The sequence below is a fragment of the Pseudonocardia sp. genome, assembly GCF_029263155.1.
In the GTDB taxonomy this organism is placed as follows: Bacteria; Actinomycetota; Actinomycetes; order Mycobacteriales; family Pseudonocardiaceae; genus Pseudonocardia.
This window is the reverse complement of the sequence record NZ_JAJCYB010000076.1, coordinates 1-111,505: the sequence shown is the minus strand read 5'-3', so window position 1 is coordinate 111,505 and position 111,505 is coordinate 1. Positions and strand designations below refer to the sequence as shown.

General features: G+C 74.0%; 113 protein-coding genes, 1 tRNA gene and 1 pseudogene. 27 read left to right on the top strand and 88 right to left on the bottom strand.

Translation table 11 applies throughout. From position 1 onward, the window contains the following. Window positions 1–124 precede the first annotated feature (124 nt). The 14 genes from Q1K26_RS16590 to Q1K26_RS16520 form a co-directional block, all read right to left on the bottom strand. Window positions 125–1,954, bottom strand: coding sequence for a CocE/NonD family hydrolase (locus tag Q1K26_RS16590; protein WP_300013260.1), 1,830 nt, complete (start codon window positions 1,952–1,954; stop codon window positions 125–127). Beyond that, window positions 1,951–3,276: an ATP-grasp domain-containing protein gene (locus Q1K26_RS16585; RefSeq protein ID WP_300013257.1), complete on the bottom strand. Its 1,326-nt coding sequence runs from the start codon at window positions 3,274–3,276 to the stop codon at window positions 1,951–1,953. The genes Q1K26_RS16590 and Q1K26_RS16585 overlap by 4 nt, the downstream gene beginning before the upstream one ends. 84 nt (window positions 3,277–3,360) lie before the next feature. Further along, window positions 3,361–4,884 carry a catalase gene (locus Q1K26_RS16580; RefSeq protein ID WP_300013254.1) on the bottom strand — a complete coding sequence of 508 codons (1,524 nt, stop codon included), beginning with the start codon at window positions 4,882–4,884 and terminating at the stop codon, window positions 3,361–3,363. A 275-nt stretch (window positions 4,885–5,159) separates the two neighbouring features. Then, complete coding sequence (locus Q1K26_RS16575; RefSeq protein WP_300013213.1) at window positions 5,160–5,819, bottom strand: hypothetical protein; 660 nt, start codon at window positions 5,817–5,819, stop codon at window positions 5,160–5,162. Between the two features lie 721 nt (window positions 5,820–6,540). Further along, on the bottom strand, window positions 6,541–7,227 hold the full coding sequence (locus tag Q1K26_RS16565; RefSeq protein WP_300013207.1) for a cyclase family protein: 687 nt from the start codon (window positions 7,225–7,227) through the stop codon (window positions 6,541–6,543). A gap of 8 nt (window positions 7,228–7,235) precedes the next feature. Then, window positions 7,236–8,006, bottom strand: a complete 771-nt coding sequence (locus tag Q1K26_RS16560) for an SDR family NAD(P)-dependent oxidoreductase (protein ID WP_300013204.1) — start codon at window positions 8,004–8,006, stop codon at window positions 7,236–7,238. Window positions 8,007–8,097: 91 nt separating this feature from the next. Continuing rightward, a complete protein-coding gene (locus Q1K26_RS16555) occupies window positions 8,098–10,536 on the bottom strand; it encodes a xanthine dehydrogenase family protein molybdopterin-binding subunit (protein ID WP_300013201.1) in 2,439 nt (812 codons plus the stop codon). Next, window positions 10,533–11,036, bottom strand: coding sequence for a (2Fe-2S)-binding protein (locus tag Q1K26_RS16550; RefSeq protein ID WP_300013198.1), 504 nt, complete (start codon window positions 11,034–11,036; stop codon window positions 10,533–10,535). Before Q1K26_RS16550 ends, Q1K26_RS16555 begins: the two co-directional genes overlap by 4 nt. Before the next feature lie 5 nt (window positions 11,037–11,041). Continuing rightward, the gene (locus Q1K26_RS16545; protein WP_300013195.1) at window positions 11,042–11,911 is read right to left on the bottom strand and encodes a xanthine dehydrogenase family protein subunit M; all 870 of its coding nucleotides are present in this window, start codon (window positions 11,909–11,911) and stop codon (window positions 11,042–11,044) included. A gap of 145 nt (window positions 11,912–12,056) precedes the next feature. Continuing rightward, window positions 12,057–13,838, bottom strand: coding sequence for a helix-turn-helix domain-containing protein (locus Q1K26_RS16540; RefSeq protein ID WP_300013192.1), 1,782 nt, complete (start codon window positions 13,836–13,838; stop codon window positions 12,057–12,059). A 141-nt stretch (window positions 13,839–13,979) separates the two neighbouring features. Then, window positions 13,980–15,122: a DUF3500 domain-containing protein gene (locus Q1K26_RS16535; protein ID WP_300013189.1), complete on the bottom strand. Its 1,143-nt coding sequence runs from the start codon at window positions 15,120–15,122 to the stop codon at window positions 13,980–13,982. Then, window positions 15,119–15,895: a GntR family transcriptional regulator gene (locus Q1K26_RS16530; RefSeq protein WP_300013186.1), complete on the bottom strand. Its 777-nt coding sequence runs from the start codon at window positions 15,893–15,895 to the stop codon at window positions 15,119–15,121. The genes Q1K26_RS16535 and Q1K26_RS16530 overlap by 4 nt, the downstream gene beginning before the upstream one ends. Further along, window positions 15,892–17,100 (bottom strand): NAD(P)-binding protein, encoded by a 1,209-nt coding sequence (locus tag Q1K26_RS16525; RefSeq protein ID WP_300013183.1) that lies wholly within the window; start codon window positions 17,098–17,100, stop codon window positions 15,892–15,894. Before Q1K26_RS16525 ends, Q1K26_RS16530 begins: the two co-directional genes overlap by 4 nt. Window positions 17,101–17,105: 5 nt before the next feature. Beyond that, a complete protein-coding gene (locus Q1K26_RS16520) occupies window positions 17,106–17,627 on the bottom strand; it encodes a pyridoxamine 5'-phosphate oxidase family protein (protein ID WP_300013180.1) in 522 nt (173 codons plus the stop codon). A gap of 148 nt (window positions 17,628–17,775) precedes the next feature. Here Q1K26_RS16520 and Q1K26_RS16515 point away from each other — a divergent pair, with 148 nt between their 5' ends. Continuing rightward, window positions 17,776–19,365: a thiamine pyrophosphate-binding protein gene (locus Q1K26_RS16515; RefSeq protein WP_300013177.1), complete on the top strand. Its 1,590-nt coding sequence runs from the start codon at window positions 17,776–17,778 to the stop codon at window positions 19,363–19,365. Between the two features lie 18 nt (window positions 19,366–19,383). Here Q1K26_RS16515 and Q1K26_RS16510 read toward each other — a convergent pair whose 3' ends face one another. The 6 genes from Q1K26_RS16510 to Q1K26_RS16485 form a co-directional block, all read right to left on the bottom strand. Further along, window positions 19,384–20,433: an Atu2307/SP_0267 family LLM class monooxygenase gene (locus Q1K26_RS16510; protein WP_300013174.1), complete on the bottom strand. Its 1,050-nt coding sequence runs from the start codon at window positions 20,431–20,433 to the stop codon at window positions 19,384–19,386. A gap of 255 nt (window positions 20,434–20,688) precedes the next feature. Continuing rightward, on the bottom strand, window positions 20,689–21,594 hold the full coding sequence (locus tag Q1K26_RS16505) for an oxygenase MpaB family protein (RefSeq protein ID WP_300013171.1): 906 nt from the start codon (window positions 21,592–21,594) through the stop codon (window positions 20,689–20,691). Window positions 21,595–21,727: 133 nt separating this feature from the next. Continuing rightward, the gene (locus tag Q1K26_RS16500; RefSeq protein WP_300013168.1) at window positions 21,728–22,699 is read right to left on the bottom strand and encodes an NAD(P)-dependent alcohol dehydrogenase; all 972 of its coding nucleotides are present in this window, start codon (window positions 22,697–22,699) and stop codon (window positions 21,728–21,730) included. Window positions 22,700–22,750: 51 nt separating this feature from the next. Beyond that, on the bottom strand, window positions 22,751–23,149 hold the full coding sequence (locus Q1K26_RS16495; protein ID WP_300013165.1) for a hypothetical protein: 399 nt from the start codon (window positions 23,147–23,149) through the stop codon (window positions 22,751–22,753). 70 nt (window positions 23,150–23,219) lie between these two features. Next, a complete protein-coding gene (locus Q1K26_RS16490; RefSeq protein WP_300013162.1) occupies window positions 23,220–23,726 on the bottom strand; it encodes a hypothetical protein in 507 nt (168 codons plus the stop codon). A 50-nt stretch (window positions 23,727–23,776) separates the two neighbouring features. Next, window positions 23,777–24,076 (bottom strand): hypothetical protein, encoded by a 300-nt coding sequence (locus tag Q1K26_RS16485; RefSeq protein ID WP_300013283.1) that lies wholly within the window; start codon window positions 24,074–24,076, stop codon window positions 23,777–23,779. Between the two features lie 60 nt (window positions 24,077–24,136). On the opposite strand from Q1K26_RS16485, the gene Q1K26_RS16480 reads away from it, so the two are divergent. Continuing rightward, a complete protein-coding gene (locus Q1K26_RS16480) occupies window positions 24,137–24,502 on the top strand; it encodes a type II toxin-antitoxin system RelE/ParE family toxin (protein WP_363320484.1) in 366 nt (121 codons plus the stop codon). Next, window positions 24,499–24,831: a helix-turn-helix domain-containing protein gene (locus Q1K26_RS16475; RefSeq protein ID WP_300013156.1), complete on the top strand. Its 333-nt coding sequence runs from the start codon at window positions 24,499–24,501 to the stop codon at window positions 24,829–24,831. Before Q1K26_RS16480 ends, Q1K26_RS16475 begins: the two co-directional genes overlap by 4 nt. Window positions 24,832–25,257: 426 nt before the next feature. Here the strand turns inward: Q1K26_RS16475 and Q1K26_RS16470 are convergent. After that, window positions 25,258–25,329: transfer RNA gene (locus Q1K26_RS16470), tRNA-Asn, on the bottom strand. A 136-nt stretch (window positions 25,330–25,465) separates the two neighbouring features. On the opposite strand from Q1K26_RS16470, the gene Q1K26_RS16465 reads away from it, so the two are divergent. The 4 genes from Q1K26_RS16465 to galK all read left to right on the top strand — a co-directional run bounded on the left by Q1K26_RS16465 (window position 25,466) and on the right by galK (window position 28,690). Continuing rightward, window positions 25,466–25,657, top strand: a complete 192-nt coding sequence (locus Q1K26_RS16465; protein WP_300013153.1) for a hypothetical protein — start codon at window positions 25,466–25,468, stop codon at window positions 25,655–25,657. A gap of 47 nt (window positions 25,658–25,704) precedes the next feature. Next, window positions 25,705–26,400, top strand: coding sequence for an AAA family ATPase (locus Q1K26_RS16460; RefSeq protein WP_300013150.1), 696 nt, complete (start codon window positions 25,705–25,707; stop codon window positions 26,398–26,400). Window positions 26,401–26,501: 101 nt separating this feature from the next. Further along, entirely contained in the window at window positions 26,502–27,602 is a 1,101-nt protein-coding gene (galT, locus tag Q1K26_RS16455) for a galactose-1-phosphate uridylyltransferase (RefSeq protein WP_300013147.1), read from the top strand. Beyond that, a complete protein-coding gene (galK, locus tag Q1K26_RS16450; RefSeq protein WP_300013145.1) occupies window positions 27,599–28,690 on the top strand; it encodes a galactokinase in 1,092 nt (363 codons plus the stop codon). Before galT ends, galK begins: the two co-directional genes overlap by 4 nt. 176 nt (window positions 28,691–28,866) lie before the next feature. On the opposite strand, the gene Q1K26_RS16445 is transcribed toward galK, so the two are convergent. The 6 genes from Q1K26_RS16445 to Q1K26_RS16420 form a co-directional block, all read right to left on the bottom strand. Continuing rightward, complete coding sequence (locus tag Q1K26_RS16445; RefSeq protein ID WP_300013142.1) at window positions 28,867–29,217, bottom strand: hypothetical protein; 351 nt, start codon at window positions 29,215–29,217, stop codon at window positions 28,867–28,869. Window positions 29,218–29,300: 83 nt separating this feature from the next. Beyond that, window positions 29,301–29,696 carry a hypothetical protein gene (locus Q1K26_RS16440; protein ID WP_300013139.1) on the bottom strand — a complete coding sequence of 132 codons (396 nt, stop codon included), beginning with the start codon at window positions 29,694–29,696 and terminating at the stop codon, window positions 29,301–29,303. Then, the gene (locus tag Q1K26_RS16435) at window positions 29,693–31,111 is read right to left on the bottom strand and encodes an ATP-binding protein (RefSeq protein ID WP_300013136.1); all 1,419 of its coding nucleotides are present in this window, start codon (window positions 31,109–31,111) and stop codon (window positions 29,693–29,695) included. The genes Q1K26_RS16440 and Q1K26_RS16435 overlap by 4 nt, the downstream gene beginning before the upstream one ends. A 31-nt stretch (window positions 31,112–31,142) precedes the next feature. Next, window positions 31,143–32,063 carry a TRC40/GET3/ArsA family transport-energizing ATPase gene (locus Q1K26_RS16430; RefSeq protein WP_300013133.1) on the bottom strand — a complete coding sequence of 307 codons (921 nt, stop codon included), beginning with the start codon at window positions 32,061–32,063 and terminating at the stop codon, window positions 31,143–31,145. Continuing rightward, a complete protein-coding gene (locus Q1K26_RS16425; protein WP_300013130.1) occupies window positions 32,060–32,341 on the bottom strand; it encodes a cory-CC-star protein in 282 nt (93 codons plus the stop codon). Before Q1K26_RS16425 ends, Q1K26_RS16430 begins: the two co-directional genes overlap by 4 nt. Further along, a complete protein-coding gene (locus Q1K26_RS16420) occupies window positions 32,331–34,094 on the bottom strand; it encodes a carbon starvation protein A (RefSeq protein ID WP_300013128.1) in 1,764 nt (587 codons plus the stop codon). The genes Q1K26_RS16425 and Q1K26_RS16420 overlap by 11 nt, the downstream gene beginning before the upstream one ends. Before the next feature lie 87 nt (window positions 34,095–34,181). On the opposite strand from Q1K26_RS16420, the gene Q1K26_RS16415 reads away from it, so the two are divergent. Continuing rightward, window positions 34,182–34,985: a hypothetical protein gene (locus Q1K26_RS16415; protein WP_300013125.1), complete on the top strand. Its 804-nt coding sequence runs from the start codon at window positions 34,182–34,184 to the stop codon at window positions 34,983–34,985. A gap of 3 nt (window positions 34,986–34,988) precedes the next feature. Here the strand turns inward: Q1K26_RS16415 and Q1K26_RS16410 are convergent, their stop codons facing one another. The 9 genes from Q1K26_RS16410 to Q1K26_RS16370 all read right to left on the bottom strand — a co-directional run bounded on the left by Q1K26_RS16410 (window position 34,989) and on the right by Q1K26_RS16370 (window position 44,770). Then, a complete protein-coding gene (locus Q1K26_RS16410) occupies window positions 34,989–36,647 on the bottom strand; it encodes an FAD-dependent oxidoreductase (RefSeq protein ID WP_300013122.1) in 1,659 nt (552 codons plus the stop codon). Window positions 36,648–36,739: 92 nt separating this feature from the next. Continuing rightward, complete coding sequence (locus Q1K26_RS16405; protein WP_300013120.1) at window positions 36,740–37,036, bottom strand: hypothetical protein; 297 nt, start codon at window positions 37,034–37,036, stop codon at window positions 36,740–36,742. Window positions 37,037–37,123: 87 nt separating this feature from the next. Continuing rightward, window positions 37,124–37,594, bottom strand: a complete 471-nt coding sequence (locus Q1K26_RS16400; RefSeq protein WP_300013117.1) for an RtcB family protein — start codon at window positions 37,592–37,594, stop codon at window positions 37,124–37,126. A gap of 120 nt (window positions 37,595–37,714) precedes the next feature. Further along, window positions 37,715–38,476 (bottom strand): trans-aconitate 2-methyltransferase, encoded by a 762-nt coding sequence (locus Q1K26_RS16395; protein WP_300013114.1) that lies wholly within the window; start codon window positions 38,474–38,476, stop codon window positions 37,715–37,717. Further along, entirely contained in the window at window positions 38,473–39,030 is a 558-nt protein-coding gene (locus Q1K26_RS16390; protein ID WP_300013111.1) for a hypothetical protein, read from the bottom strand. The genes Q1K26_RS16395 and Q1K26_RS16390 overlap by 4 nt, the downstream gene beginning before the upstream one ends. After that, window positions 39,030–40,880 carry a DNA primase gene (gene dnaG, locus Q1K26_RS16385; protein WP_300013108.1) on the bottom strand — a complete coding sequence of 617 codons (1,851 nt, stop codon included), beginning with the start codon at window positions 40,878–40,880 and terminating at the stop codon, window positions 39,030–39,032. The genes Q1K26_RS16390 and dnaG overlap by 1 nt, the downstream gene beginning before the upstream one ends. A gap of 33 nt (window positions 40,881–40,913) precedes the next feature. After that, complete coding sequence (locus Q1K26_RS16380) at window positions 40,914–41,753, bottom strand: GNAT family N-acetyltransferase (protein WP_300013105.1); 840 nt, start codon at window positions 41,751–41,753, stop codon at window positions 40,914–40,916. Window positions 41,754–41,799: 46 nt separating this feature from the next. Further along, complete coding sequence (locus tag Q1K26_RS16375; RefSeq protein WP_300013102.1) at window positions 41,800–43,143, bottom strand: glutamine synthetase family protein; 1,344 nt, start codon at window positions 43,141–43,143, stop codon at window positions 41,800–41,802. Window positions 43,144–43,210: 67 nt separating this feature from the next. Next, entirely contained in the window at window positions 43,211–44,770 is a 1,560-nt protein-coding gene (locus Q1K26_RS16370; protein WP_300013099.1) for an alpha/beta hydrolase, read from the bottom strand. A gap of 179 nt (window positions 44,771–44,949) precedes the next feature. On the opposite strand from Q1K26_RS16370, the gene panB reads away from it, so the two are divergent. After that, window positions 44,950–45,810, top strand: a complete 861-nt coding sequence (gene panB, locus Q1K26_RS16365; RefSeq protein ID WP_300013096.1) for a 3-methyl-2-oxobutanoate hydroxymethyltransferase — start codon at window positions 44,950–44,952, stop codon at window positions 45,808–45,810. 77 nt (window positions 45,811–45,887) lie between these two features. On the opposite strand, the gene Q1K26_RS16360 is transcribed toward panB, so the two are convergent. The 3 genes from Q1K26_RS16360 to Q1K26_RS16350 form a co-directional block, all read right to left on the bottom strand. Beyond that, window positions 45,888–46,988: a cysteine--tRNA ligase gene (locus Q1K26_RS16360; RefSeq protein ID WP_300013093.1), complete on the bottom strand. Its 1,101-nt coding sequence runs from the start codon at window positions 46,986–46,988 to the stop codon at window positions 45,888–45,890. 1 nt (window position 46,989) lies between these two features. Further along, complete coding sequence (locus tag Q1K26_RS16355; RefSeq protein WP_300013090.1) at window positions 46,990–47,454, bottom strand: lipopolysaccharide assembly protein LapA domain-containing protein; 465 nt, start codon at window positions 47,452–47,454, stop codon at window positions 46,990–46,992. 170 nt (window positions 47,455–47,624) lie between these two features. Then, window positions 47,625–48,089, bottom strand: coding sequence for a GNAT family N-acetyltransferase (locus tag Q1K26_RS16350; protein WP_300013087.1), 465 nt, complete (start codon window positions 48,087–48,089; stop codon window positions 47,625–47,627). A 183-nt stretch (window positions 48,090–48,272) separates the two neighbouring features. On the opposite strand from Q1K26_RS16350, the gene Q1K26_RS16345 reads away from it, so the two are divergent. Together Q1K26_RS16345 and Q1K26_RS16340 are read left to right on the top strand one after the other, a co-directional pair. Next, the gene (locus tag Q1K26_RS16345) at window positions 48,273–49,634 is read left to right on the top strand and encodes a mycothione reductase (RefSeq protein WP_300013084.1); all 1,362 of its coding nucleotides are present in this window, start codon (window positions 48,273–48,275) and stop codon (window positions 49,632–49,634) included. Window positions 49,635–49,714: 80 nt separating this feature from the next. Next, window positions 49,715–50,650, top strand: a complete 936-nt coding sequence (locus Q1K26_RS16340) for an acyl-CoA desaturase (protein ID WP_300013081.1) — start codon at window positions 49,715–49,717, stop codon at window positions 50,648–50,650. Between the two features lie 82 nt (window positions 50,651–50,732). Here the strand turns inward: Q1K26_RS16340 and Q1K26_RS16335 are convergent, their stop codons facing one another. Then, window positions 50,733–51,590, bottom strand: a complete 858-nt coding sequence (locus tag Q1K26_RS16335; RefSeq protein WP_300013078.1) for a type IV toxin-antitoxin system AbiEi family antitoxin domain-containing protein — start codon at window positions 51,588–51,590, stop codon at window positions 50,733–50,735. Window positions 51,591–51,747: 157 nt separating this feature from the next. Beyond that, window positions 51,748–52,599 carry a lysophospholipid acyltransferase family protein gene (locus Q1K26_RS16330; RefSeq protein WP_300013075.1) on the bottom strand — a complete coding sequence of 284 codons (852 nt, stop codon included), beginning with the start codon at window positions 52,597–52,599 and terminating at the stop codon, window positions 51,748–51,750. 175 nt (window positions 52,600–52,774) lie between these two features. On the opposite strand from Q1K26_RS16330, the gene Q1K26_RS16325 reads away from it, so the two are divergent. The 8 genes from Q1K26_RS16325 to Q1K26_RS16290 are packed head-to-tail and all read left to right on the top strand — an operon-like array spanning window position 52,775 to window position 60,050. Then, window positions 52,775–53,482, top strand: coding sequence for an alpha/beta fold hydrolase (locus Q1K26_RS16325; protein WP_300013072.1), 708 nt, complete (start codon window positions 52,775–52,777; stop codon window positions 53,480–53,482). Further along, on the top strand, window positions 53,479–54,747 hold the full coding sequence (locus tag Q1K26_RS16320) for an FAD-dependent oxidoreductase (protein ID WP_300013069.1): 1,269 nt from the start codon (window positions 53,479–53,481) through the stop codon (window positions 54,745–54,747). The genes Q1K26_RS16325 and Q1K26_RS16320 overlap by 4 nt, the downstream gene beginning before the upstream one ends. A 32-nt stretch (window positions 54,748–54,779) precedes the next feature. After that, entirely contained in the window at window positions 54,780–55,508 is a 729-nt protein-coding gene (locus tag Q1K26_RS16315; RefSeq protein ID WP_300013280.1) for a DUF1365 domain-containing protein, read from the top strand. 56 nt (window positions 55,509–55,564) lie between these two features. Further along, window positions 55,565–56,794 carry a cyclopropane-fatty-acyl-phospholipid synthase family protein gene (locus tag Q1K26_RS16310; RefSeq protein WP_300013277.1) on the top strand — a complete coding sequence of 410 codons (1,230 nt, stop codon included), beginning with the start codon at window positions 55,565–55,567 and terminating at the stop codon, window positions 56,792–56,794. 20 nt (window positions 56,795–56,814) lie between these two features. Beyond that, window positions 56,815–58,221 (top strand): cyclopropane-fatty-acyl-phospholipid synthase family protein, encoded by a 1,407-nt coding sequence (locus Q1K26_RS16305; RefSeq protein ID WP_300013066.1) that lies wholly within the window; start codon window positions 56,815–56,817, stop codon window positions 58,219–58,221. Window positions 58,222–58,225: 4 nt separating this feature from the next. After that, window positions 58,226–59,044: a DUF1295 domain-containing protein gene (locus Q1K26_RS16300; protein WP_300013063.1), complete on the top strand. Its 819-nt coding sequence runs from the start codon at window positions 58,226–58,228 to the stop codon at window positions 59,042–59,044. Between the two features lie 59 nt (window positions 59,045–59,103). Next, window positions 59,104–59,589: a peroxiredoxin gene (locus tag Q1K26_RS16295; RefSeq protein ID WP_300013060.1), complete on the top strand. Its 486-nt coding sequence runs from the start codon at window positions 59,104–59,106 to the stop codon at window positions 59,587–59,589. Then, on the top strand, window positions 59,586–60,050 hold the full coding sequence (locus Q1K26_RS16290) for an SRPBCC family protein (RefSeq protein ID WP_300013057.1): 465 nt from the start codon (window positions 59,586–59,588) through the stop codon (window positions 60,048–60,050). The genes Q1K26_RS16295 and Q1K26_RS16290 overlap by 4 nt, the downstream gene beginning before the upstream one ends. 56 nt (window positions 60,051–60,106) lie before the next feature. On the opposite strand, the gene map is transcribed toward Q1K26_RS16290, so the two are convergent. The 4 genes from map to Q1K26_RS16270 all read right to left on the bottom strand — a co-directional run bounded on the left by map (window position 60,107) and on the right by Q1K26_RS16270 (window position 63,858). After that, the gene (gene map, locus Q1K26_RS16285; RefSeq protein WP_300013054.1) at window positions 60,107–60,964 is read right to left on the bottom strand and encodes a type I methionyl aminopeptidase; all 858 of its coding nucleotides are present in this window, start codon (window positions 60,962–60,964) and stop codon (window positions 60,107–60,109) included. A gap of 22 nt (window positions 60,965–60,986) precedes the next feature. Next, a complete protein-coding gene (locus Q1K26_RS16280; RefSeq protein WP_300013051.1) occupies window positions 60,987–61,364 on the bottom strand; it encodes a DUF3054 domain-containing protein in 378 nt (125 codons plus the stop codon). Between the two features lie 189 nt (window positions 61,365–61,553). Continuing rightward, on the bottom strand, window positions 61,554–63,359 hold the full coding sequence (locus Q1K26_RS16275; protein WP_300013048.1) for a penicillin-binding transpeptidase domain-containing protein: 1,806 nt from the start codon (window positions 63,357–63,359) through the stop codon (window positions 61,554–61,556). A gap of 70 nt (window positions 63,360–63,429) precedes the next feature. After that, complete coding sequence (locus tag Q1K26_RS16270; RefSeq protein ID WP_300013045.1) at window positions 63,430–63,858, bottom strand: MarR family winged helix-turn-helix transcriptional regulator; 429 nt, start codon at window positions 63,856–63,858, stop codon at window positions 63,430–63,432. A gap of 58 nt (window positions 63,859–63,916) precedes the next feature. Here Q1K26_RS16270 and Q1K26_RS16265 point away from each other — a divergent pair, with 58 nt between their 5' ends. Further along, window positions 63,917–65,152, top strand: a complete 1,236-nt coding sequence (locus Q1K26_RS16265) for an FAD-dependent monooxygenase (RefSeq protein WP_300013043.1) — start codon at window positions 63,917–63,919, stop codon at window positions 65,150–65,152. 19 nt (window positions 65,153–65,171) lie between these two features. On the opposite strand, the gene Q1K26_RS16260 is transcribed toward Q1K26_RS16265, so the two are convergent. The 5 genes from Q1K26_RS16260 to dxr all read right to left on the bottom strand — a co-directional run bounded on the left by Q1K26_RS16260 (window position 65,172) and on the right by dxr (window position 70,327). Then, on the bottom strand, window positions 65,172–66,005 hold the full coding sequence (locus Q1K26_RS16260) for a GNAT family N-acetyltransferase (protein ID WP_300013040.1): 834 nt from the start codon (window positions 66,003–66,005) through the stop codon (window positions 65,172–65,174). Between the two features lie 77 nt (window positions 66,006–66,082). Then, window positions 66,083–67,237, bottom strand: coding sequence for a flavodoxin-dependent (E)-4-hydroxy-3-methylbut-2-enyl-diphosphate synthase (gene ispG, locus Q1K26_RS16255; RefSeq protein WP_300013037.1), 1,155 nt, complete (start codon window positions 67,235–67,237; stop codon window positions 66,083–66,085). Window positions 67,238–67,356: 119 nt separating this feature from the next. Then, a complete protein-coding gene (locus Q1K26_RS16250; RefSeq protein ID WP_300013033.1) occupies window positions 67,357–67,857 on the bottom strand; it encodes a hypothetical protein in 501 nt (166 codons plus the stop codon). Further along, window positions 67,854–69,155, bottom strand: coding sequence for a site-2 protease family protein (locus tag Q1K26_RS16245; RefSeq protein ID WP_300013030.1), 1,302 nt, complete (start codon window positions 69,153–69,155; stop codon window positions 67,854–67,856). The genes Q1K26_RS16250 and Q1K26_RS16245 overlap by 4 nt, the downstream gene beginning before the upstream one ends. After that, complete coding sequence (gene dxr, locus Q1K26_RS16240) at window positions 69,152–70,327, bottom strand: 1-deoxy-D-xylulose-5-phosphate reductoisomerase (protein ID WP_300013027.1); 1,176 nt, start codon at window positions 70,325–70,327, stop codon at window positions 69,152–69,154. Before dxr ends, Q1K26_RS16245 begins: the two co-directional genes overlap by 4 nt. 69 nt (window positions 70,328–70,396) lie before the next feature. Here dxr and Q1K26_RS16235 point away from each other — a divergent pair, with 69 nt between their 5' ends. Further along, window positions 70,397–70,657, top strand: coding sequence for a DUF2631 domain-containing protein (locus Q1K26_RS16235; RefSeq protein ID WP_300013025.1), 261 nt, complete (start codon window positions 70,397–70,399; stop codon window positions 70,655–70,657). A 22-nt stretch (window positions 70,658–70,679) separates the two neighbouring features. Continuing rightward, window positions 70,680–71,639 (top strand): DNA primase small subunit domain-containing protein, encoded by a 960-nt coding sequence (locus Q1K26_RS16230; RefSeq protein WP_300013023.1) that lies wholly within the window; start codon window positions 70,680–70,682, stop codon window positions 71,637–71,639. On the opposite strand, the gene Q1K26_RS16225 is transcribed toward Q1K26_RS16230, so the two are convergent. From Q1K26_RS16225 to Q1K26_RS16210, 4 genes are all read right to left on the bottom strand, one after another. After that, window positions 71,621–72,163 (bottom strand): TetR family transcriptional regulator, encoded by a 543-nt coding sequence (locus Q1K26_RS16225; protein WP_300013021.1) that lies wholly within the window; start codon window positions 72,161–72,163, stop codon window positions 71,621–71,623. The genes Q1K26_RS16230 and Q1K26_RS16225 overlap by 19 nt on opposite strands. Further along, entirely contained in the window at window positions 72,153–72,482 is a 330-nt protein-coding gene (locus Q1K26_RS16220) for a multidrug efflux SMR transporter (RefSeq protein ID WP_300013274.1), read from the bottom strand. Before Q1K26_RS16220 ends, Q1K26_RS16225 begins: the two co-directional genes overlap by 11 nt. Window positions 72,483–72,664: 182 nt before the next feature. Further along, complete coding sequence (mug, locus tag Q1K26_RS16215; protein WP_300013018.1) at window positions 72,665–73,249, bottom strand: G/U mismatch-specific DNA glycosylase; 585 nt, start codon at window positions 73,247–73,249, stop codon at window positions 72,665–72,667. A gap of 425 nt (window positions 73,250–73,674) precedes the next feature. Then, window positions 73,675–74,250, bottom strand: coding sequence for a dienelactone hydrolase family protein (locus tag Q1K26_RS16210; protein ID WP_300013015.1), 576 nt, complete (start codon window positions 74,248–74,250; stop codon window positions 73,675–73,677). A gap of 61 nt (window positions 74,251–74,311) precedes the next feature. Between Q1K26_RS16210 and Q1K26_RS16205 the strand changes: the two genes are divergently transcribed. Further along, complete coding sequence (locus Q1K26_RS16205) at window positions 74,312–75,379, top strand: ATP-dependent DNA ligase (RefSeq protein WP_300013012.1); 1,068 nt, start codon at window positions 74,312–74,314, stop codon at window positions 75,377–75,379. Between the two features lie 55 nt (window positions 75,380–75,434). Here Q1K26_RS16205 and rlmN read toward each other — a convergent pair whose 3' ends face one another. Together rlmN and Q1K26_RS16195 are read right to left on the bottom strand one after the other, a co-directional pair. Further along, a complete protein-coding gene (gene rlmN, locus Q1K26_RS16200; RefSeq protein WP_300013009.1) occupies window positions 75,435–76,541 on the bottom strand; it encodes a 23S rRNA (adenine(2503)-C(2))-methyltransferase RlmN in 1,107 nt (368 codons plus the stop codon). Window positions 76,542–76,664: 123 nt separating this feature from the next. Beyond that, window positions 76,665–77,195: a hypothetical protein gene (locus Q1K26_RS16195; RefSeq protein WP_300013005.1), complete on the bottom strand. Its 531-nt coding sequence runs from the start codon at window positions 77,193–77,195 to the stop codon at window positions 76,665–76,667. Window positions 77,196–77,330: 135 nt separating this feature from the next. Here Q1K26_RS16195 and Q1K26_RS16190 point away from each other — a divergent pair, with 135 nt between their 5' ends. Next, window positions 77,331–77,789, top strand: coding sequence for a Rieske (2Fe-2S) protein (locus tag Q1K26_RS16190; RefSeq protein ID WP_300013002.1), 459 nt, complete (start codon window positions 77,331–77,333; stop codon window positions 77,787–77,789). On the opposite strand, the gene Q1K26_RS16185 is transcribed toward Q1K26_RS16190, so the two are convergent. From Q1K26_RS16185 to rpsB, 6 genes are all read right to left on the bottom strand, one after another. Then, a complete protein-coding gene (locus Q1K26_RS16185; protein WP_300012999.1) occupies window positions 77,776–78,465 on the bottom strand; it encodes a class I SAM-dependent methyltransferase in 690 nt (229 codons plus the stop codon). The genes Q1K26_RS16190 and Q1K26_RS16185 overlap by 14 nt on opposite strands. Beyond that, entirely contained in the window at window positions 78,462–79,313 is an 852-nt protein-coding gene (locus Q1K26_RS16180; protein ID WP_300013271.1) for a phosphatidate cytidylyltransferase, read from the bottom strand. Before Q1K26_RS16180 ends, Q1K26_RS16185 begins: the two co-directional genes overlap by 4 nt. Before the next feature lie 55 nt (window positions 79,314–79,368). After that, window positions 79,369–79,926, bottom strand: coding sequence for a ribosome recycling factor (gene frr / locus Q1K26_RS16175; RefSeq protein WP_300012996.1), 558 nt, complete (start codon window positions 79,924–79,926; stop codon window positions 79,369–79,371). 7 nt (window positions 79,927–79,933) lie between these two features. After that, window positions 79,934–80,692 carry a UMP kinase gene (gene pyrH, locus Q1K26_RS16170; protein ID WP_300012993.1) on the bottom strand — a complete coding sequence of 253 codons (759 nt, stop codon included), beginning with the start codon at window positions 80,690–80,692 and terminating at the stop codon, window positions 79,934–79,936. After that, the gene (gene tsf, locus Q1K26_RS16165; RefSeq protein WP_300012990.1) at window positions 80,692–81,507 is read right to left on the bottom strand and encodes a translation elongation factor Ts; all 816 of its coding nucleotides are present in this window, start codon (window positions 81,505–81,507) and stop codon (window positions 80,692–80,694) included. Before tsf ends, pyrH begins: the two co-directional genes overlap by 1 nt. Before the next feature lie 75 nt (window positions 81,508–81,582). After that, a complete protein-coding gene (rpsB, locus tag Q1K26_RS16160; RefSeq protein WP_300012987.1) occupies window positions 81,583–82,485 on the bottom strand; it encodes a 30S ribosomal protein S2 in 903 nt (300 codons plus the stop codon). A gap of 527 nt (window positions 82,486–83,012) precedes the next feature. On the opposite strand from rpsB, the gene Q1K26_RS28770 reads away from it, so the two are divergent. Beyond that, the gene (locus Q1K26_RS28770; protein ID WP_363320483.1) at window positions 83,013–83,963 is read left to right on the top strand and encodes a peptidoglycan DD-metalloendopeptidase family protein; all 951 of its coding nucleotides are present in this window, start codon (window positions 83,013–83,015) and stop codon (window positions 83,961–83,963) included. A 160-nt stretch (window positions 83,964–84,123) separates the two neighbouring features. Here the strand turns inward: Q1K26_RS28770 and Q1K26_RS16150 are convergent, their stop codons facing one another. The 11 genes from Q1K26_RS16150 to Q1K26_RS16100 form a co-directional block, all read right to left on the bottom strand. After that, a complete protein-coding gene (locus Q1K26_RS16150) occupies window positions 84,124–85,026 on the bottom strand; it encodes a FliA/WhiG family RNA polymerase sigma factor (protein WP_300012984.1) in 903 nt (300 codons plus the stop codon). After that, window positions 85,001–85,921: a tyrosine-type recombinase/integrase gene (locus Q1K26_RS16145; protein WP_300012981.1), complete on the bottom strand. Its 921-nt coding sequence runs from the start codon at window positions 85,919–85,921 to the stop codon at window positions 85,001–85,003. The genes Q1K26_RS16150 and Q1K26_RS16145 overlap by 26 nt, the downstream gene beginning before the upstream one ends. Window positions 85,922–85,996: 75 nt before the next feature. Further along, window positions 85,997–87,166 carry a DNA-processing protein DprA gene (gene dprA, locus Q1K26_RS16140; RefSeq protein ID WP_300012978.1) on the bottom strand — a complete coding sequence of 390 codons (1,170 nt, stop codon included), beginning with the start codon at window positions 87,164–87,166 and terminating at the stop codon, window positions 85,997–85,999. After that, a complete protein-coding gene (locus tag Q1K26_RS16135) occupies window positions 87,163–88,671 on the bottom strand; it encodes a YifB family Mg chelatase-like AAA ATPase (protein WP_300012975.1) in 1,509 nt (502 codons plus the stop codon). The genes dprA and Q1K26_RS16135 overlap by 4 nt, the downstream gene beginning before the upstream one ends. A 1-nt stretch (window position 88,672) precedes the next feature. After that, window positions 88,673–89,029 carry a YraN family protein gene (locus Q1K26_RS16130; protein WP_300012972.1) on the bottom strand — a complete coding sequence of 119 codons (357 nt, stop codon included), beginning with the start codon at window positions 89,027–89,029 and terminating at the stop codon, window positions 88,673–88,675. A 110-nt stretch (window positions 89,030–89,139) separates the two neighbouring features. Continuing rightward, window positions 89,140–89,463 carry a DUF2469 domain-containing protein gene (locus Q1K26_RS16125; RefSeq protein WP_300012969.1) on the bottom strand — a complete coding sequence of 108 codons (324 nt, stop codon included), beginning with the start codon at window positions 89,461–89,463 and terminating at the stop codon, window positions 89,140–89,142. Next, window positions 89,460–90,209 (bottom strand): ribonuclease HII, encoded by a 750-nt coding sequence (locus Q1K26_RS16120; protein ID WP_300012966.1) that lies wholly within the window; start codon window positions 90,207–90,209, stop codon window positions 89,460–89,462. The genes Q1K26_RS16125 and Q1K26_RS16120 overlap by 4 nt, the downstream gene beginning before the upstream one ends. A 29-nt stretch (window positions 90,210–90,238) precedes the next feature. Further along, entirely contained in the window at window positions 90,239–90,598 is a 360-nt protein-coding gene (rplS, locus tag Q1K26_RS16115) for a 50S ribosomal protein L19 (RefSeq protein ID WP_300012963.1), read from the bottom strand. A gap of 137 nt (window positions 90,599–90,735) precedes the next feature. Beyond that, window positions 90,736–91,512: a tRNA (guanosine(37)-N1)-methyltransferase TrmD gene (gene trmD / locus Q1K26_RS16110; protein ID WP_300012960.1), complete on the bottom strand. Its 777-nt coding sequence runs from the start codon at window positions 91,510–91,512 to the stop codon at window positions 90,736–90,738. 99 nt (window positions 91,513–91,611) lie between these two features. After that, window positions 91,612–92,172, bottom strand: a complete 561-nt coding sequence (locus tag Q1K26_RS16105) for a Clp protease N-terminal domain-containing protein (RefSeq protein WP_300012957.1) — start codon at window positions 92,170–92,172, stop codon at window positions 91,612–91,614. 10 nt (window positions 92,173–92,182) lie between these two features. Then, on the bottom strand, window positions 92,183–92,398 hold the full coding sequence (locus Q1K26_RS16100) for a helix-turn-helix domain-containing protein (protein ID WP_300012954.1): 216 nt from the start codon (window positions 92,396–92,398) through the stop codon (window positions 92,183–92,185). A 176-nt stretch (window positions 92,399–92,574) separates the two neighbouring features. Between Q1K26_RS16100 and Q1K26_RS16095 the strand changes: the two genes are divergently transcribed. Beyond that, window positions 92,575–93,156 (top strand): hypothetical protein, encoded by a 582-nt coding sequence (locus Q1K26_RS16095; protein ID WP_300012951.1) that lies wholly within the window; start codon window positions 92,575–92,577, stop codon window positions 93,154–93,156. A 206-nt stretch (window positions 93,157–93,362) separates the two neighbouring features. Here the strand turns inward: Q1K26_RS16095 and rimM are convergent, their stop codons facing one another. The 8 genes from rimM to Q1K26_RS16055 form a co-directional block, all read right to left on the bottom strand. After that, complete coding sequence (gene rimM, locus Q1K26_RS16090) at window positions 93,363–93,923, bottom strand: ribosome maturation factor RimM (protein ID WP_300012948.1); 561 nt, start codon at window positions 93,921–93,923, stop codon at window positions 93,363–93,365. Between the two features lie 10 nt (window positions 93,924–93,933). Continuing rightward, window positions 93,934–94,173, bottom strand: a complete 240-nt coding sequence (locus Q1K26_RS16085; RefSeq protein ID WP_300012946.1) for an RNA-binding protein — start codon at window positions 94,171–94,173, stop codon at window positions 93,934–93,936. After that, complete coding sequence (gene rpsP, locus Q1K26_RS16080) at window positions 94,170–94,661, bottom strand: 30S ribosomal protein S16 (protein ID WP_300012943.1); 492 nt, start codon at window positions 94,659–94,661, stop codon at window positions 94,170–94,172. Before rpsP ends, Q1K26_RS16085 begins: the two co-directional genes overlap by 4 nt. 168 nt (window positions 94,662–94,829) lie before the next feature. Next, window positions 94,830–95,615, bottom strand: a complete 786-nt coding sequence (locus tag Q1K26_RS16075) for a type II CAAX endopeptidase family protein (protein WP_300012941.1) — start codon at window positions 95,613–95,615, stop codon at window positions 94,830–94,832. 1,107 nt (window positions 95,616–96,722) lie between these two features. Further along, window positions 96,723–97,739, bottom strand: a complete 1,017-nt coding sequence (locus tag Q1K26_RS16070) for an amidohydrolase family protein (protein WP_300013266.1) — start codon at window positions 97,737–97,739, stop codon at window positions 96,723–96,725. A 65-nt stretch (window positions 97,740–97,804) separates the two neighbouring features. Beyond that, window positions 97,805–99,325, bottom strand: coding sequence for a signal recognition particle protein (gene ffh, locus Q1K26_RS16065; RefSeq protein WP_300012939.1), 1,521 nt, complete (start codon window positions 99,323–99,325; stop codon window positions 97,805–97,807). A 10-nt stretch (window positions 99,326–99,335) separates the two neighbouring features. Next, window positions 99,336–99,905: an AAA family ATPase gene (locus tag Q1K26_RS16060; protein ID WP_300012937.1), complete on the bottom strand. Its 570-nt coding sequence runs from the start codon at window positions 99,903–99,905 to the stop codon at window positions 99,336–99,338. A gap of 123 nt (window positions 99,906–100,028) precedes the next feature. Further along, window positions 100,029–100,367, bottom strand: a complete 339-nt coding sequence (locus Q1K26_RS16055; RefSeq protein WP_300012935.1) for a P-II family nitrogen regulator — start codon at window positions 100,365–100,367, stop codon at window positions 100,029–100,031. 222 nt (window positions 100,368–100,589) lie between these two features. Here Q1K26_RS16055 and murJ point away from each other — a divergent pair, with 222 nt between their 5' ends. Then, complete coding sequence (murJ, locus tag Q1K26_RS16050) at window positions 100,590–102,125, top strand: murein biosynthesis integral membrane protein MurJ (protein WP_300012932.1); 1,536 nt, start codon at window positions 100,590–100,592, stop codon at window positions 102,123–102,125. On the opposite strand, the gene Q1K26_RS16045 is transcribed toward murJ, so the two are convergent. The 7 genes and pseudogenes from Q1K26_RS16045 to Q1K26_RS16015 all read right to left on the bottom strand — a co-directional run. Further along, window positions 102,041–102,925: a hypothetical protein gene (locus Q1K26_RS16045; RefSeq protein ID WP_300012929.1), complete on the bottom strand. Its 885-nt coding sequence runs from the start codon at window positions 102,923–102,925 to the stop codon at window positions 102,041–102,043. The two genes, murJ and Q1K26_RS16045, sit on opposite strands and share 85 nt — an antisense overlap. A 60-nt stretch (window positions 102,926–102,985) precedes the next feature. Next, window positions 102,986–105,370 (bottom strand): [protein-PII] uridylyltransferase, encoded by a 2,385-nt coding sequence (locus Q1K26_RS16040; RefSeq protein ID WP_300012926.1) that lies wholly within the window; start codon window positions 105,368–105,370, stop codon window positions 102,986–102,988. Then, complete coding sequence (locus tag Q1K26_RS16035) at window positions 105,367–105,705, bottom strand: P-II family nitrogen regulator (protein WP_300012923.1); 339 nt, start codon at window positions 105,703–105,705, stop codon at window positions 105,367–105,369. The genes Q1K26_RS16040 and Q1K26_RS16035 overlap by 4 nt, the downstream gene beginning before the upstream one ends. A 106-nt stretch (window positions 105,706–105,811) precedes the next feature. Further along, a complete protein-coding gene (locus Q1K26_RS16030; protein ID WP_300012920.1) occupies window positions 105,812–106,150 on the bottom strand; it encodes a P-II family nitrogen regulator in 339 nt (112 codons plus the stop codon). Between the two features lie 3 nt (window positions 106,151–106,153). Continuing rightward, complete coding sequence (locus Q1K26_RS16025; protein ID WP_300013263.1) at window positions 106,154–107,476, bottom strand: ammonium transporter; 1,323 nt, start codon at window positions 107,474–107,476, stop codon at window positions 106,154–106,156. Window positions 107,477–107,677: 201 nt separating this feature from the next. Next, window positions 107,678–109,429 (bottom strand): signal recognition particle-docking protein FtsY, encoded by a 1,752-nt coding sequence (gene ftsY, locus Q1K26_RS16020; protein WP_300012917.1) that lies wholly within the window; start codon window positions 109,427–109,429, stop codon window positions 107,678–107,680. A 181-nt stretch (window positions 109,430–109,610) separates the two neighbouring features. After that, a pseudogene (locus tag Q1K26_RS16015) lies at window positions 109,611–111,437 on the bottom strand (AAA family ATPase); the annotation flags it as partial. Window positions 111,438–111,505 lie beyond the last annotated feature (68 nt).

Here is a 111,505-nt window from a genome sequence, read left to right as displayed (position 1 = left end):
CCCTCCGAAGAGGCTCTCGACGCCCCGCTCAGCCCGCCGGATCTCTCCGACGAACCGGGGCCTGCTACTGGGCGCTCCGGTACCTACCCAGGCGGGACTCACACCCGCTGGCCTGATCCAGCTTTCAGGACGCACCACCGGTCCAGCTGTACCGCTCGTCCGCCCGCCGGGTCACCTCCAGGTCGATCCCGTCGAGGCGCAGCACGCCGAGGTCCTTGACCACCTCGAGCGCGGACTCGTACCCGATGAGGTCCCGGGTCACCGCCCAGCGTTCGCGCCCGACCTCCAGCGGCGTCGTGGCGGCCGGTGCCGCCGCCTCGGGCTCACCGAAGACCGGCACCGGCGGCTCGGCCGGGCCGTCGGGGCGCACCGGCAGGACCAGGCAGCTGTGCTCGGGGTGCACCGTGAGCCGGACCGGCTCGGGCGGCGGCCAGGCCAGCGGCCAGTACGACGTCGAGAGCGCCAGGCGCAGCCGGTGTCCCGGCGCGAGGGACTGGGCCATCGCGTTGAGCGGCACCTCGACCCGGTAGCGCCGCCCGGGCACGAGCGCCTCCGGTTCGGCGTGCCCCCCGCGATGGGTGAGGTTGAGCAGCCCGTAGCTGATCCGGGTGGCGCGCCCGTCCGGGTCGACGTCGGAGAGCCGGACCGCGATCATGGCGTCGGGGCGGTCGACGGTCACCTCCAGCTCCGCGACCGGACGGCCGAGGATCTCGGTCCGCTCGGCCAGCACCGCGCCGTCGAAGACCAGGCTGCCGCCGTCCTCCTCACGCTGGTCGTAGGGCAGGTCGGGGGGAGCGTTGTAGGAGCACCACTTGCCGGCGTACTGCCCCACCGACAGCGGCGAGCAGACCGTGAGCTCGGTGGGCGGCGACGGCGCCGCACCGGCCGGGTGGATGCGGTACGCCCCGAGCGGATGACGGGCGGTCTCGATGCGCGGCGAGGGCCAGCACGGCTCCCCGACCCACCGGCCGGGCCGTTCGGTGTACGCCGTCGACGGGGGGACGCTGTCCTGCATCCAGATCCGCAGCATCGGCCCGTCCATGGCCCCGTTGTCCGCGTCCCGCAGCCAGTGGTCCCACCAGGCGACCAGCTCCTGCAGGAACCCGATCGCCGGCCCGGGCTGCCCGAGGTGCGGGTACTTGTGCGACCACGGCCCGACCAGGCCCTTGCGCGGCACGTCCAGGCCCTCGAGCAGCCGGAACACCGAGTTGGAGTAGCCGTCGGCCCAGCCGCTCACCGCCAGCACCGGGCACTCGACCGCCGAGAAGTCCTCGCAGACCGAACCGTGCCGCCAGAACCCGTCGCGACGCTGGTGGTGCAGCCAGTCCTGCAGCCACAGCCCGCTGCCGCGCAGCCGTTCGAGCCACAGGCCCCGCCACCGGTCCCCCACCACGTCGGGATCGGGCGGGCAGGAGTTGTAGGCGAACATCGTCGACGCCCACGACAGGTTGTCGGTGAGCAGGCAGCCGCCCATGTAGTGCACGTCGTCGGCGTAGCGGTCGTCGGACGAGGAGGCCGTCACGATCGCCCCGAGCCCCGGTGGACGCCGCGCCGCGACCTGCAGGGCGTTGAAGCCGCCCCACGAGATGCCCATCATCCCGGTCCGCCCCGAGCACCACGGCCTGCCCGCCAGCCAGGCGAGCACCTCCTCGGCGTCGCGCAGCTCCTGCTCGAGGTACTCGCCGGTGAGCACCCCGTCGGAGTCGCCGCTGCCGCGCAGGTCGACCCGCACCCCGGCGATGCCGTGCCCGGCGACGTAGGGATGGTGCATGGAGTCGCGCACCGCGGTGAGGTCGCGCTGGCGGTAGGGGATGAACTCCAGCACGGCCGGCGCCGGGTCGGCGTCCGAGCCCGCGGGCCGCCACACGCGACCGCTCAGCGCGACGCCGTCGGAGAGCGGGATCCGCACCTGCTCCTCGACGACGTCGTGGGGGAAGTCCTCGACGATCCTCACCGCGCGTCGCCCTGCACGTCGTCCCCGTCGACGTCCTCGAACTCGAACGGCAGCACCTCCAGACAGCGCCGGTAGCGCTGCGCGACGTCTTCGTCGTCGGCGCCCCCGACGTGTACGTAGGCGTAGGCGTAGGAGTAGCCGTCCTGGTCGTGCAGGGTCGAGAGCCGGTCCCCCGGCTCGACGGCGACGTCCACCGAACAGCCCGGCACCTCGCGTTCGGCGCGGGCGATCTCGTCGGCGGTCGGGACCCGCCGGACGATCCCGTCGGTGAACCGGCGCACGAACCACTTCGCCGAGATCGCGTAGTCCCCCTCCCGGCTCGGCGTCCCGGGGTCGCGGCCCAGCGCGATCTGCACCAGGCTGTGGTGGTTGGGCAAGCCGTCCACGTCGGCGAAGAGCTCGGCGTGCGACTGCGAGTGGCGCGGGTTCACCTCCAGCAGGGTCAGCGTGTCGCGGTCCCGGTCCCAGAAGAACTCGATGTTGAACGTCCCGTCGGTGAGCCCGACGCGTTCGATCACCCGTCGGGAGACCTCGGTCATCCGGTCGGTGACCTCGTCGGGCAGGGTCGACGGGTAGCGGTAGCGCTCGAAGCTCGGGCTGCCCGGGCAGGTCACCGAGTCGACGACCCCGTAGACGTGGATCCCGCCGTCGAACGCGTAGCCCTCCACCGTCGCCTGGACCCCGGTGACGGCCTCCTCGGCCAGCGCGGCGTCACCTCCCGCCTGCGCGATCTCGGGCGGCGGGTCGAGCATGTCGAGCACGTACCCGAACGGCTCCCCCATCCGCTCGATACCCGCCCGGATGCGCGCCACGGCCTGCGCGAGCTCGTCGCCGTCGGCGACGCGGTAGGCCAGCTCGGAGGACGCGGACTTCACCGGCTTGACCCACGCCGGGTACCCGACGCCCTCGGGCAGCTCCGGGGCATCGGTCAGCTGCAGCAGCCCGAAGCGCGGGTACTCGTCGATCACGGCCTGCTGCTCGAGCCGGCTCCAGTACTTGTGCTCGCACTTGACGACCGACTCCAGGCTCGCCCCGGGCAGCCCCGCGCGCTCGCACAGGATCGGGACCATCGTGCTCACCGGGAAGTCCCAGAACCCGATGATCGCGTCGACCGTGCCGTCGAACTCGTCGACGCGCTGCTGGGCCCTGTCGAGCAGCTCGGCGAACGGGATCTGCTCCTGCATGAGCATCTCCTCGGCGCCCAGCAGCGCGTGGAAGCGGTACCCGGCGGCGTCGGGCATGGCCTCCAGGACCCGCCGGTTGTGCTCGTCCATCCCGAGCACGAGGACGTTCTTCGGGACGGGTCCACCTGTGTCAGCCATGGTCGGTCCGTACCCCCCGGTGTCGCGGACATGCCGCCGGGCCCGGGCCGTCCCCGGGCCCGGAGCGACACGGCTCCCGAGCGGTCAGGCCTTGACCTGCATCGAGCTGCGGGCCGGGTTGCCCTGCTCGGCGACCTTGGGGTCCTTCTCGTCCTTCTTGGCCAGGACACCGGCCTGGATCTGCTCGCCGACGGTCTTGTCGACGTTGCGCCAGTACTCGAACGCCCGCTCGAGCAGCGGCTCGCTGACCGCGTTGAGCAGGTGCCCCACGACGTTGTCGACCAGGCGCTCGCGCGCCGCGTCGTCCATGACCTCGCGCACCAGGGTGCCGGCCTGGCCCCAGTCGTCGTCCTCGGCGTGATCGACGTAGGCCGCCCGGGTGATCTCGCCGTCGGCCTGCCAGCCGGGGATCCGCCCGGTCCGGGAGATGTCGGCGGCCGGCCCGCCCTTCGAGTTGGGCGCGTACACCGGGTCGGACACCTTCTGCACCCGCATCGCGCCGTCCTTGCTGTAGGAGTGCACCGGCGCGGTCGGCGCGTTCACCGGGATCTGCTGGTAGTTGCCGCCGAGGCGGTGGCGGTGCGCGTCGGCGTAGGAGAACAGCCGGGCCAGCAGCATCCGGTCCGGGCTCGGCCCGACCCCGGGCACGAGGTTGTTGGGCTGGAAGGCCAGCTGCTCGATCTCGGTGTGGTTGTCGGTGGGGTTGCGGTCCAGCGTCATCCGGCCGACCTCGATCAGCGGGTAGTCCCCGTGCGGCCACACCTTGGTCAGGTCGAACGGGTTGAACCGGTAGTCCTTGGCGTCCTCGTAGGGCATCACCTGCACGTACATCGTCCAGCTCGGGAACTGCCCGTCGCGGATGTGCTCGAACAGGTCACGCGTGTGGTAGTCGGTGTCGGCCGCAGCCATCTGGTCGGCCTCGTGCTGGGTGAAGAACTCGACGCCCTGGTCGGTCTTGAACGTGTACTTGACCCAGAACTCCTCGTCGCGGGCGTTGACCCACATGTAGGTGTGGCTGGTGTAGCCGTTCATGTGCCGCCAGGTGCGCGGGATGCCCCGGTCGCCCATCAGCCAGGTCACCTGGTGCGCCGACTCCGGGGACAGGGTCCAGAAGTCCCACTGCATGTCGTGGTCGCGCAGGTTGTTGTCGGCGCGGCGCTTCTGGCTGCGGATGAAGTGCTGGAACTTCATCGGGTCCTTGACGAAGAAGACCGGCGTGTTGTTGCCGACCATGTCGTAGTTGCCGTCCGAGGTGTAGAACTTCAGCGCGAACCCGCGGGGGTCGCGCCAGGTGTCGGGGCTGCCCCGCTCACCGGCGACGGTGGAGAACCGGGCGGCCATCTCGGTCGTCGCCCCCGGCTGGAACACCGCGGCCCGGGTGTAGGCGCTGACGTCCCCGGTCACCTCGAAGCGGCCGAAGGCCCCGCTGCCCTTGGCGTGCGGCTGCCGCTCGGGGATGCGCTCGCGGTTGAACTGCGCCATCTGCTCGATCAGGTAGCTGTCCTGGAGCAGGATCGGGCCACCCGCGCCGACGGTCAGCGAGTGCTCGTCGCTCTCGACCGGGATACCGGCGTCCGTGGTGGTGGGACGGGTGGACTGATCGGTCATTGCTGGCTCTCCTCGGGCAGGACTGGAGCGGTGGTCGGCTGCCGGCGGTCCGGGCAGGACCGGGTCCGCGAACTCACGGACATGCCAGTGGCGTGCCCGGTGGCGGCCGGATCGAAACGCGCGCACCGTCCGGCGACCGCGCACCGTCCGGCCACCCGCGCACGTCGGTACGTGCGCGGATGGTCGCGCGGTGCGCGGGCCGCAGCGCAGCGACGTCCCCCGAGCAGCACCGGCCATGCCGGCCGGTGCTGCCGGGGGGATCGCCGTCGGGTGTGCTAGCGGCGGTCGGCGTTCCGGTCCCCGCGCCCCGGCCACAGCTTCGCGCCGAGGGAGCCGCCGAGCCCGCTCGCGGCCACCGAGAGGCCCAGGGCGAGGGCGGCCCAGCCCGCGCTCTGCCGCGCGGCCTGCACGGCGCCGCCGACGTCCACGTTCGGCGGGGCGCTCTGCAGGTTCACCGACTGCGCCACCACGTCGGCGAGCGAGCCGAGCAGGGCACCGCCGCCGACCAGGGCCAGCACGAGCAGCGTCACGACCGCCGCGGCCCAGGTGACCACTGCGTTGATCATGCCGTCGTTCGCGCGGCGCCACAGCGCCGATGCTCCGGTCGCCATTCCGCCGAGCAGGAACGCGACGAGACCGAGCACGCCGCTCACGACGCCTCGGGCGGTACCGCTCTCGGCCCCGGTGTAGCCGAGGTCGAGCCAGCCCAGCGAGAAGAACAGCAACTGCAGCACGATGTAGAGCGAGACCGTCGTCACGACGCCGGTCCAGACCGCACCCCAGCGGATGCGGTCGTGGCGGATGTCGCCGCTCGTCGTGGACGGCGTCACCGCCGCCGCGGTCGGATCGGTGTCCGCGCGAGCGTACGAGCCGTCGTGGGTGGCCCCGCCTCTCGCGCCGACCCGGGTGGCGCCGGATCCTGGGTCTGCGGACATGGTCGTCCTCCTTCGTCGGATGTGTTCGCGGTTCGTGCCCGCCCCGGGGCGGGGCGACCCGGGGATGTCCGACGCGACGCCAATCAACCCGGATGTGACCGATCCGTGACATTCCCGACCCGACGGCCTGCTGTCGCATGTCGACGTTTCGAATCCGGGCTCGGGGGAAGGACGGAGCCGGCCGGCCGCGGGCGTGCCGGACAGCCCCGGAGATGTCCCGCCGGCAGGGCGGTGGCCCACGGAACGCAACGGCGTCCCGCACCCGCCGAACGACCGGCGCGAGTCGACTCAGCCCGGGCCGGCGGCGGCGTGGCATCACGGTCAGCACGATGTTGCCGACCTTCCGTCCGCTCTCGGCGTGGCGGTACGCCTCGACGATCCGCGCGAACGGGTACGTCCGGTCGATCACGGGACGGAACGCCCCGACCTCCACGACCTCGTCGGCGAACTCCGTGCCCAGGATCGTCGCCTTCGGGCGCAGCAGCCCGAAGAACACCCGCGCCCACGGCGGGTGCGGCGCCCGGTAGCCGCAGTCGGTGCGGTTGACCGTCGCCGCGTGCACCCGGACGAGCAGCTCACCGTGGCCGGGACGGGGCGTGGGGACCTCGGTGATCCGCACGACCCCAGGGGGCCCGAAGCTCGCGCTCACCGCCGCGGCATGCGACGCACCTAGCGATCCCGGTGTCCCGTCGTCGCCTGTGCCGCGCGACCGGGCGCGGCCTCACCCCACCAGCGCGACCGCCCGGGTCGGCCCGCCGTGGGCGCCCTGCAGCTTGAGCGGGAACCCGACGAAGGTGAACCGGGTGTTCACGACCTTGTCGAGGTTGGCCAGGTTCTCGTAGTGGGTGATGTGTTCGCGGCGGCACATCATGTGGCACGGATAGCTGGTGCTCGCCGGGTTGTCGGGCGTCGGGCTGTCGACGCCGAACGTCTTGATCCCCCGCTCCACGATCCACTCGCTGGCCGACCCGCCCAGCCCGGGGAACTCGCTGAGGTAGCGCTTGTCGCCGTTGTACCGGTTCCACGTGGCCGTGTGGAACAGCACGATGTCACCGCGCCGCACGTCCACCGGCGAGTCGCCGACGACCCGGTCGAGGTCGTCGGCGCTGATGTCGGTCCGCGGCGCGAACCCGGTGATGTCCAGACACACCGCGGTGCCGTAGAACAGGTCCAGCGACATCTTCTCGATCGTCTCCGCGGAGGGATCCGGGTCGAGGTGGGAGAAGGAGTCGACGTGGGTCGGCCCGTTGTCGTTGAGCATGAACCCGGTGGTCTGGAACGAGAAGCCGCCGTCGAAGCGCGGGGCGGTCTCCTCGTGCGTGGCGTGGTCGAACTGCACGGTCTTGAGGTGGCCCGGGTAGACCTTCATGCCCTCGTAGATGTCCTGTGAGAGATCGATCAGCTGCATGTCCACTCCTAGTACATGACGACGCCTGCGGTCACGTTCAGGTCCTCACCGGTGATCGACGCCGCCACGTCGGAGGCGAGGTATGCGCACGCCGCCGCCACCTCCCCCGCCTCGACCAGGCGCCCCAGCGGTGACGCGCCGGTGAACGCGGCGAGCGCCTCGGCCGCGCTGATGCCGCGGGCGGCGGCCTGGCGGGCGACCACGTCGTCGATGCGGGGTCCGGCCACCGCACCGGGGCAGACCGCGTTGACGCGGATCCCGTGCGGCCCGAGCTCCACCGCGAGCGTCCGGACCAGCCCGATCACCCCCATCTTCGCGGCCGCGTACGGCGTGCGGCCGTGCAACGGGCGCTTGCCCGTCATCGAGGAGATCGCGACGAGGCTGCCCTCCCCCGCCGCGACGAGCGCCGGCACGAACGCGCGGAAGGTGAGGAACACCCCGTCGAGGTCGGTGGCCAGGCAGTCCCGCCAGTCCGCGAGCGTGATCTCGTGCAGCGGCGCCGTCGGCCCGGCGATCCCCGCGTTGGCGACGACGGTGTGCACGGGCCCGAGCCCGCGCGCGGCGTCGGCCATCGCCGCCACCGAGTCCTCGTCGCGCACGTCGCAGGCCAGCGCCCACGCGGTGCCGCCCGCCTCCTCGACCTCGCGGGCGGTCCCCGCCAGGGTCGCGGGGTCCCGTGCGGTGAGCGCCAGCGCGAAGCCGTCCGCGGCCAGCGCGACGGCCACGGCGCGCCCGATCCCGCGGCCCGCGCCGGTGACGACGGCGACGCGCGCGCTCACGGCACCCCTCCCGAGTGCAGGAAGGCCACCTTCATGCAACGACGTTGCGGCAAGGTGGCCTTCCTGCAACGTGGCGGGGCCGGGATCACCGTCAGCCCCCGGCCGCCCGGATCGCCGCCCGCAGGCGGTCCGGGGTGATCGGCAGCTCGGTCACCCGGACGCCGAGGTGGGCCAGCGCGTCGTTGACCGCCACGTTGATCGCCGCCGGGGCCATCATCCGGCCGCCCTCGCCGCCGCCCTTGATGCCGTGCAGGGTGTACGGCGACGGCGTCTCGTGGTGTCCGATCGTGAGCTCCGGCACCTCCATCGCCGAGGGGATGAGGTAGTCGAGGTAGCTGGACGTGAGCAGCTGGCCGTCGTCGTCGTAGACGAACTCCTCGTAGAGCGCCGTGCCGATGCCCTGCGCGGTGCCACCGACGATGTGCCCGGCCAGGGAGCGCGGGTTCACCAGCGTGCCGCAGTCGTGCACGGCGGCGTAGGCGGGGAAGGACACGGCGCCGGTCTCGAGGTCCACCTCCACCACCGGCACGTGGCAGGCGTGGCCCATGAACGGGTAGAAGACGCCGAGGTCCGTGCGGTCGGCCGAGGGCATCGTCGTGTACGGGTGGTCGAAGACCTTGGAGTCCTCGAGCCCGCTCTCCATGTCCTCGGGGAAGCTGTGCTTGAACAGGTGCAGCATCACGGCGATGTCGGCGAGCGACTTGCGCTGCTCGGCCACGCCCCTGACCTGGTAGCCGCCGTCGACCCACTCCAGGTCGTCGGGGTTGGCCTCCAGCAGGTGCGCGGCCGCGCGCAGCGCCTTCGCCTTGATCTTCGCGGTGGCGCCCTCGACCGCGCCGGCGAGCATCACCGTGGTGCGCGAGCCACCGGGGCCCGTCGCGGGCAGGCCGTTCTTGCTGCCCTGGTAGACGATCGAGACGTCGTGCGGGTCGCAGTCGAACTCCTCGGCGACGAGCTGGGCCACCATCGTCTCCGGGGAGTTGCCCCAGAACGCGCAGGAGTACAGCGTCGCGGTGATGCCGCCGGTGGCGTCGACCTTGAGCGTCACGCTCTCCGGCATCGACGTCACCGGTGCGCCGGGCTCGTCGAACCAGAACCAGAACTCCGTCGCCGAGAACACCGAGCGCTCCTGCGCGGTGATCAGCCCGATGCCGATGCAGCGGCCTTCCTCGCGGGCCTTCGCCTGCACCCCGCGCCAGTGCTCGTACTCCGAGAGCTCCAACGCCTTGTCCAGCACGCCGTCGTAGTCGCCGGAGTCGTAGACGTTGCCGGTGGGGATGAAGTGCGGGAACTCGCGGATGAAGTTGCGCCGCCGGACCTCGACCGGGTCGAGGGCGAGCTCGCGGACGGCCTTGTCCACGATCTGCTCGAGCATCCAGTTGTTCACCTCGGAGCCGAAGCCCCGGTAGGCGCCCTGCTGGTTCTTGTTGGTCAGTGCCGCGCGCACCCGGTAGCGCACGCTCGTCATCGCGTACGGCCCCACGACCTGGGCCAGCGCGTTGCCGTGGTGGCCGACGCCGAACTGGATGTAGGCGCCGTAGTCATCGACGGTGTCGATGTCGATGCCGCGGATCGTGCCGTCGCGCATCATCGCGAGGCGCACCTCGTAGACGCGGTCGGAGCCGTGGTGGTCGCAGTTGGCGATGTTGTCGACGCGGTCCTCGAGGTACTGCACGGGCCGCCCGACCTCGCGCGAGCACATCCCGGCGATCACCGCGGGCTTGGTCGCGAACAGCTTCGAGCCGAAGCTGCCGCCGGCCGGCAGGGGCCGGACGTCGAGCTTGTTGGCCGGGACCTTCAGGGTGCCGGCCACCATGAACAGGTAGCTGGTGAAGCTCAGCGAGTTGGTGTGCACGGTCAGCGCACCGGTGGCGTGGTCGAAGTCGGCGATCGCGCCGACCGTCTCCAGCGGCTGCCCGCCCGAGCGGTGCCAGCGCAGCCGGTCGGTGACGATCACGTCGGCCTCGGCGAAGTCGCGCTCGACGTCGCCGAAGTCGAAGGTGCGGTCGTAGGCGCAGTTGGAGCCCAGGTCGTCGTGGACGAGCGGGGCATCCTCGGCCAGTGCCCGTTCCGGGTCGACGACGGCGGGCAGCGGCTCGTACTCGACGTCGATCAGCGCGAGCGCGTCCTCGGCGAGGTAGCGGCTCTCGGCGACCACCACCGCGACGCCCTCGCCGACGTAGCGGACCTTGTCGACGGCCAGGCAGCGCCAGGTGTGGGCCCCGGGGTTCGGCCCGAAGTCGGGCATCGGGTCGCACAGTTGCGCGGCCTGCGCACCGGTGATCACCGCGTGCACCCCGGACGCGGCGAGCGCCTCGGCGGTGTCGATCCCGGTGATGCGGGCGTGCGGGTGCGGGCTGCGCAGGACGGCGGCGTGCAGCATGCCGGTGACGGTCATGTCGCCGACGTAGCCGCCGCGGCCGCGCAGGAACTTGGGGTCCTCGACGCGGCGGATCGACTGGCCGACCCAGTTCCGGTCGGTCTTGTGCGTGCGGACGGGCGGGGCGTCCGGACGGTCCATGGTCGTCATGCCTGTGCTCCGCTCGTCTCGGCTGCGTCGGCCTTCATCCGCGCGGCGGCGGCGCACACGGCGTCGGTGATGAACTGGTAGCCGGTGCAGCGGCACAGGTTGCTCGCGACGCCCTCGCGCGCCTGCTCGCGCGTCACGTCCGGGTTCTGCTCGACGATCTCGCAGGCTCGCATGAGCATCCCGGGCGTGCAGTAGCCGCACTGCAGGCCCTGCTTGTCCCAGAACTCGTCCTGCAGCGGGTGCAGCTCGGAACCGCGGGCGAGCCCCTCGACCGTGCGGATCTGCGCGCCGTCGACCTGCACGGCGAAGGTCGTGCAGGACCGGATGCTCTCGCCGTCGCGCAGCACGGTGCAGGTACCGCACACGCCGTGCTCGCACCCGATGTGGGCGCCGACGAGCCCGAGGTCCTCGCGCAGCACGTCGACGAGCAGCCTGCGGGGCTGCACCGACACGGTCGACGTGCGGCCGTTCACGGTCAGCGTGACGTCGTGGTGTTCCATTCCGCTCACCTCCGGTCCTGGGCGCGGGTCAGCGCCAGCTCGATGCCGCGACGCAGCTGGTTGCGGGCGATGTCGGTGCGGGTCTCGGTGCTGGCGTGCGCGTCCCCGGACGGGGCGAGCTCGGCGACGGTGGCATCCACGGCGGCCCGGATCGACGCGTCGTCGGGCACCGTGCCGGTCAGCGCCCGCTCGGCCGCGGGCGCGCGCACCGGCACCGGGGCGACGCCGCTCATCGCGATTGACGCCCTCGTGACCGTGCCGCCGTCCGTCTCGATCACCGACGCGACCCCGACCAGCGCGAAGTTGCCGTGGGTGCGCGCGAACTCCACGAAGGCCTGCCCCCCGTCCCGGTGCGGGAACCGGATCTCGGTGAGGAGCTCGCCCGCCTCGATCGCGGTGGTGAACGGGCCGACGAAGAAGTCGGCCGCGGGGATCGTGCGCGCCCCCTGCGGACCGACGACGACGAGCGCGGCGTCCAGGGCGAGCGCGACGGCCGGGAGCTCGGCGGCCGGGTCGGCGTGCGCGAAGCTGCCGCCGACGGTGCCGCTGTTGCGGATCGGCGGGTGCGCGACGTACCCGAGCGCCTCGGCCAACAACGGCGCGCCGAGGGCGACCTCGGGCGAGTGCTCGGCGTGGGACTGGCGGACCATCGCCCCGATCACGAGCGTCTCACCCTCGGTACGGATCCGGGTCAGCTCCTCGATGCGCCGCAGGTCGATCAGGTAGCCGGGCTGGGCCAGCCGGAAGTTCATCAACGGCACGAGGCTCTGCCCGCCGGCGAGCGCGCGGGCGTCCTCGTCGGCGTGCTCACCCAGCAGCGCGACGGCCTCGGCCACGCTCGTCGGCGCGGCGTAGTGGAACGGGGGCGGTTTCACGGCGACCTCCTCGACGTCCGTGGGCGGCCCGATCGAGCCACCGCAGGCGCCCGTCGATCGTGTCGAGCCTGCGGGCCGGCGGGCCATGGGTGGTCGCCCAGAAGAACCGGCGATGTCCTGGGCAGGCCCACAGGCCCGCCGGTGGCTACTCGATCCGCACGATGTCGCGCACGGTCAGGGCGAGTTGGAGATCCAACCGGGTGTCGGTGCCGCGGAGGCTGCGCCCGGTCAGCTTCTCGATGCTCGCGATGCGGTAGCCCACCGTGTTGGGGTGCACCACGAGCGCCCGCGCGGTGGCCGAGGTCGAGCAGCCCGCGGCGAGCCACGCCCGCAGCGTCGGGAGCAGGTCGCCACCGCGCAGGTCGTCGTGGGCCACGACGGGCCGCAGCAGGTTCCGGGCGAACCGGCGCAGGGTGTCGGGAGCGCCCTCCTCCAGCAGGAACGCCGCCAGGCCGAGGTCGCGGACGTCGACGAGCCCCCCGGGGCGGACCGTGCGACGCAACCGGACCGCGCCCCGGGCCACGCGGTAGGCGGACCCGTGCTCGGCGGGGCCGTCCGCGACCGGACCGATGGCGATCGTCGCGGTCCGCTCCGGGTGGGCCTGCTCGACGTGCGCGAGGACGCCGCGCAGCACGTCGTCGAGACCGGGACCGTCGGGGAACAGCAGGACGAGCACGTCCTCGTGCGGCCCGACGAGGGGCGTCGCGCCCGGCCGGGCGGCCGCTCGGACGACCTCGGTCAGCCGGGGTGACGGCCCGGGCGGGTCGAGCCCCAGCACCGCGACGACGTGCGGGCGGGCGAGGTCGTGCCCCAGCGCGGCCGCCCGGTCCAGCACTCCCTGCAGGTGCTGCGGCCCGCCCGGGTGGAGCAGGTCGCCGACGAGGTCTCCCGACAGCCGCTCCTCGACGTCCACCAGGTACTGAGCCTTGAGCACCTCGAGGGCCACCACCAGCGCGAACCGCTCGATCACCCGGCGCTCGACGGGTGCGGGCGCCGCCCGCGGGTTGGTCACCCACAGCCGCGCGGCCAGCTCGCCGCCGACCACCACGGGCGCCACCCAGACGCCGTCGCGTCCGACGGGGTGACCGACGGCCGACGCACCCGGGCGGCCCGAGCGGTCGACGCGGACCTCCACCACCTCGTTGCGGCGGTCGAGGGCCTCGAGCGCGGACCGGACCGGCCTGCGCCGCCGCGCGGCGGCGTCCGGCGGCGGGCGGTAGCCGGTGACGGGTGCCCGGGCGAGCACCCTGCCGTGGCGGTCCTCGACCGTGATCGACGCACCGAGCGTGTCGGCCAGCGCGGTGACCAGCCCGGCCAACCCGACCTCGTCGAGCACCAGCCGCATGAGCGCGCGGTGCTGTTGCTCCGCCCACTCGGTCAGGGCGCGGCTGCGCTGCAGCTCCGCGTTCGTCCGCGACAACGCGATGATCACGCTCTGCTGGTCGTTGCGCAGCCGCGCCGCCTCGCACGCCAGCGCGGCCTGGTCGGCCAGCAACTCGACGAGGTCCACGTCCGCAGCACCGAACTCCCGGGCGGCCACCGAGTACCCGACGACGGCGCCGAGGGTTCCCGCGTCGGGGGCGTGCAGCGGTGCCGCGATCAGCGCCCGGTACCCCTGCGTGGGCGCCAGGTGCCGCAGGCGCCCGTACCGCGCCGCGTTCCCGACGTCGGACACGGTGACGGTGCGCCCGGCCCGGTAGGCCTCGGCGGCGGGCGAGTCCAGCTGCGGGCCCGCCGGGTGGATGAGCAACGACCCGGTGTCGCTGACGAGGGCGACGTAGTCGCGCGACAGCCCCCACGAGCCCGCCACCCGCAGTCGCGCCCCGCCGGGTTCGGCCAGCCACACCGCGCAGTGGTCGAAACCGATCAGCGCGCTGGCCTGCTCGGCGACCCCGGCCAGCACCCCCGTCCAGCGGCTCGGCGGCATTGACCGACCGCGCGATCTCCCCCACCGCGCTCATCCACGAGCGCAGGGTCGACGGCGCCTCCGGTGTGCCCACCCCAGCACGGTGACCCTGCGGTGGCTGACCCGCAAGGGGCCGGACGCCGTCATCCACGCCGCCGCCGGTCAGCGGTGGTGCGCGGCCCGGTGCGCGGCGAGCGCGTCGATCCCGAGGTCGGCCCCCGGATCGCGCCACACGGAGTGCGCGTGGTTGGCGTCGCGCGCGGTGTCGTCCCACTCCAGCAGCAGCCGTGGCGCCTGCAGCCGGTAGTAGTGCGGCGCCCCGGGCTCGGTCGGCCCGGCCCAGGCGAAGTGGACGGCGTCCTCGTCGACGGGTGCGGCGAGCCCGGCGGGCACGCGCCCGACGTAGGCGGCGACCAGGCCGCGCAGGATCTCGCGCTGGGCCGCGTCGAGCGCGGTGGCGGGCAGACCCTTCGGCTCGTCGGTCAGGGCCAGCAACCGGTGGTCCGCGGCGTCCAGGCCGGAGGCCTCCTCCGCCGTCGCGCTCATGGCGGTGACCCGCTCGCGCAGCCGCTCCTCGGTGAAGTGCCCGCGCCAGATGTCGGGCAGCGCCATCATCTCGTCGCCGTGCGCGATGCGGCTGCGGTTGCCGCCGACGATGTCGCTCGGGGCGCGGTCGAGCAGCACGGCGCGGGCCGCGGCCTCGGGCGAGAGCGAGCGCACCAGCTCCCGCGCCAGGTCCTCCACCCGGCCCAGCGGGCGCAGCAGACCGCCTCCGACCAGTGGTGACGACGCGGGGTCGGCCCCCAGGAAGCACGGTGTGGTGGAGCGGACGACGCCGTCGACGACAAGCACGTTGAGCGAGACGTGGTGCCCGCCGAACCGCCAGCCCCACACCCCGACCGGGCCCGGCTCGCCGAAGACCCGCAGGTAGTACAGGCCCGGGTCGCGGCCCCGTTCGCGACCCCAGTCGACGGCGAAGTCCTCGACGTGGTCCAGCACGTTCTCCAGGCCCATGATCGCCGCGACGGTCACGTAGCCCGCGGTGGACGTCCCCGCGGCGACGACCTGCATGGCCCGACCCTGCTGGGCCGGGCGCTGGGCGCCGATCGCCAGGCCGCCGTGATCGGTGGGCGTGTAGTACCAGCGCAGCCGCTCCGCCTCGGACTCCGGCTCCGCGGCCGGGCCCGGCCAGTGGGCGAGCACCCGCTGGTCGGTGTCGAGCGTGTCCAACCAGGCGCGGGCCGCGACCGCCATGCGGTCCGCGACGGCCACGGGGACGGGGACGGGGGTGTCGGGTCGCGTCATGGCGGAGTCCCTCCCTGGGCGGCGGCGGCGAGCGCCTGCCGGATGGCGGCGCGGAGCAGGGCCGGCTCGTGCGCCGGGTCCATCGAGGCGATCAGGGCGAGCCCGGCCCGCGACAGGTGCCGGGCCAGCAGCGTGGCGGCCGCCCGCGCGTCGCGCTCGCGGCACAGCCGGGCGAGCTCGGCGTGTTCGCGGGCCCCGAGGGTCCAGCCGCTGCCGTCCCGGCCCACGTAGACCTTGCGGTAGCGGCCGGTGTGCTCGGCCCACAGCGTCACCGAGTGCAGCATCCGCCGCCCGGCGTGGGCGACCAGCCGCATGTGGAGGCGGTGGTGCAGGGCCTCCCACCGGTCGAAGCCCCGGTCCTGCGCCGCGGCGACCTCGTCGACGAGCCGGTCGAGCTCGTCGAGATCCGCGGGGCTGAAGCGGGACACGCTCAACCCCAGGGCCAGCGTCTCGTTGGACACCCGCAGCGCGTAGAGGTGCTCCGCCTCCTCCACGGACAGGTCCGTGACCCGGGCCCGCTGGTTGACCTCCACCTCGATCAGGCCCTCGCGCTGCAGCAGCCGGAAGGCCTCACGCACCGGGCCCCTGCTGACCAGGCACTCCTTCGCGATCCGGGCCTGGGACAGGCCGGTCCCCGGAGCGATGTCCCCGGACAGGATGCGCCCGCGCAGGTCGGCGTGGATGACGTCGGTGGCGTCGCGGCCGCCGGGGACGACCAGCGGGCGGGCGACCGGCTCCCCGGGTGCCGGCAGGGGCGCCACGGCGCGCGTCATCGCCCGGGCCCGTGCAGACCGAAGATCAACCGCGGGTCGCCCGGCCGGAACGTGCCGGTGAACTGGGAGCTGTCGCCGATCTCCCGGTTGCGCTCGAGCAGCCGGGAGCCCAGCGCGAGCTGCGCGGCCTCCCAGGCCGCGAGCGCCTGCGGCACATCCCCGCCCGCTGCCTCGAGCTCGGCGGCCAGGACCCAGCCGTCCTCGGCGGCCTTCGCCGTGCCGGCCGCGGCGTGCGGGCGGACGGCGAACGCGGCGTCGCCGAGCAGGCAGGCCCGGCCGAACACCATCCGCGGCACCCCGATGTCGAACACGGCCTGGACGAACGGCTGCCCGATGCGGGCGGCGACCTCGGCGATCGGGGGCGCGAGCAGCGCCGCCGCGGAGCTCCGGAACTCCCCGACCAGCTCGTCGCGCACCGACCCCGGCGGCAACGACACCGGCCGCGGCTGCCCGTCCCGGTCGGTGAGCAGGGCGGGCAGGTCGGGCTCCGCGACGTTGCGGTACCAGACCATGTTGATCAGCCGGTCCCCCACGCCGACCGCCCCGTCGGGTCCGGGGATCGGGTAGACCAGTACGTGGCTGCCGGGCAGCACCTGATAGGTCAGCGCGTCGTGCAGCACCTCGAACGCCGGACCGTCGAGCTCGCGCTCGGGCACCGTCCCCCGCCACGCGACGTAGCCGGCATAGCGCGCCCCGACCTCGGGCAGCAACGCCGCCCGCGCGACCGAGCCGATCCCGTCGGCGCAGACGAGCAGCTCGGCGCGTACCTCGTCGTCGTCGGCGAAGCGCACCCGCACATCGCCCGCTCCGTCGGTAGCGAAGGAGGTCATGTCGCGGCCCAGCAGGTACCGCTCGGCACCGAATGCGCCGAGCAGCGTGCCGTAGATCGTGTTCCACGAGGAGAACCGGTACCGGTGCCGCTGGGCGTGGCGGACCGAGCCGCCGCGGTCGAGGAACCGGATCCACTCCGTGCTGGAGGTGATCCGGCCGACCGGCACGCCGAGGCGCTCCACCGGGTAGCGCAGCGTCTCCGGCAGCACCGCGATACCGGCGCCACGGGCCTGCAGCGTCTCGCGCGAGCGCTCGTACACCGTGACGTCGCAGCCGATGTCGCGCAGCAGCAGCGCGGCGGTGAGCCCGCCCAGCGAGCCGCCGACGACCGCGACGCCGGGCATCGCCGTCGCCGCCGACCCGGTCGCCCGCACGCCGCTCAGGGACGGCCGAAGGTGGCGATCGAGTCGACCGCGAGCTCGAAGAGCACACGGCGCTCCTCACGGCCCGGGTCACGCAGGGCGTAGGCGCCGGGGTCGCCGGTGTACTTGGTCCAGATCCGGTCGAGCTGGGCCGTGACGCGCGGGCCCTCCTCCGGGTCGTCCTCGGACACCTCCCGGGTGACCGTGGCCTTGATGCTGATCCAGTGGTAGGCGTTGGCCGGGTTCATCAGCAGGAACGTGGCCTGCGGCGCCGTGCGCAGCCAGTCGACCTTCTTGCGGTGCGTGGCCAGGTTGAGCAGCACGGTGTCGCCCTCGTAGTCGAACCAGACGGGTGTGAGGTTCGACCGGCCGGTGCTCCCGGTGACCGACACGACCGCGGTGACCGGCTCGTCGATCAGCTGCTTGTAGATCGGGTCGAGGTCGCCGAGGCTCGAGACCGAGTCACGCTCACCGACCTCGAACTGGCCCGGCTGGGTCCCCTCGGAGACGTCCCGGAACTTGGCCACTGTGATCGCCATCGTTGGCTCCCTCTGATCGACATGCGACTACTGCTGACACTCCGATCGAAGCTAGGGTGAGGAGACCGGCGTGTCCAGGCTGTGAACAGAGCATTCTGGGCCACGACCGGGGCATCATCGATGCAAGTGTCGACACCTGGGGGAATGCGTGGATCCGACCACATCCCGAGGGCTGGCCCACGCGCTCGCCGAAGGACTGGCCACCGCCGGCGTCCGCCGGCTCTTCGGGGTCCCGGGCGGGGGGCCCAACCTCGACGTGATCGGGGCGGCGCAGGAGCGCGGGATCGACTTCGTCCTCACCCACGGCGAGACGGCCGCCTGCATCGCCGCGTCGACGTACGGCCGGTTGACCGGAACGCCCGGCGCCGCGGTCGTGACCCGCGGGCCCGGCCTGACCAGCGCGGCCAACGGCCTCGCCCACGCGACCCTCGACCGTGCCCCGCTGCTGCTGATCAGCGACACCGTCGCGGCGTCCACGGCGGACCGCACCGCTCACCAGCGGCTGGACCAGATCGCCGCGGCGACACCCCTGACGAAGTGGAGCGGCACGCTGGGCCACCACGAACCGGCGACCGCCTCCGCGGCGGCCGCCCGGCTGGCCCAGCAGTCCCCGCCCGGCGCCGTGCACCTGGCGTTCGACCCGACCGCGGACGGCGATCCGCCCCCCGTACCCGCAGGTCCGGCGACCGCCGATCCCCAGGGCCTGGCGAGCGCGCGCACGCTGGTGGCCTCGGCACGGCGCCCGGTGGCCGTCGTCGGGGTCGACGCGCTCGCCGACGGGGCCACCGTCCGGGCGGCGCTGGCCGGTCTCGACTGCCCGGTCATGGTCACCTACGCGGCGAAGGGCGTGGTTCCGGAGTCGTGGTCGACCTTCGCCGGGCTCTTCACCGGTGCCGCCGCCGAACGGCCGCTGCTCGCGGTCGCGGACCTGGTCGTCGGGATCGGGCTGGACGCCGTCGAGGCGATGCCCGGGCCGTGGTGCACCGACGCGGCGGTCGTCCTCGTGCACTCCCACCCGGTCGAGACCGCCTACTTCGGCGAGCCGTTGCTGCTCGCCGGGCCCTACGCCGCGCTGCTGCCCGCCCTGCTGGAGAACGCCGCGCCGGACTGGCCGCCCGGTGCGGGTCGGCGCGCCCACGACGCCGTCGTCGACCGGCTCGGCGAGCACGCCCCGGCCACGGACGGCACCCTCTCCCCGCTCGACGTGGTGCGGACAGCCCGGGCGGCGCTCGGCGACGTCCTGCTCACCGTCGACGCCGGTGCGCACATGCTCGTGACGATGCCGGCATGGGCCACGGACGGGCCCGACCCCGTGCTGATCTCCAACGGCCTGGCCACCATGGGCTTCGCCCTGCCCGCGGCGATCGGGGCCGCGCTGGCCCGTCCGGGACGCCGGGTCGCCTGCCTGACCGGGGACGGGGGGCTCGGCATGGCGATGGCCGAGATCGAGACGATCGCCCGGCTGGACCTGGACGTCACCGTCGTCGTGTTCAACGACGCGGCGCTCACCCTGATCGCGCTCAAGCAGGGCGACGCCCAGGGCGGCGGCCCGGCCGTCACGTACACGGCGACGGACTTCTCCGTGGCGGCCGCCGCGATGGGCGTGCCCGGCGTCGTCGCCAGGAGTGTCGACGAACTGCGCGAGGCACTGGCGCCGGCCCGTCGGGGACCGCTGCTCGTCGACGCCCGGATCGACCCCGGCTCGTATCGGCACGTGATCGACACGATCCGGGGCTGAGTCCGTGCTGGACCGGCCTCACCCGCCGGCGGCCACCATGGCCTGCCGCCGCACCGCCGGCGCCACCTCGGTGCCGAGGAGTTCGATGCCGTGCAGCAGGTTCTCATGCGCCAGCCGGACGTTGGTCATCTGCAGCGAGATCCGGTCGACCCCGCCCAGCGACTCGGACACCGTCAGCATCTTCGCGGTCACCGTGTCGGCGTCACCGATGAAGTAGGCGCCGGTGGGGCCGCAGGTGGCCTCGTAGGCCTGTCGGGTCGGCGCGGCTCCGCCGCGCTCCTTCGCGATCTTGGTGAAGATCTCCGACCAGCCCGGGTAGAAGTCGTCCGCGGCCTGCTGCGTGGTGTCCCCGACGAAGCCGAACACGTGCAGCCCCACCTTCAGCTGCTCGGCGGGGTGCCCGGCACGGTGCCCGGCCTCCCGGTAGGCGTCGACCAGCGGACGGAAGCGGTGCGGCTGTCCCCCGATGATCGCCACCATCAGCGGCAGCCCGAGCATCCCGGCGCGGACGAAGGACTCCGGGGTGCCCCCGACGCCCAACCAGATCGGCAACTGCTCCTGCAGCGGCCGCGGGTACACACCCTGCCCGGTCAGCGGCGCGCGGTGCCGGCCCGACCACGTCACGGTCGGGGACTCGCGGATGCGCAGCAGCAGGTCGAGCTTCTCGGCGAACAGCGAGTCGTAGTCGCGCAGCGACAGTCCGAACAGCGGGAACGCCTCGGTGAACGACCCGCGTCCCACCACCATGTCCATCCGGCCGCGGGAGACGAGGTCGAGTGTGGCGAAGTCCTGGAACACCCGCACCGGGTCGTCGGCGCTGAGCACGGTGACCGCACTGTTGAGCCGGATCCGCCTGGTGCGGGCCGCCGCGGCGGCCAGCAGCACCGTGGGCGCGGAGTCGTAGTACTCGCTCCGGTGGTGCTCACCGATGCCGAAGGAATCGAGTCCGACCTCGTCGGCGCGGGTCACCTCCTCCAACAGGTGCGCCACCCGGTCCTCCGGGCTGACCACCGCACCGGTGTCCGGGTCGGTCACGGCGGAGACGAAGCTGTCGATACCGATGTGCATGCCTCCACTGTCCCCGGTCCCGCCGCGGCGGGGCGGGTGATCTACGGAACTACGGCCGCGGCCGGGAGGTCGCGCAGGTACTCGCGACGGGCAGGTGCGCACATGAGGATGGCAGCCCGAGCGGCCGCGATGTGGTTGCCCGGACCGTAGGCGGCCCACTTCCCGTCGATCCGCTCGGGCCGGCGCGGCATCTCGCACGGACAGAGTCCTCGTGCTGTCGGGGCCCCAGGAGCCCGCCGACGGGCCGGGCGGCGGTCAGGAACCGGACCGCCGCCCCGCGCCGTCGGACGCGGGGGTGGCAGGTGAGGGAGTGGGAGGCGCGGGGGACATCGCCCAGCGGATGGCTCCGGTGACGGCGTGTCCGGCGAGCCGGACCCCGGTGGCGTCGAGCAGCGGCAGGTCCGGCAGTCCCAGCGGGCGGCGGGTCCAGCGCGGCATCATGCCGACAGCGGCCGAGGCGAGCAGCGCGTAGGGAGCGCGGGCCGCGAGCGGCAGCGGCGGGTGCAGGAGCAGGAACCGGGCCGTGGAGCGCGCCTCCGGCGTGCCCTGCAGCTCGGGACGGTACGCGTCGAGCTGGGCCGCCAGCTCCGCGACGGTCACCGGCGGCTCGGGCACGCCGACCTCGCGAGCCACCACTGCGGCGTCACCGACGTAGCCGTCGCAGGCGGCATCGTCGAGCGCTACCGCGCCGTAGCGACGGTGCGCCCGCAGGAAGCTGTCGATCTCCGCCAGGTGCACCCAGCGCAGCAGGTGCGGATCGGACGCCGAGTAGGACCGCCCGTCCGGGGCCCGACCCCGGACCCGCTCGTGCACCGCCCGGATGTGCGCGACGGTGTCGGCCGCGTCGGTGGCGGCCCCGAAGGTGGTCACGGCCAGGAAGTAGCTGGTGCGCTGCAGCCGTCCCCACGGGTCGCCGCGGTATCCCGAATGACCCGCGACCCCCGCCATCGCGAGCGGGTGCAGCGACTGCAGCAACAGCGCCCGCAGCCCGCCCACGAACATCGACGCGTCCCCGTGGACGGTCCGGATGGGCCGATCGGGGGCGAACCACCGCGGGCCGGGGGCGTCGTGGATGCGCGCACGTCGCGCCGCGCCCTCGGCGCCCGCCACCCGCGCGAACAGCATCGCGCCCAGACGGGAGCGGAGATCGTCGACCAGCACGGGTCCATCATGCGGGCAGCGCGGCCGGCCGGCGACCGCACCACCGCACGGCCCGGGCCTCGTGCTCGCACAGGGTCGACGCAGCGGGTCGACGCAGCGGGCGACGGGCCCTGGCCGGGCGACGGCGACCACCTCAGGTCCGATCAGCGTCGGGCGCCACCACGGTCAGGACGAGGTTGCCGACCTTCCGTCCGCTCTCGGCGTGGCGGTACGCCTCGACGATCTGCGCGAACGGGTACGTCCGGTCGATCACGGGACGGAACGCCCCGGTCGCCAGCAGCTCGCGGAACGACGCGATCATCTCCTGGTCGTGGCGCGGGATCGGGAACCTCACCGTCCGGCCTGGCAGCCATGGCGTGATCAGCGACAGCGCGACGTTCTGCCCGTACGGCCCGAGATCGGACGACACGTAGATCCCCCGAGCGCGCAGCAGGGGACGGCACTGCGCGAAGGTCGCCTTGCCCACGGCGTCGATCACCGCGTCGTAGGTCCGGCCGTGCCGTGTGAAGTCACCGGCGGTGTAGTCGATCACCCGGTCCGCGCCGAGCCCCTCCACCATGCCCACGTGGTCGGTCGCGCAGACGGCGGTCACCGTCGCACCCAGGTGCTTGGCCAGCTGCACGGCCGCGGAGCCGATCGCCCCGGTCGCGCCGTACACCAGGACGTCGCTGCCCGGCGCCACCTGCGCCGCGCGCAGCATCATCAGCGCGTAGTGGGCACCCTCGGTCGCCGGGGCAGCCTGCACGTGGCTCAGCTCGTCGGGGATCGTCGCGACCGAGCCGTCCTCGGCGACCGTCAGGTACTCGGCGTGCGCACCGAACGTGCCCTCGACATAGCCGAACAGCCGGTCCCCCACCTCGAAGCGGGCCACTCCCGGACCGACCTCCACCACCTCACCGGCGAACTCCGTGCCCAGGATCGTCGCCTTCGGGCGTCGCAGCCCGAAGAACACCCGAGCCCACGACGGGTGCGGCGCCCGGTAGCCGCAGTCGGTGCGGTTGACCGTCGTCGCGTGCACCCGGACGAGCAGCTCGCCGTCACCGGGTCGGGGAGTGGGGACCTCGGCGATCCGCACGATCTCGGGAGGCCCGTAGCTCGCACTCACCGCCGCCTCCATACGGTGAGACTAGCGAGCCCCGATGCCTCGGGACGTCGGCTACCGCGTCGACGTCGCCCACGCCGCGGAGATCCTGTGGTGGCGAAGGACGGGCACGCTGCGCCGCGACATCACCAGACGGCCGATGATGTCGATCGGCAAGGCCTTCACGCCGTGCACGGCGCCGAGCAGCGCACCCGCCAGCGGCCCGACGGCAGCCGGCACCCGCGCTCCTCGTGCCTCGCGGAGCGCCGCTCGGACAGCAGCGGGCGACCCGTCCGCGCACCGCGTCGCGACCACGACACCGCCGCGCAGCGCCGACCGCGCACTGTGACCACGGCCGAGATCGGCCAGTGGGACGGTGGGATCGAGGACCCCGTCGAGCAGCGGCGAGCGGCCGGCCCGCTCGGCCACCTCACGCATCGACGAGGCCGTCAACGCCGTGCGCACCAATGCCACGCCGAGGACGGCGGCGTCGATCGCCGTCCCGCTGCCGTGTGCCGCCGAGGCGAGTTCACGAACCTGTCGATCATCCAGCCACGGGACGGCCGCGGCAGGCAGGAGCCTGGTCAGCGCGTGATGTCGCCGGCGCGGGAGCGGGGGTAGAGCCCTGGCCCGCCTTCAGCGCCGCCACAATCGCGGGCGCGTTCCCGCGTCGCTGGGTCAGTGCGGGCACCTCGTGCAGCCACCCGTCGAGCTCGTGTCCGTACGGGCCGAGGTCGATCCCCTGGATCGTCGCCCAGCGCCGGTAGGCGTTCCACACGACGTTCGGGGTCGACGGACCGATTCCCTGGTGATCGACCCGGACCCAGGTACGGATCAGACCTTCGACGGTGAAGCACGCGAGCTGGGTCGTCACCGTCGAACGCACGGTGCCGGCGGTCCCCGAACCCGGCTCGGTCGCCAGCACATCACCGAGTACGAGCCCCAGCAGCAGGCCGCGGACCCGCGAGACCACCACGGCCCGCCGAGCCTGGTCGGCGGCGGCCGGGACGACCTCCATCGTCCACACCTCGTGCGCGTCGTCCCAGCCCACCGGTCTCCTCCGTTCTGCCGCGGCGCAGGTGGGACATCGCCCGCGCCGGCTCACCGCTCTCGGCGTAGGCGTGCCCCGCGTGGTGGGCGTAGTCGACGACGAACCGGTGCGACGGGGGCGGTGCGGATCTCCCGCAGGAAGCGGGCCCGGTCACGCTGTTGTGCGTCCAGCAGTTCCAGCGCCTCGGGACCTTCACCGGTGACGTCGCCGATGGGCTGGCGGAGCATCTTGATCGCGACCGGACGGTCGAGTCGCTCGTCGTAGCCGTGGTGGACCTCGCTCATCCCGCCGCGGCCGAGCAGCGCGTCGATCCGGTAGCGCCCGCTCAGCAGGCGTTCTCCTTCCGTCACCCGCTGCGCCTCCGAACCACTCCCGTGACAGGGATATTAGGAAGACTTATGCTCGGTGGCGTGTGGGAGGTCCTGCTCCACCCCGAGGTCGAGAGCTGGTTCCTCGGCCTCTGCCGCGACGATCCGGCCACCGCAGCTCGCATCGCGGAGGCGATCGATCTGCTCGCCGAACGCGGGCCAGGTCTCGGTCGCCCGCTGGTCGACCGGGTCGAGGGCAGCACGGACCACAACATGAAGGAGCTCAGGCCGGGGTCGTCGGGCTCCACGGAGATCCGGCTGCTGTTCGCCTTCGATCCTCGACGGGAAGCGATGTTCCTGGTCGGCGGGGACAAGGCGGGGTCGTGGAGCACGTGGTACCGCGAGGCCGTGCCGCTCGCTGACGAGCGGTACATGCTCCATCTGAAGATGCTGGGAGGAGAACGATGAGCGAGATGTCGTCGTGGCGAGATGTCAAGGCCAAGGCACGGCAGATCGATCCCGACTGGGACTCACCCGCTCGGGTGGCGACGCGAGGCCGCATCCGCGAGGAGCTGCTGGCGCGGGTCAACGGCGAACGCCTCGCCGAGATCAGGCGGAGCGTGGACATGACGCAGGCTCAGCTGGCCGAGGCAACGGGGCTGACGCAGGCTCGGATCAGTCAGATCGAGAACGGCGACGGCGTCAGCCTCGACACCCTCCGCACCTACATCACCGGGCTCGGCGGCCAGGTTGACGTGGTGGCCCGGGTGGGCACGATGCGGCTCGATATCGCCTGAACGCGGGTGGACGGGGCCGACCTCGCGGCGGATGCTCCTGGAGCCCTCCTGGCGAATGACAAACTCTGAGTTGATGGTTGCCTGCGCTGCACTGAAGGGCGACCTCGCCAGCTCGGTCACCTGCTCGTCTCCCGGTCCATCTCCGCGCGCAGCGTCGCGAGTGCCTCGTCCCGCACCGGCTCGGTGATGATCCGGCCGTCAGCTCGGCCACCGCCCTGCGGAGCTGCCATACGAACTCGTGCCCTTGATCAGCCGCCCAGGCGAGCGCCTGCTCCGCTTCGCCCAGCTATCCCGGGATGTGGCCCGCTGCGGGTCCGGCGGACGAAGTCCGACTCCGGGGCACCGCACGATCCCGCTGCTGCTATTCGCGATGCGAACGCTCGACCGGGCAGAGTGATCTTCGCAGGTCCCTGACCAGGGATGTTGCTCCTCCGGCTGGATTCGAACCAGCAACCACTCGATTAACAGTCGAGTGCTCTGCCGTTGAGCTACGGAGGACCGCCGCAGTCGGGGCTCTGCGCCGCCGACCCCGGAAACCTTATCGCACCGCCTCCGCCGGGTTCACCTGCCCCCACGGCCCGACGCTGCGGCAGGATGCGACGGGCGGGCGGTACTGCGAGCGCGGGGAGGCGTCATGCTGGGGTTCCTGGTGGGGGCGGCGGTGGGCTACGTGCTGGGGGCGCGGGCCGGGCACGGGCGGTACGAGCAGCTGGTCCGCACCTGCCAGCGGGTGTCCGACCACCCGGCGGTCCAGGGGGCCGCGGGGGTCGTGCGGGCACGGGTCGAGCAGAGGCTGACGGGGCGGCACGCCGGGTCGCAGCGCTGAACCCCGGGCGGTTCCTGCGCTACGTGGCTCTCGACGAGGGTGCGGCCGTGGACGGGTACCCGTTCGACCTGCCCGTCGTCGACGGGTTGCGCCGAGCCTGGTTGACGCTCGGGCCGGGGGTGACGTTCCTGGTCGGGGAGAACGGGTCGGGGAAGTCGACGCTGGTCGAGGGCATCGCGGTGGCGGCCGGGTTCAACGCCGAGGGCGGGTCGCGGTCGTTCACGTTCGCGACGCGGCGCAGCGAGTCGGCACTGGGGCGGGCGCTGCGGATCGGGCGGGCGCCCGGGCGGGAGCGGTCGTCGTTCTTCCTGCGGGCGGAGTCATACTACAACGTGGCCACCGAGATCGAGCGGCTCGACCGCGCCGGCGGACCACCGCTGCTGCCGGCCTACGGCGGCGTCTCGCCGCACGAGCGCTCCCACGGGGAGTCCTTCCTCGACCTGCTCACCCACCGCTTCCGCGGAGGCGGGCTCTACCTGCTCGACGAGCCGGAGGCGGCGCTGTCGACCCGCGGCTGCCTGGCCGCGCTCACCCGCGTCCACGAGCTGGCCCGGCAGGGGTCGCAGTTCGTGATCGCCACGCACTCGCCGATCCTGCTCGCGGTGCCGGGCGCCCGGATCCTGCAGATCGACGGCGACGGCGCGCTCGTCCCCGTCGCCTACGACGACGCGCTCCCCGTCCACACGACCCGCCGGTTCCTCGCCGATCCCGGCCGCGCGGTCCGGGACGTGCTCGACGGATGACGGGCCGGATCATCGAGGGTGTGTCCCTCTACGGTGATCCGTGTCCCGCCACCGGGCATCATGACGCGGTGCCCGCTCGCCCGGCAACGCCAGCTGGCGTCATGACCCACCGCACCGACGCCCGCATGGCCGACGGGCGGGCCCTGCACTACTTCGACGAGTCCGGGCCCGGCCGGGTGCCGCCGCCGGACCCGCGCGAGCTGCCCCCGGTCGAGCACGCATCGGTGATGCGCCTGGACGTGCTCACCGGGGAGTGGGTGGCGATCGCCGCGCACCGCATGTCGCGCACGCACCTGCCGCCGGCCGACGAGTGCCCGCTGTGCCCGGCCGGGCGCGGCAGCGCGCCGTCGGAGATCCCCGCCGAGGACTACGACGTCGTGGTGTTCGACAACCGGTTCCCGTCGTTCGCGCCCACTGTGCTCGACGTGGCATCCGAGGTCGACGGCGACCCGTTGTGGCCACAGCGCCCGGCCACCGGCCGCTGCGAGGTCGTGTGCTTCACCTCCGACCACGACGCCGCGTTCTCGTCGCTGCCGGTGGGCCGGGTGCGCACGGTGATCGACGCGTGGGCCGACCGGACCGCCGCGCTGTCGGCGCTGCCCGGGGTCGAGCAGGTCTTCCCGTTCGAGAACCGTGGCACCGAGATCGGCGTGACGCTGCAGCACCCGCACGGGCAGATCTACGCCTACCCGTTCGTCACCCCGCGTACGACGCAGCTGCTCGACCGCGCCGCCGACCACCGCCGCCGCACCGGCCGCGACCTGTTCGCCGACGTCCTCGACGCCGAGCGCCGGGCCGCGTCCCGGGTCGTGATCGACGCCGCGCGCTGGACGGCCTACGTGCCCGCGGCGGCCCGCTGGCCGGTCGAGGCGCACCTCGTGCCGCACCGCGCGGTGCCCGACTTCACCGGGCTCACCGGCGAGGAGCGCGACGAGCTCGCCGTGGTGTACCGGGACCTGCTGGGGCGGATGGAGAGCTTCCACGGCCCGGGTGGGGAGGACCCGCCCTATGTCGCAGGGTGGCACCAGGCGCCGGTGCGCACCGGGCGCGACCTCACCCGCCTGCACCTGCAGCTGTTCTCGCTGCGCCGCGCACCGGGGAGGCTCAAGTACCTCGCGGGCTCGGAGTCCGCGATGGGGGCCTGGGTCAACGACGCGGCCCCGGAGCGGATCGCGGCGCGGCTGCGGGAGGTCGGGCCATGACGACCGGTGCAGCGAGGTGGGCGGCGCCGGGGCGGGTCAACCTCATCGGTGAGCACGTCGACTACGCCGGGGGGCTGTGCCTGCCGTTCGCGCTGGCACAGCGGACGGTGGTGGAGGCGTCGCTGCTGGACGAACCCCGGGTGCGGGCACGGAGCAGGGCCGAACCGGGCACCGTCGACATCGCGCTCGACGACGTCGGCCCCGGCTCACCACCCGGATGGGCCGGGTACGCGGCCGGCGTCCTGTGGGCGCTGCGCGTGGCCGGGCACCCGGTCCGCGGCATGGAGCTGCTGGTCACCGACACCGTGCCGCTCGGGGCCGGGCTGTCGTCGTCGGCCGCGCTGGAGTGCGCGGTGGCGCTGGCCGCCGACGAGCTGTCCGGCCTCGGGCTCTCCCGGACCGAGCTGGCGGCGGCCTGCGTGCGCGCGGAGAACGAGGTGGTCGGGGCCAGGACCGGCGGCATGGACCAGGCGGTCGCCATGCTCGCCACCGCGGACCACGCGCTCCTGCTCGACACCCGCGACGGCGCGACCCGCCAGGTCCCCCTCTCCCCCACCGGCGACGGCCTCGCCGTGCTCGTGATCGACACCCGGGTGCGCCACCGCCTCGCCGACGGGCAGTACGGCGCGCGACGGGCGGCGGTCGAGAAGGCGGCGACGGCACTCGGTCTGGCCAGCCTGCGCGAGGCGACGGTCTCCGACCTCGACGGGCTCGACGACGGGCTCCGGCGGCGCGCCCGCCACGTCGTCACCGAGATCGCGCGGGTGCGCCAGGTGGTCGCGGCCCTGGACGCGGGCGAGCTCGCCTCGATCGGGCCGCTGCTCGACGCCTCGCACGAGTCGTTGCGGCGCGACTACGAGGTGTCGTGCCGGGAACTGGACCTGGCGTGCGAGATGGCACGCCTGTCGGGCGCGTTCGGGGCGCGGATGACCGGCGGCGGCTTCGGCGGTTCGGCCATCGCGCTGGTGCCGCGCAGCCGCGTCGACGACGTGACCCGCGCGGTGGGCAACGCGTTCGCCGCCAGCGGCTACCGAGCCCCGGCGATCCGGCAGGCGAGACCGTCGGCGGGCGCCTCCCGGGTGGGATGACCGTGCCGGCGCGACGCCTCTGCGCCGGCGCCCGCCACGCGTGCAGCAGGTCGCTCCCCACGGGGGCGCGTGATCGAGCACGGCCGCGACCCGTGGGTGGACCCTGCTGCGGGCCGCCGACCGGATCGCGCTGCCCGGCCGGGGGCGCCGGACGGAGGGGCCTCGGACAACGCGGCTCACTGACCGTAGGAGTACCGCAGGTTCGCGTTGATCAGGACGTTGATCCGCCTGCGGTAGTGGCCCAACAGGGAGGCGTCGGGCAGCTCGTCGACCAGCAGCGTCCACCGCAGGTCGGTGCCGCCGCCCCCGGCGTCCAGGTCGAACACGATCAACGCCTCGGGCCGGCGCGGCCACAGCGACGACCACACGACCCGCTGCGCCGTACGTTCCAGGACCACCGGGCGCTCCTCGCCGTCGAGCAGGAACAGCCACGGGCGGGCCGGGTCGCGGTCGGGCTCGCCCAGCGACTCCCCGACGACGTGCGGCGGCGCGGGCAGGTTCCGGCGCCGGGTCCCGGCCTCGATCACGGCCGAACGGTAGGTGGACGCACCCACCCGTGCACGCCGTTTCCGCCTACGCGCCCCGAGACGGAGCCGGCCCGGCCGCCGGTTCAGGTGAGCAGCTCCCCGGCGTGCTCGACCTGGGTGCGGATCTGGAACGCCGGGCGCAGCATCATCGTCAGCTCGGTGCGCTCCAGCGCGTCGACCAGCCGGTGGGCGTCACGGGTCCCGAGGCGGAAGGGCAGCAGCACCCGACGGTAGAGCAGCGTGGGCGGCCCGGCGTCGAGCGTGACGACGACGTCGATCTCGCCCCGGTCGCCGTCCCGGGCCAGATGGGAGCGCGCCGCCAGCGCGCTGCAGGAGGCCAGCGCGCCGGTCATCAGCTCCAGCGGCGTGGGCCCGGCATCGGCGTGGTCGACGGTGACCGTGTGGCGTCCGAGGTGCACTGCGGCCGGGCCGTCGGGGTCCACGTGCGCCTGCGCCGACGCCATCGGCATCCCGATCACGAGGTGACCTCCGTGGTGGGCAGCCGCACCTGGAACCGGGTGGGATCGGCGAGCACCGCGATGTCGCCGTGGTGGCGCCCGACGACCACCCGGTAGCTGACGTCGAGCCCGAGCCCGGTGCCCTTGCCGACGCCCTTGGTCGTGAAGAACGGGTCGAAGATCTTCTTCCGGACCTCGGGCGGGATGCCGGGTCCGGTGTCGGCGATCTCGACGAGCACCCGGTCCTCGTCGCGGGCGGTACGGACGGTCAGCGTGCCGCGGCCCGCCATCGCGTCGACGGCGTTGTCGACGATGTTGGTCCAGACCTGGTTGAGCTCGGCGGCGTAGGCCGGGATCTGCGGCAGCGACCGGTCGTAGTCCTTGACGATCGTGATGCCGCTGTCGGGCCCCAGCTTGCGGCCGAACATCACCAGCGTGGCGTCGAGACCCTCGTGGACGTCGATCCAGCGGTAGGGGGCCCGGTCCATCTGCGAGTACTGCTTGGCCGCGCCGACCAGGTCGGAGATCCGGGCGGTGGCGTCGGTGATCTCGCGCAACAGGCTCTCGGTCTCCACGGTGTAGGCCAGCCACCGGATCGCGCCCTCGAACACACCCTCGTCGGAGGCCGTCCGCACCGCCTCCAGGTCCGACACCTCCAACCCGCCCGCCACGAACACCGGCGCAAGGTCCCAGCCGCCGCCGATGCCGGCGTCGTCGAGCCAGTCCGACAGCTCGTCCTCCCGGTCGGAGGTCTCCATCGGCGACAGCTGCGGGGCGTGGCGCACCTTCTTGACGAACTCCTCCTGCGCCATCACCAGCTTCTGCAGGGTCGGACCGGCGATCCGCCCGTCGGCGATCATCGCGAGCTTGTGCCGCATGCCGGTGACCTTGTCGCGCAGCGCGTCCGCGGCCCGCCCGGCCGCGGCGGCGGGGTTGTTCAGCTCGTGGGTGAGCCCGGCCGAGAGCTTGCCGAGTGCGAGCAGCCGCTCCCGCTCGGCGGTGATCTGGCTGCCCTTGCGCAGCCCCAGGATCATGCCCTCCAGCAGGTGCACGGCCATCGGGAACCAGCGCTGGAACTCCTGGGCGAACTCGGCGGCCGGCAGCGCCAGCACGCAGCAGTCGGTGATCGCCCGCACCGAGGCCGGGTAGGTCCGGGCGCTCTCGTCGTCGAGGTAGAACTGCACCGCGCCGAAGTAGACGCCGCGATGGTCGGTGCGGGTGGTCTCCACGGGGTCGCCGCCGATGAGCCGGCTCATCGCGACCGTGCCCGAGAGGAGCACGTGGAAGCAGCCGGACGGGTCGCCCTCGACGACGATGTCGGAGCCCGCGGCGAACTCGGCCTCCTCGGCGTGCTCGGCCACCCAGGCGAGCTGGGCGTCGGTCAGCTTCTCGAACAGGAACAGCTCGCGCAGCGCGACACCGGATGAGATGGCCACAGTTCGAGAGTAGGCCTGTCCGCGGGTCGGCTCACCATCCCGCGTCGACCAGTATGTCGATCACGGTGCCCAGCGCGTCAGGGCCGGTGGGTCCCTCGGGCAGCAGCGGGACCTCGACCGTCGCGCCGAAGCGGGCCCGGACCGCGTCCAGCACCTCGGTCTGGGCGACCCGGCGCGCACCGAGCAGCCCGGTCTCGCCGGCGGGCACCACCCGGTTGACCACCGCCGCACCGGCCGCGATCCCGGCCCCGCCGAGGACGTCGAGGGCGCGGACCGTCTCGGCCCAGACCACCCGCTCGGGCACCACCACCAGGTTGACCTCGGCGTCGGTCCGCAACCGCCGGTGCAACGCGGCCATCCGGTCGCGGCGCGCGTGCAGCCGCGCGAGCAGCGGGTCGGGCGTCTCCTCGCCCCGGCCGAGCATGCCCGCGAACATGCGGTCGGTGTCCCGGGAGCGCCTGCGCTGCCCGGCCAGGCCCTCGATCCACGGTGTGACCAGCTCGGGCAGGGTGAGCAGCCGCAGCATGTGCCCGGTCGGGGCGCTGTCGACGACCAGCCGGTCGAAGTCGGCGGGGACGCGCTCGACCAGCTCGGTCAGCCGGTCGAGCAGCGCGGCCTCGACCGTCCCCGGGCTGTCGACGGCCCGCTCGAGGTGCGCGCGGACCGCGGGCAGGACCTCGCGGGGCACCGCGTCCGCCGCGTCCGCGACGATCTGCTCGACGCGCCGGCGGGCCTGGCCCCGGCCGCTGATCTCCGCGGCCCACAGCCCGGGCACGACCTCCCGGGGTTCCTCCCCCAGGCCGGTGCCCAGCACGTCCCCCAGCGAGTGGGCCGGATCGGTGGACACCACCAGCGTCCGCAGGCCCCGCCGGGCCTCGCGCAGCCCGATCGCGGCGGCGAGGGTGGTCTTGCCCACCCCGCCCTTGCCACCCAGGAAGCGCAGCTCGCTCAACAGCAGACGCCCGCGTCGCCGAACTCGGCCCGCCCCATCCGCTGGTGCCAGGCGTGCAGGTCGGCCACGAGGTAGGGCACCAGGTCGAGCGTCTCGTAGGCGACCGGGTTGTCCACGCCCAGCGACTCCAGCAGCACGAGCGCGCGCAGGACGTCGTCCTGGCGGCGCACCTCCCGGGCCCCCGCCCGCCGCAGCGGCTCGACAAAGACCTCGTCGTGGACGCGTTCGACCGCCCGCCAGGCCGCCCGCAGGCGGCCCGGGCCGCCCTCAGCGCTCACGCTCGTCGGGACCTGCGCCACGCCCGTCGCCCGGTCCTGCCTGCGCCACCGAGGGGTCGGGAGACCCGGTCGCCGCGGCGCGGCGGGCGCTGCGCAGGGCCGTCGCCGCCTCCACCATCAGCCACACGGCGAGCACGAAGATGATCGCGTCGAGCGGCACCAGCACCCACTCGCCCTCCCCGACGAACCGCACCAGGTTCAGGATCAGCGCCCAGGACGTCATCACCAGCAGGAACACCAGCGGGACGAGGACGGCGACGGCGTTGCGGCCGTTGCGAGTCACCCAGACCGCGATGACGGCCAGCGCCAGGCCCGCGGTGAGCTGGTTGGTGGTGCCGAACAGCTGCCACAGGACGCCGAAGGTGTAGCCCGCGTCGCCGCCGCCGGGCAGCAGCGCCATCGCCATCGGCACGACCACCGCGACCGTCGTGGCGGCGGTGGCGTTGCGGGAGAGCCTGCGCGCCCCGGCGACCTCGGCGATCTCCTGCACGATGTAGCGCTGCAGGCGGACACCGGTGTCCATCGTCGTGGCCGCGAAGCTGATCACGACGACGGCGGCGAAGATCGTGCCCAGCGCGATCGGCACGCCCAGGTTGCCCGCGAAGGACGCGATCCCGGCCACGAAGTTGCCGGTGGCCCCGCCCGAGGCGGTGGAGAAGTCGGCGTAGAGGGCGTTCCACTCGACCTGGGTGGCCGCCACGCCCGCGGTGCAGGCGAGGATCGCGCCCATGGCGAGCGAGCCCTCGCCGAGCGAGCCCATGTACCCGACGTAGCGCGCGTCGGTGTCCTTGTCGATCTGCTTGGACGTGGTGCCCGACGAGACCAGGCTGTGGAACCCCGAGATCGCCCCGCAGGCGATCGTGATGAACAGGAACGGGAACCAGCTCGGCGAACCCTCGGGGGTGTCGTTGAGCACCGGCGCGACGATCGTGTTCATGCCGACGCCGATCCCGAGCAGGATCACCCCGAGCGCGATGAACAGCTGGTGGGAGTTGATGTAGTCGCGCGGCTGGAGCAGCATCCACACCGGCAGCCGCGCGGCGATGAACGTGTAGGCGAACAGCAGCACCACCCACACGTTGCGCTCGGGCTCCACGCCCAGCAGTTCGGCGATCGGGGCGACCGAGATCGGCACCAGCTGGCCGAGCGGGATCGTCAGGTAGAGCACGACGACGCCGACGATCGACGGGATCAGGGCGGGCGTGCGGGTGCGGTAGATGTACTGGCCGATGCCGATCGCCAGCGGGATCTCCAGCAGGATCGGCAGCACCGCGCCCGGGTTGGCCACGAACAGGTTGCCGATGACCACGGCGAACACGGCGTTCACCAGCGTGAGCAGGAAGAAGATGATCAGCAGGAAGAGCGCCCGGGCCCGCTTGTTGATCACGTCGCTGGCCAGCGTACCGATGCTCTTCGCCCGGTGGCGGACCGACACCACGATGGAGCCGAAGTCGTGCACCCCGGCCGCGAAGATCGTGCCCAGCACCACCCACGCCAGCGCCGGGCCCCAGCCCCAGAACACCGCGATCGACGGCCCGACGATCGGCGCGGCGCCGGCCACCGAGGTGAAGTGGTGCCCGAACAGCACGTGCTTGTTGGTCGGCACGAAGTCGATGCCGTCGCCCATGGTGTGCGCGGGGGTGACGAACGCCGCGTCGAGGGCGAACACCTTGCGGGTGAGATAGCTGGAGTAGTAGCGGTAGCCGAGGGCGAACATCGCCAACACGGTGAGCGCCACGACGATGGCGGGCATCGGACCTCCTCGACACGCGCGGCGACCCCGACGTCACCGGATGGAGGGACGCTAGCACCGGTCCGGGCCGATGGCAGGATCCACGAGGTGACCGACTTCGCGCGGCTGTGGCGGCAGGCCCGCAGCGGCGAGCTGGCCTGGCTCGGCGCCGACGGGACCCCGTCGGCGGCCACCGTGCTGCCCCTCGTGGAGCGCACGGCCACCGGCGCGGCGGTGCCCTGCGTGGCGCTGACCTACGACCGCGCCGCGCTCGCCACACCCATCGCCGAGGCGGTCGCGGTCGCGTTCACCGTCACGGACTCGCGCTCGCTGCCCGGGGGCGCGGCCGGCCGCGCCGCGATCGGGCGCGTCACGGTGGCCGCGGACCTGACCGGCGAGCGCTTCGCCGACGACCTGCTCGAACAGGAGCTGCGCAAGTTCCCCCCGGCCCGGGCGATCGCCGACACCCCGCTGCTGCGGCGGGAGAACTGGTGGTACCTGCCCCGGGTGCTCGTGCGGCTCGACCGGGTGGACCGCACGGTGGAGCTGCCTCCGCGGCGAGACGCCGACCGGGACGCGCTGCTCGTCCGCGACGACGGCGCGGGGCTGCGCCTCGACGTGGCCTCGGCACCGGACTGGTCGGGCCCCACCGTGGATCTGGGGCCGGGCCCGCTGCGCGGCGACGGAGCGCCGACCCTCGCGCACGGCCACGACCACTCCCCGGACCGGGAGCGCTGGGAGAGCTGGAGCGTCCGGGGAACGCTGCGCGGCGACCGGCTGGACGTGACCGCGCGGGACGGGAGGCCCGGGCTGGCCGCCACACCGCTGCGGCTGCTGGAGCGGCTGCGCCGGGCCCGGGCGCTGGAGCGGGGCTGCACGCGCGGGATCGAGGCGGCCGAGCGCCTGGCCTGAGGGCTACTGCTCGGACAGGTAGCGGTGCACCAGCGTCACCGCCATCGCGCCCTCGCCGACGGCGCTGGCGACCCGCTTCACCGATTCAGCCCGCACGTCGCCCGCCACGAACACGCCGGGCACGCTCGACTCCAGGTGGTAGGGCGCCCGGTCCAGGTTCCACCCCGGGGGCGGGCTCCCGTTCACGACGAGATCGGGCCCGGTGCGGACGAACCCGCGCGCGTCGCGCTCCACCACCCCGTCGAGCCACTCGGTGCGCGGCGCGGCGCCGATGAACACGAACATCGACCCGGCGTCGAGGGTCTCCCTCTCCCCCGTGCTCCGGTCCGCGAGCACCAGCCGCTGCAGGTGCCCGTCACCGCACGCCTCGACCACCTCGGTGCCGGTGCGCACGCGCACGTTGTCGATCGCGTCGAGCTGCTTGATCAGGTAGTGCGACATCGACGCCGCCAGGTCCGGGCCGCGCACCAGCACGGTGACCGTGGCCGCGTGCCGGGCGAAGAACACCGCCGCCTGCCCGGCCGAGTTCGCCCCGCCGACGACGAAGACGTCCTCCCCCGCACAGGCGGGTGCCTCGGTGGCCGCCGAGCCGTAGAAGACCCCGCGGCCGGCGAGCTCGGCGACTCCCGGCGCGTCGAGGCTCCGGTAGGACACGCCGGTGGCGAGCACGACGGAGTGCGCGGCGATCTCGGTGCCGTCCCCGAACTTCACGACCCGGGCCGAGCCCCGCGCCTCCAGTGCCACGACGTCGCGCGCGGTGAGCACCTCGGCGCCGAACTTCGCGGCCTGCCGGCGCGCCCGGTCGGTGAGCTGCGCACCGGACACCCCGTCGGGGAAGCCGAGGTAGTTCTCGATCCGCGAGCTCTGCCCGGCCTGCCCGCCGGTCGCCTGCCGCTCGACCAGCACCGTGTCGAGACCTTCGCTCGCCCCGTACACCGCGCTGCCCAGCCCGGCCGGGCCGCCGCCGATGACGATCAGGTCGTAGAACTCCCCCGCCGGGTCCACGGTGAGCCCGCAGGCGCTCGCGATCTCCGCGTCGCTCGGGGCCCGCAGCGCCGTGCCGTCGGTGGTGACGATGACCGGCAGGTCGTCGGTGCCGGCGCCCGCCGCGTCGAGCAACCGGGCGCCCTCGGCGTCGTCGCAGCTGTACCAGCGGTAGGGCACCGAGTTGCGGGCCAGGAAGTCGCGCGCCGCGAACGACTCGGCCGACCACCGGTGCCCCACCACCCGGATCTCGTCGACCGGCCGCTGCCCCACCGCACGCCAGGTCTCCACCAGCGCGTCGACGACCGGATAGAGCTTCTCCTCGGGCGGGTCCCACGGCTTGAGCAGGTAGTGGTCGACGTCGACGACGTTGATCGCCTGGATCGCGGCGTCGGTGTCGGCGTAGGCGGTGAGCAGGGCGCGGCGGGCGTGCGGCGCGACGTCCATGGCCTGTTCCAGGAACTCGATGCCGTTCATCTGCGGCATCCGGTAGTCGGCGAGGATCGCGGCCACCGGCTCGCCGCGCAGGGTCAGCTCGCGCAGGGCGTCGAGGGCGTCGGCACCGGACTCGGCGCGCACGATCCGGTAGTCCTGGCCGTAGCGGCGGCGCAGGTCACGGGCGACCGAGCGGCTGACGCCGGGGTCGTCGTCGACGGTCATCAGGACGGGCTTGGGCAACGGGGCTCCCAGCGGCGGGCGGTGCGTGCGGTGCTGCACGGCTGCCGTCGAAACTAGCGCGGGTCGGGACCGTGCGGCGAGGCCGCAGGCGGCTACGGGAGCCGGCGCAGGATCTCCGCCAGGGTCTCCCGCACGGCCACGAACTGCTCGCTGTGTTCGGCCTGCGTCTCCTGCAGGGTCGTGAGCTGCCTGGTGTGCTCGTTCAGCGTCGCCGTGTGCTCGTTCAGCGTCGCCGTATGCGCATCCAGGGTCGCCGTGTGCGCATCGACGGTCTGGCTGATGTGCACGATGGTGTCGGAGAACGCACGGAAGTTCTCGTCGTGAGCGTCGATGCGGCGGCCCTGCGCGTCGAGCCGGCGTTCCAGCCGGGCGATGTCGGGTCTGGTCATGGACGAGACGGTATCCGGTGGCGCCGACAGTTCGGGGCGGCTCGGGACAACTGCTCGACGGCCGCGGTGTTCGCGGCCGCCAATCGATCAGTCGCCCTTGACGTTGAGGACCTGGCGGAGGGTGTGGTCGATCCGCACCAGGTCCTTCGCGTCCTCCATCACCTGGTCGATGTCCTTGTAGGCCCGTGGGATCTCGTCCAGGAACGCCTCGGCGTTCTCCGCCCGCCACTCGATCCCCACCATCGCCTCGGGCGGGACCGCCGCCTCGATCGCCTCGCGCAGCGCACCGAGCGGGCGGGCGTCCACGTCCGCCCTGGTCAGCTGCGTGCGGACGGCGGCCATGCCGCACCCGATGTCGGCTCCGACGGTGGCGGGCATCACGGCGCGCACCGTGGGGATCACGCTGCCCACCGTGGAGCCCATGCCCAGGTGCGCGTCGGGCATCAGCGCGACGTGCGGGCGGACGAACGGCATACCTGCGGTCTGCAGGGCCTGCGCGCGCGTCTTCTCCTCGAGGATCGACGCCCAGTTCAGCAGGCCCTTGGCGATCTGCTGCATGAACTGATCATGACAGCCGCCCGCCGGGGCGGCGCCCGGTTTACCGGCCACGCACCAGATCCACACCAGCGGGGTTCCACGGACCGCCGAGCCCCCTGAGGTGGATCTCGTCCGTGTTGATCACACGCGGGCGACCGCGAAGACCCGGCGGAACGGGAACCACGTGCTGCCGTCGGCGCGCGCCGGGTAGGCGGCGCGCAACCGGGGCGCCAGCTCGGCGCGGAAGGCGCGGTAGTCGGCCTCGGGCAGGGCGGCTCGCACGGGGCGCAGCGCGGTGGCGCTGATCCAGTTCAGCACCGGGTCGTCGCCGGTGAGCCGCTGCAGGTAGGTGGTCTCCCAGGCGTCGACGGCGCAGGCGGGGGCGAGCAGGTCGGCGTAGCCGGCGGGGTCGAGGACGGCGGTGCCGTCGCGCAGGTCGGTGCTGCCCCGCCAGTGCGGCTCGTCGAGCAGCTCGCGGACCAGCGCGTGCGACGGGGCGTCGAGGTTCCCGGGCACCTGCATCGCGAACCACGCCCCGGCCGGCAGGGCGGCGAGCCAGCGCGGGAGCAGCACCGGGTGCTCGGGCACCCACTGCAGCACCGCGTTGGTGATCACGACGTCGGTGTCGGGGGCAGGCGTCCAGTCGCGCACGTCGACCTGCTCCGCCTCGACGCCCCGCTCGCGCGCGGCCGCCACCATCTCGGCGGAGGAGTCGAAGGCGGTGACCGCGGCGCCGGGCCAGCGGGCCGCGAGCACCGCGGTCAGGTGCCCGGGACCGCACCCCATGTCGACGACACGCCGGGACCGGGCCGCCCCGACGCGCGCGAGCAGGTCGTGGAAGGGGCGGGAGCGGTGGTCGTCGAAGTCGAGGTAGAGCGCCGGGTCCCAGGTGGTGGCGCTCATCCGGAGAGCCCGAGGGTGCGGGCGGCGTCGGCGGCGAGTGCGCGGACCGCCGCCGGGTCGGTGCCGGGGTCGGGGCGGACCTGCAGGACGAAGCCGTCGCGGCCGGCGACCTTGCGCTGCACGAACCAGGCGCCGCCGCCGGGCAGGTCGCGGTGGTGGCGGCTGCGGATCGAGGACGTGACGCGCTCGTGCACCGTCTCGGGCACCCGGCCCGCAGCGGCGAGGCGCAGCCGCCGCGGCGGCAGGTCGGCGAGCAGCACCGCGCCTCCGGCCGCCTCCTCGCGGGCCTCGATCAGCTCGATCGCGCCCCCCGAACCGGGCCCGGAGCTCCAGGCCGCCTTGCTGACGAGGTGCCAGCCGACGCGGCGCGTGCCGTCGACGTCGGGGATCCACAGGCCCCACGACGTGACGACGACGTGCCCACCGTCGGTCAGCGCGGCCGTGGCGAGCACCCGCTCGTCGGGCTCCAGCCGCCCGGTGAACCCCGCGGGCAACTCGTCGCGCCCCAGGACCTTCCGGATCGCCTGGAGCGGGCTCAGCCGCGGTGCCCGCATCAGTAGGTCCTCTCGCGCAGGGCCTTGCCGTACTGCTCCAGCGGCACGAGGTCGCCGAAGATCTGCATGTAGGCGTCGAGATCCTCGACCGGGTTGGTGCGCTGCAGCCGGCCCTTGAGCTCGGCCACCTGCGCCTCCACCAGCGCCAGCCGGACCCCGGCGATCACGCTGCCGATGTAGCGACCCTCGTCGGGGTTGCGCCGCGGCAGGTCCAGCGGCTCCACCGCGAGCTCGTGCACCAGCGGCCGGACCTCCGGCGTGCACTGCGCCGAGACCGCCTCCAGCCAGGTCGGGCCCTCCAGCCCGGCGCACACCCCGCCCGCGGCCTGCACCGCGCGGTGCACCCCGGCCAGCGCGGGATGCGAGAACACCTGCTCGGGCAGCTCGTCGTAGGCGGGACCGGCGATCGCCGGCAGCTGCAGGGCGGCCTTCAGCGCCTCGCGCTGGCGGTGCAACCGGGGGTCGTCGCGCGCGGGCGGTGCCGGGGCCGCGCGGCGGCCGCGGACCTTCTCCGCCGGGGCCCCGGCCTCCTCGCGGACCCGCCGCACGACCATGGCCATGTCGTCCCAGCCCACCCAGCCGGCGAGCTTCGCGGCGTACGCGTCGCGCAGCTCCTCGCGCTTGATCCGCGCCACCAGCGGGACGGTGCGCCGCAGCGCGGCCGTCTGGCCCTCGGGCGTCTCCAGGTCGTGCTCGCGCAGCATCGAACGGATGACGAACTCGTAGAGCGGCTCGCGCCGCGCCACCAGGTCGCGCACCGCGGCGTCGCCCCCGGTCTGGCGCAGCTCGCACGGGTCCAGCCCCGACGGCGCGATCGAGACGAACGTCTGCGCGGTGTAGCTCTGCTCCCCCTCGAACGCCTTGAGCGCGGCGGCCTGCCCGGCCGCGTCGCCGTCGAAGGTGTAGATCACCTCGCCGAGATCGAACGAGTCGTCGCCGATCAGACGGCGGATCACCGCGATGTGCTCGGTGCCGAACGCCGTTCCGCAGGACGCGACCGCGGTCGGCACGCCCGCGAGGTGCATGGCCATGACGTCGGTGTAGCCCTCGACGACCACCACCTGACGGCGCTTGGCGATCTCGCGCTTGGCCAGGTCGAGGCCGAACAGCACGCTGGACTTGCGGTAGACCGGCGAGTCGGCGGTGTTGAGGTACTTCGCGTCGATGCCGTCGTCGTCGAAGATCCGCCGCGCCCCGAAGCCGACGACCTCGCCGCCCAGGTCCCGGATCGGCCACAGCAGGCGCCGGTGGAAGCGGTCGATCGGCCCGCGCCTGCCCTCCTTGGACAGCCCGGCCTTGATCAGTTCGTCGACGGAGAACCCGGCGGCGAGCAGGTGCTTGGTGAGGGTGTCCCAGCCGGCGGGGGCCCAGCCGCAGCCGAAGGTGGCCGTCGCCGCGGCGTCGAACCCGCGGGAGGCGAGGAACTCCACACCCCTGGCGGCCTCGGGGGTCTGCAGCTGCGCGGTGTAGAACTCCGCGGCGCGCCGGTTGGCCTCCAGCAGCCGCGAGCGGGTGCCCTTGTCGCGCTGCACCGACGCGCCGCCGCCGGTGTAGGTCAGACGGAAGCCGATGCGGTCGGCGAGGCGCTCCACGGCCTCGGCGAAACCGACGACCTCGATCTTCATCACGAAGTCGAAGACGCTGCCGCCCTCGCCACAGCCGAAGCAGTGGAACGTGCCGTGCGTGGGGCGGACGTTGAAGCTGGGCGACTTCTCGTCGTGGAACGGGCAGAGTCCCTTCAGCGAGCCCGCCCCGGCCCGGCGCAGCGCCACGTACTCGCCGATGACCTCGTCGATGCGGGTGCGGTCGCGGACCTCGGTGATGTCGGAGTCCCGGATCCGTCCTGCCACGGGACCGAGTCTAGGCCGTACGCGGCGGTGGCCTCACGGGGTCGTGAATCGCAGCTCCAGCCCGTCGTCCACGGGCCGGAATCCCAGCCGCGGGTAGATCGCGTTGCTCACCGGGTTCGCGAGGTCGGTGAACAGGACGACCTCGCGGGCCCCCGCCCGGCCGGCCCACGCCGTGGCCGCGGCGGTGACGGCGGACCCGTACCCGCGGCCCCGGGACGCGGGCGGGGTGTAGACCGGGCCGACCCGCGACATGCCCGCGACCGGTCGCCGGGCGGTCGCGTAGGCGACCGGCTCGCCCTCGACCTCCCACAGCAGATGCCCGGCACCGCGACCCATCGACTCGACCAGGCCGGGGCGCGGGTCGGCAGGCGGGTCCAGCGCCGACACGGCCTCGGCCGCGAACGCCGCCTGCCATCGGACGATGAGGTCGACGTCGTCCGGACCGGCCACGCGGGCGCCGCCCGGGACGCACCCGGGCTCGGTGAGGGCGACCAGCCGGAACAGCCGCGTCCGCATCACCACCTCGACCCGCGCCCCGGTGCGCGCCACGACGGCGCGGGCGTACGCCTCCACCTCCGCGACCGGACCGACCGCCCCGGGCAGGTCCGGGTCGGCCGCGGCGGCGGCCTCGTCGGCGGCCACCGCGTACGCGGGCGGCAGGGCCGACACCGCGGCGTTGCGGCCGGCCTCCCGCACCACCGCACCGACCGTCGCCCCGCCCCGCGCCACCGTCAGCAGCAGCTGCGGGGCCCCGGTGGTCCGCAGCCGGTCGAGCACGGTCTCGGCGAGGGTGTGCCGCACCGGATCGGCGTCGTAGAGCGGCGCCGCCGCGGCGTCGAACGCGGCGACGCGACGGTGGACGGTGACACGCATGGCGACATGGTGAGCGCCCGGAGTCGCCCGGCGCGAGCGGGATTCGCTACAGGACCGGCAGGTAGGTCGAGAGCTCGTAGGGGGTGACCTGGCGGCGGTAGCCGTCCCACTCCGCCCGCTTGTTGCGCAGGAAGAAGTCGAACACGTGCTCCCCGAGGACCTCGGCGACCAGCTCGGAGCCCTCCATCGCGTGCAGCGCCTCGGTGAGGTTCTGCGGCAGCGCCTCGTAGCCCATCGCGCGGCGCTCGGTCTCGGTGAGCGACCACACGTCGTCCTCCGTGGCCGCGCCCAGCTCGTAGCCCTTGGCGACGCCCTGCAGCCCGGCGCCGAGGATCACCGCGTACGCGAGGTAGGGGTTGCAGGCGGTGTCGAGCGTGCGGATCTCCACCCGCCGCGTGGACGACTTGCCCGGCGAGTACATCGGCACCCGCGCGAGCGCCGAGCGGTTGGCGTGCCCCCACGACACCGCGGTGGGCGCCTCCCCGCCGGTGATGAGGCGCTTGTAGGAGTTCACCCACTGGTTGGTGACGGCGCTGATCTCCCGCGCGTGCCGCAGCACGCCCGCCACGAACGCCTTGCCCGTCTCGGACAGCTCGTAGGGGTCGGACGGGTCGTGGAAGGCGTTGCGGTCGCCCTCGAACAGCGAGAAGTGGGTGTGCATCGCCGACCCGGGGTGGTCGGAGAACGGCTTGGGCATGAACGACGCCCGCACCCCCTGCATGATCGCGACCTCCTTCACGACGTACCGGAAGGTCATGATGTTGTCGGCCATGGTGAGCGCGTCGGCGTAGCGCAGGTCGATCTCCTGCTGGCCCGGGCCGCCCTCGTGGTGGCTGAACTCCACCGAGATCCCCATCGACTCCAGGGTCTCGATCGCGTTGCGCCGGAAGTGCGGGGCGATGTCGTGGCTGGCCTGGTCGAAGTAGCCGCCGTTGTCGGCGGGCACCGGCGGGTTGCCGTCGGCCGGCAGGTCGCGCAGCAGGTAGAACTCGATCTCGGGGTGGACGTAGCAGGTGAACCCGGCCTCGGCGGCCTTGCTCAGCGCGCGACGCAGCACGTGGCGCGGATCGGCCCAGGACGGCGAGCCGTCGGGCATCGCGATGTCGCAGAACATCCGCGCCGAGTAGTGGTCGCCGGACGTGGTCTCCCACGGCAGCACCTGGAACGTCGAGGGATCCGGGCGGGCGACCATGTCGGACTCGTAGACGCGGGCGAAGCCCTCGATCGCCGAGCCGTCGAACCCGATGCCCTCCGCGAAGGCGCCCTCCAGCTCGGCGGGCGCGACGGCCACCGACTTGAGATAGCCGAGCACGTCGGTGAACCAGAGCCGCACGAAGCGGATGTCGCGTTCCTCGAGGGTGCGGAGCACGAACTCCTGCTGGCGGTCCATGGGCCGGAGCCTAGGAACGTCGCGTTACGGGCGTGTTTCATCGCTGGTCACGAGGGGAGGATCACCCTCAGATCGTGCAGTCGGCCCCGGCCGCGGGCAGCTGCAGGTCCACCAGGTAGCGCGTGACGGCCTCGTCGACGCACGGCACGCCCGAGGTCAGCGCGACGGTGTGCAGGCTGCCCTGCACCGACAGCAGCCGGCCCCCGAGCAGCTCCGCGAGCCGCACCCCGGCCTCGTACGGGGTGGCCGGGTCACCGGTCACCGACACCACCAGCACCGGAGCCAGCCCGTCGACCTGCGGCAGCGCGGGCTCGGTCGTCGGCGGCACCGGCCAGAACGCGCACGGCGGGCGGGCCGCGCTCGGGCCACGGCCGTCGTCGCGGAACGGGCCCACCTCCCGGGTGCGGGTGTCGATCTCCAGGTAGACGGCCGGGTCGGTGACCCGCTCCTCGTCCACGCACCGGATGACCGGGAACGCCTCCAGCGAGTTGTCGTAGCTGCCGTCCTCGGCGCGGCTCTCGTACTGGTCGGCGAGCAGCATGAGGATCCGGCCCCGACCGATCGTCAGCTCGATCAGCCCCAGCTGCAGCACCTCCCACAGCTGCTCGCTGTAGAGCGCCTGGACCGTGCCGGTGACCGCGTCGGAGTAGCCCAGGGTGCGGCCGTCGCCGACCGGGGCCGGCGCGTCGTACAGCGGGCGGACCAGCTCCTGGAACCGCTGCGACGCCCGGGCCGGATCGCGGCCCAGCGGGCAGGACGGCTGGGCGGCGCAGTCCGCCGCGAACGCGTCGAAGGCGAGCTGGAAGCCCGCGCTCTGCGCGACCGCCCCCTCCACCGCGCTCTGCGACGGGTCGACCGCGCCGTCCAGGACGAGGGCACGCACCCGGCCCGGGAACGCCTCTGCGTACTTCGCGCCGATGAACGTCCCGTAGGAGTAGCCCAGGAACGTCAGCTGCTCGTCGCCCAGCGCCGCGCGCATGATGTCGATGTCGCGCACGACGTCGCGGGTGCCGACGTTGGCCAGCACGTCCACACCGACCCGCTCGACGCAGCGATCGACGAACTCCCGCGAGTCGGCCTCGGCCACGGCGACGCCCGCGGGTGACCCGTCGACGTCGAGGTCGGCGCGCTCCTCGTCCCGCTCGTCGTCGGTCTCGCAGTCGATCGTGGGCTCGCTGGCACCGACACCGCGCGGGTCGAAGGCGATCAGGTCGAACCGCTCGGCGAGCGGGGTGCCCGCCATCGCCTGCGCCAGCGCGGGTCCGAAGCTCATGCCCGAGGCCCCCGGGCCGCCCGGGTTGACCAGCAGCGAGCCGATCGGGTCGCCGGTGGCGCGCTTGCGCAGCATGCCGATCCGCGCGGTCTCGCCCTCCGGGTCGGAGTAGTCCAGCGGCACCGTGACCGTCGCACAGTCCAGCGCCGGATCGGCGAACGCCTCGCCATCGCCGTCGCCGACGGCGAACGGGGCACACGGCCCCCAGGCCGGCTGCTGGTCGTAGAACGACTCCAGCCCGGGCGGCGGCACCGCCCCGCCCGCCGCCGACCCGCGACCTCCGGTGGTGGTGATACAGGCCGTGGTCAGCAGCACCGCGGCGAGCGCGAGCGGGGCAACGCGGCGGGCGTCCATCGCCGACCAGCATGCCAGCCGGATGCCACCGCCCCCGCGCCAACCCGGGCGGCGCTACCCGCGCGTGTGAACCTCGTCGCTCGTGGCTGCCACGCCGCCCGGGCGGTGTCACGCTTTGTGGTGTCACACCCGATGACCCGGGGACCCGCGACGCGGGCCTCGAGGGAGGACGGACAACGATGTCTGACGCATCGATCGCCGGCGCACCCGAGGTGCACGCGCCCTACCGCACGACCGCGAGGCCCACGCGCACGCGGATCCACCACCTGCGCGAGATGAAGGAGCGCGGCGAGCGGTGGCCGATGCTCACCGCCTACGACGTGTACTCCGCGGAGATCTTCGACGAGGCCGGGATCCCGGTGCTGCTGGTCGGTGACTCGGCAGGCAACAACGTCCTCGGGTACGACAACACCATCCCGGTCACCGTCGACGAGCTGATCCCGCTGGTGAAGGCCGTCGTGCGGGGGGCGCAGAGCGCGCTGGTCGTGGCCGACCTCCCGTTCGGCAGCTACCAGGTGAGCGCGGAGCAGGCGCTCACGACCGCGTTCCGGTTCATGAAGGAGGCCGGGGCGCACGCCGTCAAGCTGGAGGGCGGGGCCCGCTACGCCCCGCAGGTCGACGCGCTCGCCGGCGCCGGCATCCCGGTCATGGCCCACCTCGGTTTCACCCCGCAGAGCGAGCACGCGCTGGGCGGGTTCCGCATCCAGGGCCGCGGCGACTCCGCCGAGTCGCTGATCGAGGACGCGCTGGCCATGCAGGCCGCCGGGGCGTTCGCGGTGGTGCTGGAGATGGTGCCCGCCGACGTCGCCAAGCGCGTCACCGCCGAGCTCGTCGTCCCGACGATCGGGATCGGCGCCGGCCCCGACTGCGATGCCCAGGTGCTGGTGTGGTCGGACATGGCCGGGATGAACCGCGGTCGCAAGCCCCGGTTCGTCCGCCAGTACGCCGACATGGGCGCGGTCCTGCTCGACGCGGCGCAGCGCTTCGCGGGCGACGTCCGCGGCGGCGAGTACCCCGACGCGGAGCACTCCTACAGCTGACGACCCGCGCACCTCGTGGTCATCCGCGCATGTCGGGCCGTGCGCGGGTGGCCCGAGGGTGCGCGGCTCAGGTCAGGTCAGGTCAGATTCAGGACCGAGAGGAGCAGGCGGGCCGCCGGCCCGCCCGCCTCCTCGGCCACGTCCAGGGCGGCGGGCACGTCCAGGTCGGCCAGCAGCGCGGCGGTGACCGCGTCGGTGGCCGCCGACGGCGCGTCCTCGCCGACGCCGCGGGCGGCGGCCGCGTAGAGCCGCTCCAGCCGGGCGGTGGCGGCCGCGGGGGACGCGGCGTCGTAGTCCCACGGCTGCGCCCACGGCCGGTCGAGCAGCAGCAGCCGCAGGGCCGGGGCCGGGCAGACCTCGAGCACGTCGGAGACGAGCACGAGGTTGCCCGTCGACTTCGCCATCTTGACGCCTCCGACCCGCACCGTGCCCACGTGCATCCAGGACCGCGCGAACGGTGTCACCGCGGTGACGGCCTCGGCCATCGCCGACTCGTAGGCGTGGTGCGGGAAGCGCAGGTCGGCACCACCGACGTGCAGGTCCAGCGCGGGCCCCAGCGTCGTCAGCGCCATCGCGGCGCACTCGGCGTGCCAGCCGGGCCGCCCGTCGCCCCACGGGCTGGGCCACGCCGCCTCGCCCGCGACCGCCGGGCGCCACACGGGCACGTCGGCGGGGTGCTCGGCGGCGGGGTCGGCGACCTGTCCGAACTCGGCCGCGAGCGCGGCGGCCGCCGCGGTGTCGAGACCCGCACGGGCGGGCACCCCGGAGCCGCGGAACCAGACCGTGCCGTCGCGCAGGTAGGCCGCGCCGCCCTCCAGCAGTGCCGCGGCGAGCGTGACGACCTGGCCGACGTGCGTGTGCGCCCGCGGCTCGTGGGTGGGCCTGCGCACGCCGAGCGCGGACATGTCGCGGTCGAAGCGGAACTGCTGGACGGCGGCGAAACTGTCCGGCCGCGAGCCGGCACGGGCCGCGGCGGCGTCCAGCACGTCGTCGACGTCGGTGACGTTGCGGCACACCTCGACCTCGACGCCCAGGTGCCGCAGCACCCGGGCCGCGACGTCGGCCCAGACGAACGTGGCCGCATGCCCGAGATGGGTGGTCTCGTAGGGCGTGATGCCGCAGACGTACATGCGGGCCCGGCCGACGACGGGCAGCGGGCTGCCCCCGATCCGCAGCACCTCAGCGGCCCCGGACGGCGCGCCTGGCCGCGCGACGCAGCTGGAAGATCCGTAGCCCGCCGGGGATCGCCACGAGCAGCAGGCCCGCGATGGCCGCGAGCAGCAGCGCCACCCCGGTCGGCAGCGAGCCCCTGAGCCACAGGAAGTTGATGGCGACGGGCACGTTGTTCTGCAGGATGAACACCAGCAGGAAGATCCCGACGATCGCCGAGAGGATCAGCCCGGTCCACAGGCCGCCGCTGCGCGTGTGACCGACCAGCGGGTCGCGCGGCGCGGGGGTGGTCGGCACCGGGGCGGTGTCCGGGTCGGACGACACCGGCTGGGTCGGCCCGTCGTGGTCCTGCGGCGGGCGCACCGGGCGCATGCCCGGATCGGTGGCCGGGTCCGCATGGGGATCGACCGGCCCGACGCTGCCGTGCGCGGGCAGATCGCTCGAGCGGTTCGCCCGCGTCGGATCCTCACTCATGCTGACGCCACCGTCCTGTCGTACCTGTCCCGGTCGTGCCTGTCCTCGCCTGCCGACGGGGAGTATCCCGCAACGCCGACCGGGAGCCGCGCACGGCTCGCGCTACCGCCGGATCCGGCCTCCGCACGGGCCGCGCGACGTCGCCGTGTCCACGGTGGCCCGGTCGCGGCTCAGCGGGCGGGTCGGCGCATCGGGACGTGGGCCACCCCGTCCCAGTCGTACGGCTCGCCCACCGCCTCGAAGCCGTGGGCCCGGTAGAGCTCGACCAGGTGTTCCTGGGCGTCCAGGACGCTGGGACGGTCGCCGATCTCGGCCAGCACCGCCTCGATCAGCCGCCGCCCCAGTCCCCGGCCGCGCACCGAGGCCGCCGTGCAGATGCGCCCGATCCGGTGCTCGCCGTTCGGTTCCTTCAGCAGCCGCAGCGTGCCCAGCACCGGCTCGGGCCGCCCGTCCCCGCCGAGCCAGTAGTGCCGGGCGCGATCCTCCAGGTCGCGGCCGTCGAGCTCGGCGTAGGCACACCCCTGCTCGACGACGAACACCTCGACGCGCAGCCGCAGCAGCTCGTAGAGCGTGCGGGGGTCGAGGTCGGCCGCCCAGGCACGGTGCACCCTGGCCGCGATCGTCTCGGTCGTCATGGCGCCTGCCTACCAGACCGGCGGGACCGGACGCGGTCGAGCAGCCGTTCGAGCGCCGCGTCGAACAGGACGGGGCGTTCCGGGTCGGGCAGGTGCGCGGCACGGCCGGTCCGGGCCCGGGGAACTTGTGACGGTCCACCGACGGCCCGGGCCGCCGACGTGACGCCCGGCTAACCTCGACCGGTGCGCCACCACGATCTCGCCGTCATCGGCACCGGCTCCGGCAACTCGATCATCGACGACAGGTTCGCCGATCTCGACGTCGCGCTGATCGAGCACGGCGTCTTCGGCGGCACCTGCCTCAACGTCGGCTGCATCCCCACCAAGATGTACGTCTACCCCGCCGACATCGCCCAGCACGTGCGGCACGCGGAGCGCTACGGGGTCGACGCCCGCATCGACAAGGTGCGCTGGACCGACATCCGCGACCGCGTCTTCGGCCGCATCGACCCGATCTCCGCCGGGGGGCGCGAGTACCGCGTCGACCGCTCGCCGCACGTCACCGTCTACGAGGGGCACGCGCGGTTCACCGGGCCGCGCGAGCTGAGCGTCGACGGCGGGGAACCGTTCACCGCCGATCGCGTCGTCGTCGCCGCAGGCGGGCGGCCCATGATCCCCGCGGTGATCACCGACTCCGGTGTCCCGTTCCACACCAGCGACACGATCATGCGGATCGACGAGCTGCCCGAGCACCTGCTCGTCGTCGGCGCCGGGTACATCGGGGCGGAGTTCGCGCACGTGTTCTCGGCGCTCGGGTCGCGGGTCACGGTCATCGGGCGCGGGCAGGCGCTGCTGCGCTCGCAGGACGAGACGGTGTCGCAGCGGTTCACCGCGGCCGTGCGAGACCGCTGGGACGTCCGGCTGGGGCAGCCGATCGCCGCCGCCCGCACCGTCGACGGCGGCGTCGAGTTCACGATGGAGGACGGGGCGAGGGTGCGCGGCGACCTGGTCCTCGTCGCCACCGGCCGCGAGCCCAACGGCGACCGGCTGGACCTGGAGAAGGCCGGCATCCCGACCCACGACGACGGCCGCATCGTCGTCGACGAGTTCCAGCGCACCCCCGCCGACGGGGTGTGGGCGCTGGGCGACGTCAGCTCGCCCTACCAGCTCAAGCACGTGGCCAACCAGGAGATGCGGATCGTGCAGCACAACCTGCTGCACCCCGAGGACCTGCGCGCCACCGACCACCGGTTCGTGCCGTGGGCGGTGTTCACCGACCCGCAGATCGCGGGGGTCGGGCGCACCGAGGCACAGTGCCGCGACGACGGGCTCGACTACACGGTGAAGGTCCAGGCCTACGGCGACGTCGCCTACGGCTGGGCGATGGAGGACACCACCGGGTTCTGCAAGGTCCTCGCCGAGCGCGGCGCCGGAAAGCTGCTCGGTGCGCACGTCATGGGCCCGCAGGCGAGCACGGTGATCCAACCGCTGATCCAGGCCATGTCGTTCGGGCTCGGCGCCCGCGAGATGGCCACCGGCCAGTACTGGATCCATCCCGCCCTGCCCGAAGTGGTGGAGAACGCACTGCTCGGCCTCGATCTGTAGGGGTTCGGGCGCCGAATGCTGGATACTGGGGAACCAGTAAGGCCACCCTTTCCTCCTGCCGACGCCCCGAGGTGCCGCCCATGTCCGTAGCCGAGAGCCCCACCCGGCCCACCGGCCCGAAGCCGCTGCTCGACGGGCAGCGCGGTGTCGCGTCCACCGTCGCCGTCTACGTCTTCGTGATCGTTCCCCTGGTCGCCCTGCTGGCCGCCGTGCCGATCGCCTGGGGCTGGGGGCTGAGCTGGGTCGACATCGCGATCGCGCTGCCGTTCTACGTGGTCAGCGGCCTCGGCATCACCGTCGGATTCCACCGCTACTTCACCCACGGCTCGTTCAAGGCCAACCGCGCGCTGCGCGTCGCGCTGGCGATCTCGGGCAGCCTCGCGCTGCAGGGCCCGGTCATCGACTGGGTGGCCGACCACCGCCGCCACCACGCGTTCTCCGACAAGGAGGGCGACCCGCACTCCCCGTGGCTGTTCGGCACCGGCCCGCGCGCGCTGGCCCGGGGCTTCTACCACTCCCACATGGGCTGGCTGTTCGGGCGCGACCAGACCAACGAGGCGCGCTTCGCCCCCGACCTGCTCGCCGACCGCGACATCGTGCGAGTCGACCGGCTGTTCGTGCTGTGGGCCACGCTGTCCCTCGTGCTGCCCGGCGTCATCGGCGGGCTCGTGACGACGTCCTGGGCGGGCGCGCTCACGGCGTTCTTCTGGGGCGGGCTGGTGCGCGTGGCGCTGCTGCACCACGTCACGTGGTCGATCAACTCGATCTGCCACATGATCGGCGAGCAGCCCTTCGCCTCCCGCGACCACTCCCGCAACGTGTGGCCGCTGGCCGTGCTGAGCTTCGGCGAGTCGTGGCACAACCTGCACCACGCCGACCCCACCTGCGCCCGCCACGGCGTCGGGCGCGGGCAGGTCGACATCTCCGCGCGGGTCATCCGGGCGTTCGAGAAGCTGGGCTGGGCCCACTCGGTGCGCTGGCCCACCGCGAAGCGCCTGCAGAAGCTGGCCCGCTGACAGGCGACCGCATGATCGTCACCTGCGGTGCGATCACGACAACCATGTCGTCCCTGCACCGCAGGTCCCGATCATGGGCAGGTCATGCCAGGGTCCCGGTGATCTCCGCGACGGTCTCCGCCGGCCGGCTGTCGAGGTCGTGCCAGGTGAAGCGCAGCAGGTCCCACGCCCCGCGGGTGATCGCGTTGCCCTTGCGCCGGTCGGCCCGGAACCGCTCGGCGTCGACGTGCCACGCCCAGCCGTCCACCTCGATCGCCACCTTCTGCGCAGGGAACGCCAGGTCGATCCGGTAGCGCCCGAACGGGTACCCGAGCACCCACCCCGCGATGCCGGCCTGCCGCAACAGCGTCACGAGCAGCCGCTCGGCCACGGAGTCGGCGCGGTCGGCCGCCGCGCTGATCAACCGCCCGGCCGCCGACGCCCCGTGGCGGCCCATGTTGCGGCAGTACGCCCGGTACAGCGTGGGGAACCTGACGTGCTTCTGCAGTGCGCGGTCGAGGAAGACCGAGCCGTCGGGCAGCGCCACGGCCGTCTCCAACGCGGTGAGGGGCTCGGCCGACACCCCGACGTGCCGGGCGACGACCCGGTCGACGGGCCACATGTCCCGCCGCCTCAGCATGATGCCCGGCTGCGGCCGCAGGTGGGTCCGCCGGGGCACGGTGATCTCCACGTCGTCCGGGGCCCGATCGAGCATCCGGTGCCAGTAGGCGGCGGCCGGGCCGGTGACCAGCGAGGACTCCCCCGCCCACAGCCAGGCCGCCCGGATCCGGGCCTCGTCGGTGAGCCGGTGCCCGCCGACCAGGTACACACCGGGATGCAGCGCGACCCATCGTCCCGCGCGCACCCGCCGCTGCACGGTGCGCATGCTCATCCCCGCCGCCACCGCCTGCGCGGCCGAGATGACGCCCGCCTGGCGGGCCAGCACGACGTCGATCGTCACCGGCGCAGGATGCGGCGCGGACCATGATCACCGTGGCCGAACGGCACAACCCGCCTTCATGATCGCCGTCTCCCGCCGGGCGCTTCGCCGTGATCGGCGGCAGCGGTGCAGGGACGACAACTCTGTCGCGGTCGCACCGCTGGTGGCGATCACGACCTCAGCTGGCCGGGCGCTCCGCCGGCGAGTCCGGCAGGGCCGGGGCCGCCGGGGCCAGCGGGGTTGCCGGGGACGGCGGGATCGCCGGGGCTGGTGGCGCCGCCGGGTCGTGGGGCACCGCGGGAGGCGTCTCCCCGCGGATCCCCGCCAAAAGCGCGGTGACGTCGGCCATGATCGCCGCGGTGGCGCCGTCGAGCGCGGTGCGGGTGCGGGGCCCGCCCAGCCAGGCCGAGAGGTCCACGGGCGGGCCCGCGACGACCGTGACCCGCCGGCGCGGGAAGAACAGCCGGGGGCGGTTGCTGCCGGGCGGGAGCACGTCCTGGGTGCCCCAGTTGGCGACCGGGATCACCGGCATGCCGCTGACCAGCGCGATCCGGGCGATGCCGTTCTTGGCCTTCATCGGCCAGCCGTCGGGGTCGGCGGTGTAGGTCGCCTCCGGGTAGAACGCGACGATCTCACCGCGCTGCACGGCGGCGATGGCGTCGCGGTAGGCGTCACCGGCCCGCGCGGACGAGCGGTAGACCGGGATGTGCCCGCCCTTGCCCAGCACGGACCGGACGACCGGGACCTCCCACAGCTCCGACTTGGCCAGGAACCGCGGCATGCGCCCGTGCGAGATCGTGAACGCCACGTCGAAGATCGGGTCGGAGAACGAGACGTGGTTGATCGCCAGCAGGGCGCCACCGGTGCGCGGGATGTGCTCGCCGCCGCTCCAGCCCACTCGGGTGCCGAACATCGTGAACGGCCAGAGCAGCCAGATCGCGAACCCGTACCAGAACCCGGACGTGCGGTAGCGGCGGGAGAAGGTGAGCGCGAGCTTCTGCGCCGCGGTGAGCGGCCGTGGCGGGGTCATCGGTGATTCCTTCCGGGGACTGGCGTGCCGCGATCCTCCCGTGCGGTCCGCACCGGCGGCCACGGTGGACCTGCGGAAGCCGTGTGACGTGCGTCCCAGCCGCCATCCGTCGGCGCGTGCGCAGCAGAATGCCCGCCCACACTGGTCGGAGACGACCCTGTCCGTGAGGTGCCCCGTGCCCGAGAACTCCGGCCTGCCCCGTCTCGAACCCGTCGGGTCCGAGCAGGCCTCCCCGTCCGCCGTCGTGCTCGTGCTGCACGGCGGCCGCGCGCACAGCCGGGAGAGCGGCGAGCGCAAGCGCCTGACCTACCGCCGCATGCTGCCCTTCGCCCGCGCGCTGAGCGCGGCAGGCCCCGCCGTCCACGTCGTCCGCTACCGCTACCGCGGGTGGAACGCCCCCGCCAAGGACGCCCTGCGCGACGCCCAGTGGGCGCTCGGGGAGCTGGCCGAGCGCCATCCGGGCGTGCCGGTGGTGCTGCTCGGGCACTCGATGGGCGGGCGCGCGGCGCTCGGTGCCGCCGGGGCGTCGAACGTCGTCGCCGTGTGCGCGCTGGCCCCGTGGCTCGACGGGTCCGACCCGGTCGTGCAGCTCGACGGGCGCACCGTGCTGATCGCGCACGGTGACCGGGAGCACTGGACCGACCCCGCGGAGTCCTACCGCTACGCCGTTCGCGCGAAGGAGCGTGGCGTCCGGATCTGCCGGTTCGACCTTCCGGGCGCCGGTCACTTCATGATCGTGCGGTCGCGGGACTGGCACGATCTCACCCGCCGGTTCGTGCTCGGCGTGCTCGGCATCGAACCCGAGGACCCGGTGATTGCGAACGCTCTTCGTCAGCCCACACCGAGCGGCCTGCGGGCCATGCTGGACGGAGCCCACCCATGACGAAGGTCCCGACCGTCGCGGTCGTCGGGTCCGGCGTCGCCGGGCTCACCGCCGCCCACCTGCTGCAACGCGCCGGTCGCGACGTCACCCTGTTCGAGGCCGACGCCCGGGTCGGCGGGCACGCGCACACCCACGAGCTGCCCACCTCCGACGGCGGCACCGCGTTCGTCGACTCCGGGTTCATCGTGCACAACGAGCGCACCTACCCGAACCTGCTGCGGCTGTTCGCCGAGCTCGGCGTGGCCACGCAGGAATCGGACATGTCCATGAGCGTGCGCTGCGAGGGATGCGGCCTGGAGTACGCGGGCGCCCGGAAGCTGGGCGGGCTGTTCCCGCAGGCGTCCAACGCCGCGCGGCCCGCCTACCTGCGGATGCTGGGTGAGGTGGTGCGGTTCCACCGGCACGCCCGCCGGGTGCTCGCCGACGAGCGCGCGGGCGACGTGACGCTGGGGGCGTTCCTGGCGATCGGGGGCTACTCGCGCTACTTCGTCGAGCACTTCATGCTGCCGGTCGTCAGCGCGGTGTGGTCGGCGGGCGAGACCGTGTCGATGGCCTACCCGGCCCGGTACCTGTTCACGTTCCTGCACCACCACGGGCTGCTCGCGATCGGCGGGTCGCCGCAGTGGCGCACGGTCACCGGCGGGTCGCGGTCCTACGTCGAGCGCGTGGTCAAGGGCCTCTCGGCCGTGCACGTGTCCACCCCCGTGCGTGCCGTCGCGCGGGCGGCGCACGGCGTCGAGATCCGCGACGACGCCGACCAGGTGCACCGCGCCGACCAGGTCGTCGTCGCGACGCACCCCGACCAGGCCCTCACCCTGCTGGCCGAACCCACCGCCGACGAGCGGGCGGTGCTCGGCGCGTTCACCTACTCGCGCAACACCACCGCGCTGCACCACGACACCTCGGTGCTGCCGCGGCGGGCGAACGCGCGGGCGTCGTGGAACTACCTCAAGCCGGCCTGCTCCTCGGCCGACCGCCCGGTGCTGGTGTCCTACGACATGAACCGGCTGCAGCGCCTGTCCGAGCCCGACGACTACGTGGTCACCCTCAACGGCACCGACCGGATCGACGCCGACCGCGTCGTCGCGACGATGCACTACGAGCACCCGATCTACACCCCGGACTCGGTGGCCGCGCAGCGCAGGCTGCCCGCCCTGAACGACGGCACCGTCGCCTACGCGGGCGCCTACCACGGCTGGGGCTTCCACGAGGACGGCTGCGCGGCGGGCGTGCGCGCGGCGGCGTCGCTGGGGGCGGGCTGGTGACCGCGTCCCAGGAACAGGCCGTCCGGGCACCGGTGGCGGTTCCGGCGCTGTACGACGCCGAGGTCCGGCACGTGCGCCGCAGGGCGCTGGACCGGGCGTTCGGCCACGCCGTCTACCTGTGGCTCGTCGACCTCGACGCGTTGCCGCGGCTGCCCGCGTGGCTGCGCCCGTTCGCCCGGTTCGAGGCGCGCGACCACCTCGGCGACCCGGCCCGCACCATCCGAGAGAACCTCGACGCGTGGCTGGCCACCCAGGGCGTCGACCTCGCGGGCGGCCAGGTGCTCATGCTCGCCAACGCGCGACTGCTCGGCTACGTGTTCAACCCGATCACCGTGTACTGGTGCCACCGCCCCGACGGCGAGCTGGAGTGCGTGGTCGCCGAGGTGCACAACACCTACGGCGAGCGCCACTGCTACCTGCTGCACACCGACGACGCCGGGCGCGCGGAGACCGCCAAGGACTTCTACGTCTCACCGTTCCTGTCCGTCGACGGGCGGTACCGGATGTCGCTGCCGCTGCCCGGGGAGCGCCTCGCGATCGCGGTGACGTTGCACCAGGAGGGATCCACGGCGCTGACGGCCACCGTCGTGGGCACCCGCCGCCCGGCCACGCCCGCGTCCCTGGCCCGGATGCTGCTGCGGCGCCCGCTCATGACCTACCGCACCTCGGCGCTGATCCGCCGACACGGCATCGCGCTGTGGCTGCGCCGCCTACCCGTGATCCGCCGCCCGCAGCACACACCCCAGAAGGGCGTCCAGTGAACACTGAACCCGCCAGCACCACACGGCCGGTCGTCAAGAGGTCCAACAACCACCTCGTGCCCCGCCCGAACGAGGGCGTGTGGCCGGGCCTGGCCACGCCGCCGTTCTCGCCGGGCCGGGCCCGCATCGCGGAGGCGTTGTTCCGGCGCGCGGTGAAGCGGCTCCCGGTGCGGGTCGTGTTCCCCGGCGGGGAGCGTCTCGGCGCCGGCGGGCCCGACTCGCCGGTGATGCGGCTGGTGCGGCCCGCGGCGTTCTTCCACCGCCTCGGCGCCGGCTCGAAGATCGGCTTCGGCGAGTCGTACATGGTCGGCGACTGGACCACCACCGAGCTGGCCGACCTGCTCACCCCGTTCGCCGCCACGCTCTCCACGCTGATCCCACCCACGCTGCAGCGCATCGGGCGCCGCTACGCCGAGGCGCGCCAGCCGAAGGAGGAGGTCAACACCGTCGAGGGGTCGCGGGAGAACATCCACCGCCACTACGACCTGTCCAACGAGCTGTTCGCCACCTTCCTCGACGAGACGATGTCGTACTCGGCGGGCTGGTTCGCCGACGGCAGCGACGACCTGGTGCTCGCCCAGCAGCGCAAGATCGACGGCGTCCTGGACATGGCCGGGGTCGGCCCGGGCAGTCACGTGCTGGAGATCGGCACCGGCTGGGGCGGGCTCGCCACCCGCGCCGCCCAGCGGGGGGCACGGGTCACCACCCTGACGATCTCCGCGGAGCAGGCCAAGCTGGCCGAGGAGCGGCTGACGAAGGCCGGCGTCGCCGACCGCGTGCAGGTGCTGCTGCGCGACTACCGCGAGGCCCGGGGCAGCTACGACGCCGTGGTCAGCGTCGAGATGATCGAGGCGGTCGGCGAGAGCTACTGGCCCACCTACTTCGCCACCCTGGACCGGCTGCTCAAGCCGGGGGGCCGGGTCGGACTGCAGTCGATCACGATGCCGCACGACCGGATGGTGTGCGCCCGCGGTGACTACACCTGGATCCACAAGTACGTCTTCCCCGGGGGGCTGATCCCCTCGGTCGAGGCGATCGAGCAGAACCTGCGCGACCACACCGACCTGCGCATCGCCGAGCGCCGCAGCCTCGGTCCGGACTACGCGCGCACGCTGGCGCACTGGCGGGAGACGTTCCTGGCCCGCTGGGAGACCGTCGCCGGTCTGGGCTTCGACGAGACCTTCCGCCGGATGTGGGAGTTCTACCTCGCCTACTGCGAGGCCGGGTTCCGCGTGGGCTACCTCGACGTCTACCAGCTCTCGCTCCAGCACCGCCGCGCGCACTGACCTCCAGGAGATCGACGGCAATGAACATCTCGGGCACCAGCCCCGTCGCCCCGCAGCTCGCGGGCCTCGTCGAACGACTCGTCGGCGCGCCGCTGCCCATCCGCATCCGCGCGTGGGACGGCAGCGAGAGCGGTCCCGCCGACGCACCGGTGGCGATCATCCGGCACCGCCGCGCCCTGCGGCGGCTTCTGTGGAACCCGGGCGAGCTCGGGCTGGCGCGGGCGTTCGTCGCCGGGGAGCTCGACGTCGAGGGCGACATCGCCGACGGCCTCTCGCGCTTCTGGAAGCTCGCCCGCGCGCAGAACCTGGGCGCGGTGCAGCTCTCCACCGCCGACAAGCTCGACGCCGCGAAGCTCGCCGCACGCCTGGGCATCCTGGGACCGCGCCCGAGGCCGCCGGCCTCGGAGGCGCGCCTGTCCGGCGGGCTGCACACCCGCCGGCGGGACCGGGCCGCGATCGCGCACCACTACGACCTGTCCAACGACTTCTACGAGTTCCTGCTCGACCCGCAGATGGCGTACTCGTGCGGCTACTGGACCCGGGAGGCGTCGGCGACCTACGGCCTGGTGGACGCGCAGCGCGACAAGCTCGACCTGATCTGCCGCAAGCTCGGACTCCAGCCGGGGATGCGGCTGCTCGACGTCGGCTGCGGGTGGGCGTCGCTGCTGATCCACGCAGCGACGCACTACGGGGTCACGGCCGTCGGGGTGACCCTCAGCGCGGAGCAGCGGGCGTTCGGTATGGCCCGGGTCGCGGCACTGGGCCTCTCGGACAAGGTCGAGATCCGGTTGCAGGACTACAGGGCCATCGGAACCGACTCGAGCCCGGACCAGCCCTTCGACGCCATCTCCTCGATCGAGATGGGCGAGCACGTCGGCCAGGACAACTACCCGGTCTACGCCGCGCAGCTGCACCGGTTGCTGCTCCCCCACGGGCGGCTGCTGCTGCAGCAGATGTCGCGCGGGGCGTCGGGCGGCAACACCGCTCCCGGGGGCGGCGCGTTCATGGAGTCCTACGTGGCCCCGGACATGTACATGCGCCCGCTCGGGGAGACGCTGAACTTCCTGGAGGCGGCCGGGCTGGAGGTCGTGGACGTCCACTCGCTGCGCGAGCACTACGTCTGGACCGTCCGGCCGTGGCTGGACACGTTGCAGGACCACAAGGCGCAGGCGATCGCGCTGATCGGCGAGGAGCAGTACCGGGTGTGGCTGCTCTACCTCGCGGGCGCGGCGCTGGCGTTCGAGGAGAACCGGATGGGCGTGCACCAGATGCTCATGGTCCGCCCCGACGCCGACGGTCGCTCGGGCCTGCCCCGCGGCCGGACCTCGACGCTGGGCGGCGATCCCGAACTCGATCACGGTCCGGCCACGAACGGTGTCGCGGCCAACGGTTCGGCGCGCACCGCGCTGACCGAGTCGACACGATAGGCACATGACTCCGTACCCCTGGGGCGCGGCGCTGACCAACCTGTGGGTCAGCGCCGTCGTCGTCGTGGTCCTGTTCACCGCCGCGCTGCTCGTGGCCGTGACGGTGCGCGGCAACCGGCACGACGGCATCGACGTCGTGTGGGGCGCGGGGTTCGGCGTCGTCGCGATCACCACGTTCCTGCTGTCAGCGGGCCAGGGCGACGACTGGCGCCGCATCCTGATCACGGTCCTGACCTGTGTCTGGGGCTTCCGCCTGGCCTGGCACATCGAGCGCCGCAACCGGGGCAAGCCCGAGGACCCGCGCTACGTCGCGATCATGGAGCGGGCGCGCGGCAACCCGGTGGTGCACCTCGTCCGCACGGTGTACGTGCCGCAGGCCGTGATCATGTGGGTCGTGTCGCTGCCGGTGCAGCTGGGCCAGTACGGCTTCGCCGACGGCGTGCTGGCGGTCACCGTCACGGTGCTGGGCGTGCTGTCCTGGGCGGTCGGGTTCTTCTTCGAGACCGTCGGCGACGCCCAGCTCGCCGCGTTCACCGCCGACCCGGCGAACAAGGGCCGGGTGATGGACCGAGGGCTGTGGCGCTACACACGCCACCCCAACTACTTCGGCGACGCCGCGGTCTGGTGGGGCCTCACGCTGCTCGCCCTGCACCACCCGGCCGGGCTGATCGGCCTGCTCAGCGCGGCGCTGATGACGTGGCTGCTGGCCAAGGGCACCGGCGCGAAGCTGCTGGAGTCGTCGATCGGCACGCGCCGCCCCGGTTACGCGGAGTACGTGCAGCGCACGAGCGGGTTCTTCCCGCTCCCCCCGCGGAAAGCCTGAACCGCGGGCGCTCCCCCTGCGAACCAGATATCGAGCACACCATTTCGGAGAGGACGTCCATGAACCCCGGCGACCAGGTCAGCGACTTCGAGCTGAAGGACGAGACGGGCACCCCCCGCAGGCTGTCCGCGTTGTTGGAGAACGGCCCGGTCGTGCTGTTCTTCTACCCGATCGCCTCCAGCGGCGGCTGCACCCAGGAGGCCTGCCACTTCCGCGACCTCGCCGCGGAGTTCGCGGCGCTGGGCGCCCAGCCCGTCGGCATCAGCGGCGACAACGTCACCGCGCAGAGCACGTTCGCCACGGCGCACTCGCTGGGCTACCCGCTGCTCTCCGACGCGGGCAAGAAGGTGGCCAAGGAACTCGGCGCCAAGCGCTCGTGGCTGCCGGGCGGCCTGCAGACCAAGCGCAAGACGTTCGTGATCGGCCAGGACCGGCGCATCATCGAGGTCATCGCGAGCGAGACCAAGTTCGACATGCACGCCGACGACGCGCTCGCCGCCTTGAAGAAGCACCGTGCGGCCGGGAACCCGGGGCACGCCGCATGAGCTCTGATCACGCCGTGATCGACGGGCGGACGGTCACCGCATCCACGGTGGTGGCCGCCCCTCCCGCCGAGGTGTTCGCGCTGCTGGCCAACCCGCACCGGCATCACGAGTTCGACGGCTCGGGCACCGTCCGCGGCGCCACCTCGGGGCCGCAGCAGCTCGCGCTGGGTGACCGCTTCGGCATGGACATGAAGATCAAGGTCCCGTACCGGATCACCAACCGGGTGGTGGAGTTCGACCAGGACCGGCTCATCGGGTGGTGTCACCCGGCCCGGGCGATCTGGCGCTACGAGCTGGAACCCGTCGACGGGGGCACCCGCGTCACCGAGACCTTCGACTACGCGGGGTCCCCGGTCGCGAAGGGCATGGAGCTGCTGAAGATGCCCCGGGGCAACGCGAAGTCGATCCGCGACACGCTGCGCCGGCTCGTCACGATCTTCGGCGCGCCGGCCGGGGCCTGACCGGCGGGCCGCCCGGGCGGGCGGCCCGGGCGGCCCGCCGCTCCCGGATCCTCGGCCTAGAGCTGGGTGAGGATCTCCGCGCCGTCGGCGGTGACCAGCACCGTGTGCTCGAACTGGGCGGTGCGCGAGCGGTCCTTGGTGACGACCGTCCAGTCGTCGGGCCAGATGTCGTAGTCGACCGAGCCGAGGGTGATCATCGGTTCGATCGTGAACGTCATGCCGGGTTCGAGCAGCGTGTGCACGTCGGGGGCGTCGTAGTGCAGGACGACGAGCCCGCTGTGGAAGCTGCGGCCGATGCCGTGGCCGGTGAAGTCGCGCACCACGCCGTAGCCGAAGCGCTTGGCGTAGGACTCGATCACCCGGCCGACCACGTTGAGCTCGCGGCCCGGGCGCACCGCCTTGATCGCGCGCATGGTCGCCTCGCGGGTGCGCTCGACGAGCAGCCTGCTGTCCTCGTCGACCTCGCCTGCGAGGAACGTGGCGTTGGTGTCGCCGTGCACCCCGCCGACGTAGGCGGTGACGTCGATGTTGACGATGTCGCCGTCGGAGATCACGGTGGAGTCCGGGATGCCGTGGCAGATCACCTCGTTGAGGCTGGTGCAGCACGACTTCGGGAAGCCCTTGTACCCCAGTGTGGACGGGTACGCGTCGTGGTCGACGAGGAACTCGTGCACCACGCGGTCGACCTCGTCGGTGGTGACGCCGGGGGCCACCGCCTCCCCGCCGACGGCCAGTGCCCGGGCGGCGATCCGCCCGGCGTGCCGCATCGCCTCGATCACCTCCGGCGTCTGCACCCACGGCTCGGTGCTGCGGGCCGGGGACTTCTTGCCGACGTACTCCGGCCGCGGGATGTGCGCGGGCACCGGGCGGATCGGCGTGGGGGTCCCGGGGGTGAGCAGCGTGCGGGCAGGCATGGATCCAGTGTATGTCCGGCGCTCAGGTGACGCGGTGGGCCGCCCGCCGCGCCACGACCAGCGAGAGGGCCCGCCAGCCGAGCATCAGCACGGCCAGCGAGACGGCGGTGACCGCCGCGAAGGTGGGCGGCAGGTCGCCGGTGAACGCCAGGCGCAGCACGAGCCCGACCCCGGCGGTGCCGGCCACCACGACGGCACCCGCGCGCAGGCCGGCCGGATCGACCCGCACGATCGGGGCGGACCAGACCGCCGCGAGCCCGGCCAGGAACGGTGCCGCGGTGCCGAGCAGACCCAGCAGATCCGCGGACCCGGCGTGGTTGATCCGGCCGACGGCGACGAACACCACCACCGCCACCACGTCGGCGGCGAGGGCGAGCGCGGGGATGCGGCTGCGCGGCATCCCGCCAGGATACGACGCGACGGCTGCGGACGGTGGCGGGTTGCCGGATCACTCACACCCCGACACGCGCACCCCGAGACCCCGACTCGCGCAAGCACACCCGGCAACCCCCGCGAGTCGGGGCCTGCGTGCGCGCGAGTCGGGGCCTGCGTGCGCGCGAGTCGGGGCCTGCGTGCGCGCGAGTCGGGGTCAGGAGGCAGAGAGGAATCGGGCGGCGGCGTCGACGGCCGGGGCGGAGGACGCGCCGTCGACGACGAGCACCGCGAAGGCGACGTCGCCACGGTAGCCGACGAACCAGCCGTGGGCGCGGCCGTCCGCGGTGAACTCCGCCGTGCCGGTCTTGCCGAACACCTCGCCCAGGCCCGCGAGCGATCCCGCGGTGCCGTCGGTGACGACCGCGCGCATCATCGGGCGCAGCACGTCGAGCACCGCCGGATCGGGTGTCGCGGGCGGGACCAGCCGCTCGGTGGCGGCCCCGTCGATGAGCTGCGGCACGACCGGGGCCCCCCGGGCGACGGTGGCCGCCACCAGCGCCATCCCCAGCGGCGAGGCGAGCACGTCGCCCTGCCCGAAGCCGTTCTCCGCGCGTTGGACCTGCTCGTCCGCCACCGGCACCGACCCGGTGACCGTGACGATGCCGGGCACCGCGTAGTCGGCACCCAGGCCCAGCGCGAGCGCCGCCGCGGGCAGCGCGCCCGGCGCCAGCCCCGCGCCGATCTCGGCGAAGGTGGTGTTGCAGGAGCGGGCGAAGGCGGTGGTGAGCGAGACGGTGCCGAGATCGAAGCGGCCCGCGTTGGGTACCGGCCGCCCGCCGATGGTCGTCTCGCCGGGGCAGGCCACCTGAGCGTCCCCGGTGAGCCCGTCCTCGACGATCCCGGCCGCCGTCGTCACGATCTTGAACGTGGAGCCCGGGGGGTAGCGGCCGGTGAGGGAGAGCGCACCCGCGGCGTCCGCCGGACCGTTCTGGGCCACGGCGAGGATCTGCCCGGTCGACGGGGCCACGGCCACGATCATCGCCTGCTGCGGCACCGGCTCGACGGCGTCCTCGGCCGCGGTCTGCAGACTCCGGTCCAGCCCGACCGCGACGGTGGCACCGGGCTGCGGGGCGGTCTCCGCCAGCGAGCGGACCGAGCTGCCCGACCGGCCGAGCACCCGGACCGACCACCCGGCGACGCCCTCGATCCGATCCGCGACCTCGGCGCGCACCGCAGGCAGCACCTGCCGCGCGAACCCGGCGTCGGGGGCCAGCAGCCGCTCTCCGGTGGTGAACCGCACACCGGGCAGGTCGTAGATCGCGTCACGCACCGAGCGGTAGTCGGTGTCGCGCAGGACGGCCACGCCGTAGGCCTGGCCGTCGGGGGTGCGGGCGGCGCCGTCGGTGATCGACTGCTGGGTGATGGCGGGGTCGATCGGGTTCAGCGCGGCCGCGAGCGCCCCGGTGACGGCCGGCAGGTCGCCCGCCGCGGTGCGGTCGAGCAGCACGGTCACCACCGGGGTGGCCTCGAGCAGCGGGGCGCCGTTGCGGTCGACCACCGGGGCGGGTTGCGCCTCCTCGGTGGCGACGGCGAGGCGCTGCCCGGCGCCGAGTTGCGGGTGCACGACGGTCGGCGCCCAGCGCACCCGCCAACCGGTCTCGGCGGCGGGGGACGGATCGAGCTCCAGCTCGCCGAGGTAGGACCAGGTCCGCCCCTCCCCCAGGTCCCAGGTGACGTCGACGGACGCCGTGGCGCGGTCGGCGGCCGTGCGCACCTGCGCCGCCGTGGCCGTGAGCGCGACCGGTGTCAGGGAGTCGCGGGTGGCGGTCAGCAGGGTCGTGGCGGCGTCGGGGTCGTCGGTGAGCGCCGCGGCCCCCGCGGCGTCCCCGGCGCTCCAGGCCGCCAGGAACTGCTCGACGGTGCGCTCGGGCCCCCCGCCTCCGAACAGCCCACACCCCGCGGTGACACCCAGCATCGCGACGACGACGAGCACGGCGCGGAGTGGGCGGGGGCCAGGCATGGGCCGAGTATGCCCACCGGCCCCCGGACACGAGCGGATGACGGCCCGGGCCCGGGCCCGTGGACCGCGGTCAGTGCGCGTCCCCGACGGTCCGCAGGACGATGTGCAGCAGCTCGTCGAGCTCGCGGAGCTGCTCGGCGGTGAGACCCAGCGACCCGGGCGCGTTGAAGGCGCGGACACCCGGCAGCGCCGCGGCCATCACGGCCCGCCCCTCGTCGGTGATCACGATCGCGCTGCGGCGCCCGCGCCCGCCGGGGCCGTCGCGGCGGACCAGCCCGCGCTCCAGCAGCGGGCCCACCAGCTCACCCAGGCTCTGCGGCCGGACCAGCACCCGGCGGGCGAGCTCGGCCTGGGTGAGGCCGTCGTCGTCGGCGAGGTAGGCCAGCACGCCGAACTGCGACGGCGTGAGCCCGACCTCGGCGAACACCGCGGTGAACCCCCGGGCCACCACGTGCGCGGCCTGCACCAGCGTCCAGGCGGGGAAGGTCTCTTCCGGCACGCCCGCAAAGTATCAGGTACCTTCTAATTAGCAGGTGCCTGATACCAGGGAGGGCGGCATGAGAGTGATCATCATCGGTGCGGGCATCGGCGGGTTGGCCCTCGCCCAGGCGCTGCACCGCGCCGGGATCGAGGTCTCGGTGCACGACCGGGACCGCACCGTCGCCGACACCGGCGGCTACCGCCTGCACCTGGACGGGACCGCCTGCGCGGCGCTGCGCCGCCACCTCCCGCCCGCGCTGTACCAGGCGTTGCTGGGCAGCTCGGCCGGTGACGCGTCGTTCCGGCGGTTCGCGGTGCTCGACCACCGGATGCGCCTGCTCGCCGAGGAGCCCCGCGAGCGCGACGAGACGCTGCTCGTCGGGCGGATCCCGCTGCGCCGGCTGCTCACGTACGGCCTGGACGACGCACTGCGCTTCGGTTCCGCGTACACCGGCCACGAGGTCCGCGGCGACGCGACGGTCGTGGCCCGCTTCGCCGACGGCTCCACCGTCCACGGCGACCTGCTCGTCGGCGCCGACGGCGTCGGGTCCCGGGTGGCCCGCGCCCTCGCCGGGCGCCCGACGTCGCACCCGCTCGGCGTCTCCGGGCTGGCCGGCCGCACGCACCTCACCGACGCCACGCGCGCGCTGCTTCCCGCGGCACTGCGGAGCGGGCCGGCACTGGCGGTCGGACCGGGCGGCATCGGGGTGTTCCTCAGCGTCCACGATCCGGTCGCCGGGACCGCCGTCGACGCCACGACGTGCACCGACGTGCCCGCGGACGTCGAACCGGGCGACCTGGTGTGGGGCGTCAACGCCGCCGACCGGGCCTTCCCCGCCGGCCTGCGGTCGGCGGCTCCGATGGAGCTGCAGCGCAGTGCCGCCGCGATGCTGGAGGGCTGGGACGGCGCGCTCCGGGCACTGGTGGCCGCCGAGGCGGGGGCCGTCGGCTTCTTCGGCTTCCACGCCGCCGATCCCGACGGGGACCCCACGCCGTGGCCGAGCGGCGTGGTCACCGCGATCGGCGACGCGGTGCACGCGATGCCGCCGACCGGGGGTCGCGCGGCCGCAACGGCGATCCGCGACGCCGACCTGCTGGCAACCCGGCTGATCGAGGCCCGCACCGGGACGACGACGATCCCCCTGGCCGTACACGGCTACGAGCGCCGGATGCCGGCGTACGCCGCCGACGCGATCCGGGAGTCGCTCGCGCCGCTGGCGTGGATGCGCCGCCTGTCGACCCCCGGCACGCGGTACCTCGCCCACGCCGGACTCGCCACGGTGGCCACCGCACGGCGCCTGCGCCGCGGGTGATCACCCGCGCACCTGCGGATCAGAACAGGATCGTGGCGAAGCTGGCGATCTGGGTGAAGCCGATTCTCGTGTAGCTCGACCGTGCCACGTGGTTGTAGGCGTTGACGTACAGGCTCGACACCCGATTCATCGCGGCCAGCCGCGCCACGACCGCCGCCGTGCCGGACGTGCCGAGGCCGCGCCCGCGGACGGCCGGGTGCACCCACACACCCTGGATCTGCCCGACCCGGCCCGACAGCGCCCCGATCTCGGCCTTGAACACCACCTCGTCGCCCTCGAACCGGGCGAACGCCCGTCCCGCGCCGACGAGCTCCGCGACGCGCGCGCGGTATCCGGCGCCGCCGTCGGCTCCGCGGGGGTCGACGCCGACCTCCTCGGTGAACATCGCGATCGCGGCCGGCAGGTAGCGGTCGAGCTCGTCGGGACGCACCGGACGCACCAGCGGGTCCGGCGTGACGGCGGGGTGTCCCGCCAGCACCATCAGCGGCTGGTCCGCGCGCACCTCCCGGGCCGGCGCCCAGTGCGGTGCAAGCTCGTCCCACATCGGCAGGACCAGCTCCGCGCGGCCCACCACCGACGAGCAGGCCCGGCCGTGGCGCCGGGCCCGGTCGGCGAAGCTGCGCAGGGCGCTGCGCTCGCCGCGCAGGGGCACGAGGTTGGCGCCGGAGAAGCACAGCCCGTCCAGCCGCGAGCCCGCGGACCACACCTCGCCGCCCAGGCGCCACGGGTCGAGCCCGGCGAGCTCGATACGGGCCGCGACCATGCAGGCCGCCACCGGATCGCTGTCCAGGGCAGCCCGGACCGCCGGCCGGTCACGGTCGTCGAGAAGCCGGGCGCCGGCGACTCTGAGCACCTGCCTACGGTGCCACACCGACGCCGCGTTGCCCACGACGGGACCACCCGGATTCGGCAGGCGATCGCCGGGTTCGATCAGCCGACGGTCACCTGCGGGTCGCCCCCCGTGGCGCCGTCGGCCTCCATCGACTCGGCGATCTTCATCGCCTCCTCGATCAGCGTCTCGACGATGGCGTGCTCCGGCACGGTCTTGATGACCTCGCCCTTGACGAAGATCTGCCCCTTGCCGTTGCCCGATGCGACGCCCAGGTCCGCCTCGCGGGCCTCCCCCGGGCCGTTGACGACGCAGCCCATGACCGCCACCCGCAGCGGCACCTCCATACCGGTGAGCCCGGCGGTGACCTCGTCGGCCAGCTTGTAGACGTCCACCTGCGCGCGCCCGCAGGACGGGCAGGACACGATCTCCAGCTTGCGGGGACGCAGGTTGAGCGACTGCAGGATCTGCGCGCCGACCTTGATCTCCTCCACCGGCGGCGCGGACAGCGAGACGCGGATCGTGTCGCCGATGCCCTGGCGCAGCAGCGCCCCGAACGCGACGGCCGACTTGATCGTGCCCTGGAACGCCGGCCCGGCCTCGGTGACGCCCAGGTGCAGCGGGTAGTCGCACTGCTGCGCGAGCAGCTCGTAGGCGCGGACCATCACCACGGGGTCGTTGTGCTTGACCGAGATCTTGATGTCGTGGAAGTCGTGCTCGGCGAACAGGGACGCCTCCCACATCGCCGACTCGGCCAGCGCCTCGGGCGTGGCCTTGCCGTGCTTCTCCAGCAGGCGCTTGTCGAGCGAGCCCGCGTTGACCCCGATCCGGATCGGCGTGCCGCGGTCCTTCGCGGCGCGGGCGATCTCCTTGACCTGGTCGTCGAACTTGCGGATGTTGCCCGGGTTGACGCGCACCGCGGCGCAGCCCGCGTCGATCGCGGCGAACACGTACTTGGGCTGGAAGTGGATGTCGGCGATCACCGGGATCTGCGACTTGGCCGCGATCGCCGGCAGCGCCTCGGCGTCGTCCTGGCTGGGGCACGCGACGCGCACGATGTCGCAGCCCGCGGCGGTGAGCTCGGCGATCTGCTGCAGGGTGGAGTTGACGTCGGAGGTCAGGGTGGTGGTCATCGACTGCACCGAGATCGGGTGGTCCGACCCGACGCCGACCGCACCCACCTGCAGCTGACGCGTCGGCCGCCGCTCGGACAGGGTGGGAGCGGGGGGAACGGGCATACCGAGTGAGACGGTCACAGCCCCCAGTATCCCCCGCGTGCCCCGCCCTCGCCGTAGACGGTGGCGCGAAACGCACTTCGGAGCCACAGTGCTGCACATGGAGCCCGGGAACAGCGCTGTGGCTCCGAAATGCGGGGTCAGGTGCGACCGTCGCGCTCCTGCGCGGTGTGCAATGTCGAGCTGTGGGGCAGCCAGGTGGCCAGCTCCACCGGCCAGCCGTCGGCCGCCAGCACCGCGACCACGGCCGGGTCGTCGTCGAGCACCGACACCACCTCCCGGGTGGCGGCCAGGCGGCGCAGCACCTCTCGCTTCATCCAGCGCGCCGGGCGTGAGTCGCCGTCCTCACGCATGATCAGCGGGCCGGTCGGGAGGCCGTGGCGGGCGAGCCAGCGCTCGGTGAGCCGCCGGGTGCGCTCGGGACGCCCGGTCAGGTAGACGACGTCGTGGTCGGCGAGCGCGGCACGCAGCCGGTCGGCGCCCTCGACGAGCAGCGGGTCGCGGTCCGCGGCCTGGAAGAACCGTTCCCAGCGCTGCGGCCGGGCCCGCAGGTGGTGCAGCCGGTGGGTGACGTCGGCGAGCACCCCGTCGACGTCGAACACGGCCAGCGGGCGGCTCGACGGTTCGGGGGCCGCCGTCACTGGAACAGCTGCACCGGGTTGACGAGGTCGGCGACGACCAGCAGCCCGCTCCACGCGATGAACACGATCGCCACGACGTAGGCCACCGGCATGAGTCGCGCCACATCGACCGGGCCGGGGTCCGGGCGCCCGCGCAGCCGCGCCAGCCGGCGGCGGACCGACTCCCAGATCGCCGGGAAGATCTGCCCGCCGTCCAGCGGCGGGATCGGGAGCAGGTTGAACAGGAACAGCGAGATGTTGACCGCCGCGAGCAGGCTCAGCAGCAGCGACGCCTCCGCGGCCAGGGGGATGTCCCGGTCCAGGATCTCGCCGCCGATCCGGGAGACCCCGACGATGCCGATCGGGCCGTTGTCGTCGCGTTCCCCGCCTGCCACCGCGCCGACCAGGTTCGGCAGCCGCGACGGGAGCTCGGCGATCGCCTGGCCGGTGCGCCCGATGATGTCGCCGATCTCGACGATCACCGTGCCCAGACTCTGCTGCTCGTAGAACGTCACGGGGGCCAAGCCGAGAAAGCCGGCCTGCACCACCCTCTCTGGGTCGTCGAGCGCACGGAGCTCGTTCCGGATCGGCGTCGGCGTCAACTCGCGGAGTTGCCCGTCACGCTCCACCGTGACCGTGATCGCGCGATTCACCGATCCGCGGATCGCCTCCTGGACCACCGGCCACTCCGACTCGGTGACCGCGCGACCCTCCACCGCCACGATGCGATCGCCAGGCAGGAAACCCGCTGCGGCCGCCGGGGAGGGCGGTGCCCCGGGCGGGCACTCCGTCACGCCCTGCTCCGCCTGCTCTGCGCTGATCACGCATGCGTTGACCTGCCTCACGGTGGTGGTCGTGCCGGTATCCGTCCCGATCCCCATCAGCAGGATCGCGAACAGCACGATCGCCAGGATCAGGTTCATGACCGGCCCCGCGGCCATCACGATGATCCGCTTCCACGGCGCCCGCAGGTAGAACTGCCGGTGCGCGTCCTCGGGCCGGACGTCCATCGCGGACTGCGCCCGCACGTCGTCGATGAGGCCCTGGAACGGGCCCGTGCGGCGGCTACTGCCCAGCAGCTCACCCTTCGCCGGCGGGATCATGCCGATCATGCGGACGTAGCCGCCGAGCGGGATGGCCTTGAGCCCGTACTCGGTCTCCCCCCGCTTCACCGAGACCAGCGTCCGGCCGAAGCCGACCATGAACTCCGGCGCCTTGATGCCGAACCAGCGGGCGGTGACGAAGTGGCCCAGCTCGTGCCAGGCCACCGAGAACAGGATCCCGACGAAGAAGATCAGGATGCCGAGCACGAACATCATGGGGCCACCCCGGTCGCCTCGCGGGCGTGCGCCCGTGCCCAGTCCTCCGCCGCCAGCACGTCGTCCACGCTAGCCGGGTCAGCCGTCCACGCGTCGGCGGTGTCGAGGACGCGCTCCAGCAGGTCGGTGATACCGGTGAACGGCAGCGCCCCGGCGACGAACGCGGCCACCGCCTCCTCGTTGGCCGCGTTGAGCACAGCGGGCAGGCACCCCCCGGCCTCCCCGGCGCGCCGGGCCAGCGCGACGCCGGTGAAGGCGTCCTCGTCGAGCGGCTCGAACGCCCAGGTCTGCGGAGCGGCCCAGGTGCACGGCAGCGCCGCGCCCGCCAGTCGCTCCGGCCAGCCCAGCGCCAGCGCGATCGGCAGGGCCATGTCCGGCGGGCTGGCCTGGGCGAGCGTGGAGCCGTCGACGAAGGTCACCATCGAGTGCACGATGGACTGCGGGTGCACCACCACGTCGATCCGGTCGTAGGGCACGTCGAACAGCAGGTGCGCCTCGATCAGCTCCAGCCCCTTGTTGATCAGGGTGGCGGAGTTGATGGTGATCACCGGGCCCATCGCCCACGTCGGGTGGGCCAGCGCCTGCTCGACGGTGACGTCAGCCAGCTCGGCGCGCGTGCGGCCGCGGAACGGCCCACCGGACGCCGTGAGCACCAGCCGGGCCACCTCCTCGGCCCGCCCGCCACGCAGGCACTGCGCGAGCGCGGAGTGCTCGGAGTCGACCGGCACGATCTGCCCGGGCGCCGCGGCGCCGGTGACCAGCGCACCGCCGGAGACCAGCGACTCCTTGTTGGCCAGCGCGAGCGTGGCCCCGGACGCCAGCGCGGCCATCGTCGGGCCCAGCCCCACCGAGCCGGTGATGCCGTTGAGCACGATGTCGGCGCCCGCCCCCGCCGTCAGCTCGGTGGCGGCGGCGGGGCCCGAGAGCACCTCGACGCCGCGCAGTCCCATGCCGGGCAGCGCGCGGCGCAGCGCCTGCGCGGCGTCGAGGCCGGCGACGGCCACCTGCCGCACGCCGTGGGCGCGGATCTGGCGGGCCAGCAGCGTGACGTCCCCGCCCCCGGCGGCCAGCCCGGCCACGGTGAAGCGGTCGGGGTGGGCGTCGACGAGGTCGAGGGCCTGGGTGCCGACCGAGCCGGTGGAGCCCAGCACGAGGACGGAGCGGGTGTTCATCACCGACCATCATCCTCGCCCACGTGTTGTGCGACCATGTGGCCCGGCACCTAGATCAGGAGGACACCGGTGGCGAGTAACTCCCGTGAGCTGGCGCAGCAACCGGCCGTCGACCCCGAGGAGGAGCCGTCGGCCGAGTGGGGATGGCACGGCGGATTCCCCCGCGCCATGGTGGTCGCGGGCTGGGTCTCCGTCGCGAGCCTGCTCCTGATGCTGATCGGCAACCACAGCGGCCAGACCGAGAACCTCTGGCTGGTCGGCGTGGCCATCGTGATGGCGGCGGCGCTGGTGTGGCACTCGGCCGGCAAGCGCAACTCCTGGCGTCGCTGAGCAGCCTCGTCGGGACTCGGCGATGGGTGACGCGGTCGAGCTGGAGGTCGGTGACCGCACCGTCCGCCTGAGCAACCCCGACCGTGTCTACTTCCCGGCCCGCGGGGAGACCAAGCTCGACCTCGCCCGCTATTACCTCGCCGTGTCCGACGGCATCGTGCGCGCGCTGCGCGACCGGCCGTGCATGCTGCACCGCTTCCCCACCGGCGTCACCGGCGAGAAGGTGCACCAGAAGCGCCTGCCGCGCGGCGCACCGGACTGGGTGCAGACCGTGCGGATCACCTTTCCCCGGTGGAACCGCACCGCCGACGAGCTGTGCGTGCAGCATCCGGCGGACGTCGTGTGGGCGGTGCAGATGTCCACGGTGGAGTTCCACCCGTGGAACTCCCGGCGCGGGCACGTCGAGCGGCCCGACGAGTGGCGGATCGACCTCGACCCCATGCCCGAAGCGGCCTACGCCGACGTGCAGCGGGTGGCCCACGTCGTCCACGAGGTGCTCGACGAGCTGGGTGCGGTGGGGTTCCCGAAGACCTCCGGCGGCACGGGCATGCACGTCTACGTGCGGATCCCGCCCGACCACGGCTTCGCCGACGTCCGCCGCGCCGCCCACGCCTTCGCGCGCGAGGTGGGCCGGCGCTGCTCGCTGGTGGACCTGACCTGGTGGCGCAAGGACCGCGACCCGGCGTCGGTGTTCGTCGACTTCAACCAGAACGCCCGCGACCACACCATCCGCAGCGCCTACTCGGTGCGCGGCGTGCCGGAGGCGGTGGTCTCCACCCCGATCCGGTGGGACGAGATCGACGACGCCGACCCGCGCGAGTTCTCCATCGCCACGGTGCCCGCCCGCTTCGCCGAGCTCGGCGACCTGCACGCCGGCATCGACGACGCGGTGTTCGGGCTCGACGAGCTGCTCGACTGGGCCGACCGCGACACCCACGACGGCGTCGAGGACCCACCCGAGGTTCAGGATCTCGACGGCTGACGCAGCTGCTCCAGCACCGCCCGCACCCGCGCGGCGTCGACGGGGCCACCGGCGCACGCACGCAGGAGCAACCCGTCCAGGCCCGCGGAGAACGCCGCCGCGCAGTCGGGCGCGAGGCGGGCCGCGAGCGCGTCCAGACCCTGCCACCAGCGGTCCAGTTCCGCGCGCAGGGCCGGGCGTCGCGCGGCGAGCAGGCACAGCTCGTACTCGGCGAGACCGCCTGCGCCGCTGCCGGCCACGAGCGCGGCCAGCGCGTCGAGCGCCGCCGCGGGCTCGGACGGTACGGCCTCCAGCGCCGCGAGCCACCGGTCGTTGACGTCGACGAGCGCGGCGACCAGCAGGTCGTCGACGGTCGGGAAGTAGTAGAGGACCGCGCTCGGCGCCACCCCGGCCTCGGCCGCGACCGCGCGCTGGGTGACCGCGGCGACACCCGCGTGCCCGACCAGCCGCACCGTGGCCTCGAGCAGCGCGCGCCGGCGGCGGTCGCCCTTGAGTCGCCGCCCGTCACGGAGTTCAGCCGGCATGCGGGGCCCGCCCCAGTTCCAGTGCGAGCACCCCGCCGATCACCAGGACGATCCCGCCGATCTGGACCCAGGTCAGGCCCTCGCCCAGGAAGACCGCTCCGATCAGCGCGATCAGGGCCACCCCGGCCGCGGCCCACACCCCGTAGGCCACGCCGATCGCCATGCCCAGCGCGAGCGCCTGGCTCAGCGCATAGAACGCCACGCCGTACCCGAGCGCCACGACGACCGAGGGCACCGGCCGCGTGAACCCCTCGGAGAACTTGAGAGCGACGGTGCCCGTCACCTCGGCGAGAACCGCTCCCGCCAGCCAGAACCACATCTCGACCACCCGTCGACAGAAACCTGAGCAAACGCTCCAGATTCTAGTGGGGTGCTACGCGAACCGTGAACCGCGAACCGCCGTCGGCGACCGGCGCAGGGCCGCATCGTCGGGGTCCCCCTCACGCCGGCGCGGCCGACGTGTTCACGTGGCCGTCGCGCCGACCACCCGACGATCCGCGCCTACCGGGATGCGACGGCGAGGCGCCCGTACTCCTCGGCCATGGCCTCAACGGTCCAGTGCGCGTTGAGGCCGCTCGGGTTGGGCAGCACCCACACGCGCGTGTCACCCCACGGCTCGGGCTGCGGCCCCACCGCGGCCCCGGGCGCCCCGAAGGCGGTGCGGTAGGCGGTGATGCCGACGACGGCGAGCCACGCGGGCCTGCACTGCGCGACCAACGCCCGCAGCCGCTCGCCCCCGGCGACGATCTCGGCGGCGGTGAGCTCGTCGGCCCGCGCGCTGGCCCGCGCCACGAGGTTGGTGACGCCGAGCCCGAGCCCGGCCAGCTCCCCCTGCTCGGCGGGCCTGAGCAGGCGGGACGTGAAGCCCGCGCGGTGCAGCACCGGCCAGAACCGGTTGCCCGGCCGGGCGAAGTGGTGGCCGGTGGCGGCCGACACCAGGCCCGGGTTGATGCCGCAGAACAGCACCCGCAGCGGGGGGTCGCCGGGGCCGGGCAGGACGTCGGCGATCGTCAGCGCCCGGGCGGCCTTGAGGTCGGCCGCGGTGAGCCTCGCCCCCGGCCCACCCCGTTCCCGAGGTGCGGTCATGCGGGGATGCCGGACAGGCGGCGCAGGACGTCAGTCACGGGTCGATGGTCCTCCGCGACGACGCCGGTCGGCGACTCGACACGGCGGCGTCATGATCGACGACCGGGAACCGGCAGGAGCGCCCAGCACGGCTCCCGGTTCCAGGACGCCGATCACGCACTCACCGCCGGACCGACCACCGCCGACCTCCCCGTCACCATGATCGACGCCCCGGAACCAGCAGGCGCGCCCAGCACGGCTCCCGGTTCCAGGACGCCGATCACGCGGTTCTCCGCCGGCACGGCCGGAGCCGGACGCCGGGGCCCGGAGCCGGACGCCGGAACGTCAGGCCCACGCACCGAGTGCACGAGTCCGGACCGACCGCACCCGCATCGCAGCGGTCGCCGGTGCACGCGACCGCGCCACCGGGACCGTGGCCGGTGCGCCTACCGGACCTCGCCGAGGAAGGCGAGCACCCGCTGAGTCATCAGCGTCGCCGCGGGCTCGTCGAACCCGGCCAGGCCGGCGTCGGCGAACAGGTGCGCGGTGCCGGGGTAACGGAACAACTCGGCCCCGGGCACGGTGTCGACGAGGTCGCGGGCCGCGGCGAGGTCGCCGCCGTCCACGAACAGCGCGTCGCCCTCCATCGCGTGCACCTGCACGCGGACGCCGTCGGGCCACGGCCCGAACTCCGCGGGCGGGACACACGAGTGCAGCAGGAGCGCCCCCCGCGCCCCCGGCCTGGTCTGCGCGAGCAGCTGCGCGGGCAGCACCCCGAGCGAGAACCCCGCGTAGACGACCGCACCGGGCAGCGTCTCGGCCGCGGCCCGCCCGCGCTCGAGGAGCGTGCCGAACCCGATCTCCCCGGCGTGGGCGATCCCGGCCTCGAGGGTGCCGAAGGTGGCACCGTCGTAGAGGTCGGGCACGGTCACCCGGTGCCCGTCCGAGCGCAGCGCGTCGGCGAAGGCGCGCACCCCGGGTGTGCAGCCCTGCGCGTGATGGAAGACGACGACCTCGGTCATGCGCCCGACCGTAGCGGCGCCCACCGACAGGTTCGGGCACCGACGGGGCAGGATGGCGGTCGTGGACCTGCCCGTGATGCCGCCGGTGAAGCCGATGCTGGCCAAGCCCGTCTCCGCGATCCCGACCGGCCAGTGCTACGAGCCCAAGTGGGACGGCTTCCGGTCGATCATCTTCCGCGACGGGGACGAGGTGGAGATCGGCAGCCGCAACGAGAGGCCGATGACGCGCTACTTCCCCGAGGTCGTCGAGGCGGTGAAGGAGCACTTCCCGCCCCGGGCGGTGATCGACGGCGAGATCGTGGTGGTCGACCGCGACCGCAACACGCTGGAGTTCGAGGTGCTCCAGCAACGCATCCACCCGGCCGCGAGCCGGGTGACGATGCTGTCGGAGACCACTCCCGCCAGCTTCGTCGCCTTCGACCTGCTCGCGCTGGGCGACGACGACCTCACCGGCACCCGGTTCGAGGAGCGTCGGGCGGCGCTGGAGCGGGCCCTGGCCGACGCGGGTCCGCCGGTGCACATCACGCCGTTGACGCGGGACCACGACCTCGCGCGGCAGTGGTTCGACCAGTTCGAGGGCGCCGGGCTCGACGGGCTGATCGCGAAGAAGCCCGACCAGCCCTACCAGCCGGACAAGCGCGTCATGGCCAAGATCAAGCACGAGCGCACCTGCGACTGCGTGGTGGCCGGGTACCGGGTGCACAAGTCCGGCCCGGACGCGATCGGCTCGCTGCTGCTCGGGCTGTTCGACGACCGGGGCGTGCTGGCCTCGGTCGGCGTGATCGGGGCGTTCCCGATGCAGCGGCGCCGCGAGCTGTTCGAGGAGCTGCAGCCCCTCGTCACCACCTTCGACGACCACCCGTGGGCCTGGGCGAAACAGGAGGAGGGCGAACGCACGCCGCGCAAGGGCGAGGGCAGCCGCTGGAACAACGGCAAGGACCTGTCGTTCGTGCCGCTGCGCCCCGAACGCGTGGTGGAGGTGCGCTACGACTACATGGAGGGCGTGCGTTTCCGGCACACCGCGCAGTTCGTGCGCTGGCGCCCCGACCGCACCCCCGAGTCGTGCACGTACGCGCAGCTGGAGGTGGCGGTCGACTTCGACCTGGGCGAGGTGCTGGGGCTGACCTGACGCGTGACCGCGGCAGGCCGCCCCGGGGGCGGCCCCGACGTCCGGCCTCCGCCGGTCAGACCTGCGACGCCGCCAGCTGACCGCAGGCCGCGGCGATCTCCCGGCCCCGCGTGTCACGCACCGTGCACGCCACCCCGGCCGCCTCCACGCGGCGCACGAACTCGTCCTGCACCGGTCGCGGCGACGCGTCCCACTCGCTGCCGGGCGTGGGGTTGAGCGGGATCAGGTTGACGTGCACGCGGTGGCGGCCGATGCGTTGGGCCAGCCGCTTGCCGAGCAGGTCGGCGCGCCAGGGCTGGTCGTTGACGTCGCGGATCAGGGCGTACTCGATCGACACCCGCCGCCCCGTGACGATCGCGTAGCCGCGCGCGGCGTCGAGCACCTCGTCGACCTTCCACCGGTTGTTGACCGGCACGAGGGTGTCGCGCAGCTCGTCGTCCGGGGTGTGCAGCGACACCGCGAGCGTGACGGGAAGGCCCTCGTCGGTGAGCTTGTGGATCGCCGGCACCAGCCCGACGGTGGAGACGGTGACACCGCGCGCGGAGATGCCCAGGCCGTCCGGCGCGGGCGCGGTGATCCGGCGGACGGCCGCCACCACGCGCTTGTAGTTCGCCAGCGGCTCCCCCATGCCCATGAACACGACGTTCGACAGCCGGGCGGGGGCCCCCAGCGCGCCGTCGCGGGCCGCCGCGGCGGCCTGCCGCACCTGCTCGACGATCTCGCCGGTGGACATGTTGCGCTCCAGCCCGCCCTGCCCGGTGGCGCAGAACGGGCACGCCATCCCGCAGCCGGCCTGGCTGGACACGCACACCGTGGCCCGGTCCGGGTACCCCATCAACACCGACTCCGCGCGGGTGCCGTCGTGGCCCTTCCACAGCGTCTTGCGGGTGCTGCCCCCGTCGCAGTCCTGCTCCAGCACGGGTGTGACCAGCGCGGGCAGCAGCGGTCGCAGGGTCTCCCGGGCCGCGGCGGACAGGTCGGTCATGACGTCCACGTCGGCGGTGAGCCGGCCGAAGTAGTGCCGGGCGAGCTGGTCGGCGCGGTAGCCGGGCAGCCCGAGCTCCTGCACCGCGGCGCGGCGCTCTCCCGGGTCGAGGTCGGCGAGGTGGCGGGGCGGCAGGGCGCGGCGGGGGGCGTCGAAGACGAGGGGGAGACTGGTCATGGCCCTCCCAGTGTGCCAGCCGCCGTGACCGCCGCGTCCCGGCCGGACCGACTCGCGTGCCCACCCGGCTCACGCGCGCCGCCGGCGGCACGCAGGACACGTTCCGGCGCGCGAGCCGCGCCGTCAGGACCGGGTGCGGTAGCGCACGAACAGCCCGGCGCGATACGCCGCCGCGGCCCACAACAGCACCCCGGCGCCCAGCCCGACGAGCCCGCGCGGGTACAGCTCGCCCGCGGAGTTCAGGGCGAGCAGCCCCCCGGTGGCGGCGAGCAGCATGAGCGCGGCCCCGAGGGCCAGGTAGGTGCGGTCGGCCAGCGTCGACGACGCCGGTATCAGCAGCGCGCCGACGACGAAGAAGCCCAGCGGCACGGCGAGCTCGCCGTAGGAGGTCAAGCCGAGCACCGCGCTACCGCCGACGATCAGCACCAGCCCGGTCACGGCCAGGCGCACCAGCCGGCGGCTGCGCCAGCGCGCGATCGGCCGCTCCACCGCATCGCGACTGCCGGTGAGCACGAGCCATGCGGTGACGCCGATGCCGATGGCCAGCACCAGCGTGCCCATTCCGGCGTCGAGCGCGGAGCTGCCGACGAGCCAGCCGGCTCCGCCGCCGAGGGCGAGCACCGCGGCGGCCGAGAGGGTGACGGTTCGCGCCATGGGTCCACGGTAGCGGGCCCGCCACCCCACGGCCGCCGCACACGGTGATCGCTACGGTTGGCACCGGCCCAGGGGTCCGACGTCGGACCCGAGGCCCGGCCCCCGACCGGCTCCCCACCACCTGGAGTGACCACGATGTCCCCGCACGATGCCGCCCCCGAGCCCCGTGTCGCCGATCCCGGTGCCCCCGACTCCCACGCCCCCGCACCCCGGATAGGCCGCCGGGCCGTCGTCGTCGGGGCCGCCGCGCTCGGGTCGGGACTGGCCGTCGCCGGTTGCACCGGGGCCGCGACACCGCCCGCCCCGGTCACCGGCCCGCTCGCCCCCACCTCCGACGTGCCCGTCGGCGGGGCCACCATCTTCGCCGAACAGGGCGTCGTGGTGACCCAGGCCACCGCGGGTGACTTCGCCGCGTTCTCCGCGGAGTGCCCGCACCAGAGTTGCAACGTGGCGTCGGTCGAGGACGCGGAGATCGTCTGCCCGTGTCACGGCAGCCGTTTCGGCCTCGACGGCGCCGTCCTGAACGGCCCGGCGGAGCAGGGGCTCGCGAGCGTGCCCGTGACCGTCGAGGGGGACCAGCTCACGCTGGGCTGATCACCCTGCGGCGCACGTGCATCCGGTAGCCCACCGGGATCTCGGTGCCGGGGACCGCCGCGAGCGCCCGGTCGGCCACCGCGCGCGAGAACTCGATGCGCAGCACGGACTCGAGTGTGGCCCGGTCGGGGAAGCCCCAGCGGGTGGCGATCCGGCGCGTGGAGAACCCCCGCCGGGCGAAGAACCGCTCGGCCGCCACCGGGTCGTAGTGCGGGATGTCGGCGCGCATCCAGCCGCCGTAGGGCTCGACGGTGGCGTCCAGGTCGACGATCACGAGCGCTCCACCCGGGCGCAGCACCCGGTCCGCCTCGGCCAGGCCGGGTTCGCAGCCGGGGCCGAAGAAGTAGGCGGTGCGGGCGTGCACCAGGTCGACCGACCGGTCGGGCAGCGGCAGCGCGGCCGCGCCGGCCTCCAGCACGCGGAAGCCCCGCGCCCGGGCCCGCGCGACCAGCGGCGGGTGCGGTTCCGCGCCGAGCACCGAGGCGGCCTCGCGGGCGAAGATCGGGAGGTGGAAGCCGTCACCGCAGCCCACGTCGAGCACGTCGGCCCCGGCCCACGACGCCTCCTCGCGCAGCGCCCGCCAGACGGCGCCGTCGACGTCCTGGGCCGCGTTCTCCTGCGCGTAGACCTCGGGCCAGTTCCAGACGTTCGGGCTCGGGATGATCGTGCCGGTCATACGGGCACGAGCAGGCTGAGCAGCAGCCAGGCCACCACCGCGGTGGGCAGCAGGGAGTCGAGCCGGTCCATCATCCCGCCGTGGCCGGGCAGCAGGTTGCCCATGTCCTTGATGCCCAGGTCCCGCTTGATCATGGACTCGACGAGGTCGCCCAGCGTCGCGGAGATCACCAGCAACGACCCGGTGAGTACGCCCGCCCACCACGGCCCGCCGAGGAACACCACCACGCACACCGCGCCGGTGGCCATGCCGGCCGCCTGGGAGCCGGCGAAGCCCTCCCAGGACTTCTTCGGGCTGATCGTGGGCGCCATCGGGTGCCGGCCGAGCAGCACGCCCGCCGCGTAGCCGCCGACGTCGGAGGCGATCACCGGGAGCATGAACGTGAGGATCCGGCCCAGGCCGTCGGGGGCCACCGTCATCAGCACGGCGAACCCGCAGCACAGCGGCACGTAGGCGGCGGTGAACACGGTGGCCGTGACGTCGCGGACGAAGTGCGACGCGCCGCCGCGCATGCGCCAGAGCAGCGCCGTCACCATCGTCAGCCCGAACGCCGCCGCCAGGCCGCCGGTCCCGAACGGCCACGCCAGCCAGATCATCGCCTGGCCGCCGACCAGCAGGACCGGCAGCGGCACCTCGATGCCCGCACCGCGGCGCAGCGCGCCCGCGAGCTCCCAGGACGCGATCGCGGCGGACACGGCCAGCACCGCGATGAAGAAGTACCGCACGAACAGCAGCGATGACAGGATGATCCCGCCCATCGCCACGCCCACCACGATCGCCGCGACGAGGTTGCGCCCCAGCCGGGCCCGCTTCGGCACCCGCGGTTGCGCCGACTCGCCGGGCGTCATGGGGGACCCGGCGGCCGCGAACGGCAGGTCGCGGGAAGCGGAGGTGGACACCGGCTCAGACTTCGAGGAGCTCGGTTTCCTTGTTCTTCACCAGCTCGTCGACCTGGTGGACGTACCTGTCGACGGTGCCCTGCAGTTCCTTCTCGGCCCGGTTCACCTCGTCCTCGCCCGCCTCGCCGTCCTTCACGATGCGGTGCAGCTCCTCCATCGCCTTGCGGCGGACGCTGCGGATCGTCACGCGCGCGTCCTCGCCCTTGCCGCGCGCGACCTTGACCATGTCGCGGCGGCGTTCCTCGGACAGCTGCGGCACGACCACGCGGATGATCTGCCCGTCGTTGCCGGGGTTGAGCCCGAGGTCGGACTCCCGGATCGCCTTCTCCAGCGCCTTGAGCGAGCTCGCGTCGTAGGGCTTGATCACCACCATCCGCGCCTCCGGGATGGTGATCGACGCGAGCTGGTTGATCGGGGTCATCGCGCCGTAGTAGTCGACCATCACCCGGGCGAACATGTTGGGTGTGGCCCGCCCGGTGCGCACGGAGGCCAGGTCGTCCTTCGCGACGGAGACGGCCTTCTCCATCTTCTCCTCGGCGTCGAAGAGCGTCTCGTCGATCACGACGTACCTACCTTTCCCCGGGCGTGCTCACCAACGTGCCGATCCTCTCACCACGCACCGCGCGGGCGATGTTGCCCTCGACGAGCAGGTTGAACACGATGATCGGCATCTTGTTGTCCATGCAGAGGCTGAAGGCGGTGGCGTCGGCGACCTTCAGGCCCTGTTCGAGAACCTCGCGGTGCGTGATCTCCTCGTAGCGCTTCGCCTCGGGGTCCAGCTTCGGGTCGGCGGTGAAGACGCCGTCCACGCCCTTGGCCAGCAGCAGCGCCTCGGCCCCGATCTCCAGGGCCCGCTGGGCACCGGCGGTGTCGGTGGAGAAGTACGGCATCCCGACGCCAGCACCGAAGATCACGACGCGGCCCTTCTCCAGGTGCCGGATCGCCCGGCGCGGGATGTAGGCCTCCGCGACCTGGCCCATCGTGATCGCGGTCTGGACGCGGGTGTCGATGTGGTGCTCGCGCTCCAGGAAGTCCTGCAGGGCGAGGCAGTTCATGACCGTGCCGAGCATGCCCATGTAGTCGGCACGGGACCGCTCCATCCCGCGTTCCTGCAGCTCGGAGCCGCGGAAGAAGTTGCCGCCGCCGATGACGACCGCCACCTGCGCACCCGAGGTGACCACCTCGGCGATCTGCCGGGCGACGGTCTCGACGACCTCCGGATCGACACCGACCGCACCTCCCCCGAACATCTCCCCGCCGAGCTTGAGCAGCACTCGGCGGAATCCGGGGCCGGTGTGGTCGGTGTCGATCCTCGGGTCGTCTGCCATCAGGCCTGGCCGACCTCGAAGCGCGCGAACTTCTTGACCGTGACGCCGGCCTCGTCGAGCAGCGCCTTCACCGTCTTCTTGGAGTCCTGGACGGACGCCTGCTCCAGGAGCACGACGTCCTTGTAGAAGCCGTTGATGCGGCCGTCCACGATGCGGGGCAGCACCTGTTCGGGCTTGCCCTCCTCGCGGGCGGTGGCCTCGGCGATGCGGCGCTCGTTCTCGATCACCTCGGCCGGGACCTCGTCGCGGGTGGTGTAGCTCGGCCGGGCCGCGGCGACGTGCATCGCGACGCCCTTGGCGGCCTCGTCGGAGGCTCCCTCGTAGGACACCAGCGCGCCGATGGCGGGCGGCAGGTCCGACGCGCGGCGGTGCAGGTACAGCGCCACCGGCCCGTCGACGTGGACGTAGCGCTTGAGCTCGAGCTTCTCGCCGATGCGGGCGGACAGCGCGAGAACGGCGTCCTCGACGGTGCCGTCCCCGAGCTTGGCGGCCTTGAGGGCGTCGAGATCGGCGGGCTGCTCGTCGACCGCGACCTTCAGCACGGAGTCGGCGAGGGCCTGGAAGTCGGCGCTCTTGGCGACGAAGTCGGTCTCGCAGTTGAGCTGGACCATCGTGCCGCCCTCGGCGACGACGAGGCCGTTCGCGGTCTCGCGGCCTGCGCGCTTGTCGATGTCCTTCGCGCCCTTGATGCGCAGCAGCTCGACGGACTTGTCGAAGTCGCCGTCGGAGTCCTCCAGCGCCTTCTTGCAGTCCATCATCCCGGAACCGGTGAGGTCCCTGAGCTTCTTGACGTCGGCGGCGGTGTAGTTCGCCATGGTGGGTCTCTTCGTCCCTTGTGAGTTGGAGGGATACCGCGACCGCCCCGGGCCGCGGGCCCGGGGCGGTGCAGATCAGCTGGTGGTCTGCTGGGTGCCGTTGCTGGTGCTGGCCGGGGCGGGCTCGGCGGCCGGGCTGGGCGCCTCGGCCGGCGCAGCGGCGGCCGTGAGGCTGGCGCCGTCGGATCCGGCGCTCGCGGTTCCGCTGGCGAGCAGCTCCTGCTCCCACTCGGCGAGCGGCTCCTCGGTGGCCGGCTTGTCCTCGGTGCCGTCGCCGCCGCGGGCGCGCGCGGAGCGCTGCATCAGGCCGTCGGCCGCCGCCTGGGCGACGACCTTCGTGAGCAGCGCGGCCGAGCGGATCGCGTCGTCGTTGCCCGGGATCGGGAAGTCGACCTCGTCGGGATCGCAGTTGGTGTCCAGGATGGAGACGACCGGGATGCCCAGCTTCCGGGCCTCGCCGACGGCGATGTGCTCCTTCTTGGTGTCCACGATCCAGACCGCGCTCGGGACCTTGGTCATGTCCCGGATGCCGCCGAGCGTCTTCTCCAGCTTGGTCTTCTCCCGGGTCAGCATGAGGATCTCCTTCTTGGTCCGACCCTCGAAGCCCCCCGTCTGCTCCATCGCCTCGAGCTCCTTCATCCGCTGAAGGCGCCTGTGGACGGTCTGGAAGTTGGTGAGCATGCCGCCCAGCCAGCGCTGGTTGACATACGGCATGTTGACGCGGCCCGCCTCGTCGGCGATGGCCTCCTGCGCCTGCTTCTTCGTGCCCACGAACATGATCGTGCCGCCGTGCGCGACGGTCTCGCGCACGAACTCGTAGGCCCGGTCGATGTAGGACAGCGTCTGCTGCAGGTCGATGATGTAGATGCCGTTGCGCTCGGTGAGGATGTAGCGCTTCATCTTCGGGTTCCAGCGGCGGGTCTGGTGCCCGAAGTGCACGCCGCTGTCGAGCAGCTGCTTCATGGTGACGACGGCCATGGCCGGTGTTCACCTCTCTCCTCTGGCGCGATCGCCCGGCGACCACGCACGCGGTTGTGCGGAGCGCCGGTCGGCGGATCCGCCCTGGCGTCGCGTCGGCGTCCGGACCCGCACACGTGCCGCGGGACCGCCCGTCCGCCGTGTTCGTGCCGGTCGGCCACGGGGGCCGGGACCGGCGGGTACGCGAGCGCGCGAAGTCACCCCGGAGTCCGGGGTGCGGGTCGAGTGTACGCCGCGGCCCGGGACGGCCTCACCCGGTGTGCCCCGGTTGTCCACATCGCCCGCCACCGGTCCACAGGATCTGCGACCAGGGGTTCTCCGCAGCGGATCAGCGGCACGCTGGCGCCATGTCCGCTACCGCCGACCCGCACCACCCGGCCTTCCGGGCGGCCGTACCGGGGGTCCGGTGCGGGCGCTGGTGGGCGAAGCTCCCGTGGAGGACAGGCCCGTGGCGAACAGGGAGGCGCGCGGCACCGGGTCCCGGCGGCGGGCGGCCGTCAGGCCGCGCGGCGGGCGGCGGTCCCGCGGTGGCTGTCGCCGTGCTGCTGATGACCGCCGTCGCATCCGGCCCGGCCGGCGCAGCGCCACCGATCCGAACCGCACCGGCCGAGACGGCCCCGGTGCCGGCCGGGCCGGGCCACCACACCACCACCGCGTACGGCTCCGCCCTCTCCGTGGGCGACCGCGACAACAGCCACCCCGAACACGGCGACCCCGACAAGAGCGACCCCGACAACGGCGGCCCCGGCGGCGACCGCCCGGACAAGCGCAGCCCGGACAAGCGCAGCCCGGACGACGGCCCGGACACCAACGGCCCGCACGCCAGCAGCCCCGCCGGCGACCCGGCCGAGTGGGGCCCGGCCAGAGGAGGCCCCGCCGGAGAGGGCCCCGCCGACGAGGGCCCCGCCGGAGAGGGCCCCGCCGCCGGGGAGCCGTCCTCGGGGAGCCCGGACGGCGGCGGCCCGGCCGCAGGCGATGTGGTTCTCCCCACCGGACCGGCCGGGGCGGGGGTACCCGCCGCACCGGCCGGGGCGGGAGTGCCCGCGCCGGGCGCGGGATACGCGTGGCCGCTGCTGCCCGTGCCCGCGGTGCGCACGCCGTTCCGGGCACCGGCCCACGCATACGGCCCCGGCCATCGCGGGGTGGATCTCGCCGGCACCGCCGGGCAGCCGGTGCTGGCCGCACGGGCGGGCACGGTGGTGTTCGCCGGTGCGGTGGCCGGTCGTCCGGTGGTGTCGGTGCAGCACGACGACGGGCTGCGCACGACGTACGAGCCGGTCGCCCCGCTCGTCGTCGCCGGGACGGTCGTGGCGGCGGGCGCGGTGCTGGGCGTGCTGGAGACCGGACATGCCGGCTGCCGCGACACGTGCCTGCACTGGGGTGCGCGCCGGGACCGCGCCGACTACCTCGATCCGCTGGTGCTGCTGCGACCGCCGCGGGTACGGCTGCTTCCGGTCCCCGAGCCCTGGCCCGGCTGACGGCCCGGCGCGCCGCGGCAGCGCGCGGGGTGACCCGGCGGCGGTGGCGGCCGTGGTGGTCAGCGGCACCTGCGTCGCGGGTCCGTCGGTGACCGGCGTGGCGCCTCGTCGGCGCCGGTCCGGCGCGACTCCCGCCCGGATCGCTCCGTCGCGGGCCCGTCTACCCGGCGGCCAGTTCCTCCAACCGCCCACGCAGCCGACCGACCAGCCGGGTGTGCAGCTGGCACACCCGCGACTCGGTGATGCCCAGCTCCCGGCCGATCTCTGCCAGGGTGCGGTTCTCCAGGTAGTACATGCGGACCACGAGTCGATCGCGCTCGCCGAGTTGCGCGACGGCCGCCTCCAGCTGCCGCGACGTCTCGCGGGCCTGCACGATCGTCATCGGATCGGGGGCGGCGTCGTCGGCCAGCAGCTCGGACAGACCTCCGCTGCCCTCGTCGAGCGCCTCCACGGAGACGAGCTGGGTGTGCCGGGTGAGGGTGCGCAGGTCCCGGACGGGCAGCCCGAGCTCGTCGGCGAGCTCGCGGTCGGTGGCCGCCCGGCGCAGCACCGCCTCCAGGCGCTCGCGCGCGCGGTCGAGCTCGCGCGCGCGGCCGCGGATGGTGCGCGGGACCCAGTCCTGGGCGCGCAGCTCGTCGAGAATGGCGCCGCGGATGCGCTGGGCGGCATAGCTCTCGAACCGCGGGCAGCGCTCGGGGTCGAACCGCTCCACCGCGTCGATCAGCCCGAACACCCCGGCCGAGACGAGGTCCGCGAGGTCGACGTAGGTGGGCAGCCCGACAGCCGTGCGGTGGGCCACGGCGCGCACGAGTGGCGTGTAGTGCACGAGCAACCGGTCGCGGACCGGGCGTGTCGGGCACGCCAGGTAGGCGTCCCACAGCCGGTCCACGGGGCTGCGGTCGCCGCTGGGGACGACCCGGGATACCGGTGCCGGGGACGGCGGGGACGGCTCCGTCAGCACCGTCTCGCGGTGGGCCAGTGCCGTGACCACGGCCCCGGTGAACGCCCTGAGCTGCGCCGATCCGTCCAGGACCGGACTAAGCCCTGGGGTGCGCCTGCTCATGTACCACCTTCAGCCGCTCGACGGTCACGTGTGTGTAGAGCTGAGTGGTTGCTAGCTTAGCGTGACCGAGCAACTCCTGTACGTAACGGAGGTCCGCGCCGCCGGCCATCATGTGAGTGGCTGCGGCGTGCCGCAGACCGTGCGGTCCGGTGTCCGGGGCGCCCGGCACCGCAGCCACCGCACGGTGCACCACCTCGCGCGCGATCCGCGGGTCCAGCCGCCCACCGCGGGCCCCGAGGAGCAGGGCAGGCGGTGAACCCGGGCGGGCGAGCTCGCGCCGCCCACCGTCGAGCCAGCGCCGCAACGCGGTGGCGGCCGGCACACCGTAGACGACGGTGCGTTCACGGCCGCCCTTGCCCAGCACGCGCACCGCCCGCCGTTCCTCGTCGACGTCGTCGACGTCGAGCCCGCACAGCTCTCCCACCCGCATCCCGGTGGCGTAGAGCAGCTCGAGGATCAGCAGGTCGCGCACGGCTGCGGGCTCGCCCTCCGCGGCTCCGGACACCGCCGCGTCGAACAGGGATCCGGTCTCCGCCGGGTCGAGGACGGCGGGCAGTGCCGTGCGCGGCCGTGGCGACACCAGCAGTGCGCCCGGGTCGGTCGCGAGCCGGCCGGTGCGGTGTGCCCAGGCCGTGAACGTCCGGGCCGCGGCAGCGCGCCGGGCCAGCGTGGACCGACCCGCACCCCCCGCGTGACCGTCGGCGAGCCAGCGACGCAGCAGCGCCAGGTCGATCGCCGCGACGTCGTCGATCCGGCTCAGCAACGGCAGCAGGTCCCCGCGATAGGCCCGCACGGTGTGCGCCGAACACCCGCGTTCCAGACCCAGGTGGCGGACGAACTCCTCCAGCACCGCGCCGACGGCCGGCGCGGGCTCCGGCACGCGCGACGGGGGCATGGCCCGGACGCTCCGCGATCCCCCGCCCCCGGTCAAGCACCGCAGGGCCGTGTCGGCGCCGGTGCACGGTGCGGCTCATCGCCCCACCGATCGCGGGTGCAGCCGCCACGAACCATCGCGGTGCTCCACCAGATCGCGCCGTTCGAGCTCCACGAGCGCCACCCGCACCGCACCCAGCGGCACGCCGGCCTCCTCCGCCAGCCATCGCGTCCCGCAGGCCCCACCGGCGGGGAAGGCGTCGTGCACCAGCTGCGCGGCGGGTTCGAGCCCGTCGGTCGCCCGCCTCGGGACGGGCGGGTCGAGAGCGAGCTGCGCGCCGATCGGACCGATCCCCTCCAGCACCTCCTCGGCGCGGGTGACGAGCACCGCCCCCTCCCGCAGCAACCGGTGACACCCCGCCGACATCCCGGACGTGACCGGACCGGGCACGGCCATCACCGGGCGACCGAGCGAGGCCGTGTCGGTGGCGGTCCGGGTGGCTCCGCTGCGCAGTCCGGCCTCGACGACGACGGTGCCGGCCGCGAGGCCGGCGATGAGCCGGTTGCGGACCAGGAACCGATGCCGGCCGGGGACGCTGCCGGGCGGGTACTCGCTCACCACCAGCCCGGTGCCGGCGATCCGGGCGAGCAGGGTCTCGTGCGCCCGCGGGTAGGCCCGGTCGGCGCCGCAGGCCAGCACGGCCACGGTGGCACCGGCCGCGCCCAGCGCTCCCCGGTGCGCGGCGCCGTCGATACCGATCGCCGCACCGGACACGACGGTGCAGGACCGTTGCGCCAGCGCCGCGCCCAGCTCCCCCGCGACGTGCGTGCCGTACCCGGTGGCCGCCCGGGCTCCGACCACCGCCACCGCCCGCTCGCACAGCGCGGCGAGCCGCCCCGGTCCCGTGACCCACAGCGCCACCGGCGGCGCCAGCTCGCCGACGCCGCAGCCCGCCAGCGCCTCGAAGGGTCCGGCCGGCCATTCGGGATGCTCCGGGGTGAGCAGGCGCATCCCCGACGCCGCGGCCGCGGCCAGGTCGGCGGCCGCGCGCTCCACCCCCCGCCGGGCCGCGGTCTCGGCGGCGACCGGTGCGGGAACGTCGCCGCGCCGCACCCGTTCGGCCGCCTCGACCGGACCGACCTCCACCACGAAGCCGGCCAGCCCCGGGGCGGGTGGTTCGGCAACCCGGGAGAGGTAGGCCCGGGCCAACAGGTCCGGAGCCCACCGCGGCTCCCGGGGGACCACGGCGTCGTCCCGCGCGCTCATGCCGCCCTCCGGTCGCGGAAGTACAGCGCCGCCTCCACGTGCTCGCGGTCCGGCCGGCTCGTGCCGGACAGATCGGACAGCGTCCACGCCACCCGCAACGCGCGGTCCGCCCCGCGCGCGGTGAGCTCGCCCGCCCGCATCCCCGCGTCGAGGGGGCGCACGGCCGCGGGCGGCAACGCGTACCGCGACCGGAGCACCGGCCCGGGGACCTCCGCGTTGGTGCGCCAGCCGTCGGCCGCCCAGCGCTCGGCCGCCGCCGCACGGGCCGCCAGTACCCGGGCGCGCACCGTGGCCGTGTCCTCCCCCTCGGCGGCCTCCGTGGTGAAGGTGGTGACGGGGTACATCCGCGCCCGCAGGTCCACCCGGTCCAGCAGCGGGCCCGACAGCCGGCCGAGGTAGCGGCGGCGCACCAGCGACGGGCATACGCAGTCGCGGTCGTGGGCCGGTGCGCACGGGCAGGGGTTGGCGGCGAGCACGAGCTGGAAGCGGGCCGGGTAGTGCACCGTGCCCTCCGCCCGGGCCAGCCGGACCTCGCCCTCCTCCAACGGGGTGCGCAGCGCGTCGAGCAGGTGGGCACCGAACTCCGGTGCCTCGTCGACGAACAGCACGCCGCGGTGGGCCAGCGACACCGCGCCGGGGCGCGCGAGCCCACCACCCCCGCCGACGAGCGCGGCCATGGAGCTCGAGTGGTGCGGGGCCACCAGCGGCGGGACCGTGGCGAGCGGAGCACCGTCGGGCAGCCGCCCGGCCACCGACCGGATCGCGGCGAGCGCCAGCGCGTCGTCGGTGGTGAGCCGCGGGAGCAGGCCGACGATCCGCTGGGCCAGCATCGTCTTGCCGGTGCCCGGCGGGCCCACCAGCAGCAGGTGGTGCCCGCCGGCGGCCGCCACCTCCAGCGCGTGCCGCGCGTCGTCCTGCCCGAGCACGTCGGCGAGGTCGGGTGGCTCGTCGCCGCCCGGTCCGGGCGGCGGGCCCGGGCGGCGCAGCAGCGCCCCGTCGCGCAGCCACCCGAGCACCTCGGCCAGATCGGTCGCGCCGTGCACCTCGATGCCGCCGACGAGCGCCGCCTCCGACAGCGCCACCTCCGGCACGACCACCCGCGCCATCCCGGCGTCGCGGGCCGCGAGCAGGCAGGGCAGCACGCCGCGCACCGGCCGCAGCCTCCCGTCCAGCGCGAGCTCCCCCAGCAGGACGGTGCGCTCCAGCGACCGCTGCGGCACCGTGCCGGCCGCCGCCAGGACGCAGCAGGCGAGCGCCAGGTCGAACGCGCTTCCCGTCTTGCGCAGCGTGGCCGGGCTCAGGGCCAGCACGATCCGCTCGTTGGGCCACACCAGCCCGGAGTTGACGACCGCCGCACGCACCCGGTCCTGCGACTCGCGCAGCGCCGCGTCCGGCAGCCCCAGCAGGTGCACGCCGGGCAGGCCGCCGCCGACGTCGGCCTCGACCTCGACGACGTGCCCGTCGACGCCGCGCAGCGCCACCGACCACCCTCTGGCGAGGCCCATGTCAGAACGCCTCGCGGTAGTGCTGGACGGTGGCGGGACGCCCCGGCTCGATCAGCACCGCGCAGACGTCGAACCGGACGTCGCTCCAGCGCACCCGGTGCGCGGCGAGCCAGGCGTTGGTGACCTTGCGGATACGGGCGATCTTGCGACCGTCGACGGCCTCGGCGGGCTCACCGAAGCGGGTGCCCGACCGGGTCTTCACCTCGCAGACGACGAGCCGGTCGCCCTGCGCCGCCACGACGTCGAGCTCACCGTGGCGGCACCGCCAGTTGCGCGACAGGACCACCAGGCCCTGCCCCTCCAGGTACTGCACCGCGACGTCCTCGCCGCGGCGTCCGAGCTCGTCCTTGTCGGCCATGCCCCCAGGATCGGAGTCCGGGGCGGGCCGCGGCGGCGATCACCAGAATCTGTGGATGGCCGGAGGCCGATGTGGACAACCTGCCGCGCGGGCGGCGGAACGGTGGAACGTCAGGAGCCGAACTGGGTACCCTCGGGCAGTCGCAGGTCGGGCTTGTCGAGCTCCTCGACGTTGACGTCCTTGAACGTCAGCACCCGCACGTTCTTGACGAACCGGGCCGGGCGGTACATGTCCCACACCCAGGCATCGGACATGCGCACCTCGAAGTAGACCTCCCCGTCCGCGTTGCGCGGGGTGACGTCCACGGAGTTGGCGAGATAGAAGCGGCGCTCGGTCTCCACGACGTAGGAGAACTGGGAGACGATGTCCCGGTACTCCTTGTAGAGCGTGAGCTCCATCTCGGTCTCGTACTTCTCGAGATCCTCGGCACTCATCGCACTACCTCGTCCACCGGGTCCTCGGTCACGTACTCATTGTGGACCAGCACCGCGCCGCCGTCCCTCGCGGCCCGCACGTTGACGAACGAGAAGCGGTGCACCGGCGCCGGGCCGTGCTGGGCCAGTGCGGCGTCGTGCATCGGCGTGCAGTAGCCCTTGTGCTCCGCGAAGCCGTAGCGTGGGAACTCCGCGTCCAGCCCCACCATGATCCGGTCCCTGGTCACCTTGGCCAGCACCGACGCGGCCGCCACACACGCGGCCACCTGGTCCCCCTTGGGCACGGCGAGGGCGGGCCGGCCGAACCCGCGCACCGCGAACCCGTCGGTGAGGACGTAGCCGGGAGGGTCGGCGAGCCCGGCCACGGCCCGGCGCATCCCCTCGACGTTGGCGACGTGCACACCGCGCCGGTCGATGTCGGCCGGCGGGATGACGACGACGCAGTGGTCGACCGCGCGCCGCCGGATCAGGGCGTAGAAGTCCTCGCGGGCGGCCGCGGTGAGCAGCTTGGAGTCGGTGAGCCCGTCGAGCGCGCGCGCGTCCCCGGGGCGCAGCACGCAGGCCGCGACGACCAGCGGCCCGGCGCAGGCCCCGCGGCCGGCCTCGTCGACGCCGGCGACCGGGCCGAGTCCGTGCCGGTGCAGGGTGCTCTGCAGCGTCCAGGTGCCTGCCGAGCGGCGGACGACGGCACGGGACGGCCGCCACTGCGGGGGCAGGACGACGCGCGGACGGCGCCTGACGGGCACGTCGAGCTAGGAGCCGGGGTGCGCGGAACTCAGGACGCGGAGGTCGTCTCGCGCTTCTCCTTGATCTTCGCGGCCTTGCCGCGCAGGTCACGGAGGTAGTACAGCTTCGCGCGGCGCACGTCGCCCCGGATGAAGACCTCGATCTTGTCCAGGTTCGGGGAGTGCACCGGGAACGTGCGCTCGACACCGACGCCGAACGACATCTTGCGGACGGTGAACGTCTCGCGGGCACCGGAGCCGTGGCGGCGGATGACGACGCCCTGGAAGATCTGCACGCGGGAGCGGGTGCCCTCGATGACCTTCACGTGCACCTTGAGCGTGTCGCCCGGCCGGAAGGCGGGGATGTCGGAGCGCAGCAGCTGCGCGTCCAGGGCGTCCAGGGTGTTCATCGCGGAGATCCGTCCTCGGTGTCAGATTGCGGTCGTGCGGGGGCGCCACTCCTCTTCTCGGGGGTTGGCACCGGGCAGGCCCGTCGGGCACATGCGCTCGCAGACCAGTGTGCCAGACGGGTTCGGGCAACCCGACATCACCCGTCGCCGCGGGCGAGGAACCTGCGGTCCGCGGCGTCGAGCGCGTCGTCGGGGAGCGCGGCCAGCAGGTCGGGGCGGCGCTGCGCGGTGCGCTCCAACGCCCGGTCCCGGCGCCAGCGGTCGATCGCGGCGTGGTTGCCGCTGCGCAGCACCTCGGGGACGTCGAGGCCGCGCCAGCTGACCGGCCGGGTGTAGGCCGGGCCCTCCAGCAGCCCGTCGGAGAACGAGTCCTCCTGCGCGGACGCGGGGTTGCCCAGCACGCCGGGGATCAGCCGTACGACCGCCTCCACCATGACCAGGACGGCCACCTCGCCACCGACGAGGACGTAGTCGCCGATGCTGACCTCGTCGACGGGCATGCGCTCGGCGTAGAAGTCGACGACGCGCTGGTCGATCCCCTCGTACCGCCCGCAGGCGAACACCAGCCGCGACTCGGTCGACCAGGCCTGCGCGACGGCCTGGGTGAACGGCCGCCCCGCCGGGGTGGGGACGACGAGCCGCGCGGGACCACCCGCCTGCACAGCACCCGCCGCGGTGGCGGCCGGTGCACCGAGGACCGCGTCCAGCGCCTCCCCCCACACCTGCGGGCGCATCACCATGCCGGGCCCGCCGCCGTAGGGCGAGTCGTCGACGGCCTGATGCACGTCGTGGGTCCAGTCCCGCAGGTCGTGCACGGCGAGGTCGAGCAGCCCGGCGTCGATCGCCCGCCCGAGCAGCGCCTCCCGCAGCGGCGCGACATACCCGGGGAAGATGGTGACGACGTCGATCCGCACGCGCCGCACCGTACGCGCCCGAACGCCGCCGCACCTCGGAGCCGTACCGCTGTTCGCGGGCGTCCTGGTCCGCAGTGTGGCTCCGAAGTGCGGGCGGGCTCAACTCGCCCGGCGGCCGCGGACCAACTCCTCCACCATGATCCGCGCCGTGTCCAGGCGGGCGCCGCGGGCCAGCAGGATCGTCTGCGCGGACCCCTCGGCGTGCAGCAGGCCCAGCAGGAGGTGCTCGCAGCCGATGTAGTTGTGCGTGCACCGCAGTGCCTCGCGCAGCGCCAGCTCCAGCGCCTTCTTCGCGCTCCGGTCGACCGGGACGTGTCCGGCGAACCAGCGACCCCGGCCCGAGGCCGCGCGCGTGCGGTCGAGCGCGCCCGCGCCGAAGGTGTCCTCCACATGGCGGCGCACCTCGTCGAGGTCGATGCCCAGCGTGGCCAGCGCGTCCGCGTCCGACGGCCCGAGCGGGCGGAGCGCGTCGACGTCGGCGCGGACATCGGCGGGATCGACGCCGTGCCCGGCCAGCACGGTCAGGGCCAGGTTGTCGGGCACCCGGTACAGCGCGAGCAGCAGGTGCTCGGTGCGGATGGCCTCGGCCCCCTGTGAACGGGACTCCTCCTGCGCCGCCACGACGACCTGGCGCGCCTTGTCGGTGAACCTCTCGAACATGTCGCCTCCCTCAGAACCCGAACCGGCGGTACTTCTTGTGGACGGCCTGGCGGCTCACCCGCAGCACCTCGGCGATCTGTTGCCACGACCAGCCCTGGTCCCGGGCGTTGGTCACCTGCAGTTCCTCCAGCGACTCCAGCAGTCCCCGCAGGGACGCCACGGCCGCCAGCCCGACGGCCGGGTCCCTGCTGGACGCCGCAGCCGCCACCTTCGTCGCATCAGCCATGTCGTCAACCTACGTTGACAAGAGGCGCCATGTCAACCACGGTTGACGACGACGGATGCCCGCCGACCCACGCCCGCCGCCGGTTGCGGGCACTGACCGCGGGCGCGGGTCGCGGCCCGGCACGCACCGGGCGGTCGCGTCCGGCAGCGGGGGCCGCGGGGTGGAAGGCTCGGAGCGTGGACACGGGACAGCGCGCGGCGAGCACGGCTCGGGCGCTGGCCGAGCAGGCCGACCTGCGAGCGGTGGTCTTCGTCGAGGGGGCCTCCGACCACGCCGCCCTGGAGGTACTGGTCGCCCGGAGCGGACCCGCCGTCCACGGCGTCGCCGTGGTGCCCATGGAGGGGTTCACCGGGATCGGGCGGTTCCTGGCCACCTTCGGCCCGGCCGGGCGCGGTCTGCGGCTCGCCGGGCTGTGCGACGAGGCCGAGGCGCCCTACATGCGGCGCCACATCGCCGCCGCCGGTGTCGACGGCTCCACCTTCCACGTCTGCCACCCGGACCTGGAGGGTGAGCTGATCTCCGCCCTCGGTGTCGACGGGGTCGAGCGGGTGCTGGGGACGATGGGCGAGCTCGGGTCGTTCCGCCGCTTCCAGCGCCAGCCGTTCCACCGGGACCGGCCCGTCGCCGCCCAGCTCCGCCGGTTCCTCGGCACCCGCAGCGGCCGCAAGATCGCCGCCGCCCGCGCGCTGGCCCGCGCCCTGCCCCCCCCCGAGCGGATACCGGGTCCCCTCGCCGGCGTGGTGGCGGCCGTGACCTGACGGTGCCCGAGTCCGGCGCTGCCGCTGTTCGCCCGGCGACGGCAGCGTGCCGCAGCGCGCTTCGCCACCGCTCGCGCACATCTTCCCGCTGGTCGCAGAGGACCCACCCTGTGCGAGCGACCGAGGGATCTGCGACAGCGGCCGATCGGTCAGAACAACTCCGCCCGGGCCGCTCCCCCGGGTCCGCCGTCAGCAACGCGGCGTGGTCATCCTGCCGGGTTCAGATCGGCGTCGAGCAGGCCATCGGGCGGGGTGAGGACGATCCGGCCGCCGTCGAGGTCGACGGTGGGGACGATGGCGTGCACGAAGGGCACCAGCGCGTCGGGGGCATCGGCGCGGGCGAGTACGAGCAGTTCGCCTGCGGGGCCGTGCTGGATCTCGCGGACGGTGCCGACGACCGTGCCGTCGGCCAGCTCCGCTCGCAGGCCCTCGAGCTGGTGGTCGTGGAACTCGTCGGGATCGCCGGTAGGGCCCAGCTCGGAGACGTGCACGAGCAGGCGGGTGCCGCGCAGCGGCTCGGCCGCGGTGCGGTCCGGGATCTCGGTGAAGCGGACGAGCAGCTTCCCGGAGTGCCAGCGCAGGGACTCGACGGTGAGCGTGACGTCGGCCGCGCCGGCGCAGCGCCCGACGAGCGCCGCGCCGGGGGCGAACCGCTCGTCGGGCGAATCGGTGCGGACGTCCACACCGAGCTCGCCGCGCAGGCCGTGCGCCCGCACCACGACACCGACGAGCAGTTCTCCGGCTCGTCCGCGGACGGGTGCGGGCACGGCTGTGGGTTCAGCGGTCGGTGTCGACGACGTCGACCCGCACGCCACGACCACCGATTCCGCCGATGACGGTGCGCAGCGCGGTGGCCGTGCGGCCGCCGCGCCCGATGACCTTGCCCAGGTCCTCCGGGTGCACCCGCACCTCGAGGGTGCGGCCGCGCCGGCTGGTGACCAGGTCCACCTGCACCTCGTCGGGGTGATCGACGATCCCCCGGACGAGGTGCTCCAGGGCGTCGGCCAGGACCGTCACGATTCCGCGGAGGCGGTCTCAGCCGGGGCGGACTCGGCCGGAGCGGCGTCGTCGGCCTTGGCGTCGTCGGCCTTGGGCTCCTCGGCCTTCGGCGGACGCTTGTCGGTCTTCTTCTTCGCGGTGGTGGCCTCGGTGGTGGGCTCCTCGCCCGCCGCGGCGAGCGCCGCGTTGAAGCGCGCGATCTTGTCGACCTTCTCCTTCTGCGGCTTGAGGGTGCCCTCGGTGCCCGGCAGGCCCTTGAACTTCTGCCAGTCGCCCGTGATCTCGAGCAGGTGCTGCACCGGCTCGGTGGGCTGCGCGCCCACGCCGAGCCAGTACTGCGCACGCTCGGAGTCGACCTCGATCAGGCTCGGCTCGTTCTTCGGGTGGTACTTGCCGATGGTCTCGATCGCCCGGCCGCTGCGGCGGCTACGGGCGTCGGCGACGACGATGCGGTAGTACGGCTGACGGATCTTGCCCAGCCTCATCAGCTTGATCTTGACGGCCACGCGCTAACTGCTCCCTGGATCGGACTTTCGGCGATGAGGCCGCACTGCTCGCGTGGGGTTACGGGCTGCGCGTCGCTCGACGTTGTGGGGCCGCGGCTGGTAGAGGGCCGGCCGCGGGACCGACCAGCCATTGTGCCAGACGCCGCCGCCCGCGCACCCCCCGGTCGTTCAGAGTGCGGGGAAGGTGCCGGTCAGCATGAGGTAGAGCCCGATGCCGGGGAGCAGGTTGTTGGCCTGGTGCGCCACGATCGGCGCCAGCAGTCCGCCGCCGTAGATCCGGGCGAGGCCGATGGGCACCGCCACCACGAGCAACAGGATCGCCCGGGGCCACTCGAAGTGGGCCAGAGCGAAGATCACCGTGCTGACGCCGAACACCACCCACACGTTCGCCCCGAGTCGGGTGAGCCCGCCCCAGAGCAGCCCGCGGAAGAGGATCTCCTCGCACACCGGCACGACGAGGACCACCAGCGACGCGATGAGCAGTGCCTCGGCCGGGGGCATGACGAGGTCACCGAAGATGTCCCCGACCGCGGACGAGGCGTCCTCCCCCACCACCGACACGTAGACCGCCGACGCCGGCAGGCTGACGAACAGCCCGCCGAATCCGAACGCCAGGCCGATCCCGAGCTCGCGCCAGCTCCACCGCAGCCCGAAGTCGACGAACGGCCCGTTGCCGCGCACGACCGTGATCACGACGGCGACCGCGGCCGTGACGAGGCCCGGCACCGCGACGGCCACCGCGAGTGCCGCGGTCGACGGCGGCCCGGAGCCGAGCAGGATCACGCCGATCACCAGCGACACGAGCAGGAAGACGGCCTGCGCGAGCAGGTAGGCGCCGATGCCCCAGCGGTGCCGCGGGGCGGCGGGGGGCGCCGACGCCGGGGCGGAGTGGTGGGTCGGCATCGACACCGGGTGGGGTGGGTACGGCGCCATCGACCCGGGGCCGGCCCCCACGGGCACAGCCTGCCGCATCCCGTGGTCGCGGGTCGGCCACGGCGCGGGGGGCGGCGGACCCCAGGCGGGGGGCGGCGGGCCCGCTGCGGTCGCGCCGGGGCCCCACGGACCGGTCGCCGGTGGACCGGGCACGGGCACGGACGCGGCGGGCGGCCCAGGCGCGGCGGGCGCAGACGCGGCGGACGACCCAGGCGCGGCGGGCGGCCGCGGCGTAACGGGCACGGACGCGGCGGGCGGCGGTGCGGCGGCGGGTGCAGACGCCGCAGCGGCGGGCGGCCCGGCAGGTGCGGGCGGCCCGGCAGGTGCAGGCGCACCTGCCGGTCCCGCCATCGGCGGGACCGCCCGGGACGGAACGGGCGGCGGAGTCACCGGGAGCCGGATGCCGGGGTCGGTCGCCTCACCGTCCGGCGACCCGGCCCCGGCGGGGGCCGTGAGGCCGTGCGGCGGGGTCGCGGTGTCGTCGGACGCGGGTGCCCCGCCCGCCGCGACGCCGTGCGCGCGGGCCGCACCCGCCGGCGCCGAGGACCCCGGCGGGGAGGGTTCCGCGGACCGACCGTCCCTGCGGCGCGGCACGGGCCCGGGCGCCGGGAGGGGACGGTGCCGCGAACGGCGACGGACGATCCCCCGCCCCACGGCGACCACCGCCGCGGCGAGCACCGCGGCGACGACGATCCACATCGCGCGCACGCCCGCCGTTCCGGTCCGGGCGGCCCTGTGAGGCCGCTCACCCCCGCTGCCTCCCACTGATCGCACGACCCGACGCTACCGGCCGCCCGCCCCGCCGACCCGGCGGCGGGTGGACCCGGCCCGATCCTGGCGGACACCCGCCGATCCCCGTGCCCGGCGAGGGGAGGCCGGCGGACGAGGCGACCGACCGTGCGCGCCCGCAGGACGGCGAGGATTCGACGGTCGGTCGGTTGCGGGCCCCGGACCCGTGCCGCGGGGAGCCGCCGGGAGGCCGCGCATCCGTTGACCGTGACTTCCAGGACCCGGCCCCGGAACAGCCGTCCTCCGCCGGACGTCGTCGATCCGGCGTGACGCGCCGTGCTCGCCCGGACGCGGGACGGGCGGGCCGCGATCACCGACGGCCACCTCGGCCGGAGGGCGTCAGGTCGCGAACACGCGCCCCCGGAGCATGACCAGCGCCGGGTCGTCGAGGGCGGCGGGGTCGGTGCGCGGGTCGGTGCGGTAGACGACCAGGTCGGCCGGGGCACCGTCGGTGAGGCCGGCACGGCCCAGCCACTCGCGGGCGTGCCAGCTCGCGGCGCCGAGCGCGTCGGGGTGCCCGGCCGCGGCCAGCGCGCGGATCTCGTCGGCGATGCGGCCGTGGGAGATGCCACCGCCCGCGTCGGTGCCCGCGAACACCGGCACGCCCGCCTCGGTGGCGCGCCGGACCACGTCGTGGGCACCGGCGTGCAGCTCCCGCATGTGCGCGGCGTAGGTGGGGTACTTCGTCGCCGAGTCGGCGATGCCGGGGAACGTCTCCACGTTGATCAGCGTGGGTACGAGCGCGGTGCCGCGGGCCGCCATCTGCGCGATCAGGTCGTCGGTCAGCCCGGTGCCGTGCTCGATGCAGTCGATGCCCGCGCCGATCAGACCGGGCAGGGCGTCGGTGCCGAACACGTGGGCGGTGACCCGGGCCCCCGCGGCGTGCGCGGCCCCGATCGCGGCGCGCAGCACGTCGTCGGACCACAGCGGGGCGAGGTCACCGACGCCCCGGTCGATCCAGTCGCCGACCAGCTTGACCCAGCCGTCGCCGCGGGCCGCCTGCTCGGCCACGTGCTCGGGCAACAGCGCGGGATCGTCGAGGTCGACGGACAGGCCGGGGATGTAGCGCTTCGGGCGGGCCAGGTGCCGCCCGGCCCGGATGATCTCCGGGAGGTCGTCGCGGGCCTGCAGGGGGGTCGTGTCGACCGGGGAGCCGCAGTCGCGGATCAGCAGCGTGCCGGCGTCGCGGTCGGTCCGGGCCTGGGCGTCGGCCTCGTCGAGGTCGACCGGCCCGGCCGGGCCCAGGCCCACGTGGCAGTGCGCGTCGACCAGACCGGGGACGATCCAGCCGCCGTCGACGAGCAGGTCGCCGCCCCGGGCGGCGTCGAGGAAGACGTGCCCGCCGTCGACCGTCAGCTCGACGGACCGGTCGGCGTCCCGCCCGCCCGCCCCGAGCAGGACCCCGCGTACCCGGTTCACGTTCACTTGCCCTTCGGGAAGCGCAGCTTGCTGGGGTCGAACCCGGGCGGGAGCTGGTCGAGACCGGGCGGGAGCTGCTGCAGGGTGGGCGGCAGCCCGGACATGTCCGGCAGGCCCCCGCCCGAGCGTGACGGGGTCGGGCGCCCCTTGCCCTTCTTGGACTTCCGCTTGCTGGCCAGCTTCTTCGTGGCGCTGCGCTTCCCGCCGCCGAAGCCGAACTGTCCGGCCATCTGCTGCATCATCTTGCGGGCCTCGAAGAAGCGGGTGACCAGGTCGTTGACATCGCCCACCGACACCCCCGACCCGTTGGCGATGCGCAGCCGCCGCGATCCGTTGATCATCTTCGGGTCGGCCCGCTCGGCGGGGGTCATGCCGCGGATGATCGCCTGCAGCTTGTCGAGGCTCTTGTCGTCGACCTGCGCGAGCGCGTCCTTCATCTGCCCGGCGTTGGCGCCCGGGAGCATGCCGAGGATGTTGCCGATCGGGCCCATCTTGCGGATGGCCTGCATCTGCTCGAGGAAGTCCTCCAGCGACAGCTCACCGGAGCCGATCTTCTGCGCGGTGCGGGCCGACTGCTCCTCGTCGAAGACCTGCTCGGCCTGCTCGATGAGCGAGAGCAGGTCGCCCATCCCGAGGATCCGGCTCGCCATGCGGTCGGGATGGAAGACGTCGAAGTCCTCCAGCTTCTCCCCGCTGGACGCGAACAGGATCGGCTGGCCCGTAACCTCACGGACCGACAGCGCCGCGCCACCGCGGGCGTCGCCGTCGAGCTTGGTGAGCACCACGCCGCTGAACCCGACGCCGTCACGGAACGCCTCGGCGGTGGCCACCGCATCCTGGCCGATCATGGCGTCGACGACGAACAGCACCTCGTCGGGGGACACCGCGTCGCGGATGTCGGCGGCCTGGCGCATCAGCTCCTCGTCGACACCCAGGCGGCCCGCGGTGTCGACGATGACCATGTCGAACATCGTGGAGCGGGCGTGCGCGATCCCGCGGCGGGCGACGTCCACCGGGTCGCCCACACCGTTGCCCGGCTCGGGTGCGAACGTCGTGACCCCGGCCCGCTCGCCGACGATCTGCAGCTGGTTGACCGCGTTGGGGCGCTGCAGGTCGCACGCCACGAGCAGCGGGGCGTGTCCCTGGCCCTTCAGCCATGCCGCGAGCTTGCCGGCGAGCGTGGTCTTGCCGGAGCCCTGCAGGCCGGCGAGCATGATCACGCTCGGCGGCTCCTTGGCGAACCGCAGCCGCCGCGTCTCGCCGCCGAGTACGCCGACGAGCTCCTCGTTGACGATCTTGACGACCTGCTGCGCCGGGTTCAGCGCCCCCGAGACCTCCGCGCCCTTGGCCCGCTCCTTGACGCGCGCGACGAAACCGCGCACCACGGGCAGCGCGACGTCGGCCTCCAGCAGCGCGATGCGGATCTCGCGCGCGGTGGCGTCGATGTCGGCCTCGGACAGGCGGCCCTTGCCACGGAGGTTCGCCAGCGTGCCGGACAGGCGCTCGGAGAGGTCGTTGAACACCCGGACAAGCCTACTGGGCGCCGACCCGGGTCCGCTGCACCGGCGGGTCGAGCACCAGTCCGGCGCGGGCCCGGGCGCGGTCCAGCACGGTCACGCTCGCCCATTCCGGTGACGGCCCGGGCGGCCGCGCCGCGGCCGCGGCGTGCCGGGTGAACGAGCGTCCCGGCACCACCCGGCCCCGCACGGCCTGCCCGCGCAGCGCGTCCGCGGGCTCGACGTGCAGCCACAGCAGGTGCGCGGACCGGCCGGTGAGCGCGGCCAGCCGGGCGAGCGCGGCGCGGGTGCCCGGGTCGGTGGCCGGCAGGTGGGCGACGACGACGGGCACGCGTGACACCGCCGCCCGCACCACCGCCAGCCGGTGCAGCAGGTGCACCAGCCCTCGGTAGGAGCGGTAGGGCACGCCCGGCAGCGCACGGCGCAGTGCGGCGCGCTGGACGTCGGAGTCGAGCACGACCACCCGCGCGTCCACCGGCAGCCCGGCGAGCAGCGTGGACTTCCCCGCCCCGGGCATCCCCGCGACCAGCACCAGCGCGCGGCACGACAGCTCCACGCGCACCGGAACGCCAGGTCCCCCGATCACGCCGCGTACAACGCAGGGTGGGGGCCGATCGTTCCGCACCCTCCCATGATCCTGGAACGGGAATCCGGCCCGGATCGGGCCGAGTTCGCGTTGCACGACCATGTCGGCGCCCGGCGGGGCAGGTCAGAGCGCGTCAGTGCCGCGCTCCCCCGTGCGCACGCGGACGACCTGGTCCACCCGCGTGGTCCAGACCTTGCCGTCGCCGATCTTGCCGGTGCGGGCGGCCTCGACGACGGCATCGATCACCCTCTCGGCGAGCGCGTCGTCGACCACGACCTCGACCCGGACCTTCGGCACGAAGTCGACGGCGTACTCCGCGCCCCGGTACACCTCGGTGTGGCCCTTCTGCCGGCCGTAGCCCTGCACCTCGGACACGGTCATGCCGAGCACGCCGAGGCGCTCCAGCGCGTTCTTGACGTCGCCGAGCGCGAACGGCTTGACGATGGCGGTCACCAGGATCATCGGGTCGTCTCCTCCTCGGCGGTACGCGCCACGATGCCGCCACCGCGGGCCGCGGTCGACAGCGGGGTGACGTCGTCGCCGGTCTCGGCGTGCTCGGCCCGGCGTCCGTTCCGTTCAGATGCGCCGGTCCGGGACGCATGTCGGAGCCGTACTGCTGTCCTGCCGGTCCAGGGACAGCGGTGTGGCTCCGGAGTGCGGATCCGGGGCGGGCAGACTGCCCGCGTGGGAGGGGTGCGCCGGGCGGCTCTGTTGACCGCGGGGTTGGCCCTCGCCGGGTCGACGCTCGGGTTGGTGCGCGACCTCGCCATCGCCGTCGTGTTCGGTGCGGGGCCCGATGTGGACGCGTTCCTCGTGGCACAGGGGCTGATGAACCTCGTGCTCGGACTCATCACCGGGGCGCTCGCGAAGGCGGCGGTGCCCGTGATGGCCCGTGCCGTCGACGCCGGGCGCCCGGCGGCCGGGATGGCGTCGGTGCGGGCCGCGCTCGGGCTCGCCTGCCTCGTGCTGGCGGTCGGCGCGGGCGCGGTGTGGGTCGGGGCCGGCGGCGTGGTCGCGCTGCTGGCTCCCGGGTTCGACGCGCCCACCGCCGCGCTCGCCGTGGAGCTGAGCCGGATCGTGCTGATCGCCACCGTGCTGATCACGGCGACGAACCTGCTGGCCGGTGCGGGGCAGGCGCTGGGCCGGTTCGGACCCTCGGCGCTGCAGAGCGTCGGGTTCAACCTGGTGATGATCGCGGCCGCGGCCGTGGCCGGACCGGTGTTCGGCGCCACGGCACTGGCCTGGGGCTTCGTGCTCGGTTCGGCGGTCCGGCTGGTCCTGCAGCTGATCCCGCTGCGCGCGGCCCGGCTGCCGGCGTGGCCGACGCTGCGGCTGCGCGACGAGGGGCTGCGCGAGATGCTGCGCCTGGTGCCCGCGCTCGTCGTCGGCAGCGCGCTGTCGTCGGTGAACACGCTGGTGGACCGCGCGGTGGCCTCGACGCTGGGCCCCGGGTCGGTGGCCGCGGTGAACTTCGCGGGGCGCCTGTCGTCCACGATCGACCTGCTGCTCGTGGCCACGCTGCTCGCCGCGCTCTACCCGAGGCTGGCGGCGGCCGTCACCCCCGCCCGGCGCGCGGAGCTGCGTGACCTGACGGCCCGCGGGGTGGCCGTGCTGGCGGTGGTGATGGTGCCGATCGCGGCCGGGATGGCGCTGGCCGCCACCCCGCTGGTGCGGCTGGTGTACGGCTACGGCGCGTTCGACGACACCGCGGTGGCGCTGACGGCGTCGGCCGCGGGGGTCTTCGCCGTCGGCATCCCGGTGCTCGCCGTGCGGGAGGTGGCGGCCCGTACCTGCTACGCGCTGGGGGACGGCACGGTGCCGGTGGTGTCGGCGGCCGTCGGGGTCGCCGTCAACGTGGTGCTCGACCTGGTGCTGGCGCCGGTGTTCGGGGTGGCCGGGATCGCGGCGGCGACCGTCGTCTCGGTGGCCGTGGCGACCGGGGTGACGCTGGCGGGGCTGCACCGCAGGCACCGGGCCGTGCCCCCGCTGGGGCGTCTGGGCGGTGGGCTGGCCCTCGCGGCGGCGGCGGGCGTCGGCACCGGGTGGGCGGCGCGGCTGCTCGTGGGGTCCCCCGCGGACGGTCCGCTGGGCGCGGCGCTGGTGTGCTCGGCCGTGGGCGTCGGGGTGCTGGCCGGCTACCTGCCGGTGCTGCGCCTGACCTGCCCCGAGCAGTTCCGGCTGCTGAGGAGCCTGCCGTCGGACCTGCGCCGCCGCCGCTGAGGCGCCCGGGAGGACGGCGGGTCAGAGGGGCGGAGCAGGACCAGGGGGGTGCTCTGGCCGGCGTTGCCCTGGGGGTTGTCGGCCAGCAGCCGCAGCAGTACCTCCGGGTCGGGCCCGCCCGCGGACACCGAGCGGACCGAACCGCCGCGGTCGTTGACGTCCACGACCGCCACCGCCCGCCCCAGCCGGGACGCCAGGTGATGCCCGAGCAGCGCCGCCTCCCCCGGCAGCAGCGGGGGCAGCAGCGCGTCGCGATAGGCGCCGCGCAGGCCGTCGAGGTCGCGGGCGGTGCTGCCCAGCAGCCGGTAGAACGTGCCCGTGGAGCCGAACGGGCGGGCGAGCGCGGCGGCCAGCGCGGCCCCGACGACACGCGCCGGGCCGGCCTGGTCGAGCACGAACTGCATCTTGCGCGGCTGGGACAGGCCCAGGCTGTTGCCGACCGGGCGGACCGAGCGGGCCAGCAGGTGCGCCAGCGCCCCCGCCCGCAGCCCGTGGGCGTCCACGGTGCGACCGCTCGTCACCACGGCGACCTTCTCGGCGACGGCCACGACGTCGCCCGGGCGCGGCGAGCCGTCGGGCATGGTGGCGACGGCCACGACGTCGCCCGGGCGCGGCGAGCCGTCGGGCATGGTGGCGAGCGCCGCCGCCAGCGCACCACCGAGATCGTCGTCGGCGTCGAGCCACGGCGTGCGCAGCAGTACCCGCCGCCAGCGGCGCCCGGCGGCCACCAGCACCACATCGGACGCCACCGGCGCGGCGAGGGGGTCGGGCCCCGGCTCGACACGCAGCGACGTGGTCATGGTCGAGAGCATGACCCGTGAACATGAAACGACGATGACAACACGCCGCGAACGGACATTTCAGCCCGCCGCGGCGAGAACCGCCTGTTCGATCCGCCTGCGCTCCTCGCGCCGGAACCCTCCGTCGCCGGCCGGTCCCGCGAGGCAGAACGAGTCCACCACCGACCCCCCGAGGGTGGCCACCCGAGCCCAGCGCAGGTCGGCGTCGCAACCCTCCAGCGCGGTGGCGATGCGGTGCAGCAGCCCGATGCGGTCGGTGCCGCGCAGCTCCATTACCACCGCGCCGGTGGCCTCGTCGTCGAACCACAGCACCCGCGGCGGGGCCACGGGTTCCGACGCGGTGGTGGGCGCGTAGTCGCGCTCCTTGCGGATGAGTGCGTCGGCGAGCACGAGCGTGCCGTCGAGCACGCGGCCCAGGTCCGTGCGCAGCAGCGCCGGGTCGGGCAGGCCCCCGAACCGGGGTGACACGGTGAAGGTGAAGACCGCCACGTCGTTCACGGTGCTCAGCTCGGCGGCGTGCACCTCCAGCGAGTGCAGCGCCAGCACCCCGGCCGCCGCCGCCAGCGAGCCGCGCCGGTCGGGCACCGCCACCAGCACCGTGGCCGGGGCCGACTCGTCGGCGAAGCGCACCTGGGCGCGACCCTCGGCCGTGACGGCGGCGGCCAGCTCACCGCCGTCGCCCTCCGGGGCCGCGGGCAGCACCTGGCCCGTCATCAGCGCGCGGCAGCGGATCGACAGGTCACCGATCAGCGCCTTCTTCCACGGGCTCCACACGCCCGGCCCGGTGGCCAGCGAGTCGGCCTCGGCCAGCGCGGTGAGCAGGTCGAGCAGCAGCGCGGCGGTGCCCGGCGCGCCCTGCGCGACGGCGCCGCCGAGCGTGTCGACCACCCGGCTGACGGTGGCCGGGTCGTCGAGGTCGCGGCGGGTGGCCGTGTGCGGGAGCAGCAGGTGGTGGCGGACCATCGCCCCGAGCACCGCGACGTCGGGCTCGGGGAAACCGAGCCTGCGCCCCACCTGCACGGCCAGCGACTCCCCCACCACCGAGTGGTCCCCGCCCCGGCCCTTGCCGATGTCGTGCAGCAACGTGCCCACCAGCAGCAGGTCGGGACGGGCGACGCGCGTGGTCAGGCGGGCCACCTGCGCGCAGGACTCCACGAGGTGCCGGTCCACGGTCCACACGTGCGCGCGATCGCGCGGCGGCAGGTCGCGCACGGCGCCCCACTCCGGGAACAACCGCCCCCAGAGCCCCGTGCGGTCCATCGCCTCCACGACGTCGACGAGCGGGCGGCCGGTGCCCAGCAGCGACAGCAGCTCCCCCAGCGCGTCGCGCGGCCACGGCGCGCGCAACTCGGGCGCGGTGTCGGCGAGCCGGTGCAGCGTGCCCGCGGCCACCGGCAGCCCGGTGCGCGCGGCCGTCGCGGCCACCCGCAGCACCAGCGCGGGGTCGCGGGCGGCCGTGGCGTCGCGCGCCAACGTCACCTCGCCGCCGTGCTCGACGACACCGGAGTCCAGCGGACGGCGCACCGGGCCGCGGCCCAGGCTCCGCCGACCCAGCGCGGCCAGCCCGCGCCGCGGCAGCGCGTTGCGGGCCGAGCGCAGGCCGACCTCCGCGGAGAAGGCGACGGCCCGCGCCGCGCCGGACAGCGCGCGGGCGAGCTCGAAGCGGTCGCCGAGGTCCAGCACGGCCGCCACCTCGTCGGCGTCCTGGGCGCGCAGCGCGTCACGGGCGCGGCCGGCGAGGCGGTGCAGCTCGGTGCGGACGTCGAGCAGCAGCGTGCGCGCCTCCAGCACGTCGCCGGCCGGCCGGTCGATCAGCTGGGCGGCCGCGAGCGCGTCGACCAGCTGGATGTCGCGCAGGCCGCCGTGACCGTTCTTCAGGTCCGGCTCGACACGGTGCGCGACGTCGCCGACCTTCGCCCAGCGGGTGTTCGCGCCCTCGACGATCTCGTCGAACCGGCTGCGGATCCCGGCGCGCCACGCCTGGCGCACCGCGGCGTGGACGGTGTCGGTCAGCGCCGGATCGCCGGCGATGTGGCGCATCTCCAGCAGCCCGAACGCGGCCCGCAGGTCCGTCGCCGCGACCTGCACCGCCTGGCCGGGGGTGCGCACGGAGTGGTCGAGGCCGATGCCGGCGTCCCAGAGCGGGTACCACAGCCCGTCGGCGATGCGGTCGATGTCCTTGCGGCCGTCGTGCAGCAGCACGAGATCGAGGTCCGACCACGGCGCCAGCTCGCGGCGGCCCAGCGCACCGACGGCCACGAGCGCGGCGCGGTCGGTCAGGCCGATCGACGCGGCACGGGTGGACAGCCAGAAGTCGTGCAGGTCGACCAGGGCCGTGCGCAGCGCCTCCGGGGTGAGCCGGCGCTTGCCGTCGGACTCCAGCAGGACCGCCTTCGCGCGCACGAGGTCCTGGGCGTCCCCCGAACCGACAGCCTCGGCACTCACAGCGCGTCGGCACCCCGCTCGCCGGTGCGGACCCGCACCACGGTGTCGACCGCGGTCACCCAGACCTTCCCGTCGCCGATCTTGCCGGTGCGGGCGGCCAGGACCACGGTGTCGATCACCCTCTCCACCAACCCGTCCTCGACGGCGACCTCGACGCGGACCTTCGGCACGAAGTCGACCTGGTAGTCGGCTCCCCGGTAGATCTCCGTGTGCCCGCGCTGGCGACCGTAGCCGGACACCTCGCTGACGGTCATACCCGCCACGTCCAGCTGTTCCAGTCCCGCACGGACGTCATCCAGGGCGAACGGTTTCACGATCGCCGTCACGAGCATCATCGCGGTTCTCTCCGATCGGTGACGAAGCGGTCATTCTCCAGGAAAAAGGCGCCGGGCCCGCCGCACCTCTCGAAGGTACGGCGGGCCCGGCGGACGAGATGTGGAGCTAGATCGCGTCGGTCCCGCGCTCGCCAGTACGGACCCGGACGACGCCCTCGACCGGGGTCACCCAGACCTTCCCGTCACCGATCTTGCCGGTGCGGGCGGCCTCGACGACGGCGTCCACGACCTTCTCCGCGAGCGCGTCGTCGGCGACGACCTCCACACGGACCTTCGGCACGAAGTCCACCGAGTACTCCGCACCACGGTAGACCTCGGTGTGGCCCTTCTGGCGGCCGTACCCCTGGACCTCGCTGACGGTCATGCCCAGGACGCCGATCTGTTCCAGCGCCCCCTTCACGTCCTCCAGCACGAACGGCTTGACGATCGCCGTGACCAGCTTCATCTCTCAGGACTCCTTTCCGGCGGTCGCCGGGACGGGCTCGGACGCCGCCGGCCGGGAGGTGCCGAGGCCGCCGCCGCCGCGCAGAGTGGAGAAGTCGTAGCCCGTCTCCGCGTGCTCGGTCTCGTCGATGCCCGTGACCTCGTTCTCGTCGGAGATCCGCAGGCCGATGGTGAACTTCAGGGCGTAGGCGATGATCGCGGTGACGATGCCCGAGTAGGCGAGCACCGCGAGTGCCCCGACGGCCTGGCGCCACAGCTGGTCGGCGCCGCCGCCGTAGAAGAGCCCGTCGACACCGGCCGGCGCCTCGGCGGTGGCCAGGAAGCCGACGAGCAGGGTGCCGACGAGGCCGCCGACGAGGTGGACGCCGACGACGTCGAGCGAGTCGTCGAAGCCGAAGCGGAACTTCAGGCCGACGGCCAGTGCGCACAGCACACCGGCGACGGCGCCGACCGCGATCGCGCCGACCGGCGAGACCGAGGAACAGGCCGGGGTAATCGAGACGAGACCCGCCACCACGCCGGAGGCGGCACCGAGGCTCGTCGGGTGGCCGTCGCGGAAGCGCTCCACGAGCAGCCAGGCGATCATGGCCGCGGCGGTGGCGACGATGGTGTTGAGGAACGCGAAGCCGGAGATCGCGCCGGACCCGACGGCCGAACCGGCGTTGAAGCCGAACCAGCCGAACCACAGGAGCGCGGCACCGAGCATCACGAGCGTGAGGTTGTGCGGCCGCATGGGCTCGCGCGGCCAGCCACGGCGCTTGCCGAGGACGATGGCCAGGACCAGCGCGGCGATACCGGCGTTGATGTGGACGGCCGTGCCACCCGCGAAGTCGATGGCGGCGAGGTCGTTGGCGATCCAGCCACCGGCGCCTGCGGTCGTGTCGTCGAACGCGAACACCCAGTGCGACACGGGGAAGTAGACGATCGAGGCCCAGATGCCCGCGAAGATCAGCCACGAGCCGAACTTCATGCGGTCCGCGACCGCGCCGGAGATCAGGGCGACGGTGATGATGGCGAACGTGGCCTGGAAGGCCGCGAAGACCACCGAGGGGATCGTGGCGACCAGCGGCACCTCGTCACCGGAGAAGCCGGTGGCGATCGCGGAGAGACCCGCGAACTCCGTCGGGTCCCCGACCAGGCCCGCGTCGCCGACACTCGTGCCGAACGCCATGGAGTAGCCGTAGAGCACCCACAGCACCCCGACGAGTCCGATCGAGCCGAAACTCATCATCATCATGTTCAGCACGCTCTGGCTGCGCACCATGCCGCCGTAGAACAGCGCCAGGCCCGGCGTCATGAGCAGCACCAGGGCCGTGGCCGTCATCATCCAGGCGGTATCGCCGGTATCGGGCACTCCAGGCACGTCGACTCCTTCCCGTCATCGCCGCGACCCGCCCGTTCTGGGCGGTTTCTGCGGCAGGTGCGGGAACTATCGAATCGGCATGTTTCGACGGCTCTCCACCGCTGTTGCGAACACGTGAACGACCGTCGGAGTGGAGTTACATCCGCATTACGCGGACTGTGCGTATCAGTTCAGTAACGCATCGACGTAGGCCGCGGGCTCGAACGGGGCGAGGTCGTCGGGCCCCTCGCCGAGGCCGACGAGCTTCACCGGCACACCCAGCTCGCGCTGGACGCGGAACACGATGCCGCCCTTGGCCGTGCCGTCGAGCTTGGTCAGGACGATGCCGGTGACCGTGACGACGTCTCCGAACACCCGCGCCTGCGTCATCCCGTTCTGGCCGGTGGTGGCGTCGAGGACGAGCAGCACCTCGTCGACCTCGGCCTGCCGCTCGACCACGCGCTTGACCTTCTGCAGCTCGTCCATCAGGCCGGTCTTGGTGTGCAGGCGACCCGCGGTGTCGAGCAGCACGGCGTCGGCGCCCTCGGCCGTGCCCTGCTTGACGGCGTCGAACGCGACGCTCGCAGGGTCGGCGCCCTCGGCCCCGCGAACGACGGTGGCGCCCGCGCGCTCGCCCCACGTCATCAGCTGCTCGGCGGCCGCGGCACGGAACGTGTCGGCCGCGCCGAGCACCACGTGGTGCCCACCGGCCACGAGGACGCGCGCGAGCTTGCCCGTGGTGGTGGTCTTGCCGGTGCCGTTGACGCCGACGACGAGCAGCACCGCCGGGCGGCCGTCGTGCGGCAGCGCGCGCACCGAGCGGTCGAGGTCGGAGCGCAGGGCGTCGGTGAGGACGTCGCGCAGCAACGCACGCGCCTGCTCCGCGGTGCGCACACCACGGGCGGCGAGCTGGGTGCGCAGCGCGTCCACGAGCTCGGCCGTCATCTCCGGGCCGAGGTCGGCCTGCAGGAGCGTGGCCTCGACGTCCTCCCAGGACTCCTCGTCGAGCTCCCCGGCCCCGAGCAACCCGAGCAGGCTCTGCCCGAAGCCGGACCGGGAGCGGGCGAGTCGGCCGCGCAGGCGCTCCAGCCGCCCGCCCGGCGGGGCGATCTCCTCGGCGGGTGGCGGCGGTGCCGCGTCGCCGACCGGCGGGGCGGCCACCGGCGGGGCGGTCTCGGTCGGGGCGGTCCCGGCAGGAGCGGTCCCCGTCGGTGCGGTCCCCGCCGGTGCGGTCCCGGTCGGGGTACCGACGGGAACGGTGGCGGTGTCAGCGGCGGCGACCGGGGCCGTGCCGGTGTCGGTGGTACCCGTCGGAGCGGCCGTGTCCGTCGGAGCGGCCGTGTCCGTCGGATCCGTGCCGGTGTCCGCCGTGCCGGTGTCAGGGGCGCCGGTGTCAGGGGCGCCGGTCGGGCCGGCGCCGGCGGTGGTGGCCGCCGCCCGCCCGGTGTCCGCGGGCGCGTCCGCCGGGTCGGCGGGGCGCGCCGGGTCCGCCGACGGGGTGTCCGCGGGTGCGACCGTCCCGGCGGCGGCGGAGGGAACGGCGCCGGCGACCGGGGGGGCATCGGCGGCGGGTGGGTCGGGCCGCGGGGCGTCGGGAAGGGTGGTGGCACCGTGCAGCGACCGCTTCGGCGGCTCGGCCGGGTCCGCGACCGTCGGATCGGCGGGGGCGTCGGGGGTGGGCGGCGGAGCGGCCGGCGTGTCAGGGGTGCGCGGCGGGGTGGCCGTGTCCCCGCCCGCGGAGAAGGAGAACCCGCTGTCCGCCCGGTAGGTGCCGCCGTGCCGGGGCGGGGCGGTGTCGGGACGGGTGTCGCCCGCCAGCTCGTCGGCCTGCCGCAGGCTGATCCGTCGTCGTTGCCGCAGCACCAGACCCAGCACGACGGCGATGAGCACGACCGCCGCCACGACCGCGACGACGATCCACAAGGTCTCCGTGGTCACGCCCCCACCCTGTCATGCCGGTCCGGGACCCCGCCCGGCACGGGGACCCACCGTCCCGGCGCGACACGACCACCCGGACGGCGACCCCGCAGCCCGCTCCTGCGCCTCGCACACCGGCCGCGACCGGTGCGTGCCGGCACCACGACAGGTGGGCGCGCCGCCCCGGGCCCGCGGCCGCGCCTCAGCTCGCCGGGCGCAGCCGCTGGCTGATGACCGTGGTGATGCCGTCCCCGCGCATGGCGACCCCGTACAGCGCGTCGGCGACCTCCATCGTCGGCTTCTGGTGCGTGATGACGACGAGCTGGCTGGTCGAGCGCAGCTCCTCCAGCAGGCTGATCAGCCGGCGCAGGTTGACGTCGTCGAGCGCCGCCTCGATCTCGTCGAGGATGTAGAACGGCGACGGCCGGGCGCGGAAGATCGCCACCAGCAGGGCCATCGCGGTCAGCGAGCGCTCGCCGCCGGAGAGCAGGGACAGCCGCTTGACCTTCTTGCCGGGCGGCCGCGCCTCGACCTCGACGCCGGTGGTGAGCATGTCCTCGGGGTCGGTGAGCACCAGGCGGCCCTCGCCCCCGGGGAACAGGGTGTCGAATACGATCGCGAACTCGCGCGCCACGTCGGAGTAGGCCTGCGCGAACACCTCGAGGATCTTGTCGTCCACCTCGCGGACCACGGTGAGCAGGTCGCGCCGGGTGTTCTTCAGGTCCTCCAGCTGCGTGGACAGGAACCGGTAGCGCTCCTCCAGCGCCGCGAACTCCTCCAGCGCCAGCGGGTTGACCCGGCCCAGCAGCGCGAGGTCCTTCTCGGCGCGCGCCGCCCGGCGCTCCTGCACGGCGCGGTCGTAGGGCATGGCCGGGGGCGCGACCACGTCCTCGCCGCGCTCGCGGGCCGCCTCGTACTCGGCGGTCTCGGCGAGCGAGGCGGGCACCGGCACGTCGGGCCCGTACTCGGCGACCAGGTCGTCGACGCCCAGGCCGTGGTCGGCGAGCACCTTCTCGGTGAGCTGCTCCAGCCGCAGCCGGGACTGCGCGCGCATCACCTCGTCGCGGTGCACGGCGTCGGTCAGCTTCTCCATCAGGTTGCCCAGGCGCCCGGCGGTGGCGCGGGCCTCGCCGAGCGCGCGCTCGCGCGAATCGCGGGCCGCGGCCGCCGCGTCCCGCTCCAGGACCGCGGCGGCCAGCGAGTCCGCGATCCGCAGGCCCGCCCGCTCCCCCGCGTCGGCGACGAGCGCGGCCACCGCGGCTCCGCGCTCGCGGGCCTCCCGCGCGGTGGCGGCCCGGGCCCGGGCGTGGCGTTCCGACGCGGCCTGCCTGCGCAGCCCCTCGGCCCGCCCGGCGATCGCGCGCGCCCGCTCCTCGCAGGTGCGCAGCGCGAGCCGGGCGTCGACCTCCTCGGAACGGACGGCGTCCAGCGCGTCGGCGGCGGCGTCGCGGATCTCGGTGTCGGGCTCGTCGTCCACCGGCTCGTCGGAGGCCAGGGCGAGCTGCTGCTCGGCCGCCTCCAGGGCGAGCAGGGCGTCGGAGCGGCGGGCCTCGACGGCGTCGCGGCGCTCGCGCAGCCGCTGCGACTCGGCGGCGGCCGACCGGACGGCCTGCTCGACCCGCCCGAGCTGCGTCGACGCGGCGGCCCGGCGCTGCTCGGCAGCCTTCTGCGCGGCCCGGGCCGCCTCGACGTCGGCCAGCCGGGCCGCCTCCTCCGCCCGGGCGCCGGCCAGCGTGGGCCCGAGCCCGGCCAGCTCCTGCTCGACGGCGTCCCGCCGTTGCCGCGCCTCGTCGACGGCCGCCTGCACGTCGAGGGTGCTGGTGGCGGTGCCGGAGCCACCGGCCGCACGGGCGGCGCCCAGGACGTCCCCGTCCTTGGTGACGACGGTGAGCTCCGGATCAGCGGTGACGAGCTCGACGGCACCGGAGAGATCGTCGACGACCACCACCCCGTGGAGCAGCCGGGCGAGGGAGGCCGCGAGCACCCCGTCCGCGGAGACCCCATCGGCGGCCCACCGCCCCCCACCGGGGCAACGGACCGCACACCCCTACACAAGCCGGGGTCGGGCGGGCCGGTCGGTGGCGGCGGCCAGCGCGG

Excerpts from the sequence above, each read along its gene's own strand:
- Q1K26_RS16030 (WP_300012920.1), bottom strand. The coding sequence starts at position 106,150 with ATGAAGCTGGTCACGGCGATCGTCAAGCCGTTCGTGCTGGAGGACGTG.
- Q1K26_RS16275 (WP_300013048.1), bottom strand. The coding sequence starts at position 63,359 with ATGCCTGGCCCCCGCCCACTCCGCGCCGTGCTCGTCGTCGTCGCGATG.
- rpsB (WP_300012987.1), bottom strand. The coding sequence starts at position 82,485 with ATGGCCGTCGTCACCATGAAGCAGCTGCTCGACAGCGGCGTGCACTTC.
- Q1K26_RS16550 (WP_300013198.1), bottom strand. The coding sequence starts at position 11,036 with ATGGAACACCACGACGTCACGCTGACCGTGAACGGCCGCACGTCGACC.
- Q1K26_RS16280 (WP_300013051.1), bottom strand. The coding sequence starts at position 61,364 with ATGCCGCGCAGCCGCATCCCCGCGCTCGCCCTCGCCGCCGACGTGGTG.
- panB (WP_300013096.1), top strand. The coding sequence starts at position 44,950 with ATGTCTGACGCATCGATCGCCGGCGCACCCGAGGTGCACGCGCCCTAC.
- Q1K26_RS16195 (WP_300013005.1), bottom strand. The coding sequence starts at position 77,195 with ATGGCGCGAACCGTCACCCTCTCGGCCGCCGCGGTGCTCGCCCTCGGC.
- Q1K26_RS16225 (WP_300013021.1), bottom strand. The coding sequence starts at position 72,163 with ATGCCGGCTGAACTCCGTGACGGGCGGCGACTCAAGGGCGACCGCCGC.
- Q1K26_RS16265 (WP_300013043.1), top strand. The coding sequence starts at position 63,917 with ATGAGAGTGATCATCATCGGTGCGGGCATCGGCGGGTTGGCCCTCGCC.
- Q1K26_RS16180 (WP_300013271.1), bottom strand. The coding sequence starts at position 79,313 with ATGACGCCCGGCGAGTCGGCGCAACCGCGGGTGCCGAAGCGGGCCCGG.
- Q1K26_RS16375 (WP_300013102.1), bottom strand. The coding sequence starts at position 43,143 with ATGGACCGCCAGCAGGAGTTCGTGCTCCGCACCCTCGAGGAACGCGAC.
- Q1K26_RS16355 (WP_300013090.1), bottom strand. The coding sequence starts at position 47,454 with ATGAGTGAGGATCCGACGCGGGCGAACCGCTCGAGCGATCTGCCCGCG.
- Q1K26_RS16230 (WP_300013023.1), top strand. The coding sequence starts at position 70,680 with ATGGGTGACGCGGTCGAGCTGGAGGTCGGTGACCGCACCGTCCGCCTG.
- Q1K26_RS16340 (WP_300013081.1), top strand. The coding sequence starts at position 49,715 with ATGTCCGTAGCCGAGAGCCCCACCCGGCCCACCGGCCCGAAGCCGCTG.
- Q1K26_RS16350 (WP_300013087.1), bottom strand. The coding sequence starts at position 48,089 with ATGACGACCGAGACGATCGCGGCCAGGGTGCACCGTGCCTGGGCGGCC.
- mug (WP_300013018.1), bottom strand. The coding sequence starts at position 73,249 with ATGACCGCACCTCGGGAACGGGGTGGGCCGGGGGCGAGGCTCACCGCG.
- Q1K26_RS16290 (WP_300013057.1), top strand. The coding sequence starts at position 59,586 with ATGAGCTCTGATCACGCCGTGATCGACGGGCGGACGGTCACCGCATCC.
- Q1K26_RS16185 (WP_300012999.1), bottom strand. The coding sequence starts at position 78,465 with ATGACCGGCACGATCATCCCGAGCCCGAACGTCTGGAACTGGCCCGAG.
- rplS (WP_300012963.1), bottom strand. The coding sequence starts at position 90,598 with ATGAACACCCTGGACGCCCTGGACGCGCAGCTGCTGCGCTCCGACATC.
- Q1K26_RS16535 (WP_300013189.1), bottom strand. The coding sequence starts at position 15,122 with ATGACGCGACCCGACACCCCCGTCCCCGTCCCCGTGGCCGTCGCGGAC.
- Q1K26_RS16400 (WP_300013117.1), bottom strand. The coding sequence starts at position 37,594 with ATGCAGCAGATCGCCAAGGGCCTGCTGAACTGGGCGTCGATCCTCGAG.
- Q1K26_RS16305 (WP_300013066.1), top strand. The coding sequence starts at position 56,815 with ATGAACATCTCGGGCACCAGCCCCGTCGCCCCGCAGCTCGCGGGCCTC.
- Q1K26_RS16145 (WP_300012981.1), bottom strand. The coding sequence starts at position 85,921 with ATGCCCCCGTCGCGCGTGCCGGAGCCCGCGCCGGCCGTCGGCGCGGTG.
- dxr (WP_300013027.1), bottom strand. The coding sequence starts at position 70,327 with ATGAACACCCGCTCCGTCCTCGTGCTGGGCTCCACCGGCTCGGTCGGC.
- Q1K26_RS16295 (WP_300013060.1), top strand. The coding sequence starts at position 59,104 with ATGAACCCCGGCGACCAGGTCAGCGACTTCGAGCTGAAGGACGAGACG.
- Q1K26_RS16035 (WP_300012923.1), bottom strand. The coding sequence starts at position 105,705 with ATGATGCTCGTGACGGCGATCGTGAAACCGTTCGCCCTGGATGACGTC.
- Q1K26_RS16055 (WP_300012935.1), bottom strand. The coding sequence starts at position 100,367 with ATGATCCTGGTGACCGCCATCGTCAAGCCGTTCGCGCTCGGCGACGTC.
- galT (WP_300013147.1), top strand. The coding sequence starts at position 26,502 with ATGACCCACCGCACCGACGCCCGCATGGCCGACGGGCGGGCCCTGCAC.
- Q1K26_RS16395 (WP_300013114.1), bottom strand. The coding sequence starts at position 38,476 with ATGAGCGCCACCACCTGGGACCCGGCGCTCTACCTCGACTTCGACGAC.
- Q1K26_RS16320 (WP_300013069.1), top strand. The coding sequence starts at position 53,479 with ATGACGAAGGTCCCGACCGTCGCGGTCGTCGGGTCCGGCGTCGCCGGG.
- Q1K26_RS16045 (WP_300012929.1), bottom strand. The coding sequence starts at position 102,925 with ATGACCACGTCGCTGCGTGTCGAGCCGGGGCCCGACCCCCTCGCCGCG.
- Q1K26_RS16555 (WP_300013201.1), bottom strand. The coding sequence starts at position 10,536 with ATGACGACCATGGACCGTCCGGACGCCCCGCCCGTCCGCACGCACAAG.
- Q1K26_RS16580 (WP_300013254.1), bottom strand. The coding sequence starts at position 4,884 with ATGACCGATCAGTCCACCCGTCCCACCACCACGGACGCCGGTATCCCG.
- Q1K26_RS16100 (WP_300012954.1), bottom strand. The coding sequence starts at position 92,398 with ATGGCTGATGCGACGAAGGTGGCGGCTGCGGCGTCCAGCAGGGACCCG.
- Q1K26_RS16420 (WP_300013128.1), bottom strand. The coding sequence starts at position 34,094 with ATGCCCGCCATCGTCGTGGCGCTCACCGTGTTGGCGATGTTCGCCCTC.
- Q1K26_RS16210 (WP_300013015.1), bottom strand. The coding sequence starts at position 74,250 with ATGACCGAGGTCGTCGTCTTCCATCACGCGCAGGGCTGCACACCCGGG.
- Q1K26_RS16025 (WP_300013263.1), bottom strand. The coding sequence starts at position 107,476 with ATGATGACGGCCACGGCCCTGGTGCTGCTCATGACGCCGGGCCTGGCG.
- Q1K26_RS16510 (WP_300013174.1), bottom strand. The coding sequence starts at position 20,433 with ATGCACATCGGTATCGACAGCTTCGTCTCCGCCGTGACCGACCCGGAC.
- map (WP_300013054.1), bottom strand. The coding sequence starts at position 60,964 with ATGCCTGCCCGCACGCTGCTCACCCCCGGGACCCCCACGCCGATCCGC.
- Q1K26_RS16475 (WP_300013156.1), top strand. The coding sequence starts at position 24,499 with ATGAGCGAGATGTCGTCGTGGCGAGATGTCAAGGCCAAGGCACGGCAG.
- rlmN (WP_300013009.1), bottom strand. The coding sequence starts at position 76,541 with ATGACCAGTCTCCCCCTCGTCTTCGACGCCCCCCGCCGCGCCCTGCCG.
- Q1K26_RS16575 (WP_300013213.1), bottom strand. The coding sequence starts at position 5,819 with ATGTCCGCAGACCCAGGATCCGGCGCCACCCGGGTCGGCGCGAGAGGC.
- pyrH (WP_300012993.1), bottom strand. The coding sequence starts at position 80,692 with ATGGCAGACGACCCGAGGATCGACACCGACCACACCGGCCCCGGATTC.
- Q1K26_RS16245 (WP_300013030.1), bottom strand. The coding sequence starts at position 69,155 with ATGATGTTCGTGCTCGGCATCCTGATCTTCTTCGTCGGGATCCTGTTC.
- Q1K26_RS16380 (WP_300013105.1), bottom strand. The coding sequence starts at position 41,753 with ATGCGTGTCACCGTCCACCGTCGCGTCGCCGCGTTCGACGCCGCGGCG.
- Q1K26_RS16330 (WP_300013075.1), bottom strand. The coding sequence starts at position 52,599 with ATGACCCCGCCACGGCCGCTCACCGCGGCGCAGAAGCTCGCGCTCACC.
- tsf (WP_300012990.1), bottom strand. The coding sequence starts at position 81,507 with ATGGCGAACTACACCGCCGCCGACGTCAAGAAGCTCAGGGACCTCACC.
- Q1K26_RS16220 (WP_300013274.1), bottom strand. The coding sequence starts at position 72,482 with ATGTGGTTCTGGCTGGCGGGAGCGGTTCTCGCCGAGGTGACGGGCACC.
- Q1K26_RS16150 (WP_300012984.1), bottom strand. The coding sequence starts at position 85,026 with ATGAGCAGGCGCACCCCAGGGCTTAGTCCGGTCCTGGACGGATCGGCG.
- Q1K26_RS16585 (WP_300013257.1), bottom strand. The coding sequence starts at position 3,276 with ATGGCTGACACAGGTGGACCCGTCCCGAAGAACGTCCTCGTGCTCGGG.
- Q1K26_RS16520 (WP_300013180.1), bottom strand. The coding sequence starts at position 17,627 with ATGGCGATCACAGTGGCCAAGTTCCGGGACGTCTCCGAGGGGACCCAG.
- Q1K26_RS16105 (WP_300012957.1), bottom strand. The coding sequence starts at position 92,172 with ATGTTCGAGAGGTTCACCGACAAGGCGCGCCAGGTCGTCGTGGCGGCG.
- Q1K26_RS16565 (WP_300013207.1), bottom strand. The coding sequence starts at position 7,227 with ATGCAGCTGATCGATCTCTCACAGGACATCTACGAGGGCATGAAGGTC.
- Q1K26_RS16300 (WP_300013063.1), top strand. The coding sequence starts at position 58,226 with ATGACTCCGTACCCCTGGGGCGCGGCGCTGACCAACCTGTGGGTCAGC.
- Q1K26_RS16135 (WP_300012975.1), bottom strand. The coding sequence starts at position 88,671 with ATGGGCCTCGCCAGAGGGTGGTCGGTGGCGCTGCGCGGCGTCGACGGG.
- galK (WP_300013145.1), top strand. The coding sequence starts at position 27,599 with ATGACGACCGGTGCAGCGAGGTGGGCGGCGCCGGGGCGGGTCAACCTC.
- Q1K26_RS16465 (WP_300013153.1), top strand. The coding sequence starts at position 25,466 with ATGCTGGGGTTCCTGGTGGGGGCGGCGGTGGGCTACGTGCTGGGGGCG.
- Q1K26_RS16405 (WP_300013120.1), bottom strand. The coding sequence starts at position 37,036 with ATGACCAGACCCGACATCGCCCGGCTGGAACGCCGGCTCGACGCGCAG.
- Q1K26_RS16530 (WP_300013186.1), bottom strand. The coding sequence starts at position 15,895 with ATGACGCGCGCCGTGGCGCCCCTGCCGGCACCCGGGGAGCCGGTCGCC.
- Q1K26_RS16390 (WP_300013111.1), bottom strand. The coding sequence starts at position 39,030 with ATGCGGGCACCGCGGCTGAGCCCGCTCCAGGCGATCCGGAAGGTCCTG.
- Q1K26_RS16190 (WP_300013002.1), top strand. The coding sequence starts at position 77,331 with ATGTCCCCGCACGATGCCGCCCCCGAGCCCCGTGTCGCCGATCCCGGT.
- Q1K26_RS16540 (WP_300013192.1), bottom strand. The coding sequence starts at position 13,838 with ATGCCGCCGAGCCGCTGGACGGGGGTGCTGGCCGGGGTCGCCGAGCAG.
- dprA (WP_300012978.1), bottom strand. The coding sequence starts at position 87,166 with ATGAGCGCGCGGGACGACGCCGTGGTCCCCCGGGAGCCGCGGTGGGCT.
- Q1K26_RS16125 (WP_300012969.1), bottom strand. The coding sequence starts at position 89,463 with ATGAGTGCCGAGGATCTCGAGAAGTACGAGACCGAGATGGAGCTCACG.
- Q1K26_RS16370 (WP_300013099.1), bottom strand. The coding sequence starts at position 44,770 with ATGGACGCCCGCCGCGTTGCCCCGCTCGCGCTCGCCGCGGTGCTGCTG.
- Q1K26_RS16130 (WP_300012972.1), bottom strand. The coding sequence starts at position 89,029 with ATGGCCGACAAGGACGAGCTCGGACGCCGCGGCGAGGACGTCGCGGTG.